Annotated in this window: 103 protein-coding genes, 1 rRNA gene and 1 riboswitch; of the genes, 45 read left to right on the forward strand and 59 right to left on the reverse strand. The window is 37.6% G+C overall.

Annotated features, from left to right (window positions below; translation table 11 throughout):
* Positions 1 to 15: 15 nt before the first annotated feature.
* From GWJ01_RS02460 to btuB, 3 genes are all read right to left on the reverse strand, one after another.
* A 16S ribosomal RNA gene (locus GWJ01_RS02460) occupies positions 16 to 1,558 on the reverse strand.
* Positions 1,559 to 1,956: 398 nt separating this feature from the next.
* Entirely contained in the window at positions 1,957 to 2,823 is an 867-nt protein-coding gene (gene murI, locus GWJ01_RS02465) for a glutamate racemase (protein WP_109402095.1), read from the reverse strand.
* Positions 2,768 to 4,642: a TonB-dependent vitamin B12 receptor BtuB gene (btuB, locus tag GWJ01_RS02470; RefSeq protein ID WP_109402096.1), complete on the reverse strand. Its 1,875-nt coding sequence runs from the start codon at positions 4,640 to 4,642 to the stop codon at positions 2,768 to 2,770. The genes murI and btuB overlap by 56 nt, the downstream gene beginning before the upstream one ends.
* A 69-nt stretch (positions 4,643 to 4,711) precedes the next feature.
* A riboswitch (cobalamin riboswitch) is annotated at positions 4,712 to 4,918 on the reverse strand.
* Between the two features lie 112 nt (positions 4,919 to 5,030).
* On the opposite strand from btuB, the gene trmA reads away from it, so the two are divergent.
* Entirely contained in the window at positions 5,031 to 6,128 is a 1,098-nt protein-coding gene (gene trmA / locus GWJ01_RS02475) for a tRNA (uridine(54)-C5)-methyltransferase TrmA (protein ID WP_109394355.1), read from the forward strand.
* A gap of 123 nt (positions 6,129 to 6,251) precedes the next feature.
* Here the strand turns inward: trmA and GWJ01_RS02480 are convergent, their stop codons facing one another.
* Both GWJ01_RS02480 and fabR read right to left on the reverse strand, forming a co-directional pair.
* On the reverse strand, positions 6,252 to 6,653 hold the full coding sequence (locus tag GWJ01_RS02480; RefSeq protein ID WP_098941430.1) for a YijD family membrane protein: 402 nt from the start codon (positions 6,651 to 6,653) through the stop codon (positions 6,252 to 6,254).
* A complete protein-coding gene (gene fabR, locus GWJ01_RS02485) occupies positions 6,653 to 7,339 on the reverse strand; it encodes an HTH-type transcriptional repressor FabR (protein WP_069366914.1) in 687 nt (228 codons plus the stop codon). Before fabR ends, GWJ01_RS02480 begins: the two co-directional genes overlap by 1 nt.
* A 199-nt stretch (positions 7,340 to 7,538) precedes the next feature.
* Here fabR and sthA point away from each other — a divergent pair, with 199 nt between their 5' ends.
* On the forward strand, positions 7,539 to 8,936 hold the full coding sequence (sthA, locus tag GWJ01_RS02490) for a Si-specific NAD(P)(+) transhydrogenase (RefSeq protein WP_109394356.1): 1,398 nt from the start codon (positions 7,539 to 7,541) through the stop codon (positions 8,934 to 8,936).
* On the opposite strand, the gene oxyR is transcribed toward sthA, so the two are convergent.
* The 5 genes from oxyR to argC form a co-directional block, all read right to left on the reverse strand.
* On the reverse strand, positions 8,928 to 9,845 hold the full coding sequence (oxyR, locus tag GWJ01_RS02495; RefSeq protein WP_075672972.1) for a DNA-binding transcriptional regulator OxyR: 918 nt from the start codon (positions 9,843 to 9,845) through the stop codon (positions 8,928 to 8,930). The genes sthA and oxyR overlap by 9 nt on opposite strands.
* A gap of 260 nt (positions 9,846 to 10,105) precedes the next feature.
* On the reverse strand, positions 10,106 to 11,488 hold the full coding sequence (gene argH, locus GWJ01_RS02500; RefSeq protein ID WP_109394357.1) for an argininosuccinate lyase: 1,383 nt from the start codon (positions 11,486 to 11,488) through the stop codon (positions 10,106 to 10,108).
* Positions 11,489 to 11,565: 77 nt separating this feature from the next.
* The gene (locus GWJ01_RS02505) at positions 11,566 to 12,774 is read right to left on the reverse strand and encodes an argininosuccinate synthase (protein WP_098941433.1); all 1,209 of its coding nucleotides are present in this window, start codon (positions 12,772 to 12,774) and stop codon (positions 11,566 to 11,568) included.
* A gap of 75 nt (positions 12,775 to 12,849) precedes the next feature.
* Positions 12,850 to 13,623, reverse strand: a complete 774-nt coding sequence (gene argB / locus GWJ01_RS02510; protein WP_109394359.1) for an acetylglutamate kinase — start codon at positions 13,621 to 13,623, stop codon at positions 12,850 to 12,852.
* A 20-nt stretch (positions 13,624 to 13,643) separates the two neighbouring features.
* On the reverse strand, positions 13,644 to 14,648 hold the full coding sequence (gene argC / locus GWJ01_RS02515) for an N-acetyl-gamma-glutamyl-phosphate reductase (protein WP_109394360.1): 1,005 nt from the start codon (positions 14,646 to 14,648) through the stop codon (positions 13,644 to 13,646).
* A 100-nt stretch (positions 14,649 to 14,748) separates the two neighbouring features.
* On the opposite strand from argC, the gene argE reads away from it, so the two are divergent.
* Complete coding sequence (argE, locus tag GWJ01_RS02520; protein WP_109394361.1) at positions 14,749 to 15,912, forward strand: acetylornithine deacetylase; 1,164 nt, start codon at positions 14,749 to 14,751, stop codon at positions 15,910 to 15,912.
* A gap of 130 nt (positions 15,913 to 16,042) precedes the next feature.
* Here argE and poxB read toward each other — a convergent pair whose 3' ends face one another.
* On the reverse strand, positions 16,043 to 17,767 hold the full coding sequence (poxB, locus tag GWJ01_RS02525; protein WP_109402099.1) for a ubiquinone-dependent pyruvate dehydrogenase: 1,725 nt from the start codon (positions 17,765 to 17,767) through the stop codon (positions 16,043 to 16,045).
* A 568-nt stretch (positions 17,768 to 18,335) separates the two neighbouring features.
* Between poxB and GWJ01_RS02530 the strand changes: the two genes are divergently transcribed.
* Genes GWJ01_RS02530 through GWJ01_RS02540 form a run of 3 tightly spaced genes read left to right on the forward strand, consistent with a single transcriptional unit; the run spans position 18,336 to position 20,781 of the window.
* Complete coding sequence (locus GWJ01_RS02530; protein ID WP_023583450.1) at positions 18,336 to 19,157, forward strand: DUF3100 domain-containing protein; 822 nt, start codon at positions 18,336 to 18,338, stop codon at positions 19,155 to 19,157.
* On the forward strand, positions 19,154 to 19,603 hold the full coding sequence (locus GWJ01_RS02535; protein WP_036933266.1) for a hypothetical protein: 450 nt from the start codon (positions 19,154 to 19,156) through the stop codon (positions 19,601 to 19,603). Before GWJ01_RS02530 ends, GWJ01_RS02535 begins: the two co-directional genes overlap by 4 nt.
* Positions 19,603 to 20,781 (forward strand): M20 metallopeptidase family protein, encoded by a 1,179-nt coding sequence (locus tag GWJ01_RS02540; protein WP_023583449.1) that lies wholly within the window; start codon positions 19,603 to 19,605, stop codon positions 20,779 to 20,781. Before GWJ01_RS02535 ends, GWJ01_RS02540 begins: the two co-directional genes overlap by 1 nt.
* 64 nt (positions 20,782 to 20,845) lie before the next feature.
* Here GWJ01_RS02540 and GWJ01_RS02545 read toward each other — a convergent pair whose 3' ends face one another.
* Complete coding sequence (locus GWJ01_RS02545; protein WP_109402100.1) at positions 20,846 to 21,859, reverse strand: LysR substrate-binding domain-containing protein; 1,014 nt, start codon at positions 21,857 to 21,859, stop codon at positions 20,846 to 20,848.
* A 708-nt stretch (positions 21,860 to 22,567) separates the two neighbouring features.
* Here GWJ01_RS02545 and proP point away from each other — a divergent pair.
* From proP to GWJ01_RS02560, 3 genes are read left to right on the forward strand one after another with little or no spacing between them, the layout of a single operon-like run.
* Positions 22,568 to 24,070 (forward strand): glycine betaine/L-proline transporter ProP, encoded by a 1,503-nt coding sequence (gene proP, locus GWJ01_RS02550; RefSeq protein ID WP_161710650.1) that lies wholly within the window; start codon positions 22,568 to 22,570, stop codon positions 24,068 to 24,070.
* 10 nt (positions 24,071 to 24,080) lie between these two features.
* Positions 24,081 to 25,511, forward strand: coding sequence for a deoxyribodipyrimidine photo-lyase (gene phrB, locus GWJ01_RS02555; protein ID WP_109402102.1), 1,431 nt, complete (start codon positions 24,081 to 24,083; stop codon positions 25,509 to 25,511).
* 39 nt (positions 25,512 to 25,550) lie between these two features.
* Entirely contained in the window at positions 25,551 to 26,528 is a 978-nt protein-coding gene (locus GWJ01_RS02560) for a glycosyltransferase (RefSeq protein WP_161710651.1), read from the forward strand.
* A 62-nt stretch (positions 26,529 to 26,590) separates the two neighbouring features.
* Here GWJ01_RS02560 and ppc read toward each other — a convergent pair whose 3' ends face one another.
* From ppc to metB, 3 genes are all read right to left on the reverse strand, one after another.
* Positions 26,591 to 29,227: a phosphoenolpyruvate carboxylase gene (ppc, locus tag GWJ01_RS02565; RefSeq protein WP_109394368.1), complete on the reverse strand. Its 2,637-nt coding sequence runs from the start codon at positions 29,225 to 29,227 to the stop codon at positions 26,591 to 26,593.
* A 920-nt stretch (positions 29,228 to 30,147) separates the two neighbouring features.
* Positions 30,148 to 32,586 carry a bifunctional aspartate kinase/homoserine dehydrogenase II gene (locus GWJ01_RS02570; RefSeq protein WP_109402104.1) on the reverse strand — a complete coding sequence of 813 codons (2,439 nt, stop codon included), beginning with the start codon at positions 32,584 to 32,586 and terminating at the stop codon, positions 30,148 to 30,150.
* A 9-nt stretch (positions 32,587 to 32,595) separates the two neighbouring features.
* On the reverse strand, positions 32,596 to 33,756 hold the full coding sequence (metB, locus tag GWJ01_RS02575; protein WP_109402105.1) for a cystathionine gamma-synthase: 1,161 nt from the start codon (positions 33,754 to 33,756) through the stop codon (positions 32,596 to 32,598).
* Positions 33,757 to 34,037: 281 nt separating this feature from the next.
* On the opposite strand from metB, the gene metJ reads away from it, so the two are divergent.
* Complete coding sequence (metJ, locus tag GWJ01_RS02580; RefSeq protein WP_006534139.1) at positions 34,038 to 34,355, forward strand: met regulon transcriptional regulator MetJ; 318 nt, start codon at positions 34,038 to 34,040, stop codon at positions 34,353 to 34,355.
* Positions 34,356 to 34,489: 134 nt separating this feature from the next.
* Here the strand turns inward: metJ and rpmE are convergent, their stop codons facing one another.
* Positions 34,490 to 34,702 (reverse strand): 50S ribosomal protein L31, encoded by a 213-nt coding sequence (rpmE, locus tag GWJ01_RS02585; protein WP_006534140.1) that lies wholly within the window; start codon positions 34,700 to 34,702, stop codon positions 34,490 to 34,492.
* A 203-nt stretch (positions 34,703 to 34,905) separates the two neighbouring features.
* Here rpmE and priA point away from each other — a divergent pair, with 203 nt between their 5' ends.
* From priA to rraA, 7 genes are all read left to right on the forward strand, one after another.
* Complete coding sequence (gene priA, locus GWJ01_RS02590) at positions 34,906 to 37,107, forward strand: primosomal protein N' (protein ID WP_109402107.1); 2,202 nt, start codon at positions 34,906 to 34,908, stop codon at positions 37,105 to 37,107.
* Positions 37,108 to 37,413: 306 nt separating this feature from the next.
* Entirely contained in the window at positions 37,414 to 38,445 is a 1,032-nt protein-coding gene (gene cytR, locus GWJ01_RS02595; protein ID WP_072064648.1) for a DNA-binding transcriptional regulator CytR, read from the forward strand.
* 70 nt (positions 38,446 to 38,515) lie between these two features.
* Positions 38,516 to 39,313: an SPOR domain-containing protein gene (locus GWJ01_RS02600; protein WP_161710652.1), complete on the forward strand. Its 798-nt coding sequence runs from the start codon at positions 38,516 to 38,518 to the stop codon at positions 39,311 to 39,313.
* Between the two features lie 114 nt (positions 39,314 to 39,427).
* Positions 39,428 to 39,958, forward strand: a complete 531-nt coding sequence (gene hslV, locus GWJ01_RS02605) for an ATP-dependent protease subunit HslV (protein ID WP_006534149.1) — start codon at positions 39,428 to 39,430, stop codon at positions 39,956 to 39,958.
* Between the two features lie 12 nt (positions 39,959 to 39,970).
* Positions 39,971 to 41,305, forward strand: coding sequence for an HslU--HslV peptidase ATPase subunit (hslU, locus tag GWJ01_RS02610; protein WP_075672990.1), 1,335 nt, complete (start codon positions 39,971 to 39,973; stop codon positions 41,303 to 41,305).
* A 97-nt stretch (positions 41,306 to 41,402) separates the two neighbouring features.
* Positions 41,403 to 42,320, forward strand: coding sequence for a 1,4-dihydroxy-2-naphthoate polyprenyltransferase (locus GWJ01_RS02615; protein WP_075672991.1), 918 nt, complete (start codon positions 41,403 to 41,405; stop codon positions 42,318 to 42,320).
* 109 nt (positions 42,321 to 42,429) lie between these two features.
* Entirely contained in the window at positions 42,430 to 42,933 is a 504-nt protein-coding gene (rraA, locus tag GWJ01_RS02620; RefSeq protein WP_098941446.1) for a ribonuclease E activity regulator RraA, read from the forward strand.
* Positions 42,934 to 43,027: 94 nt separating this feature from the next.
* On the opposite strand, the gene zapB is transcribed toward rraA, so the two are convergent.
* Positions 43,028 to 43,270, reverse strand: coding sequence for a cell division protein ZapB (gene zapB, locus GWJ01_RS02625; RefSeq protein WP_036933299.1), 243 nt, complete (start codon positions 43,268 to 43,270; stop codon positions 43,028 to 43,030).
* Positions 43,271 to 43,564: 294 nt separating this feature from the next.
* On the opposite strand from zapB, the gene GWJ01_RS02630 reads away from it, so the two are divergent.
* Together GWJ01_RS02630 and glpK are read left to right on the forward strand one after the other, a co-directional pair.
* Positions 43,565 to 44,380, forward strand: coding sequence for an MIP/aquaporin family protein (locus GWJ01_RS02630; protein WP_075672993.1), 816 nt, complete (start codon positions 43,565 to 43,567; stop codon positions 44,378 to 44,380).
* Positions 44,381 to 44,422: 42 nt separating this feature from the next.
* On the forward strand, positions 44,423 to 45,955 hold the full coding sequence (glpK, locus tag GWJ01_RS02635) for a glycerol kinase GlpK (protein ID WP_109419654.1): 1,533 nt from the start codon (positions 44,423 to 44,425) through the stop codon (positions 45,953 to 45,955).
* A gap of 102 nt (positions 45,956 to 46,057) precedes the next feature.
* Here the strand turns inward: glpK and emrD are convergent, their stop codons facing one another.
* A complete protein-coding gene (emrD, locus tag GWJ01_RS02640) occupies positions 46,058 to 47,242 on the reverse strand; it encodes a multidrug efflux MFS transporter EmrD (protein WP_109394375.1) in 1,185 nt (394 codons plus the stop codon).
* Between the two features lie 337 nt (positions 47,243 to 47,579).
* Here emrD and fpr point away from each other — a divergent pair, with 337 nt between their 5' ends.
* Positions 47,580 to 48,326 carry a ferredoxin--NADP(+) reductase gene (gene fpr / locus GWJ01_RS02645; protein WP_161710653.1) on the forward strand — a complete coding sequence of 249 codons (747 nt, stop codon included), beginning with the start codon at positions 47,580 to 47,582 and terminating at the stop codon, positions 48,324 to 48,326.
* A gap of 65 nt (positions 48,327 to 48,391) precedes the next feature.
* Here fpr and GWJ01_RS02650 read toward each other — a convergent pair whose 3' ends face one another.
* A complete protein-coding gene (locus GWJ01_RS02650) occupies positions 48,392 to 48,823 on the reverse strand; it encodes a DUF805 domain-containing protein (protein WP_109394377.1) in 432 nt (143 codons plus the stop codon).
* Positions 48,824 to 48,920: 97 nt separating this feature from the next.
* Between GWJ01_RS02650 and GWJ01_RS02655 the strand changes: the two genes are divergently transcribed.
* Together GWJ01_RS02655 and tpiA are read left to right on the forward strand one after the other, a co-directional pair.
* Entirely contained in the window at positions 48,921 to 49,556 is a 636-nt protein-coding gene (locus tag GWJ01_RS02655; RefSeq protein WP_075672998.1) for a DUF1454 family protein, read from the forward strand.
* 106 nt (positions 49,557 to 49,662) lie between these two features.
* Positions 49,663 to 50,433 (forward strand): triose-phosphate isomerase, encoded by a 771-nt coding sequence (tpiA, locus tag GWJ01_RS02660; RefSeq protein WP_161710654.1) that lies wholly within the window; start codon positions 49,663 to 49,665, stop codon positions 50,431 to 50,433.
* A gap of 104 nt (positions 50,434 to 50,537) precedes the next feature.
* On the opposite strand, the gene GWJ01_RS02665 is transcribed toward tpiA, so the two are convergent.
* Entirely contained in the window at positions 50,538 to 51,539 is a 1,002-nt protein-coding gene (locus tag GWJ01_RS02665) for a sulfate ABC transporter substrate-binding protein (RefSeq protein WP_161710655.1), read from the reverse strand.
* Between the two features lie 263 nt (positions 51,540 to 51,802).
* Complete coding sequence (gene pfkA, locus GWJ01_RS02670) at positions 51,803 to 52,780, reverse strand: 6-phosphofructokinase (RefSeq protein ID WP_075673000.1); 978 nt, start codon at positions 52,778 to 52,780, stop codon at positions 51,803 to 51,805.
* A gap of 533 nt (positions 52,781 to 53,313) precedes the next feature.
* Here pfkA and fabG point away from each other — a divergent pair.
* From fabG to GWJ01_RS02685, 3 genes are all read left to right on the forward strand, one after another.
* Positions 53,314 to 54,069, forward strand: coding sequence for a 3-oxoacyl-ACP reductase FabG (gene fabG / locus GWJ01_RS02675; protein WP_109402111.1), 756 nt, complete (start codon positions 53,314 to 53,316; stop codon positions 54,067 to 54,069).
* A 126-nt stretch (positions 54,070 to 54,195) separates the two neighbouring features.
* Entirely contained in the window at positions 54,196 to 55,737 is a 1,542-nt protein-coding gene (locus tag GWJ01_RS02680) for a phosphoethanolamine transferase (protein WP_161710656.1), read from the forward strand.
* Between the two features lie 136 nt (positions 55,738 to 55,873).
* Positions 55,874 to 56,614, forward strand: a complete 741-nt coding sequence (locus tag GWJ01_RS02685; RefSeq protein ID WP_161710657.1) for a glycosyltransferase family 32 protein — start codon at positions 55,874 to 55,876, stop codon at positions 56,612 to 56,614.
* A 65-nt stretch (positions 56,615 to 56,679) separates the two neighbouring features.
* Here the strand turns inward: GWJ01_RS02685 and GWJ01_RS02690 are convergent.
* Positions 56,680 to 57,890, reverse strand: a protein-coding gene (locus GWJ01_RS02690) for an IS3 family transposase (RefSeq protein WP_161710658.1) whose coding sequence is annotated in 2 segments (ribosomal slippage) — positions 56,680 to 57,548 and positions 57,548 to 57,890 — 1,212 coding nt in all. Because the reading frame shifts where the segments join, the coding sequence is not laid out codon by codon here.
* 191 nt (positions 57,891 to 58,081) lie between these two features.
* Complete coding sequence (gene cpxP, locus GWJ01_RS02695; RefSeq protein WP_161710659.1) at positions 58,082 to 58,594, reverse strand: cell-envelope stress modulator CpxP; 513 nt, start codon at positions 58,592 to 58,594, stop codon at positions 58,082 to 58,084.
* A 211-nt stretch (positions 58,595 to 58,805) separates the two neighbouring features.
* On the opposite strand from cpxP, the gene cpxR reads away from it, so the two are divergent.
* Positions 58,806 to 59,504 (forward strand): envelope stress response regulator transcription factor CpxR, encoded by a 699-nt coding sequence (gene cpxR, locus GWJ01_RS02700; protein ID WP_023583423.1) that lies wholly within the window; start codon positions 58,806 to 58,808, stop codon positions 59,502 to 59,504.
* A 12-nt stretch (positions 59,505 to 59,516) separates the two neighbouring features.
* Complete coding sequence (gene cpxA / locus GWJ01_RS02705; RefSeq protein ID WP_088494095.1) at positions 59,517 to 60,908, forward strand: envelope stress sensor histidine kinase CpxA; 1,392 nt, start codon at positions 59,517 to 59,519, stop codon at positions 60,906 to 60,908.
* 284 nt (positions 60,909 to 61,192) lie between these two features.
* On the opposite strand, the gene GWJ01_RS02710 is transcribed toward cpxA, so the two are convergent.
* From GWJ01_RS02710 to rfbA, 12 genes are all read right to left on the reverse strand, one after another.
* The gene (locus GWJ01_RS02710) at positions 61,193 to 62,191 is read right to left on the reverse strand and encodes a hypothetical protein (protein WP_202611078.1); all 999 of its coding nucleotides are present in this window, start codon (positions 62,189 to 62,191) and stop codon (positions 61,193 to 61,195) included.
* Positions 62,192 to 62,194: 3 nt separating this feature from the next.
* Positions 62,195 to 62,728, reverse strand: a complete 534-nt coding sequence (locus tag GWJ01_RS02715; RefSeq protein WP_161710660.1) for an acyltransferase — start codon at positions 62,726 to 62,728, stop codon at positions 62,195 to 62,197.
* Positions 62,725 to 64,581, reverse strand: coding sequence for an asparagine synthase (glutamine-hydrolyzing) (gene asnB, locus GWJ01_RS02720; protein ID WP_161710661.1), 1,857 nt, complete (start codon positions 64,579 to 64,581; stop codon positions 62,725 to 62,727). The genes GWJ01_RS02715 and asnB overlap by 4 nt, the downstream gene beginning before the upstream one ends.
* A gap of 12 nt (positions 64,582 to 64,593) precedes the next feature.
* On the reverse strand, positions 64,594 to 65,595 hold the full coding sequence (locus GWJ01_RS02725) for a glycosyltransferase (RefSeq protein WP_161710662.1): 1,002 nt from the start codon (positions 65,593 to 65,595) through the stop codon (positions 64,594 to 64,596).
* Positions 65,596 to 66,675 (reverse strand): glycosyltransferase, encoded by a 1,080-nt coding sequence (locus GWJ01_RS02730; RefSeq protein ID WP_161710663.1) that lies wholly within the window; start codon positions 66,673 to 66,675, stop codon positions 65,596 to 65,598.
* 8 nt (positions 66,676 to 66,683) lie between these two features.
* Positions 66,684 to 67,745, reverse strand: coding sequence for an EpsG family protein (locus GWJ01_RS02735; protein ID WP_161710664.1), 1,062 nt, complete (start codon positions 67,743 to 67,745; stop codon positions 66,684 to 66,686).
* A gap of 27 nt (positions 67,746 to 67,772) precedes the next feature.
* Positions 67,773 to 68,594, reverse strand: a complete 822-nt coding sequence (locus tag GWJ01_RS02740; RefSeq protein WP_161710665.1) for an NAD-dependent epimerase/dehydratase family protein — start codon at positions 68,592 to 68,594, stop codon at positions 67,773 to 67,775.
* Positions 68,595 to 68,683: 89 nt separating this feature from the next.
* Positions 68,684 to 69,763: a polysaccharide pyruvyl transferase family protein gene (locus GWJ01_RS02745; protein ID WP_161710666.1), complete on the reverse strand. Its 1,080-nt coding sequence runs from the start codon at positions 69,761 to 69,763 to the stop codon at positions 68,684 to 68,686.
* 11 nt (positions 69,764 to 69,774) lie between these two features.
* A complete protein-coding gene (locus tag GWJ01_RS02750) occupies positions 69,775 to 71,175 on the reverse strand; it encodes a Coenzyme F420 hydrogenase/dehydrogenase, beta subunit C-terminal domain (RefSeq protein WP_161710667.1) in 1,401 nt (466 codons plus the stop codon).
* 72 nt (positions 71,176 to 71,247) lie between these two features.
* Entirely contained in the window at positions 71,248 to 72,768 is a 1,521-nt protein-coding gene (locus GWJ01_RS02755; RefSeq protein WP_161710668.1) for an oligosaccharide flippase family protein, read from the reverse strand.
* Positions 72,769 to 72,824: 56 nt separating this feature from the next.
* Positions 72,825 to 73,373, reverse strand: coding sequence for a dTDP-4-dehydrorhamnose 3,5-epimerase (gene rfbC / locus GWJ01_RS02760; RefSeq protein WP_161710705.1), 549 nt, complete (start codon positions 73,371 to 73,373; stop codon positions 72,825 to 72,827).
* Entirely contained in the window at positions 73,373 to 74,272 is a 900-nt protein-coding gene (gene rfbA / locus GWJ01_RS02765; protein ID WP_161710669.1) for a glucose-1-phosphate thymidylyltransferase RfbA, read from the reverse strand. Before rfbA ends, rfbC begins: the two co-directional genes overlap by 1 nt.
* A gap of 1,235 nt (positions 74,273 to 75,507) precedes the next feature.
* On the opposite strand from rfbA, the gene GWJ01_RS02770 reads away from it, so the two are divergent.
* Positions 75,508 to 76,674 (forward strand): nucleotide sugar dehydrogenase, encoded by a 1,167-nt coding sequence (locus tag GWJ01_RS02770; protein WP_161710670.1) that lies wholly within the window; start codon positions 75,508 to 75,510, stop codon positions 76,672 to 76,674.
* A gap of 11 nt (positions 76,675 to 76,685) precedes the next feature.
* Positions 76,686 to 77,189, forward strand: coding sequence for a tRNA (uridine(34)/cytosine(34)/5-carboxymethylaminomethyluridine(34)-2'-O)-methyltransferase TrmL (trmL, locus tag GWJ01_RS02775; RefSeq protein WP_109409881.1), 504 nt, complete (start codon positions 76,686 to 76,688; stop codon positions 77,187 to 77,189).
* Between the two features lie 72 nt (positions 77,190 to 77,261).
* Here the strand turns inward: trmL and GWJ01_RS02780 are convergent, their stop codons facing one another.
* The 5 genes from GWJ01_RS02780 to GWJ01_RS02800 form a co-directional block, all read right to left on the reverse strand.
* Positions 77,262 to 77,819, reverse strand: a complete 558-nt coding sequence (locus GWJ01_RS02780) for a serine acetyltransferase (RefSeq protein WP_161710671.1) — start codon at positions 77,817 to 77,819, stop codon at positions 77,262 to 77,264.
* A complete protein-coding gene (gene cysE, locus GWJ01_RS02785) occupies positions 77,819 to 78,640 on the reverse strand; it encodes a serine O-acetyltransferase (protein ID WP_088494105.1) in 822 nt (273 codons plus the stop codon). The genes GWJ01_RS02780 and cysE overlap by 1 nt, the downstream gene beginning before the upstream one ends.
* Positions 78,641 to 78,730: 90 nt before the next feature.
* Entirely contained in the window at positions 78,731 to 79,747 is a 1,017-nt protein-coding gene (gene gpsA, locus GWJ01_RS02790; protein ID WP_161710672.1) for an NAD(P)H-dependent glycerol-3-phosphate dehydrogenase, read from the reverse strand.
* Positions 79,747 to 80,217, reverse strand: a complete 471-nt coding sequence (secB, locus tag GWJ01_RS02795; protein ID WP_006534205.1) for a protein-export chaperone SecB — start codon at positions 80,215 to 80,217, stop codon at positions 79,747 to 79,749. The genes gpsA and secB overlap by 1 nt, the downstream gene beginning before the upstream one ends.
* 69 nt (positions 80,218 to 80,286) lie before the next feature.
* Entirely contained in the window at positions 80,287 to 80,724 is a 438-nt protein-coding gene (locus GWJ01_RS02800) for a rhodanese-like domain-containing protein (RefSeq protein ID WP_023583406.1), read from the reverse strand.
* Between the two features lie 359 nt (positions 80,725 to 81,083).
* On the opposite strand from GWJ01_RS02800, the gene rimO reads away from it, so the two are divergent.
* The 3 genes from rimO to GWJ01_RS02815 all read left to right on the forward strand — a co-directional run bounded on the left by rimO (position 81,084) and on the right by GWJ01_RS02815 (position 84,888).
* On the forward strand, positions 81,084 to 82,412 hold the full coding sequence (gene rimO, locus GWJ01_RS02805) for a 30S ribosomal protein S12 methylthiotransferase RimO (protein ID WP_099659486.1): 1,329 nt from the start codon (positions 81,084 to 81,086) through the stop codon (positions 82,410 to 82,412).
* Positions 82,413 to 82,627: 215 nt separating this feature from the next.
* On the forward strand, positions 82,628 to 83,920 hold the full coding sequence (gene envC / locus GWJ01_RS02810) for a murein hydrolase activator EnvC (RefSeq protein WP_109394392.1): 1,293 nt from the start codon (positions 82,628 to 82,630) through the stop codon (positions 83,918 to 83,920).
* 53 nt (positions 83,921 to 83,973) lie between these two features.
* The gene (locus GWJ01_RS02815) at positions 83,974 to 84,888 is read left to right on the forward strand and encodes a divergent polysaccharide deacetylase family protein (protein WP_237585691.1); all 915 of its coding nucleotides are present in this window, start codon (positions 83,974 to 83,976) and stop codon (positions 84,886 to 84,888) included.
* 51 nt (positions 84,889 to 84,939) lie between these two features.
* On the opposite strand, the gene tdh is transcribed toward GWJ01_RS02815, so the two are convergent.
* Both tdh and GWJ01_RS02825 read right to left on the reverse strand, forming a co-directional pair.
* The gene (gene tdh, locus GWJ01_RS02820; protein WP_075674078.1) at positions 84,940 to 85,965 is read right to left on the reverse strand and encodes an L-threonine 3-dehydrogenase; all 1,026 of its coding nucleotides are present in this window, start codon (positions 85,963 to 85,965) and stop codon (positions 84,940 to 84,942) included.
* Positions 85,966 to 85,974: 9 nt separating this feature from the next.
* Positions 85,975 to 87,174 carry a glycine C-acetyltransferase gene (locus tag GWJ01_RS02825; protein ID WP_161710674.1) on the reverse strand — a complete coding sequence of 400 codons (1,200 nt, stop codon included), beginning with the start codon at positions 87,172 to 87,174 and terminating at the stop codon, positions 85,975 to 85,977.
* Positions 87,175 to 87,444: 270 nt separating this feature from the next.
* On the opposite strand from GWJ01_RS02825, the gene rfaD reads away from it, so the two are divergent.
* The 4 genes from rfaD to GWJ01_RS02845 are packed head-to-tail and all read left to right on the forward strand — an operon-like array spanning position 87,445 to position 91,146.
* The gene (gene rfaD / locus GWJ01_RS02830; protein ID WP_109394394.1) at positions 87,445 to 88,383 is read left to right on the forward strand and encodes an ADP-glyceromanno-heptose 6-epimerase; all 939 of its coding nucleotides are present in this window, start codon (positions 87,445 to 87,447) and stop codon (positions 88,381 to 88,383) included.
* A gap of 9 nt (positions 88,384 to 88,392) precedes the next feature.
* The gene (rfaF, locus tag GWJ01_RS02835; RefSeq protein ID WP_161710675.1) at positions 88,393 to 89,442 is read left to right on the forward strand and encodes an ADP-heptose--LPS heptosyltransferase RfaF; all 1,050 of its coding nucleotides are present in this window, start codon (positions 88,393 to 88,395) and stop codon (positions 89,440 to 89,442) included.
* A complete protein-coding gene (gene rfaC, locus GWJ01_RS02840) occupies positions 89,439 to 90,404 on the forward strand; it encodes a lipopolysaccharide heptosyltransferase RfaC (RefSeq protein WP_161710676.1) in 966 nt (321 codons plus the stop codon). Before rfaF ends, rfaC begins: the two co-directional genes overlap by 4 nt.
* Positions 90,405 to 90,408: 4 nt before the next feature.
* Entirely contained in the window at positions 90,409 to 91,146 is a 738-nt protein-coding gene (locus GWJ01_RS02845; RefSeq protein WP_161710677.1) for a glycosyltransferase family 25 protein, read from the forward strand.
* Positions 91,147 to 91,188: 42 nt separating this feature from the next.
* Here GWJ01_RS02845 and GWJ01_RS02850 read toward each other — a convergent pair whose 3' ends face one another.
* The 5 genes from GWJ01_RS02850 to rfaQ are packed head-to-tail and all read right to left on the reverse strand — an operon-like array spanning position 91,189 to position 96,548.
* The gene (locus GWJ01_RS02850) at positions 91,189 to 92,256 is read right to left on the reverse strand and encodes a glycosyltransferase family 9 protein (RefSeq protein WP_161710678.1); all 1,068 of its coding nucleotides are present in this window, start codon (positions 92,254 to 92,256) and stop codon (positions 91,189 to 91,191) included.
* A 1-nt stretch (position 92,257) separates the two neighbouring features.
* Complete coding sequence (locus GWJ01_RS02855) at positions 92,258 to 93,220, reverse strand: polysaccharide deacetylase family protein (RefSeq protein WP_161710679.1); 963 nt, start codon at positions 93,218 to 93,220, stop codon at positions 92,258 to 92,260.
* 39 nt (positions 93,221 to 93,259) lie between these two features.
* Entirely contained in the window at positions 93,260 to 94,360 is a 1,101-nt protein-coding gene (locus tag GWJ01_RS02860; RefSeq protein ID WP_161710680.1) for a glycosyltransferase, read from the reverse strand.
* Positions 94,357 to 95,487 carry a glycosyltransferase family 4 protein gene (locus GWJ01_RS02865; protein ID WP_161710681.1) on the reverse strand — a complete coding sequence of 377 codons (1,131 nt, stop codon included), beginning with the start codon at positions 95,485 to 95,487 and terminating at the stop codon, positions 94,357 to 94,359. The genes GWJ01_RS02860 and GWJ01_RS02865 overlap by 4 nt, the downstream gene beginning before the upstream one ends.
* A complete protein-coding gene (gene rfaQ, locus GWJ01_RS02870) occupies positions 95,484 to 96,548 on the reverse strand; it encodes a putative lipopolysaccharide heptosyltransferase III (RefSeq protein WP_109394405.1) in 1,065 nt (354 codons plus the stop codon). Before rfaQ ends, GWJ01_RS02865 begins: the two co-directional genes overlap by 4 nt.
* A gap of 201 nt (positions 96,549 to 96,749) precedes the next feature.
* Between rfaQ and waaA the strand changes: the two genes are divergently transcribed.
* Genes waaA through coaD form a run of 3 tightly spaced genes read left to right on the forward strand, consistent with a single transcriptional unit; the run spans position 96,750 to position 99,281 of the window.
* Positions 96,750 to 98,027 (forward strand): lipid IV(A) 3-deoxy-D-manno-octulosonic acid transferase, encoded by a 1,278-nt coding sequence (gene waaA, locus GWJ01_RS02875; protein WP_075673244.1) that lies wholly within the window; start codon positions 96,750 to 96,752, stop codon positions 98,025 to 98,027.
* Positions 98,027 to 98,806, forward strand: coding sequence for a glycosyltransferase family 2 protein (locus GWJ01_RS02880; RefSeq protein WP_161710682.1), 780 nt, complete (start codon positions 98,027 to 98,029; stop codon positions 98,804 to 98,806). Before waaA ends, GWJ01_RS02880 begins: the two co-directional genes overlap by 1 nt.
* Positions 98,796 to 99,281: a pantetheine-phosphate adenylyltransferase gene (gene coaD / locus GWJ01_RS02885; RefSeq protein WP_161710683.1), complete on the forward strand. Its 486-nt coding sequence runs from the start codon at positions 98,796 to 98,798 to the stop codon at positions 99,279 to 99,281. Before GWJ01_RS02880 ends, coaD begins: the two co-directional genes overlap by 11 nt.
* On the opposite strand, the gene mutM is transcribed toward coaD, so the two are convergent.
* A complete protein-coding gene (gene mutM, locus GWJ01_RS02890; protein ID WP_161710684.1) occupies positions 99,278 to 100,102 on the reverse strand; it encodes a bifunctional DNA-formamidopyrimidine glycosylase/DNA-(apurinic or apyrimidinic site) lyase in 825 nt (274 codons plus the stop codon). The genes coaD and mutM overlap by 4 nt on opposite strands.
* 99 nt (positions 100,103 to 100,201) lie before the next feature.
* Here mutM and rfaL point away from each other — a divergent pair, with 99 nt between their 5' ends.
* Complete coding sequence (gene rfaL, locus GWJ01_RS02895) at positions 100,202 to 101,458, forward strand: O-antigen ligase RfaL (protein ID WP_161710685.1); 1,257 nt, start codon at positions 100,202 to 100,204, stop codon at positions 101,456 to 101,458.
* A 1-nt stretch (position 101,459) separates the two neighbouring features.
* Here rfaL and GWJ01_RS02900 read toward each other — a convergent pair whose 3' ends face one another.
* The 7 genes from GWJ01_RS02900 to radC form a co-directional block, all read right to left on the reverse strand.
* Complete coding sequence (locus GWJ01_RS02900) at positions 101,460 to 102,629, reverse strand: glycosyltransferase (protein ID WP_161710706.1); 1,170 nt, start codon at positions 102,627 to 102,629, stop codon at positions 101,460 to 101,462.
* Positions 102,629 to 103,732 (reverse strand): glycosyltransferase family 4 protein, encoded by a 1,104-nt coding sequence (locus GWJ01_RS02905; protein ID WP_161710686.1) that lies wholly within the window; start codon positions 103,730 to 103,732, stop codon positions 102,629 to 102,631. Before GWJ01_RS02905 ends, GWJ01_RS02900 begins: the two co-directional genes overlap by 1 nt.
* 3 nt (positions 103,733 to 103,735) lie before the next feature.
* On the reverse strand, positions 103,736 to 104,737 hold the full coding sequence (locus GWJ01_RS02910; RefSeq protein WP_161710687.1) for a glycosyltransferase family 9 protein: 1,002 nt from the start codon (positions 104,735 to 104,737) through the stop codon (positions 103,736 to 103,738).
* A 138-nt stretch (positions 104,738 to 104,875) separates the two neighbouring features.
* Entirely contained in the window at positions 104,876 to 106,003 is a 1,128-nt protein-coding gene (locus GWJ01_RS02915) for a glycosyltransferase family 4 protein (RefSeq protein WP_161710688.1), read from the reverse strand.
* 149 nt (positions 106,004 to 106,152) lie between these two features.
* A complete protein-coding gene (gene rpmG, locus GWJ01_RS02920; RefSeq protein WP_006534250.1) occupies positions 106,153 to 106,320 on the reverse strand; it encodes a 50S ribosomal protein L33 in 168 nt (55 codons plus the stop codon).
* 11 nt (positions 106,321 to 106,331) lie between these two features.
* Complete coding sequence (gene rpmB / locus GWJ01_RS02925) at positions 106,332 to 106,568, reverse strand: 50S ribosomal protein L28 (RefSeq protein WP_036914542.1); 237 nt, start codon at positions 106,566 to 106,568, stop codon at positions 106,332 to 106,334.
* Positions 106,569 to 106,815: 247 nt separating this feature from the next.
* On the reverse strand, positions 106,816 to 107,487 hold the full coding sequence (gene radC / locus GWJ01_RS02930; RefSeq protein WP_109394420.1) for a RadC family protein: 672 nt from the start codon (positions 107,485 to 107,487) through the stop codon (positions 106,816 to 106,818).
* 302 nt (positions 107,488 to 107,789) lie between these two features.
* Here radC and coaBC point away from each other — a divergent pair, with 302 nt between their 5' ends.
* From coaBC to slmA, 3 genes are all read left to right on the forward strand, one after another.
* Positions 107,790 to 109,001 carry a bifunctional phosphopantothenoylcysteine decarboxylase/phosphopantothenate--cysteine ligase CoaBC gene (gene coaBC, locus GWJ01_RS02935; protein WP_161710689.1) on the forward strand — a complete coding sequence of 404 codons (1,212 nt, stop codon included), beginning with the start codon at positions 107,790 to 107,792 and terminating at the stop codon, positions 108,999 to 109,001.
* Positions 108,985 to 109,443 carry a dUTP diphosphatase gene (dut, locus tag GWJ01_RS02940; RefSeq protein ID WP_006534255.1) on the forward strand — a complete coding sequence of 153 codons (459 nt, stop codon included), beginning with the start codon at positions 108,985 to 108,987 and terminating at the stop codon, positions 109,441 to 109,443. The genes coaBC and dut overlap by 17 nt, the downstream gene beginning before the upstream one ends.
* 112 nt (positions 109,444 to 109,555) lie before the next feature.
* Positions 109,556 to 110,158 (forward strand): nucleoid occlusion factor SlmA, encoded by a 603-nt coding sequence (gene slmA / locus GWJ01_RS02945; RefSeq protein ID WP_075673256.1) that lies wholly within the window; start codon positions 109,556 to 109,558, stop codon positions 110,156 to 110,158.
* A 307-nt stretch (positions 110,159 to 110,465) separates the two neighbouring features.
* On the opposite strand, the gene pyrE is transcribed toward slmA, so the two are convergent.
* Positions 110,466 to 111,110: an orotate phosphoribosyltransferase gene (gene pyrE / locus GWJ01_RS02950; RefSeq protein WP_109394424.1), complete on the reverse strand. Its 645-nt coding sequence runs from the start codon at positions 111,108 to 111,110 to the stop codon at positions 110,466 to 110,468.
* A gap of 80 nt (positions 111,111 to 111,190) precedes the next feature.
* Positions 111,191 to 111,907 carry a ribonuclease PH gene (gene rph, locus GWJ01_RS02955; protein WP_069366895.1) on the reverse strand — a complete coding sequence of 239 codons (717 nt, stop codon included), beginning with the start codon at positions 111,905 to 111,907 and terminating at the stop codon, positions 111,191 to 111,193.
* Between the two features lie 125 nt (positions 111,908 to 112,032).
* Between rph and GWJ01_RS02960 the strand changes: the two genes are divergently transcribed.
* A complete protein-coding gene (locus tag GWJ01_RS02960; protein ID WP_109394426.1) occupies positions 112,033 to 112,896 on the forward strand; it encodes a YicC/YloC family endoribonuclease in 864 nt (287 codons plus the stop codon).
* A 116-nt stretch (positions 112,897 to 113,012) separates the two neighbouring features.
* On the opposite strand, the gene murQ is transcribed toward GWJ01_RS02960, so the two are convergent.
* A complete protein-coding gene (gene murQ / locus GWJ01_RS02965) occupies positions 113,013 to 113,912 on the reverse strand; it encodes an N-acetylmuramic acid 6-phosphate etherase (protein ID WP_109394428.1) in 900 nt (299 codons plus the stop codon).
* A gap of 108 nt (positions 113,913 to 114,020) precedes the next feature.
* On the opposite strand from murQ, the gene GWJ01_RS02970 reads away from it, so the two are divergent.
* A complete protein-coding gene (locus tag GWJ01_RS02970; RefSeq protein ID WP_109394430.1) occupies positions 114,021 to 114,758 on the forward strand; it encodes a tetratricopeptide repeat protein in 738 nt (245 codons plus the stop codon).
* A 90-nt stretch (positions 114,759 to 114,848) separates the two neighbouring features.
* Here the strand turns inward: GWJ01_RS02970 and GWJ01_RS02975 are convergent, their stop codons facing one another.
* Positions 114,849 to 115,307, reverse strand: coding sequence for a GNAT family N-acetyltransferase (locus GWJ01_RS02975; protein WP_109394545.1), 459 nt, complete (start codon positions 115,305 to 115,307; stop codon positions 114,849 to 114,851).
* Positions 115,308 to 115,343: the final 36 nt, after the last annotated feature.

Here is a 115,343-nt window from a genome sequence, read left to right on the forward strand (position 1 = left end):
CACGTATCTCTTAGGTAAGGAGGTGATCCAACCGCAGGTTCCCCTACGGTTACCTTGTTACGACTTCACCCCAGTCATGAATCACAAAGTGGTAAGCGCCCTCCCGAAGGTTAAGCTACCTACTTCTTTTGCAACCCACTCCCATGGTGTGACGGGCGGTGTGTACAAGGCCCGGGAACGTATTCACCGTAGCATTCTGATCTACGATTACTAGCGATTCCGACTTCATGGAGTCGAGTTGCAGACTCCAATCCGGACTACGACAGACTTTATGAGTTCCGCTTGCTCTCGCGAGGTCGCTTCTCTTTGTATCTGCCATTGTAGCACGTGTGTAGCCCTACTCGTAAGGGCCATGATGACTTGACGTCATCCCCACCTTCCTCCGGTTTATCACCGGCAGTCTCCTTTGAGTTCCCGCCATTATGCGCTGGCAACAAAGGATAAGGGTTGCGCTCGTTGCGGGACTTAACCCAACATTTCACAACACGAGCTGACGACAGCCATGCAGCACCTGTCTCAGAGTTCCCGAAGGCACTCCTCTATCTCTAAAGGATTCTCTGGATGTCAAGAGTAGGTAAGGTTCTTCGCGTTGCATCGAATTAAACCACATGCTCCACCGCTTGTGCGGGCCCCCGTCAATTCATTTGAGTTTTAACCTTGCGGCCGTACTCCCCAGGCGGTCGATTTAACGCGTTAGCTCCAGAAGCCACGGTTCAAGACCACAACCTCTAAATCGACATCGTTTACAGCGTGGACTACCAGGGTATCTAATCCTGTTTGCTCCCCACGCTTTCGCACCTGAGCGTCAGTCTTTGTCCAGGGGGCCGCCTTCGCCACCGGTATTCCTCCACATCTCTACGCATTTCACCGCTACACGTGGAATTCTACCCCCCTCTACAAGACTCTAGCCAACCAGTTTCAGATGCAATTCCCAAGTTAAGCTCGGGGCTTTCACATCTGACTTAATTGACCGCCTGCGTGCGCTTTACGCCCAGTAATTCCGATTAACGCTTGCACCCTCCGTATTACCGCGGCTGCTGGCACGGAGTTAGCCGGTGCTTCTTCTGCGGGTAACGTCAATTGCTAAGAGTATTAATCTTAACACCTTCCTCCCCGCTGAAAGTACTTTACAACCCTAAGGCCTTCTTCATACACGCGGCATGGCTGCATCAGGCTTGCGCCCATTGTGCAATATTCCCCACTGCTGCCTCCCGTAGGAGTCTGGGCCGTGTCTCAGTCCCAGTGTGGCTGATCATCCTCTCAGACCAGCTAGAGATCGTCGCCTAGGTGAGCCATTACCCCACCTACTAGCTAATCCCATATGGGTTCATCCGATAGCGCAAGGTCCGAAGAGCCCCTGCTTTGGTCCGTAGACGTCATGCGGTATTAGCCACCGTTTCCAGTAGTTATCCCCCTCTATCGGGCAGATCCCCATACATTACTCACCCGTCCGCCGCTCGTCAGCAAGAAAGCAAGCTTTCTCCTGTTACCGCTCGACTTGCATGTGTTAGGCCTGCCGCCAGCGTTCAATCTGAGCCATGATCAAACTCTTCAATTAAAAGTGTTTGATGCTCAAAGAAATCGAAAACTTAGCTATTCATAAATGAATTTACTTTTGTTGTTCACTCTTCAAGACTTGATACATCTAATATTTTAGAAGATATCGTCTCTGCGAGTGCCCACACAGATTGTCTGATAATTTGTTAAAGAGCAGTGCAACATTCGCTGCCGTTTCCGGTCTTCTGCGTTGTTGCGAGGAGGTGCATTCTACATCTTCCTCATTTGGTGTCAAGCGTTTATTTTCAAGGCTTTTCACTTTTTTTCTTGGTTCTCTTGGCTAACTCACTTAGCGTGGTTTGCCGTGACAACGAGGGCGCATTATAGGGAGTTTTGTGAAGCTGGCAACACTTTTTTTGAGTTTTTTTACTGACCGTTGAATTTTCAATCAAATTGCACTTAAAGCGCCAGTTTTCTGAGCGATTCGAAGCCAAAACTCGCCAAAACAGGTTTTAGTAATTCGCTATTCTCATCTTCTTTTAAGCAATAAGCGAAGCTAATTTCATTTGAACCTTTTATTTTCGCTTGATTTACGACCAACCACGCAGTTCTTCGTGCAATTGCAGCACCAGAATCGATAATTCGTGTGCCATCAGGTAAAACAGAAAGAAGTTCATCTGCTAATAAAGGGAAATGAGTACAACCTAATACCACTGTATCGGGGGGCTCTTTCATTTTTAACCAAGGTGTAAGAATTTTGCGAAGCTCATCTAAAGGAACCTCTTCACCATGAAGTTTTCTTTCTGCTAGTTCCACCAGCTCAGCCGAACCTAAAGAGTGAACTTTGCAATCAGTTGCAAAACGCTCAATAAGTTCGTGAGTATAAGGACGTTTAACTGTTGCTCTGGTCGCTAATAATCCAACCACACCGTTACACGTTAATTTAGCCGCTGGCTTAATAGCTGGAACAACACCCACAATAGGGATCTCTGTAAACTTGGCACGTAAAGCAGGAAGGCTTACTGTACTTGCTGTATTACAAGCAATAACAATAGTGGCGATATCATGTTTTTCAGCAACCGCGCTAACTATTCGAACAACACGGTCAATAATGAACTCTTGTGATTTTTCACCGTAGGGGAATGCTTCATTATCGAAAACATAGATATAGTGAGCCTCCGGTAGTTTTTCACGGATCTCACGATAAACAGATAAACCGCCAACCCCTGAATCAAAAACTAATACAGTAGGGTTAGCGGTAGATAGTGCATCAGAAGTTGTAACTTCCTGTGAGGAAGTATTCTCGTCCTGGCGTGCGATAGCCATAAGCTGTCTCATAATCTTTATCAAACAGGTTGGCTATTCTACCACGAATTGAGAGATGTGATGTAATAGGATATGAAGCAGTTAGATCCCAAATACTGACACCGCCTAAAGAAACAGGTTTAGCCGGATTTGTACCGAAATCTTTATCTGTACGCTGACCGATATAGTGATAAGTAATTCCCATATCCAATTTCTCAACTTGCCAATCAAGTTGATATTTCAGTTGTTGACGGGCACGACGATCAAGACGTTGATGCGTTTCTTTATTTCTTGCATCTATATATTGCAAGTTAAAGGTATGATGAAAAACCCAAGTATCCATTTCACCTGTAAATTCCACACCTTTAATTAACGCCTCTCCAATATTATGATTTTTCCATCCCTGAGTAGAATCAGCTTGAATAAGATTACTAACATCATTTCTATATGCCGTTAATCGCCACGCTACAGGTCCCGTTAATCCTTCAAAGCCTCCTTCCCACTGTTTACTCTTTTCAGGTTGTAAGTCTGGATTACTTCCCCATTCACTATAAAGTTGCATCAGTGTCGGAGCTTTAAATGCTGTGCCATAACCACCAATCACACGATAACCATCGACAAATTCCCAACCTAGGTTAGTTTGCCAAGTAGTATGCCAGCCATATTCTGAATGCTTATCAGAACGCACAGATGCTTCAGCTATAATTTCACCTAATTTCTGCTGTCCTGTTAGATATAAGCCAGTATTGTCGAAATGCTCTTTATTAGGAAATCCGTTAGAACCTGCTTTAATAGATTGACGCTGCCAATCAACACCACCACCAATACTGCCATTCCCTAATAAAAGGTGATTTCCCCACTGCACATTATATTGTTCAGAGTTGGTAAAACGGCTTCCTTTACCATAGCGACCATAACGAGGATCATAGTCATAATCTTTGGTGTAGTTATAGCTAGTATTTAAAGAAGAAGAATAGTTATCGTGATGAAATTTCACGCCACCATCATAGGTACGGCTAAACAGTGCTCTTGTATCCGTTAAGGTTTTATTATAACTGTCATGATAAGCATCATAAGCAGTGCGATTATCAAAACCATAAGCGCGTGCATATAAAGAAACGTTATCGTTAATATCGTGATTAACCCCTAACCACAGTGACTTATTCATAAAGCCATCGCGATCAGGTTGTGGATATCCACCGGTATTTCCATTCGCCTCTACATCATAACCTTTGGTATAGAGATAACTACCTGCAGCCGTTAATGTCGTTTTATCCCCGACTTTCTGTTTTACAGAGCCATCATATTCTTGATAACCATGAGAACCCATTGTGGCATTAAGCGTTCCTCCTTCTGTTTTTCTTTCTGTGAGGATATTAATCACACCGCCAATTGCATCTGAACCATAAACAGAAGAACGAGGCCCTCTTATATATTCAATACGTTGAACAAGAGAAAGGGGAATTTGGCTAATGTCGGAACTACCAGATACATTAGCCTGATTTAAACGCACACCATCCACTAAAATAAGAACATGACGAGATTCAGTCCCACGTACATAAATAGAGCTCACTTGCCCTATCCCGCCATTTTGCCCCACATCAATACCCGGCATTCTGCGTAATACATCAATAACACTATTACTCTGCCAACGATCGATCTGTTCACGTTCAACAACAGTGATAGGCGCTAGAATAGAAGAGTTAGGCTCTTGAAAGCGATTCGCAGTCACACTTAATGTATCGCTGTTATTCGCAAACGCACCAAAACTGCTCACCATGACACTCAAAGCCACACTCGAAGCTATACTTGAAATAAAGAAAACTTTTTTATTATTCATGAAAATCTGCATCCAACAGAATAAGTAGCAGGATGCCGCCAAAATTAAATAAAGCGCGTATTTAATTTAAGATGCGACAGGTCTTCGGCAGGTCTTCGGACTCTAGGTTAAATAAACAATTTTGTGTATTTAAGATAATGACTTCCCACCGCACTTATTAAGATGCTTTGTAGTGTCTTTTATTATCCTTGATCCTATTACCGCTGCGCGTCAGTTCTGGCTTTGCACCAGATTCCCTTTTCACTCCTATAGGAGACCGAATAACTATGCTACGATTTCAAATCCACTGAGTCCAGAAATTGAACATGAAGAATACTGGACATCTTCATGAGGATCTCTACAATTTCGCTCGCTTAACTTTATTACGGCCAAAAAAAGGCGAGATACCATGCAGAATTCATTACCAACGCAAACATATCAGTCTCAACTGAATGAAAAAACACAACGTCTACAAACAATGATGGCTCCTTTTAATGCGCCTGAAGCAGAGGTTTTTTCATCACCAGAACAGCATTATCGTATGCGTGCGGAATTCCGTATCTGGCATGAAGAAGATTCTCTCTATCATATTATGTTTGACCAAGAGACTAAGCAGCGTATTCGTGTTGATCAATTTCCGGTTGCCAGCCAGCTTATTAATAAAATGATGGCAGCCCTGTTAGCAGAAATAAAAGATAAACCGACACTCAGAAAGAAACTGTTTCAGATTGATTATCTTTCTACGTTGAGTAATAAAATTATTGTCTCGCTGCTTTATCACAAGAAAATTGATGAAACTTGGCAACAAGAAGCAATGGCATTACGCCAATCATTAATTGCTCAAGGATTTGATGTGCAATTAATCGGTCGTGCATATAAAACAAAAATTATGCTCGATAACGATTTTATTGATGAAGTACTACCCGTTGCTGGCAAAGAGATGATTTATCGCCAAGTTGAAAATAGCTTCACGCAACCTAATGCACAGGTCAATATTAAGATGTTGGAATGGGCATTACAGGCAACGGAAAATGCAAAAGGCGATCTGCTTGAGCTGTATTGCGGTAATGGTAACTTTTCATTAGCGCTCGCGCGTAATTTTGATCGTGTACTAGCAACAGAAATTGCCAAGCCTTCTGTTTATGCCGCGCAATATAATATTGCAATGAACCATATTGATAATGTGAAGATTATTCGCATGTCTGCAGAAGATTTTACTCAAGCAATGAATGGAGTAAGAGAATTTAAACGCCTAGAAGGGATTGATTTAACAGATTACCAGTGCGAAACCATTTTTGTTGACCCACCTCGTAGTGGTTTAGACGAGAAAACTGTAGAGTTGGTTAAAAGTTACCCTAGCATTTTATACATTTCTTGTAACCCAGAAACACTGTGTCATAATTTGGAAACGCTAATTAAAACACACAAAATCAGTAAATTAGCTTTATTCGATCAGTTCCCATATACCCATCACATGGAATGTGGCGTGTTATTAGAAAAAAGATAACTGCTTATTTCACTCGTTATAGATAAAAAACCTCCAATAGCACGAATAAAAACAAAAACACCAGCAAGGTAACTTGCTGGTGTCAAAATTTCGCTGTGTTTACAACAAAGAGATAAGTACAGACTAGTACTGTTCTGCTTGTGATGCTCTTTCAGCTTCTTCTGCCTGTATACGTAGGCGTTGACGCTGTTTGAACTGACGATAAATCCACAACGCAACGATAACAATACACACTGAAGAGAAGAAATTTGAACCCCATTCAGGGTTAACGGTTCTGGTGTAAGCGTTATAACCGAACAAGCCTAATAAAAAGAATGAAAAAATCAGCTTAGGCATACCATCGGTCATAGGTTGATTTAAATAGCGCTGATATAAACAGTAAACAGCCAAGATTAAACTGATGAGTGGGAAAACCGACCACGTCTCAATAAATGAATTAAAAAAACTCGAATAAGTACCATGTAAAGCGACACCAATGACTGTGGCAAGTAATAGCGTGCTTTTTTCACAGCGATTTTGTTCCATCATTTGTCTCCTTTCTGATGCGTTTTTTTCTTTATCTCTGGGTTATCTTGTAGAGGTATTTGCGTTTCTTGCTCACGTCGATACCAATAATAGGCACCTTTAGCAATCATTCGCAGTTGTATAACTAATCTTTCTTCTAATTGTTGACGCTTTTCAATATCGATATCCAGTGCTTCTGCGCCTGCACTAAATACAATAGTGACCATTGCTTCAGATTGCATTTCTGTAAAATAACGTGGCATATGGCTTTCTTGCTCAAGATAGTCTGCCAGTTCTGCAATAAAATGTTGGATCTCTCGTGCGACTGCGGCACGAAATTCCGCCGAAGTCCCAGAACGCTCACGTAATAATAATCGAAACGCATTAGGATTATTACCAATGAATTCCATAAAAGTAGCTACTGATGTTCTAATAACACTGCCACCTTTCGCAATACGTTGACGTGCTTGGCGCATTAATTGACGTAACATCAATCCACTTTCATCAACCATCGTGAGTCCTAGTTCATCAACATCTTTAAAATGACGATAAAATGAGGTAGGTGCAATACCAGCTTCTCTAGCCACTTCTCGCAAACTTAGGCTTGTAAAGCTACGCTCGGCACTGAGTTGGCTAAAAGCAGCTTCAATTAAAGAGCGACGGGTTTTTTCTTTTTGTTTAGCTCTGATGCCAATATTATTACTCACGGAAATCCTGATAATCCTAATTTGGTTTATACCCAATATATCAAACTTTGTTAAAAAAGCAGTGCGTACAATCATCTCTCAAGGCACATTCTCATAAAAACTCAACAAAGTGTGACTAATGCCCTTAATGTCAATTGGGCTATTATTCATTCTAATGTTAATATAGCGTTGTCGGTTTGTATAAAACAGGTCTCTTCCTATGCAACATTCTCATTTCGATGCAATTGTGATCGGTTCAGGTCCTGGTGGTGAAGGCGCGGCCATGGGGCTTGTTAAACAAGGAAAGCGCGTCGCAGTTATAGAACGTTATAACAAAGTCGGTGGCGGCTGTACTCACTGGGGAACTATTCCTTCAAAAGCCCTACGTCACGCAGTAAGTCGTATTATCGAATTTAATCAAAACCCGCTTTACAGTGACCAATCTCGTCTGATTAACTCCTCTTTCTCTCAAATACTTCGCCAAGCCAGTACCGTAATTAGTCAGCAGACTAAAATGCGTCAAGGTTTCTACGAGCGTAATAACTGTACAATGTATTCGGGCGAAGCGGCATTTATTGATGAGCACAGGATCAGCGTGCGTTATCCTGATGGTACTTGCGATATTCTTTCAGCAGATAACTTTATTATTGCAACAGGCTCGCGTCCTTATTGCCCGCCAGATGTCGATTTCTCTCATTCTCGTATTTATAACAGTGACACTATTCTCGATTTAGAGCATGAACCTCACCATGTCATTATTTATGGTGCTGGTGTCATTGGTTGTGAATATGCCTCTATTTTTAGAGGATTAAGAGTAAAAGTAGACTTAATTAATACTCGTGATCATCTATTGTCTTTCCTTGATCAAGAGATGTCTGATGCACTTTCTTATCACTTCTGGAATAACGGCATTGTTATTCGTCATAATGAAGAATACGAAAGCATTGAAGGTGTCGATGATGGTGTGATTGTTCACTTAAAATCAGGTAAAAAAGTCAAAGCAGATTGCCTACTTTATGCGAATGGTCGAACAGGAAATACAGATACTCTAGGCTTAGAAAACGTCGGTATTAAAACAGATAGTCGTGGGCTCGTTTCTGTTAATGCCCACTACCAAACCAGTTGTGAACATATTTATGCCGTAGGTGATGTTATTGGTTATCCAAGCCTAGCTTCAGCCGCTTATGATCAAGGCCGAATTGCGGCTTTAGCAATCACAACTGGAAAATCAGAAACACATTTAATTGAAGATATTCCAACGGGGATCTACACCATTCCTGAAATTAGTTCTGTTGGTAAAACAGAGCAACAACTCACTGCAATGAAAATCCCTTATGAAGTGGGTCGAGCTCAATTTAAACATCTAGCAAGAGCACAAATAGCAGGTATGAATGTGGGGAGTTTGAAAATTCTCTTCCACCGTGAAACCAAGCAGATTTTAGGTATTCACTGTTTCGGTGAGCGTGCAGCAGAAATTATTCATATCGGCCAAGCAATTATGGAGCAAAAAGGTGAAGGCAATACTATCGAGTATTTCGTTAATACCACCTTCAACTATCCAACAATGGCAGAAGCCTACCGAGTTGCTGCACTTAATGGTTTAAACCGCTTATTTTAATGCGTTTTGTTTTTCTGCATAAAATGCGGTCATATGTTCACGGATTGTCTCCGCTAACTGTTCATAACGATTACGCAAAGGCGATCCGGGACGATAAACCAAAATAATAGAACGTGATGGATTTGGATCAGTACATTCTAGATAACAAACCCCATCACGTTTTTGTTCTTGAGGTACAGATAAATCAGGTAATAACGTTATTCCACTACCAGCAGCGACCATATTACGCAAAGTCTCTAAACTCGTTGCTCTAAAATGCGTATCTTCTTTCGCGCCCGCTTGGAAGCAAAAACCTAACGCTTGATCGCGTAAACAGTGTCCATCTTCTAACATTAATAAACGCTGACCCGCTAAGTCGCCCATCGGCACAGACTCGCGTTCATGCCAAGGATGACCTTCATAAATCGCTAACTTCATTGGCTCTTCAAATAGAGGCACTTCAATAAATGGCGCACTCTCTTTTACCATTGCTAAAATTGCACAATCGAGTTTTCCGCTATCTAACTGAGCTAATAAGCTATGAGTTTGTGCTTCATGAAGATACATCTCTAACTTAGGGTAGTTTTTATGTAATTCAGGAATGATGTGGGGCAATAAATAAGGGCCAACAGTAGGAATAAGCCCAATATGTAAAGGCCCTGCCATACTTTCGCCTTGCAATGAAGCCATTTCTTGTAGCACTTTGACTTCACGTAAAACGGTTTTCGCTTGATCCACCAGCAACAAACCTTGTTGAGTAAACAGAACCTTACGGCTAGTTCTTTCAAGCAACATCACACCAAGTTCATCTTCAAGTTTACGAATTTGACCACTTAATGTTGGCTGACTCACATGGCAAGAATCTGCCGCACGACGAAAATGTTTATGCTCAGCTAGAGCCACCAGATATTCCAAGTCACGGATATTCATTGCAGATCCCATATTTATTGCTGATAGTTAATGTCTATAGATAATATAGTAACTGATAAATTTTTCTATCAGTCGAATGTTATTCTGTCTCTCTTTTTCAAAATTTTTTGAATAAACAACTCAAACAAAACTAATTACTTCATACTGTAAAAAATTCAAGATGAATATAGATATTATCGGCAATTTAAAATAAAAGAACAGAGTGATATTCACTCTGTTCTTTTTTAATAACAATAAGTTGTATCAGATAAACTCTTTTCTTATTTATTCATATCTAAAACTTCTTTGGCTTTTGCTATCGCATAAGCCACCTGTTTTTGAGAAACACCACCTTTTGCAAGGCGTTTATCTAAGCAAGATTGAAGCGATAAAATATCGTACACATCAATCATGATTTTACTGTTAAACATCTGTAATTCAGAAAGAGGGAGCTCTTCAATCGCTTTACCTTGCTCAATGGCGCAAACAACCACTTCACCCACAATATGGTGAGCTTCACGAAATGGCACACCTTTAGCAACAAGATAATCTGCCAGTTCAGTGGCATTCGCATAACCTTGTTTAGCCGCTTCTTCACAACGAGAACGACGGATTTGGATCCCATCAAGAACAAGAGTTGCCATATGCAAACAATCAGACCATGTATCGATGGCGTCAAATAGGCCTTCTTTATCTTCTTGCATATCTTTATTGTAAGCGAGAGGCAAGCCTTTTAAGGTCATCATCATGCCAGTTAATGCGCCTTGTACTCGTCCACATTTTCCACGGATAAGCTCCAGCGCATCTGGGTTTTTCTTTTGTGGCATTAATGATGAGCCAGAAGTCACTTTGTCTGATAATTCAATAAAGCCCGCTTCACCACTATTAAAGAAAATAAGATCTTCTGCAAAACGAGATAAATGCACCATACCAATAGCCGCAGAGGATAATAGCTCTAAGACATGATCACGATCGGATACGCTATCTAAGCTATTATTGGTTGCACTCGCAAAACCTAACCATTCCGCTAATTGTTCACGATCGATATCATAAGCCGTTCCGGCTAAAGCGCCACAACCTAATGGGCTGACATCTAAACGTTTTAATGCATCAGCTAAACGGCTTTCATCTCTGGCTAGCATTTCATTGTATGCTAAACACCAATGTGCAAAAGTGACTGGCTGAGCGCGCTGTAGATGGGTATAACCCGGCATCACAGCATTTTGATTTTGTTCTGCGGTGATAACTAAAGCTTTTTGTAGCTCAACAATCGCTTGGCGAAGATGAATGACTTCTTCTTTACACCATAGCTTTAAGTCTGTTGCGACCTGATCATTACGGCTGCGACCTGTATGTAATTTTTTACCTAAATCGCCCACTTTGGCAATAAGCTTACTTTCAACCCAGCTATGAATGTCTTCAGCATCACTTTGCAAGATAGACTGCGGGTTTGCCGTTACTTCTTCTGATAATTCATTTAATGCTTGCTCAAGTTGAGCTTGTTCATCTTGCGACAATACGCCAACTGTGACTAACGCTTTAGACCAAGCTACTGAGCCAAAGATATCCTGTTGTGCCAGTCGAAAATCAAACCGCAGTGAATCATTGAATTGTTTAAACCGTTGATCAGCTTCCTGACTAAAACGTCCACCCCAGAGTGCCATAATCGCTTCCTGTATTTATTCTGTGTAATAAAAAAGAGTGAGAGTGATGCTTGTTAGCACCACTCTATTGCTTTGCGTTATTTCTTGCTCAGTGCACGAATACGTGATGGCAGGGAATATAAACGGATAAAGCCTTCAGCATGGCTGTGATCGTAAACTTCATCTTCACCAAAGGTTGCAAACTCTTCAGAGTATAGGCTGTTGTCTGATTTCTTCTGAATAGCATTCACATGACCTTTGTAGAGCTCTAAAACCACTTCGCCATTCACATCTTTTGCCAGCGATTCAGCGGCAGCTTGTAGTGAAGCACGGATTGGCGTAAACCAACGTCCATCATAAGCCACATAAGACATCTCTAAGCCTAGTTGCTGACGCCATTTAAATGCATCTCTATCAAGAACAAGTTGCTCAACACCACGCAGAGCCGCCATCATGATAGTGCCCCCTGGGGTTTCGTAGCAGCCACGAGATTTCATTCCCACTAAACGGTTTTCAACAATATCAATACGTCCGATACCGTGTTTAACACCTAATGTATTTAGTGTATCTAAACATTCAAAAGGTGATTGTGTTTTACCGTTTACTGCGACCACTTCACCCGCTTTAACTGTAACCGTGACTAATTCTGGCGTTTCTGGTGCTTTCTTAGGATCAACGGTCCATGCCCAGCAATCTTCATTTGAAGCATTCCATGGGCTCTCTAATACGCCACCTTCTGTTGAAATATGCCATGCATTTTCATCACGGCTATAAATTTTCTCAAGAGTTGCTGTTGTTGGGATATTACGAACTTTTAGATAATCTAACAACGCTTCACGAGAACGTAAATCCCACTCTCTCCAAGGAGCAACCACTTTAAGTTGTGGAGCAAGTGCCGCATAAGTACTTTCAAAACGAACCTGATCGTTACCTTTACCCGTTGCACCATGAGCAACAGCATCAGCACCTAATTTTAATGCGAGTTCAACTTGTGCTTTAGCGATAACAGGACGTGCCATTGAAGTACCTAATAAATAGCTACCTTCATATAAAGCACCTGTTTTTAATACAGGATAGACATAATCTTTGATAAACTCTTCACGTAAATCAACGACATAACACTCTGAAGCACCTGAAGCTAATGCTTTTTGTTCTACACCCACTAAATCATCACGGCTTTGACCAACATCAGCAACAAAAGCGACAACCTCACAGTTATCATAATGCTCTTTTAGCCAAGGAATGATTGCCGATGTATCCAATCCGCCAGAGTATGCCAATACGATTTTCTTAATACCTTTAGTCATAGTGATAACCTTCAATTCCCAATTTGTTTAAATTCTGCCAACTACCAAATAGCGATAAGATTTCTAGAGTGATTTTTAAGCTAAAATTCGGGTTCCTACTGCAACACCATTAAATAATGTCGTCAGTTTTTCAGCATGGCGCCAGCTTGCGATTTCAACAGGTCGTCCTAACGTTTTAGCAGCTTCCAATGCTGCATTTACTTTCACTATCATGCCGTCAGTGATGATGCCCTGATCGATTAACATCTGTGCTTTTTCAGCTGACATCTCAGCAATCTTCTGACCTTTACCATCTAAAATGCCACTGACATCAGAAAGCAGGACTAAATCAGCACCTAATGTTTCAGCGATAGCGGTTGCCGCTTGATCAGCATTCACATTCATCAGCTCACCTTTTTCAGTCATCCCGATAGAACTGATAATAGGTAGATAGCCAGCACCTAATAATAAATTAAGTAAATCAGGAGAGCCGGGAGTTGCATTTCCTACATGACCTAACTCCTCATTGATTTGAGTAACTTTAGCTAATTGTCCATCACCCAAAGAAAGCCCCACACCATTAAGCCCAAACTTGGTTGCCCACGATAACAAGGTTTTATTGGCACTTCCGGCAAGCGCACCTGTAATAATGTCTATCTGATCTGCAGGTGTGACACGAAGACCTTGCTTTTTCATCACAGGCAATTGCAATTTACCCATTAACTCATCCACCAAACAGCCACCACCATGTACGATGACTAAAGGACGAGAATGCGTTGAACGATATTGTTGTAATGCAGTGAAAAACCGCGTTAACGCTTCTTCATTATCAAGGAGTACGCCACCCAGTTTGATAATTAATGGTTCCATGAAACTTCCCTACTCATTATTTAAATAAGTGATTCGGTTTCAGCGAAACCAAACCGAATGTTCATACATTGCACTGCTTGTGCAGCAGCTCCTTTCAGCAAGTTATCTTCAACACCTACCACAATCAGATGTTCACCTTGCTGAGCAAATCCGATATCACAAAATGCGGTTCCTACAACGGCTTTTAATGCAGGTAATCCTTTTTCATAAACACGCACTAATGGTTTATCTTGATAAGCATCTTCAAAGACTTGTCTTACATACTCTTGCGTCACTCCTGCTTTTAACTTACAGGTGATAGTGGCTAGGATCCCTCTCGCAAAATTGCCTAAATGAGGTGTAAAAATCACATCAATACCCAGATGTGTTGCAATTTCAGGTTGATGACGATGAGTAAACACGCCATAAGGTTGCAAACTCACCTCACAAAAACTGCTGGTTAAGGACGCTTTTCTACCTGCACCACTCACACCACTAGTCGCATTAATAACAGGCCACTGTGCTGTATCTAAAAGCCCCGCTTCCACTAAAGGTTTTAGTGACAGCTGAGAGACGGTTGGATAACAACCCGGCACAGCAATTAATTGCGCCTGACTAATAATGTCGGCATTCCATTCAGCTAATCCATAAACTGCCTGCGATAACCAATCAGTATTCTTATGCTCGAATCCATAGTATTGTTGATAAAAATGCTTGTTTTGTACTCGATAGGCGCCGGACAAATCAAATACCACACAACCTTGCTCTAAAAAGACTGGGGCAATGTCATGGCTGACTTCATGAGCAGTTGCGAGAAAAACAATATCAATGTTTTCAGCAGCTTTAGCGACATCAACCATCGGCTCAAGTGGCAGATCCACTAAACCACGATATTGTGGATGAAGTTCAGAAAAGCACTTTCCTGCATCTGCACTTTGAGCTGATACCATCAGTCTGCTCAAATTCACATGAGGATGCTGCTGAAGATAGGCGGCTAATTCAGCGCCAGTGTAACCACTTGCTCCTACAATCAGAGTATTTAACATGTCATTCTTACCTTGTACTATGAACACAAACCGATTAATGTATTTTTATTCAAAAAAAGTGCATGAATATTGATACTATTATGAAGAAAGGCTGTCAACAGTGAATATTAAATTACCTACATTTATTGAGATTTATCGTCAATTAATTGCAACACCCTCTATCAGTGCTACAGACGCTAAAAACGATCAAAGTAATGAAACACTGATTAACTTACTTGCTAATTGGTTGGAAACATTAGGTTTTTCAATTGAAATTCAACCTGTACCTGAAACACGAGGCAAATTTAACCTTCTAGCAACATTAGGAACGGGAAAAGGTGGATTATTGCTCTGTGGTCACACTGACACAGTACCGTTTGATGAAGGTCGTTGGACACAAGATCCTTTTACGCTGACAGAAAAAGAAAATAAGTTATATGGCTTAGGCACTGCTGATATGAAGGGATTTTTTGCCTTTATTCTCGATGCATTGCGAGATGTAGACACTAAGACGTTAACTCACCCTCTTTATATTCTCGCCACCGCTGATGAAGAAACCTCTATGGCAGGGGCACGTTATTTTGCTGCTAATACGGCAATCCGTCCTGATTTTGCCATTATTGGCGAACCCACATCGCTAAAACCTATCCGTGCACATAAAGGGCATTTATCAAATGCGATACGTATTACTGGACAATCAGGACACTCTAGTGATCCAGAGAAAGGCGTAAATGCGATAGAGTTGATGCATGAATCTATTACTCACCTTAGTACACTGCGCGATACGTTAAAAACTCGCTATAACAACCCTGCGTTTGTTATCCCTTATCCTACGATGAACTTTGGCTATATTAATGGCGGTGATGCAGCAAATAGAATTTGTGCTTGCTGTGAATTGCATATGGATATTCGCCCATTGCCGGGATTAACGTTACAAGATTTGGATGATTTACTTCACGAAACATTAGCGCCAGTCAAAGCACGTTGGCCGGGTCGTTTAAGTGTTGAGGCATTACACGATCCTATTCCGGGTTATGAGTGCCCGACCGATCACAAAATGGTCGCGGTGATCGAAAAACTATTAGGCGAGAAAGCGCAAACAGTGAATTACTGTACTGAAGCGCCGTTTATTCAAGATCTCTGCCCTACCTTAGTTTTAGGTCCAGGCTCTATTGAACAAGCACATCAGCCTGATGAATTTATTGATATGGCATTTATTGAGCCAACGCGTGAATTAATGGGGCAATTAATTGAAAACTTCTGTTTAACAGAGAAAGCTCAATAATGAAAAAACCCTATCAACTTATGTTGATAGGGTCTCTATTATACTCTAAATAATTCGAGTTGCAGGTAGGTGACTCGCTGAGCCTAGTCAACACCCCTGCAACTTGAAGTATGACGAGTATAATTAGGGATTAGCGTAACCAATTAGTCTTAGCAAGCTGAACAATTTCATCTCCTCGACCATTAATAATCGCCTTCATCATATACAGGCTAAAACCTTTTGCTTGCTCAAACTTCACTTCAGGAGGCATTGAAAGCTCTTGTTTTGCTGTGACTACATCTACAATCACAGGACCATCATGTTCAAAGGCTTCTTTAAGTGCATGATCCAGATCTTCACCTTTTTCTACTCGAATACCTTTGATACCAGACGCATTGGCAATAGCAGCAAAATCCGGATTATGTAAATCTGTGCCATCAGTTAAATAGCCACCAGCTTTCATCTCCATCGCGACAAAACCTAATACACTGTTATTAAAAATAATCACTTTGACTGGCAAATTCATTTGAGCTAATGAGATAAAATCACCCATTAACATGGTAAATCCGCCATCACCACACATTGCTACAACTTGACGCTTTCTATCTAACGCCTGTACACCAATAGCTTGAGCCATCGCATTTGCCATAGAGCCATGGTTAAACGATCCTAGTAAACGACGTTTTCCATTCATTCCAATATAACGAGCTGCCCACACTGTTGGCGTTCCGACATCACAGGTAAAAATGGCATCATCATTTGCTAGTTCACTTAATCGACGTGCCAAATATTGTGGGTGAATAAGTTCACGCTCACTGGGTTGTGCAAGTGCATCCAGATCTTGTCGTGCTTTGGCATAGTGTTTTAATGAAGCATCAAGGTGAGTGGTATCTGTTTTCTCTTTTAAGCGAGGCTGTATCGCATTTAGTGTTGCTTTAATATCGCCAATCATCGCCATATCTACATGGCAATGTGAACCAAGACTGCTTGGATTAATATCAATTTGAATAATATTGGCTTTTGATGGATAAAATGCCCGATAAGGGAACTGCGTACCTAATAACACCAAAGTGTCGGCATTTTCCATCGCATGATAACCCGATGAAAAACCAATTAGCCCAGTCATTCCTACACTATAGGGATTTTTCCATTCAATGTACTCTTTCCCCCGCAATGCGTGTACAACAGGGGCTTTTAAGGTTTGAGCCAGCTTAATCACTTCATCGCGAGCTTGAGCACATCCTGCACCGCACATTAAGGTGATGTTTTTTGCATTATTCAGTGCATCGGATAGTTTTTCGATTTCGAAACGATTAGGCATGGTGAGTGGAAACTGCAACGGATACCAATTTTCATGCGCATCTTCTGGGGCTGGTTTTAGTGCAACATCTCCCGGCAATACAACAACCGCAACCCCTTTTTTCAAAATAGCGGTTCGCATCGCAATGGCTAGCACTTGAGGGATCTGCTCTGGATTAGAAACTAACTCACAGTAATGACTACATTCGCGAAAAAGTTCTTGAGGATGTGTTTCTTGAAAGTAATTACTACCAATTTCAGCAGAAGGAATATGCGCAGCAATTGCTAACACAGGAACATGATTACGATGGCAATCAAAAAGCCCATTGATAAGATGTAAATTTCCCGGTCCACAAGAACCAGCGCAAACCGCTAATTGGCCATTAACTGCCGCTTCTGCCCCTGCGGCAAATGCCGCGACTTCTTCATGGCGGGTTCCCATCCACTCAATTGTTCCCATCTTTCGCAAGCTATCACTTAATCCATTGAGAGAATCGCCTGTTACGCCCCAAATACGTTTTACACCTGCATTATGGAGTACTTTAGCAATATAAGTTGCAACGGTTTGCTTACTCATGGTGATATTTTTCCTCAGTTTTGGGTAAATTGTGCCTCTGCGAGCTACACTTATCTCCTTCCCATATTCTGTTTCTCTTCCTAACCAGCTTGCAGAGAAAATTATCTTACTAACTCAAATATAAAGAATAACACTAATCACTATAATGTCACTGTCGTGATAAAGTGAGCACTGATAAAAATGTAAAAATAAAATATCACTTCCAAATACATTCATTAAACTTATAATAACCGCACCAAATAAGAATATATCTCATTAATAACGTATTATTATTTACTAAATGGTAGACAAAATTCATTTATAGGATTATTTTAATAATTAAAATAATTTTTAATAATGATTTTTCCCTTCACATCTTTATTAACAATTAAGCTGACTCATTTCAGCCTTACTCACTGTCTTTATTAAAAAATTTAACTTTCTTCTATTTGTTAATAAATTTATCACCATTGTATTATTTCATGAGCCATGAAAAAGAGGTATGAAATAAACATGACATTGGTCACGCTACCTTTTGCTTTTTGTCCTCTAGAATAAAGCCTGATTATTTTTCAACGGAGATTAACGGATGGACAAAAGTAGAAGTCCGATAAAGGTTTTCTTTATTAGTATTCTGGCAGTCCTTTTCTTAATTTTTATTTCACAATATGTCATTGGTAAAAAAGAAATTAAGATTGGCATTGCGGTAATACCTATTTTACCAATGCTATTTGCTGTAATTATTGGTATGTGTATATCTGCTGGATTTACCCGTAAAAAAATTAAAGTATGGGGTAAATTATTCACAGAAAAAGAAGAAGGCTTCTGCGGTAAAATGGTAGGTTTCAGCCTGCTTATTTTAGGTACACAATATGCAGGAATGATTGTTCCTAATATAAAAATGATTTTAAGTGTCGGCATTCCATTATTTGTTCAGGAACTTGGCAACTTATTACCAGTATTAATTGCGGTTCCATTAGCCATTAAATTTGGATTTGGTCGTCGTGCAATTGGTGCTTGTTCATCTATTAGCCGTGAACCTTCTATCGCTGTTATTCAAGGTAAATTTGGTACAGGCTCTCAGGAATATATTGGTGTATTAGCCATTTATTTATGTGGTTCTGTTATCGGTACTTTATGGTTTAGCGTATTAGGTAGTATTGCTCCATTAACTGGATTACATCCACTTGCTCTTGCAGCAGGGTCTGGCGTGGGTTCTGGTTCAATGTTAAGTGCAGCATCAGGTGCATTAATTAATGGTCTTGATGAAGCATTAGCACAGCAAGTATTAAGTGTTGCCGCTGCATCTAACTTATTATCTTCAGCACTAGGCGCACTGTCATTAACCTATTTAGGTTTACCTCTTTCAGAAAAAATTTATAAAATTTTCACCAGAGGCAAAACTGCATGAAAAATATAATTATTGATATGAAATTTGTATTCGTTGCTATTTTACTGGCAATGTTTACTCAAACGTTAACATCAGGGATCGCTCTTTATGCAATGTGGGATAGCTTTATTGCTATGTCATTAGTGGTATTTATTTCACTCGTTGCAAAACATTATTTACCTTCATCTTTACCAACATTTGCTTATGCAACAATTATCGGGATACTTATTTGTTTACCCGAAACTCCGATAAGAGATTTCTTTATTAGTTCTATTGGTAAAGTTTCTTTCTTATCTTGTTGTGTTCCTTTATTAGCATTTGCTGGTTTATCTGTTGGTGGTCAATTAGAAGAACTTAAGAAAATGTCATGGAAAGTTATTCTTATTTTCATGATTGTTTCAACTTGCTGTTTCTTTGGAGCATCAATCGTCGCGCAAATTGGATTTACTATCCAGGGAGTTATCTAATGAATAATATTTATAATGTCAGTGAAAAACTCTTTCAATTAAATGACTTTAGTAAAAAAACACGACAAGACTTACACAAAATACCTGAGTTATCAGGTGAAGAATATAAGACATCAAAGTATTGCCGTGAATTAATGGAAAGTTTTGGTTATCAAATTAAAACTTTTGATGGATATACTGGCTTCACAGCAGACTTAATTGTTAATTCTGAATTTCCATTAATTGCTATCCGTGCTGATATGGACGGATTAGAAATGCCAGACTTAACGAATAATGAACATAGTTCAGTTCACCAAGGTTGTGCACACAACTGTGGTCACGATACTCATATGACTATGGCATTAACCAGTGCTAAATATCTTGCCGAAAATAGAGAAGAGATGAGCGCGAACGTTCGCTTTATTTTCCAAATGGCTGAAGAAGATATGCGTGTACCTGGCGCTGAAAAAATGGTTGAACTCGGTTGCATGGAAGGCGTTGATGAAACTTACGCACTTCATAATGATGCAGCGATTGAAACAGGTTGTGTTCGCTTTAATGATGGTGTGATGTCATCTTATGGCTCAGCATGGACATTAGATGTTTATGGTGTTTCTGCTCATGGTTCAACACCGCACAAAGGTTTAGATGCCATTCGTGAAGCAACGCGCTTAATTGATTATATGGATTATGTTGTTGCGAAGAAAACAGATCCATTTAGCCCTGCTGTCTTTGGTTGTGGCATGATCAATGGGGGAACAATCCCTAATGCATTAGCTGATCACGTACAGGCTCGCGGCACTATCCGCTCTATGGATGAAAATACTGACCAAGTACTGAAAGCAAGTTTTGATGAAATCGTTGCACGCAGTACAGCTGGTGGATTTAAAACCACATTAAGCTATAGCGGGTACCCTGCTGTTGTGAATCATCCAACTGCACATCAGCGTTTATTAGATGCAATGCGTAAATTCTTACCTGAAGAAAATATTGAATCGAACGGTAAGCCAATGACAGGTAGTGAAGACTTTAGTTATATGGTTAACGCCACAAAAGGCAAAGTCGGTGCAATGTTCTTCTTAGGAAGTGGTAATCAAGCGAAAGGTATTAATAATTACCTTCACGCAAATCCTTATTTTGTCGATGATGATTGTTTATTAGTCGGTGCTCAGATTTTTGTTAATATTCTGACTCGCTAATCTCGATTATTCTGCCCTAAGCCCGTTATTGCCCCCGCAACAACGGGCTTTTTTATTTTGATGTCTATTCTGCAACGCTATTATTCACATTCACTGAACGTAAATCAGGCAATCCTTGGTATACCTCTTTACTGTGCCATTGGGTTTCCCATTGATCTGGCATCTGAATAATATTTCTATCAATATGCGGCGCATAAAGAGAAATAAACTCATGCATATAATCTTTCATATGGGTATGTTTACTAACACAGATATGGGTATAACTCGGTTGTACTAAATGATCGATATTAATACATTTTAATGCGCTACCATCTTCCGTTTCATCATAAGAGGCTGCCGCAATAACACCGATGCCTAAATGGCGCTTAACATAGTATTTAATAATCTCAGTATCCGTCGCTGTTAACGCCACCTTAGGCTTAAGATTATTTTTATAAAATACCTTGTCTAATTTAGATCCCCTTGTAAAACCAAAAACATAAGTAATCAGTGGATACTCTGCCATTTGCTCGATGGTAACCTGCTCATCATCTTTCAATAAAGCAAGAGGATGATCATAAGGAACTAATAAACTGCGAGTCCAACGATAACAAGGCAGTGTAATGAGATCTTCATAAAGGTGCATAGATTCTGTTGCGATAGCAAAATCCACATCGCCATTTTTAACCATCTCTGCTAGTTGAGCAGGTGCCCCCTGATGAAAATGTAGAGAAATATTAGGGTAATAGTGGCGAAAGTGATCAATCACATTCGGTAATGAATAACGTATTTGAGTATGTGTTGTTGCAATATGTAAATCGACTTTTTTATTACGATCTTCTTCAGCCACAATGCTTTTGATTCGATCAACCTGCCCAAGAATATCGCAAGCAATTTTATGAACCTCTTTACCCATTGGGCTTAAGGCTAATAAGTTATTATTTTTACGCACAAACAGTGACACACTTAATTCATCTTCTAATATTTTTAGTTGCTTACTAATTGTCGGTTGTGAGGTATAGAGTTTTTCAGCCGCATTAGTAATGTTGAAATTATTTTTTACGACTTCAACAAAGCTTTTCAGTTGATTAATATTCATAGAGGTACCTGGGTTAATCTGCACAAATGCGCGGTTAATTATTAATTTTATTAATTTTTATTCTAACTATGAGTAATGGGTAAACTATCTTTAATATCTCTGTCGTGATATCTCATCATACTATCTTGATTTAACCTTATAATAAGAATAGCGAGATCTATTCTATTATCCACACTTTCACTTTAACTATTCGAAAGAATAATAAATCAAAATAAGATGTTATTATTTTCTACTTACCTATCAACCTTTGTATTATGCATAATACTCATATAGTTGCGTTAGCCTGAATCAAAAAACAATAAACCAATCTAATACCTTGTTATTAAAATAAAATTTTAATTTTTCTCTTATTGTTTTATTGCAAATACTTTTGATTTACTTAAGCTAAATTTACAATCACTAACACCATAAATTTTACAGAAACACAGAATTACGTTATGATAACGATCACATTTTAATACTTAGGGGCTATGTTTTGTTATATCAAAACAACAAAGAAAACATCCTAATATCTTATTCAATCTCATCTATACTTAATAAATATTCTCTTATCTATTAGCTTAATATCACTATTTAATTTTGGTAGAAGTAAGCTGTTTTTTAGTGGATTTTTATCACTCACTCTTCTCGCTAACAAATAGTCACTTCATTTCTTTTAATTAATTGAATAACAAGAAATTACGAATACCTTAATAAAGGTCACTTAATATGAAAATGAAGAAAAAAAGAAATAAACCACTACAAATCAATGACATAACTATTATTGATGATAGTAAGCTCAAGAAGGCCATTACCGCTGCGGCATTAGGTAATGCCATGGAATGGTTTGACTTTGGTGTTTATGGCTTCCTTGCATATGTCTTAGGTCAAGTCTTCTTCCCGGGTGCATCTCCGGGAGTACAGATGATTGCCGCTCTTGCTACATTCTCCGTACCCTTCCTTGTAAGACCATTAGGGGGAGTTGTATTTGGAATGTTAGGAGATAAATTTGGTCGCCAAAAGGTTTTATCTGTCACCATTATAATAATGGCACTCAGTACGTTTGCCATTGGTTTGATCCCCGCTTACGAAACCATCGGTATTTGGGCACCAGTCTTATTATTACTCGCTAAATTAGCACAAGGTTTCTCCATTGGTGGTGAATATTCTGGAGCGGCGATTTTCGTTGCTGAATACTCACCAGACCGTAAACGCGGATTTATGGGAAGCTGGTTAGACTTTGGTTCTATTGCTGGTTTCGTCATGGGTGCAGGGGTCGTTGTACTTATTTCAACCATTATGGGAGAAACCGCATTTCATGAATGGGGATGGCGTATCCCGTTCTTCTTAGCATTACCATTAGGTCTTATCGGCTTATATTTACGTCATGCTTTAGAAGAAACTCCAGCATTCCAACAACACGTTGATGAAATGAATAGCGACGACCGTAAATCTATCCAAGATCCACCTCGTGTTTCATTACGGGAAATTGCATCAAAATATTGGAAAAGCTTAACCGTTTGTGTAGGTTTGGTGATTGCCACTAACGTGACCTACTATATGTTATTAACTTATATGCCGAGTTATTTATCTCATAATCTAAATTATTCGGCAGATCACGGTGTACTGATCATCATCGCGATTATGATAGGTATGTTGTTTGTACAGCCGGTTATTGGGTTACTGAGTGATAAAATTGGTCGTAAACCGTTTGTTATCGGTGGTAGCATTGGGTTATTTATCCTTGCTTACCCTGCATTTATGATGATTAACAGTGATGAAATCGGCTTAATTTTCTTAGGACTATTAATTCTTGCCGTTCTACTCAACTGTTTTACTGGGGTTATGGCATCAATTTTACCGGCTATTTTCCCAACCCATATTCGTTATAGTGCATTAGCAATTGCTTTTAATATTTCGGTACTAATTGCAGGGGCAACACCAACAGCGGCAGCTTGGTTAGTTGAAGCAACCGGTGATTTATATATGCCTGCTTATTACCTGATGATTGTCGCTGTTGTTGGCTTAATAACAGGTATCAAGATGATCGAAACCGCAAATAAACCTTTACGAGGTGCAACACCTGCGGCATCGGATAGATCAGAAGCTAAAGAAATTCTGTCTGAGCATTATGATAATATCGAACAACGTGTTGAAGATATTGAAGCAGAAATAGAAACATTACAGAAAAAACGCCAAGCCCTAATCGATCAACATCCTAAGTTAGATTAAGAGAGGTTACATGCACCCGTCTTCTGTTCATTTAGTCTGGTTTCGTAATGATTTAAGAGTGACGGATAACAAGGCACTCTTTAACGCTTGCCAAGATAAACAAGCACAGGTGCATGCTCTTTTCACCATAACGCCTGAACAATGGAAAGTTCATAATATGGCTTTGTCATGTCAGGCGTTTATTCATGATGCTTTACTTGATCTTTCAATATCGCTGGCAAAACTGAATATTCCACTAACAGTAGTGATTAGCGATACTTATTCAAATGCAGCCGATAAAGTGGCTGAATATTGCCAACAACATCAAGTTACCGCGCTTTTTTTCAATCACCAATATGCCCTTAATGAACAACGTCGTGATAAAAAAGTCACTAAGTTACTAGAAAATAAAACAACCGTTTATGCTTATCATGACAATGTGTTTATTCCACCGGGTAATGTAGTCACACAACAAGGGGAGATGTATAAGGTTTTTACTCCCTTTAGAAATGCATTTTTACGACTCTTTTTTTCACAAGATAATGCTTCGTTACCTATTCCAGAAATAAGAGCACATCAAGAAACAGTATCTCCTTTAAAAGCGCTACTTTTTTCACTTGAAAATACAAACGCATCTTCTTTTGTCGCCACGGAAGAAGAAGCACTTAAACGCTTAAAACAGTTCTGCTATGAAAGTGTTCCACATTATGCAAAATGGCGAGATATTCCGGCAGTTGATGGCACAAGTCGATTATCTCCCTACCTTTCTGTCGGTCTGTTATCTATTCGCCAATGTTTTAATCGTCTTTACCAAACTGAACCTGATTTCTTAGAAAACAGTACATCAGGCGCATTTGTTTGGTTTAACGAGCTTATTTGGCGAGAGTTTTACCAACACTTAATTGTGGCAAATCCCAATTTATGCAAACACATTGCTTTTCAGCTTTGGACAGAAAAAATCAATTGGCGTAATGAACAAGATGAATTTAACGCTTGGACTCAAGGCTTAACAGGTTTTCCGATTATTGATGCAGCAATGCGACAGCTTAACCAGACAGGTTGGATGCATAACCGCCTACGTATGCTCACGGCGAGCTTTCTTATCAAAGACTTGTTAATTGATTGGCGTTGGGGTGAGCGTTATTTTATGTCGCAACTTATTGATGGCGATTTCGCATCAAATAATGGGGGCTGGCAATGGGCCGCATCAACAGGAACAGATGCCGTACCTTATTTTCGAATTTTTAATCCAACTACCCAAGGACGAAAATTCGATCCGGATGGTGAATTTATCCGCCATTGGCTTCCTGAACTCGCCAATGTGCCTAATCGATATATTCATACCCCTCACGAATGGTCAGCAAAAACTAATAATTCTCTCGATTATCCATTGCCTATAGTTGATCACACAAAAGCACGAATAAGAGCGATTGAGTCTTATGAAAAGGCAAAAAAAGGGTAAGATAGTAAAACTTTATTTATTGATAACTGGCTCAATATTGTGAAAACCCCCCAAATTTCTGTCATCGTTCCTATGTTTAATGAAGCGTCTCGTATTACGAGATTATTGGATAGTGTGATCACTCAAACTTTCACCGATATTGAAGTCATTATTATTAATGATGGTTCGACAGATAATAGTGCTGAAATCGCAACGTCTTATTGCCAAAAAGATGCACGAGTGAAGCTTTATCATCAAACTAATCAAGGATTATCCAGCGCAAGAAATACAGGTTTAAAATATGCTCAAGGTGAGTGGATAGTTTTTTTTGATAGTGATGATTTTATTAAGCCTGAATTACTCGCACATTGGTATCAATTAGCTATTACCCAACACGTTGATGTTTTAATTGGCAATGGTGAACGATTCAATCCAAGTGATCTTAAAAAGCACCAAAGACCAATCCACCAACGACAGCCTTATCAAAAAGTCATAAAAGGTAGTGAGTGGATCATTCATGCCGTCACTCAACATCAATGGCCACATTTCGTTTGGTTGCAGTTAACTCGGCATGACTTAATAAAAAAACATCAACTTCAATTTATTGAAGGTCTTTATCATGAAGATATTTTGTGGACAATGCAATTAGCGCTTGTTGCAGAGCGAATAGGTTTTGATAACCAACCTCTCTATTATTACTGTGCTAATCCTGACTCTATTACACGTAAACCCGACCAACAAAAAGAAGCTCAACGAACACAAAGTTATTTACAGATAATCTTACAGCTATTAAAAGAAGCAGATAAACAATCTGATCAGTTATTAGCAAAAGCACTCCGCCAACAGGCAGTTCGTGAATTAGGCAGTTTTTTTATTCTTTTTCGTAAATGTTGTGATGCAAAAAATCAAAAAATAATCGCAAAACAATTTTCTACTTATTCTTTATTTTCCTCTCTCAATAAAGGCGTAAATAATTGGCATCAACGCTGGTTTATTTTTCGTGTTAACTGCATTTTATTTATCGCCTCTTTGAAATAAGTAAGCATAAAAAAAACAGCGCTGTTATTAAGCGCTGTTTTAGTTTCTAAATACGGATTGCTCTAGCCTGTGTTACGCATACCAGCTGCAATACCAGCAATTGTTACCATTAGCGCTTGTTCAATACGTGGATCAGACTCGCTATGAGTACGAGAGCGCTGTAATAACTCAGCCTGAAGTACGTTTAATGGATCGGTATACACATTACGTAGTGCAATAGATTCCGCAACCCATGGTAAATCTGCCATTAAGTGCTCATCTTTTGAAATGGCCAGGACACTCTTAATATCATCGGAAAGTTGTTGGCGTAATTTAGATCCTAATGGCCATAAACGCTCTTCAACTAAACGTTGATCGTAATATTCCGCCAACCATAAATCTGCTTTAGCGTACACCATTTCCAACATCGCAATACGTGTATTAAAGAACGGCCAGTTCTCACACATATCGTCTAATACCGCTTGTTTTCCGCTATCAATTTCATGTTGTAATGCAGCGCCAGCACCCAACCAAGCAGGTAGCATTAAGCGGTTTTGAGTCCATGCGAAGATCCACGGGATAGCGCGCAAAGTTTCAACACCTCCAGTAGGGCGACGTTTTGCAGGACGTGAGCCTAATGGTAGTTTACCCAATTCGCCTTCTGGCGTTGCCGCTCTAAAGTAAGGAACAAAGTCTTCTTGTCCTCGTACATAGTCACGATACATTGCACAAGAAACGTCAGATAAGGAATCCATTACCTCAATCCAAGGCGCTTTTGGCTCTGGTGGTGGTAATAAATTCGCTTCTAAGATTGCACCTGCATAGTGAGCAAGGCTACTGATGGTGACTTGTGGTAATCCGAACTTAAAGCGGATCATTTCGCCTTGTTCTGTCACACGCAGGCCACCTTTTAAACTTCCTGGTGGTTGAGAAAGTAATGCTGCATGTGCTGGCGCACCACCACGACCAATCGTACCACCACGTCCGTGGAATAGTGTTAATGTCACACCTGATTTTTCACAGAGCTTAATTAATGCATCTTGAGCACGATATTGTGCCCACGATGCTGCCATCACACCCGCATCTTTTGCTGAGTCTGAATAGCCAATCATCACCATTTGTTTGTCATCAATTAAATCGCGATACCAAGGAATATCAAACAAACGGGTCATTACGCTTTCAGAATTATTTAAGTCATCAAGCGTTTCAAATAGAGGGGCAACTGGTAATCGAATATTCGCGCCAGCTTCTTTCAGTAATAGTTTTACAGCTAATACATCAGAAGGCACTTTTGCCATTGAAATCACATAAGAGGCGATAGAATCTTTAGGTGATTCAGCAATCACACGGCAAGTCTCAAATACTTCTTGAGTCGCTGCACTTGGTTGCCAATTAGTTGGGATCAGCGGGCGCTTAGAACTTAATTCTTCAAGTAAGAATGTTTGTTTTTGCTCTTCAGACCAACTCGCGTAATCACCAAGCTCTAAATACTGTGTCAATTCAGAGAGTGCTTCGGTGTGATTGGTACTTTCTTGGCGAATATCGAGCTTAACTAGCTGTAAGCCAAAACAACGGATACGACGTAATGTATCTAACAGTTGCCCATTAGCGATAATACGCATACCGCACTGAGTCAGTGATTGATAGCAAGCGTATAACGGTTCCCAAAGTTGGGCATTATCAATTAACAATCCTTCAGGAGGTAGAGATTGCTGTCCTTTAATGCGTTGTTCTAAATAATCACGAGTGACTTGTAAGCGAGTACGCAATTGTTTAGCAATTTCACGGTATGGCTCTGCAACTTCAGTACCACCTGCTAATTCGCGCAGCTCAGGGGTACTTTCTGTCATTGAAAGCTCTGAAACAAGAACTTGAATATCATTTAAGAATAAATCAGCGGCTTTCCAACGGCTTAATAGTAAAGCATGGCGTGTGATCTCAGCCGTCACATTTGGGTTACCATCACGATCTCCACCCATCCATGAAGTAAAACGAATAGGAGAAGCTTCTACGGGTAAGTTGTAATCAATGGATTCTTTAAGCTGCTCATTAAATTCACGTAAAAAAGCAGGAACACCTTCCCATAAGCTATTTTCAACAACCGCAAATCCCCATTTCGCTTCATCAATAGGTGTTGGGCGAATTTTTCTAATTTCATCAGTGTGCCATGATTGGGCAACTAACTGACGCAGACGGCGCATAATATTAGTACGCTCATAATCTGCTAGATCATCGTGGTCGAGTTGAGATAAACAGGTATTTACCTCAACCAGCTTATGAATCAGTGTACGACGTGCGATTTCGGTTGGGTGTGCCGTTAATACCAGCTCAATAGAGATTTGCTCTACCGCTTCTTTTAATTGCTCGTCGGTAAAATTCTTATCTTTTAGTCTGGTGATCAGTTTTGCCAATGCCACAGGATTACTCGCTGCTTCACCGTGAGGTGAAATGCTATGGTATTGTTCTGCCACGTTCGTCAGGTTTAAGAATTGATTGAATGCTCTAGCAACAGGTAATAATTCATCATTAGAGAGATTCTGTAACGTCAGCAACAGTTTTTGTCGCTGAACTTCATTACCCGCTCGTGATGATTTAGATAATTTTCGAATAGATTCAACTTTATCTAAAATTTCTTCACCGAGCGCTTCTTTTATCGTATCTCCAAGTAGCTTGCCAAGCATACTGACATTGCTACGCATAGCAGAATATTGTTGATTCATAAGACTCCTGACCTTGTCTTTGTGGCGGTAACAACATGCTTCTTCCTATTAGAAAAGTCATGTCCTCCCAGTTGTGTAATTAACTTTCATTTCTGATGTGACTTTATTTTGATTTTTGTGATAAGCCACACTGCTTTTTTTACTTAGCCTACTATTCATATCAGAAAATAATCGTTTTGGGGGATTTTTCTGAAATTTAATTACGGCTTTAGTCTTATAAGAATGGCTAATATTCATGCTGTTCTAGCTCAATTTTAGCAAGAATAAGGACTTTTTTTCGTTTCTTATCTACTAAGAAGAGTTTTTTACTAGAAAGGGAGTGATACGTGAAAATTTATCTGGCGGAAAATTTAGATGATTTTTTTTAATATTGATAAATTGTCTGGTCTATTTTTTTGATTTGTAGCTAATTTCGCTGGTGGGGCTATAACTCGTGTTTCTATTTCATCGCTTATTTTATTCTTTTTTACATTTTTACTAGATCACGATTTCCGATTAAGATCCTCATAAGATAAAAACGAATAAAGCGCTGAGTATCAGCGCTTTAAGTTAAAAATAACGAATTGTCTTTCAGTAAATTAAGTTGTCTGTTGTAAATAATGTGGTTAATCGAATTGTACTCTTAATAACGTTCAAACACGTTGTAACCGTACTTCAACTTCCACTCAAGACGCTTAAATTTCACATCATGAGCTACTGACAAAAGTTCTCTTTAGCTTGATGGTTTACCTCCGTCATTTCATTTCTTAGTGGGACAATCTGTCTTACTACCTTTGACATCAATCGCTCCTTTGTGACTAGAGATAATTCAAGTATAGCCAAAGAATTTAAAAAAATTGAGTGATATGACACAAAAATGACAAAAGATTATCAGCAAAAAATAACCTGCCGATAATCTTTATAAAAGAGAAAAAATTAAATTACAGTAACTGAGAAAGGCGGTTTAAATCTGACTGAATTGCGCCTGCGGTCACGTCTCTTCCAGCTCCCGGCCCTCTGATCACAAGAGGGTTATCACGATACCAACGGCTTTCAATCGCAAATAAATTATCACCCGGTAATAGCGAGGCAAGAGGATGATCTTTTCTCACCGCTTCAACACCGACTTTTGCTTTACCATTAGCATCAAAACGGGCGATATAACGTAATACCATATCCATTTCATTTGCGGCAGCTAATCGTTGTGCCATTTGTTCATTGATCAATGCACTGTTATCAAAAAACTCTTCTAGTGAACCAGTTTCAGCTTGTACAGGTACTAAAGATTCAACTCGGACTTGTTCTGGCTCGATGTCATAACCAGCTTCACGAGCAAGAATAACCAGTTTACGCATCACATCTTGCCCTGATAAATCAATTCGTGGATCAGGCTCGGTTAATCCTTGTTGCCAAGCTTGTTCCACCAGCTCACTGAAAGGCACTGTGCCATCAAATTGCAAGAATAACCAAGAGAGCGTGCCAGAAAAAATACCGCTAATTGATAAAATAGTGTCACCACTTTCACGCAAATCACGCACTGTATGATTAATCGGTAAACCCGCACCGACTGTTGCGTTATATAACCAATGGCGACCTGTTTTAGAAAAGGCATCTCGTGTGGCACGATAACGTACACTTGAAGCCGAGCCAGCAATCTTATTTGCACTGATAACATGAAAACCGTAGCTAGCAAAATCTTCATAAGAGGTAGCAAGAGACTCATTAGCCGTAATATCAACAACCACTAAATCATCATAAGGATGAGCTCTCATCCAAAGATACAGCGACTCTTCATTATGCTCTGTAGCTTCCTCATCAAAGAAAGCCAATGCACGGCTTGGATTAATCCCTTGATAATCAAGTAAACTACGACGGCTATCAACGACACCCGCAAGAATAAATTCAAAATCACTACGTGCTGACAAAGGCTCTTGTTCGCGAGCAAACAACTCTAACCAACGTGAACCAATATTCCCTTTACCAAACAGCACTAAGCCAATCTGTTTTTCAGCCCTAAATAGCGTTTGATGTAAACCTTGCAGTAGATGCTCGGTATAATTACGTAACACTGCAACTAAGCTGATGTTATCTTCAGCATGCCAAATAAATTCAACAGGTTGATCTTTAAGTTGTTGATAGAAACGATGACAATGGAGTGGATTTTTACAAACACCTGCCCCCACTAAAGCCACTAGTGAAAAACCTTCTCGTAGATGTAATTTTCCCGGTAAAACCGCATCTTGTAATACATCTAATGCACTGTTAGCGACTTCACTGGTATAGCAAAGCTGTAAAAGTTGGCTGTCTTTATCAACACCAGTAGCTAAAGGACGGATTTGTGCACGTTTAAGTAATTCATCAACCTCTTTCGCCACTTGTTCAAAGTTTTGATGAGATGGAAGTTGGAGTTCAATCAAACAAACATCATCATGACTAGTAACGATTTTCGCACCCGTTCCTGATGCCAAAACACGTTCTATACGAGTTGAACCCTGTTCTGGTTGATAGCTACAACGAAGTTGCAAATCAATATTACTACCTGAAACAGGTTGAAGTGTGCGTGTATGTAAAACTGGGGCAGCCAATCGAGCCAATTCGCTCGCTTCATCTAAACGCAACAATGGCAATAAACAAGCATCTTTAACTTTACGAGGATCCGCACTATAAACACCCGCAACATCACTCCAAATTGTTACTTTACCGACATCCGCTAAAGCCCCAACTTGTGTGGCAGAGTAGTCGCTACCGTTACGACCTAATAAGACCGTTTCACCTTGTTGGTTGCGACTGATAAAACCGGTTACGACAAAACGGCTTTCGGGGTGTTTAGCTAATAGTGATTGTAATAATGGACGAGATAAAGTTTCGTTCACTTGAGGCTGAGCCGCTCTCTCAGCACATAAAAATTCACGCGCATCTAACCACACACTAGGTAAACCTTGCTCTGTAAGTAATCTCGCCATTAATCTTGCAGACCAAATTTCACCGTGGCCGACAACTTCTGCATAAGTCGCGTCTGTGATAGGTTTATCCAACAAATAGCTTAAGCGTTCAAGATCAGCAATAAAGGCTTGAGAGAGTAATTCTGCATTCTCTTTTGAAAGTAGCCCTTCAATTAAAGATAACTGGTAGCGACGCAAAGTTTGCTGGACTTGATGGGCAGAAATACGATCACTTTGGCTAAGTTTCAGCCAGCTAATCAACTGATTCGTCGTCGAGCCCGCCGCAGAAACCACCATTAGGTCATTAGGTTGGCTATAGTTCGTCATGATATTCACGACACGTTGATAACATTTTATGTCTGCAAGACTGCTACCACCGAATTTATGTAACTGACGGCAAATCGGCTCCGCCTGTTGTTTAATCGCCACTACGCTCATGATCCATGGTTACCTTTTAGTTGCTGCATCAAACGCACTTTGCAAATCGTTAATTAAATCCTGACTATCTTCAATACCCACCGAAATACGAAGTAATGAGGGGCTGATCCCTGCTATTTTTTTCGCTTCTTCTGACATACCTGCATGTGTCATGGTGGCAGGGTGACAAATTAAGGTCTCTACCCCACCTAAAGATTCTGCCAGTGTAAAGAGTGTTAATTGAGATAAAAAGAGTTTAATCACATCCAATCCCCCTTTTAACTCAAAACTTAACATCGCACCGAAACCTTGTTGCTGTTTTTTTGCTATTTGATGACCAACATGATTTTCCAGTGCGGGGTAATACATTTTTTCGACTAAAGGCTGTGTTTGTAAAAACGCCACTAATGCCTGTGCATTTTCTTGTTGAAGTCGAATTCGAGGCACTAATGTTCTTATACCTCTTAATAATAAATAGCTATCAAATGCACCAGAAGTGACGCCAATATTATTCGCCCACCAGCTTAGCTCCTCAAGCTGTTTCTGACACTGACAGATAACAACACCTGCGACAATATCTGAGTGTCCATTGAGATATTTTGTACATGAATGCACAACAATATCTGCTCCTAATGCTAATGGCTTTTGCAAAACAGGGCTCATAAAGGTGTTGTCAGCAACCACTAAAGCACCTTGCTGATGAGCAAGTTCACTGATTTTTTGAATATCCGTTATTCTTAAAAGAGGATTACTTGGTGTTTCGATAAAAACAATTTTGGGTTGATGCGCTAAAGCCTGCTTAAGTGCGACATCATCATTTTGATCAACAAAAATCACACGGTAGGCACCACGCGCTTGTTGACTGTTAAAAAGGCGATAACTTCCCCCATAACAATCATGAGGTGCAACAATCACATCGCCAGGTTTTAGAAAAACGGTGCAAATTAAATGAATTGCGGACATCCCACTGCTAGTGACAACTGCCCCGACTCCACCTTCTAGCTCTGCTAATGCCTTTTGCACCATATCGCGAGTTGGATTACCTCGACGAGAATAATCATGATCGCGAGGCTGATTAAATTCTAAAAAATTATAGGTACTAGAAAGATAGATAGGCGGTACGACACAACCAAATTGAGTGTCTTCATTTAGCCCATTATGGATAGCAATTGTTGCTGTTTTCTTCGTCATACAGGCACCTTGTCACAGCGATAAGTGGAGAAGTCTACAACAGCATATCCAATTAGACACCAAGACGTCAATACATCTAGCCATCTAAACTCCTTTACGGATAGATTAAGTAATGGAATAATACATAAATTAAGAATATCGCCAGTGCTATTACTTTTTCTCTCACCTTCAGCTAGAAGGGTCGGTGGTTTTAGAAAAGTCATGATAAACTGGTATTGCCCATCAGAATGTGGGTTAACCCTATTCTGACTTCAACTAAATGATATTAATTAAGGTAATCCATGGCTGAATGGAACGGTGAATATATCAGCCCTTACGCTGAGCATGGCAAAAAGAGTGAGCAAGTTAAAAAAATTACAGTTTCAATTCCATTGAAAGTATTGAAAATTTTGACTGATGAACGCACTCGCCGTCAGGTTAATAACCTAAAACATGCAACCAATAGTGAATTATTGTGTGAAGCATTTTTGCACGCATTTACCGGACAGCCTCTCCCAAATGATGAAGACTTACGTAAAGAACGTAACGATGAAATCCCTGAAGAGGCAAAAGAAATAATGCGCCAGCGCGGGGTTGATCCCGATACTTGGGAGTATTAATCAGCGTCAATTTTTGATTTATTGCTTGATTAACACGAACAAAAAAGCCCAAAGCAAAAACTTTGGGCTTTTTTTCAATTCCGAACTGTCTACAAGATGTCAAGCTAGGCTGACATCTTGTGACAACAAATATCTTATTTGCTGCCTGGAATTTTGAAGCGTTTGTTGAACAGATCAACACGGCCACCAGTTGCAACATCACGTTGTTTACCAGTATAGAATGGGTGGCATTTGTCACAAACGTCCAGATTCAGGTTATGACCTGCAGTGGAGTTGATTTTCATAACGTTACCGCAAGAACAAGATGCAGTAATTTCTTCGTATTTAGGATGGATATCTTTTTGCATGGAAAACCTCTACTAAGGCCGTGTCGCCATTCAGCCCACAGCCGAACACCACACGTCGTGTTGATTGAAATTAAGTGTTTGGTAATTTATCTACCAAAGGGGGCGGATCATACAGAATATCCACTAAACGCGCAATGAAATCTGCACACTTTTTGTGATATTCTTAAGGTCATCTTTTCGCTAAAACTCTCGGAAACCCTGATATGACTATAGTTCAGGTAATTTTGCCTGTACCACTGTTCTCCTCTTTTGATTATCTGTTACCGGAAGGGATCGACGCCCCAGTTGTTGGTAGTCGGGTGATCGTACCTTTTGGTAATAAACGCCGCTCTATTGGTATTGTCAAAGGACTCAGTACACACAGTGAGTTTCCTCTCGAAAAGCTAAAGCCTATTGATGAAGTCCTTGATAGTGAAACACTCTTTCCGGGTGTTTTATGGGATATGCTAAATTGGGCATCGGCTTATTATCACTATCCTTTAGGAGAAGTGTTATTTCATGCTATGCCGATTTTATTACGACAAGGAAAACCCGCAGAATTCACACCATTATGGCAATGGTATGCCACAGAAGAAGGGATTAATCTCGATCTCAACAGTTTAAAAGGTGCGAAAAAACAGCAACAAGCATTAGCGGCCCTTCGACGTACACCGTTATATCGCCATCAACTTGATGAATTTGAGATCACAACAGCAACACTCAATAACTTAAAAAAGAAAGAGTTTGTGGATCTCCGTCCTATTCAACCGGCTCCGATACACTGGCACAACAGTCTTGCTGTTCAAGGTGAACGCTTTAAATTAAACACAGAACAAGCTGTTGCAGTAGGAGCAATCACAGCTCAGGCAGATCAATTCTCACCTTGGTTATTATTGGGTATTACAGGTTCAGGCAAAACTGAAGTTTATTTAAGTGTATTAGAAAAAATTCTCGCACAAGGTAAACAAGCACTGGTACTGGTGCCTGAAATTGGCTTAACACCTCAAACAATTCGTCGTTTTAAAGCACGCTTTAATGCCCCAGTGGATGTGCTTCATTCAGGATTAAATGATACTGAACGCTTAGCTGTTTGGTTACGAGCAAAACGAGGTGATAATGCCATTATTATCGGTACGCGTTCGGCACTTCTAACCCCTTTTCAGCATCTTGGCATTATCATTATCGATGAAGAGCATGATGGCTCTTATAAGCAACAAGATGGTTGGCGTTACCATGCTCGCGATCTCGCCGTTTTCCGCGCAAAACAAGAAAATATTCCTATCGTGATGGGAACCGCAACCCCATCGATTGAAACCAGTTTTAATGTTGAGCAAAAAAAATATCAACAACTCACTCTGACTCAACGTGCAGGTAATGCAAAACCCGCAACAGAGCATTTAATAGATTTAAAAGGGCAACCACTGACAACGGGGTTGTCTCCAATCCTTATTAAAGCGATAAAAGAGCACCTTAATGCAGGTAACCAAGTGATGCTCTTTTTAAATCGCCGTGGATTTTCGCCTGCATTGTTATGTCATGAATGTGGTTGGATAGCAGAATGTCCTCGCTGTGATCACTATTACACGATCCATCAAAAAAATGGCATGTTACGTTGCCATCAATGTGATAGTCAGCGACGAATTCCAGCACAATGTCCACAATGTGGCTCAACTAATTTAATGCCAGTAGGATTAGGAACAGAACAACTTGAACAAGGGATTGGTGAATTATTTCCTGATACGCCAGTGACACGAATTGATAAAGATACAACAAGTCGCAAAGGCGCTTTAGAGCAACAACTGGAAGATATTTACCAAGGTGGCTCACGTATTCTTATCGGTACACAGATGTTAGCCAAAGGGCACCACTTTCCTGATGTCACCTTAGTGGCTTTGCTTGATGTGGATGGCGCTCTGTTCTCCAGTGATTTTCGTGCAGCTGAACGCTTTGCTCAGCTTTATATACAAGTATCAGGTCGTGCTGGCCGTGCAGGTAAGCAAGGCTCGGTGTATTTACAGACTCACCAACCCGATCACCCTCTTTTGCTGACACTATTAGAAAAAGGTTATGATGCTTTTACTAAAGAAGCTTTACAGGAGCGACAAGCGACTTTTTTACCACCTTATTCTAGCCATATAATGATCCGCTCTGAAGATCACAATAATCAACGTGCGCCTCAGTTCTTGCGACAACTCAAACAGTTTTTTGAACAACACCCAATGCGAGACTCTAATTTATGGGTAATGGGGCCTGTTCCTGCAATTCAAGCTAAACGAGGTGGAAATTATCGTTGGCAATTATTGCTCCAGCATCCTTCACGGGGTTATTTACAAAAATTAATGTCTATCACTTATCCTCAAATTGTCGCCTTGCCTGAGAGTAAAAAAGTGAAATGGAATATTGATGTCGACCCAACAGATTGTTAAGTATCTTTTTCAACCTAAGTTGAATGTATTTTAGCCAGATTTATGTTGACGGTACAACTTCGCTCAAATACTCGTTGCCACCTAAGACTATTTATCAATTTTGCGAACTACCTCATAAAAACGATTGGTATCACACTTTTTATGCAAACTAGGTAACAGAATCTATTTAAAAAGCGGGTAGAATAACAATTTAGAATATTTCTTGAATTAAAAACCGTCGATAAAATCCTTTTTTGAATATTGGCGGTTTTTTTGCAACAAAAAAGCAATCGTTTAACTAAACCATCCAAAAGGGAGGTATGGGGTTTGCAACAGAATAATAAAGATAATACGCAAGCAACAATGAAAGATGTTGCCCTTGCAGCCGGCGTGTCCACAGCAACTGTGTCACGTACTTTAATGAATCCGGAAAAAGTATCCTCACAAACCCGTCAGAAAGTTGAACAGGCTGTTCTTGATGTGGGCTATTACCCACATAACCTGTCAAAGAACCTTAAGCGTAACGAGTCAAAAACGATCCTTGTGATCGTACCTAACATCAGCGATCCATTTTTTACTGATGTTGTGTGTGGCATCGAAGAAACCGCTGCACAACATGGTTATCTTGTGTTAATTGGTGATTGTAAACATCAGCAAAAACATGAAAATGCCTTTATTAATCTTATTATTACCAAACAAATTGACGGTATGTTACTTCTTGGCTCACACATCCCTTTTGATGTTTCTAAAGAAGAGCAGAAAAATTTGCCACCGATGATCATGGCAAATGAGTTTGCACCTGAACTCGAATTACCTACCGTCCATATTGATAATCTCACTGCATCTTTTAGAGCTACACACTATTTACAGCAAATGGGTCATAAGCGTATTGCCTGTATTACAGGCCCTGAAGATATGCCTTTATGCCGTTATCGCTTGCAAGGCTATATTCAAGCCATGCGTAGAACGGGCGTACCTTTGCGCGAAGATTATATTATTCGTGGTGATTTTACCCATGAAAGCGGTGCAGAAAGTCTGAAAAAGCTGATTTCTTTACCTGAGCCACCGACAGCTGTCTTCTGTCATAGTGATATTATGGCAATTGGCGTTATGTGGCAGGCAAAAAAATTAGGATTAGAGCTTCCCAAAGATCTCTCTGTGATTGGTTTTGATAATCTTGATATTACACGTTATAGCGAGCCTGCTCTGACAACAATGGAACAACCTCGTTATCAAATTGGTCGTGAATCTATGTTGTTATTACTTGACCAATTACAAGGTAGACCTGTCGCACCCGGCTCTCGCTTATTAGATTGCGAGCTAATTATAAGAGATAGTGTCTGTCGGCTTAAAAGCTAGGCAAAACACACTATGTTAAGTAACATATCGTTTGTGATACCTATTCCTTTAATTATCAGCGAATCGAACTGTGGCACAACGAGACTATGTGGGACGAGGGCAGACATCTGCTCGTCGTAAAAAGACAACGAAAAGTAAAAGCAAAAAGGCTGCTAAAGGGCTGCCTTTAACAACGCTTATCGCGGCAATAGCTATTGTGGCGCTGTTTATCGGCGGCCTCTATTTTATTACTCATAATAAAAAAGAAGCCGTAGAAACAACGCCGACTGTCACTGGGCAAAATCCAGCGAATAGCCTACCGCCAAAACCTCAAGAGCGTTGGCAATATATTAAAGAATTGGAAAATCGTCAGGTAGGTACGCCTTTACAACCTGAATATCCTTCATCGGGTAGCCAGATTAATCCGAAAGCAACACTTTCACCTGAGCAGTTGCGTTTTTTACAACAAATTGAAGCGGATAAGCGCCAACCTGCCGTTCAACTGCCAGAAGTGCCTTACAATGGTGAAGTACCTCGCTCACAAGTGGTTGTAACACCACCTGCAATAACAACACCTTCTGTTGCACAACAGCCTGTACAAACTCAACAACCGCAAGCACCTGCACCTGCGATTGTTACACCGCCTAAACCCGCTGTCACTGAAGCGAACTTTTTAGTGCAATGTGGCTCATTTAAAAATACCGAACAAGCTGAATCAGTAAGAGCAACGCTGGCTTTTTCTGGTATTGAAAGCCGAGTAACAAAAGGCAATGATGGTTGGATCCGCGTCTTATCAGGCCCTTACAATAAAGAACAAGCTAACTCTGTGAGTAAACAAGCAGCTGGAGCTGGCGTATCAGGTTGTATTCTTCGCTCTTCTGGGGGTTGAAAAATAAATTTTCTCCCCCACCTATAATTCTAATTCACACAACGGGCCGTGCTTTATCTTAAATAAAGGCACTTCCCGTCTCACTTTTTTATTGATTAAACCAGGGGCTGACTCATGACTACAATCGTAAGTGTTCGCCGTAAGGGCCAAGTTGTAATCGGTGGTGATGGACAGGCGACGATGGGTAATACCGTCATGAAAGGCAATGTTCGCAAAGTACGCCGTCTTTATAACGACAAAGTCATTGCGGGATTTGCTGGCGGCACTGCTGATGCTTTTACTCTTTTTGAACTGTTTGAGCGCAAATTAGAACTTCACCAAGGGCATTTAACAAAAGCTGCGGTAGAACTTGCTAAAGATTGGCGTACAGACAGAATGCTACGCAAATTAGAAGCGTTGCTTGCTGTTGCAGATGAAAATACATCTCTTATCATCACGGGTAATGGTGATGTGGTTCAACCAGAAAACGATTTAATTGCTATCGGTTCTGGTGGCCCTTATGCACAAGCAGCGGCTAGAGCTATGCTAGAAAATACTGAACTCTCTGCACGAGAAATTGCAGAAAAAGCACTTAGCATCGCTGGAGATATCTGTATTTACACTAACCATAATGTCAACTTTGAAGAACTCTCTTCAAAAGAGTAAGGATTAGAGAGCATGTCTGAAATGACTCCTCGCGAGATTGCCAGCGAACTTGATAGATTTATTATTGGTCAAGATAAAGCGAAACGTGCTGTGGCGATTGCCCTACGTAACCGCTGGCGTCGTATGCAGCTTGATGAAGCGCTGCGTCATGAAGTAACACCTAAAAATATTCTGATGATTGGACCTACTGGTGTAGGTAAAACTGAAATTGCACGCCGTTTAGCAAAATTGGCCAACGCACCTTTCATCAAAGTTGAAGCGACTAAATTCACCGAAGTGGGTTATGTGGGTAAAGAAGTCGATTCTATTATCCGTGATTTAACCGACTCTGCGGTTAAAATGGTACGCAGCCAAGCCATCGATAAAAATCGTTTCCGTGCTGAGGAAATGGCTGAAGAGCGTATCCTTGATGTCCTGATCCCACCAGCAAAAAATAACTGGGGTGTAGCAGAGCAAGCATCAGAACCATCAGCTGCACGTCAATCTTTCCGTAAAAAATTACGTGAAGGCCAATTAGACGATAAAGAGATTGAAATTGAGTTATCTGCAACACCAATGGGTGTTGAAATTATGGCTCCTCCAGGAATGGAAGAGATGACTAACCAATTACAATCTATGTTCCAAAATTTGGCGGGGCAAAAACAAAAAGCGCGTAAGATGAAAATCAAAGATGCGTTTAAGCTTATTGTTGAAGAAGAAGCTGCTAAATTAGTTAACCCTGAAGAGCTTAAACAGCAAGCTATTGATGCGGTAGAACAACACGGTATCGTCTTTATTGATGAAGTAGATAAAATCTGTAAACGTGGCGGACAAAGTTCTGGCCCTGACGTTTCTCGTGAAGGTGTACAACGTGACCTCTTACCACTGGTTGAAGGTTGTACAGTTTCAACAAAACACGGTATGGTAAAAACAGACCATATTCTGTTTATTGCGTCAGGCGCTTTCCAAGTTTCAAGTCCTTCTGATTTAATTCCTGAATTACAAGGACGTCTGCCAATTCGCGTTGAACTTCAAGCGCTGACAGCAGAAGATTTTGAGCGTATTCTAACTGAACCTAATGCATCATTAACAAAACAGTATGAAGCATTAATGGCTACTGAAGGTGTGTCCATTAGCTTCACCGAAGACGGTATTCGCAAAATTGCTGAATCAGCATGGCGCGTAAACGAAACCACTGAAAATATCGGTGCTCGTCGTTTACATACTGTTTTAGAGCGTTTGATGGAAGAAATTTCCTATGATGCAAGTGAACGTCAAGGTCAATCAGTATTGATTGATGCAGAATATGTGAAACAGCATCTGGATGAGCTTGTAGCAGATGAAGATCTGAGTCGATTTATTTTATAATCAACTTGTGCGATCCTTATCAGCAATATTTACGTGGGAGGCTTGCCTCCCATTCTTATTTTTATAATAACAACGAACATGAGTATCGAATTTCAGCATGAGCTCTCTAAATTCCACTAGCCGGACCCAAGCCTGGCTTGAAAGTTTACGACCCAAAACACTACCTTTAGGGTTAATTGCCATTGTGACGGGTTCCGCATTAGCGTATTGGATGGGTCATTTTGAGCTACCTATTGCACTGCTTGCTATATTAACAGCAGGAACCTTACAGATCCTATCGAACCTTGCTAATGACTATGGTGATGCCGTAAAAGGAACGGATACTGAAGAGCGTTTAGGGCCACTTCGTGGAATGCAAAAAGGCATGATAACAGCGGCTCAAATGAAAAAAGCACTGATCCTAAATGTTATTATTTCCTGTATCTGTGGTATTGCACTGATTATTGTCGCCTGTAAAAAGCCTGAAGACGCTATTGGCTTCTTAGTGATGGGTTTACTCGCTATTGTTGCCGCAATTACTTATACCGTGGGCAAACGGCCTTATGGATATATGGGACTGGGTGATATTTCTGTTTTAATTTTCTTTGGCTGGTTAAGTGTCATCGGAACTTATTACTTGCAATCCAATACCTTTGATATTGTTACTCTACTTCCAGCCACAGCCTGTGGTTTACTTTCTGTCGCTGTTCTAAATATTAATAATATGCGCGATTTAGAAAGTGATATTCAGGCAGGTAAAAATACATTAGCTGTTCGCTTAGGCCCTGCTGGCTCACGTACTTACCATACGTGTGTTATTTTTCTTTCTATTGCTTGCTTAATTATCTTTACCCTACTTTATATGCACCGCTGGACAGCATGGTTATTTTTACTCGCTACCCCAATGCTTTTACTGCATATCAAGCGTGTGAATGCGGATCACTCTGGTGAGGCGATGCGTCCTCTACTCGAACACATGGTAAAAGCAGCACTGCTAACTAACGTTCTTTTCTCTTTAGGCTTAGTTTTAGAATAATTTCACTCGATTGTTGATTTGACTCACTGAATTTTCAGTGAGTCTTTTGCCAACCGCCCCTGTTAAGGGATATACTGAGATTTCCTGTGGCAACCTGACGTAATCTCCTATGAAATATGATACTTCTGAACTCTGTGATATCTATCAAGAAGATATCAATGTCGTAGAACCGCTTTTCTCAAACTTTGGTGGTCAAAGTGCCTTTAACGGGCAAATCATCACCGTTAAATGTTTTGAAGATAATGGCCTGCTTTATGACTTACTCGAAGAAAATGGCAAAGGCCGTATTCTTTTGGTCGATGGCGGTGGCTCCGTACGTAAAGCTTTAGTTGATGCGGAACTAGCGCAACTCGCTGTTTCTAATGAATGGGAAGGCATTGTCGTTTATGGTGCAGTACGTCAAGTTGATGCATTATCAGAGCTTGATTTAGGTATTCAAGCGATGGCAGCTATCCCAGCAGGTTGTCCAAGTGAAGGCATTGGTGAAAGTGATATCCGTGTTAACTTCGGGGGCGTTACCTTCTTCTCTGGTGATTATCTTTATGCTGATAACACAGGGATCATCTTATCTGAAGAGCCATTAGGCTTAGATGAAGATTTGATTGAAGAGTAATTGTTACTTTTTATCTGCATTCTTACGATTTCAATACTCAAAAGCCACCTAAAGGTGGCTTTTGTTTTCTTAGGCTTTAAGCAAACAAAGACAATTATTGCACGTCTTCCATTTTGCCTAACAGCGCGCGTAAACGCTCTTGCCAGCTTGATTGCTCTTGTTTCAGCTCTTCATTTTCACGAACAAGAGCTTCGCGCGATCCTTTCGCTTCTTGAACTTCTTGGTTCAGCGCATCATTTTTTTCTTTTAACTCTTCGATTTCCATCTGTAATAACGTGATGGTATCAATTGCTTGTTGTACTTTTGATTCTAACTTCTCGAAAACTTCAAATGACATACTGTAATCCCCCATATAATCGATACTTCCGATTGTAAGTAGCCTATCAACAACTGTCTAGCATCTTCCGAGGAATTACATTCTTTTTTCAATTTATCAAAAATACTGGTCAGATCACATTACAAATGTCGATCAAGTCACTAATTAAGAGCGTTTTCACTCATTTTCTTGATGAGACACACAAATTTCAATTTCGCTTATTCTCGTTTACGCTCATTAACGATAAATTCACAGTTATCTTTTCAATTCGAAAAGAATACTAACAATAAATAACCCTCTTTCAGGATAGAATATATGAGCCAGACGAAAACCTCTCTTATGGGTCAATGCATTTCTGAATTTATCGGAACTGCGTTGCTAGTCTTCTTTGGTCTTGGTTGTGTTGCTGCAGTACGTATTGCAGGTGCTCAACTGGGATTGTGGGAGATAAGTATTATCTGGGGGCTGGGTGTTGCCTTAGCCGTTTATCTTACCGCCGGCACCTCTGGTGCACACCTGAACCCTGCTGTTACCGTTGCGTTTTGGCTATTTGCTTGCTTTGAGCGCAGAAAAGTTGTTCCTTATATTATTGCACAAATGTTAGGTGGCTTCTTTGCCGCAGCCATTGTGTACTTTATGTACTACAATGTTTTTATCGACTATGAACAAGTTAATGGCATTGTCAGGGGCTCACAAGAAAGTCTCTTCACTGCCGGTGTATTCTCTACTTATCCCGCAGCTCAAATTTCCGTTGCACATGCCTTTGTTGTCGAAGTTATCATTGCCGTTATCCTTGTTGGCTTAATTTTAGCCTTAACTGATGATGGTAACGGTGTACCTAAAGGCCCATTAGCACCTTTATTAATTGGTATCTTAATTGCCGTAATCGGCGGTGCATTTGGTCCACTAACTGGATTCGCCTTAAACCCAGCTCGTGACTTTGGTCCAAAACTGGTTGCGTACTTTGCTGGCTGGGGTGATATCGCGCTGACTGGTGGACGTGATATCCCTTATTTCTTAGTTCCAATGATTGCTCCATTTATCGGTGGTATCTTAGGTGCATTGGCTTACCGTAAATTAATTGGCCGTCACTTACCTTGCGATACCTGCAAAATCGAAGACGATAAATAAAATTAAGAGCAATATTGTTGATTATCAGAACAGGTTAATAACATGACAACAGAAACAAATACATCGAATACCGAGAAAAAATACATTGTTGCGCTAGATCAGGGCACAACCAGTTCACGCGCCGTAGTCATTGACCACGATGCAAATATCGTCAGTATCTCACAACGTGAATTCACCCAAATCTATCCTAAGCCAGGCTGGGTTGAACACGATCCAATGGAAATTTGGGCAACACAAAGTGCAACCTTAGTTGAAGTATTAGCAAAAGCAGATATTCCATCCGACCACGTTGCTGGTATTGGTATCACAAACCAACGTGAAACCACTATTGTATGGGATAAAGAAACCGGTAAACCCGTTTATAACGCGATTGTATGGCAATGCCGCCGTACTGCAGATTTCTGTACTCGCTTAAAAGATAAAGAAGGTGTTGAAGAATATATTCGTCAAAATACTGGCTTGATGGTTGACCCTTATTTCTCTGGTACAAAATTAAAATGGATCCTCGACAACGTCGAAGGCGCTCGTGAAAAAGCCGAAAAAGGTGAATTGTTATTCGGTACTGTCGATACTTGGTTAGTTTGGAAAATGACACAAGGCCGAGTTCACGTTACTGACTTTACTAATGCCTCTCGTACCATGTTATTTAATATCCACTCTTTAGATTGGGATCAAAAAATCCTCGATCTGCTGGATATTCCTCGCAATATGCTACCAAAAGTAGTGGCATCTTCTGAAGTTTATGGCCAAACAAACATTGGTGGTAAAGGTGGTACACGTATTCCTATCGCAGGTATGGCGGGTGACCAACAAGCTGCACTTTATGGCCAACTTTGCGTACAAAGTGGTATGGCGAAAAATACCTATGGTACAGGTTGCTTCTTACTGATGAATACAGGTACAGAAGCCGTTCGCTCTAATCATGGCTTGTTAACAACAATCTGTTGTGGCCCTCGTGGTGAAGTAAACTATGCTCTAGAAGGTGCGGTATTCGTTGGTGGTGCTTCTATTCAATGGCTACGTGATGAGCTAAAACTGATTGATGAAGCCACTGACTCTGAATACTTCGCAACTAAAGTTAACGATACAAATGGTGTCTATGTTGTTCCTGCATTTACAGGTTTAGGCGCACCATATTGGGATCCGTATGCGCGTGGTGCTATTTTTGGTTTGACTCGTGGTGCTAACCGTAATCACATTATTCGTGCAACTTTAGAATCTATTGCTTATCAAACACGCGATGTGCTTGATGCAATGCAAGCAGATTCAGGTGCACGTTTACAATCACTGCGTGTTGATGGTGGTGCTGTTGCTAACAATTTCTTAATGCAGTTCCAATCCGATATTTTAGGTACTCGTGTAGAGCGCCCTGTTGTCCGCGAAAGTACCGCATTAGGTGCAGCATTCCTTGCGGGTCTTGCTATCGGTTTCTGGAGTGATTTAGAAGAAGTGAAAAACAAAGCGGCGATTGATAAAGAATTCCGCCCTGGCATCGAAACTACTGAGCGTAACTATCGCTATAACGGCTGGAAAAAAGCGGTTGCTCGCGCTCAAGAGTGGGAAGATCGCGCTTAATTGCAGTAAAACAGTTTGAGAGAGAAGTAGCCTAGGCTACAAAACCAAAATGCCGAGATTTTTTATCTCGGCATTTTTTATTTAACTTACTGTATCAGTCAATTAAATAGTATGTTCTTCATGGCTAAAACGATGAGCCAAAGGAAGCCAACAAAGTATAATAGCCACCGACATACCAAACATAATCATACCTAAGCTAAATTGGTTATGCTGTGGCAATAAAGCTGAAAACCATGTTGCTACACCTGAACCCACATTTTGTAAACCACCCACCAGCGCACCCGCAGAGCCGGCTAAATAAGGGAATGGCTCCATCGCACCTGTTGTTGCTAATGGGAATAACATACCTGCACCAAAGAAAAACAGCGCGGCTGGTACCAGTAATGTCCAGATATTAATAATATTTAGCCAACCAGGGATCCACATTAAAACCCCCGCAGATAAACAACAAAAAACAGAGTGCCACATCAGTTGTACAAAGGTTTTACCTTCACGACCAGCATACCAAGCCCCAAAAAATGCCGCAGGGATCGGTAAAATAAATAATATACTGATAGTAATACTATTTAATCCTAATACTCCCCCCATTAATACACCGCTTGATGCCTCAAAAACAGCAATACCAGATAATGCGCAAATCAACATAATCAAAAATGCACTGAAGGTACTATTTGAAAGCAGTAAGTAAAATGATGACAGCATTTTACGTTTTTCAACTTGCACTGGACGCGTTTCTGGCATCCAACGATACATACAGAAAAGAACACTACTTCCCAATAATAATAGGAAGATATAACACGCATGCCAGCCAAAGAAGTGAGCAACAACACCACCAATCATCGGCGCTAATAGTGGGCTAACTAAGACGCCCATATTTAATAAGCTATTGGCGTAACGCAATGCAGTTCCTGTATATAAATCACGAGGTTGAGTACGTGTCATGACACCGGCAACACCTGTTCCCATCCCTTGTAAAGTACTTGCAATAACCAGTGTGGTTAAATTTTGCGAGAAAATTGCCACCAGCGTTGATAAACAAAAGATCGTCATTCCGACTAAAATAACAGGACGGCGCCCTACTTTGTCGGAAATAGGTCCATAAATTAGCTGTGAAAAACCATAAGAAAAAAGATAGGCACCCATGACTTGCTGTACCGCCCCAGTGGGTTCACCAAAGTAAACCGCCATATCAGCAATAACAGGAACATAAATAGTTTGGGTCATTTGACCCACAGCAACCAGTGCAATTATCAATAATAATAAATTTGCATGTTCTAACTTTCTCATTTCTTTTCTTTGCTCAAGAATTTCAGATAAATAAATTAACGGACAGGCGCACACCACAGAGAATTTATAAAAATAAACTCTGCAAAATGCATGCCTTTTCAGAATGAGACTAAGTTAACAAATTTGGAGAAATTTGCGAGATAGCCAGCAATTTTTGTATAAAGATTAATGTCAGAGAAATACACCATAGTTGTCAATATAAATGTACATATTGTGTCATTTATTGACAGATCCTTAGATTAATCACATCACCACACCATCTTGATAAATAAAAAGTCGCTTCCTATTTAGAATGAATAAGCAACATAAGCATGTTTATCAAAAGGAGATAATCTCTATGGCTAATTGGGTGAATGGAAAAGTTACTCAAGTTCATCACTGGACTGATGCGTTAATGAGTCTCGTCGTCAATGCTCCTATTGATAAGTTTACAGCCGGACAATTTGCAAAATTAGCGCTAGATATCGATGGTGAGCGAGTACAACGAGCCTACTCTTATGTAAACGCACCAGATGATCCCAATTTAGAGTTCTATCTAGTAACTATTCCTGATGGAAAATTAAGCTCTAAACTAAGTGCTCTAGAAGTCGGTGATGAAGTATTAGTGACTGAACAAGCCAGCGGTTTTTTTGTATTAGAAGAAGTTCCCACAGTAAATACGCTTTGGATGCTTTCGACGGGAACAGCCATTGGACCTTTTTTATCTATTTTGCAGTTAGGACACGATCTTGAGCGATTTGAAAATATCGTTCTTGTTCATGCTGTTCGATATGCTAATGACTTAAGCTATTTATCTTTGATGGAAAAACTCGTTGAACGTTATCAAGGTAAATTACACATTCAAACCGTTGTCAGCCGTGAAAATCATATTGGCTCATTGACAGGACGTATCCCTGCACTCATTGAAAGTGGCGCTTTAGAAAAAACGGTTGGCTTAACTATCAGCCCAGAAGAGAGCCATATTATGTTGTGTGGTAATCCTCAAATGGTCAGAGACACTCAACAATTACTAAAAGAACAACGGGAAATGCGTAAGCACTTACGACGTAAACCCGGACATATCACCAGTGAGCAATATTGGTAATAATACAAAAAATAAGGGTGAATCTATTTATCTCACCCTTATTCATTTGATTTTAATAATATAAATTAACGCCAACGACGATAGTTCACTTGCTCTGCCTGTTTACCAAAGTAGTTTTCACCGTCATTACCAACGAATACACCGCAATCAAGCAACATGATCATCACAATAAAAGAAGGAAGAAAGCGTCCCATTGCCCATTGCCAAAATGGCTCTAAACTACTGGTATCGGCCAATCCTAACATCACGGCAAGTAGGAGTAATAAAAGCCATATCCCTCTTTTATTTCTATCATGAAGTCTTTTTGTAAAAATTGCACATAGCGGATAAAGAATAGAAAGGAATACTATCCATATTACAGTGGTAGGTAATGGATAAATCACATCATTGATAATAAAGAGGCCTAAAAAAAGCGCAAAGCAAGCACCCAAACCAGCCCAAAAGTCACGACGCCCAATTCGTCCTTTGAATGAAAATGCCCAATGTTGTAAGGTCATAAATTCTCAATAATTTACTTAATTTGTGAATTACACTGTCCATTTAGTATCAAATAATACAGACTAGCCAATAACAGCACAGACAAGCGGAGGACAGATGATAAAAGCAAACACACTTTCTACGTTATACCTGATAATCATAAGCATTGCTCTTTGTTTGCCAACTTCTGTTTTTGCAACAGAGATGTCTGTCGCACAAAAACAGCCTACAAAGGATGACATCGCCTATCTTAAACAAGATGCACCTGTTTTTGAGATAACTATTCCGGAACTAAGAGCAAAATTTAATCAACAAAATCCGTTGTTATCACTTAATGAATATAAGATTATCACCAATCACGATATTGCGATCCCTCTTGTCAGAGCAGCAACACGGATCACGCCTTATCTCTATTCATCTGCAATACTAGAGCGCGGTAGCGAAAAAATAAAAAGTTTACAACTAACGCTGCTCCACACCCCTGATTCACCTGAACTAGAAAAGATAAATCGTGAGATCACGACACAATACATTATTACTTTGGTCACTCAATTTGACTCATCAATAACCTCAGAGCAAATTCAAGAGGCTCTCAATTTATTTGCATTTAAAAATCAAACTTCTGATTACATTAGTCATGATGTGGGTGCAATTCGCTATATTATTGTCCATGAAGATGACCAATTAACAACCTTCGCTATTGAACCGATTAAGCTTTCTTTAAACAGCAAGATCGTTTCAGCTATTCCGTGATAAAAAACAAAGCTATTCTATTCATTGTTCTCTATACTGTTGTGCATCAACAGAATTCGTGTTTATTAGCAAACTAAATTTAAACCACTCGGTTGGAGGAAAAGTTATGCGCCATCCATTAGTCATGGGTAACTGGAAACTCAACGGCAGCATTCATATGGTTCATGAATTAATTGCTGCATTACGTAAAGAAGTTAGCGGTGTTGCAGGTTGTGATGTTGCTATCGCACCACCAGCAGTTTACCTATGCCAAGCACGCCATGAAATTGGTGGAAGCCGTATTGCATTAGGTGCTCAAGATACAGGTGTTAACTTATCAGGAGCTTTCACTGGTGAAACTTCAGCAGAGATGCTGAAAAACGTTGATGTTAAATACGTTATCATTGGTCACTCTGAGCGTCGTACTTATCATAAAGAATCTGACGAGTTTATCGCTCAAAAATTCGGCGTGTTAAAAGAGTTAGGTTTAACACCAGTATTATGTATTGGTGAAACTGAAGCAGAAAACGAAGCTGGCAAAACTCAAGAAGTATGTGCTCGCCAAATCGATGCTGTGTTAAATACACATGGTGCAGCAGCATTTAAAGATGCCGTTATCGCTTATGAGCCAATCTGGGCTATCGGTACAGGTAAATCAGCAACTCCAGCACAAGCTCAAGCTGTTCATAAATTTATTCGTGATCATATCGCGAAGAAAGATGCCGCTATCGCTGAACAAGTTATCATTCAATACGGTGGCTCTGTTAACGATAAAAATGCAGCAGAACTGTTTGGTCAACCAGACATCGATGGCGCATTAGTAGGTGGCGCTTCACTGAAAGCTGACGCATTTGCCGTTATCGTTAAAGCAGCAGCACAAGCTAAAGCGAAAAAATAATTTTATCTTTCTGGCTGATGCCGTTAATTGATAAAAAATAGAGAAAATCACCTTACTGGATATAAAACAGAAGGTGATTTTTTTGTTTCTCTCATCTTTAATTATCAACGACGACTGATCTCATCAAATATGCCCCCTGTCGCAAAATGTATTTTCTGCGCAGATTGCCAATCACCAAAAACTTCATTAAGTGTAAATAGTTCTAGTTTTGGAAAACTATCTTGGTATTTCTCTGCAATTACTTTATCTCTAGGACGATAATAATTTTTTGCTGCGATCTCTTGTCCTTCTGGTGAGTAAAGATAGTCTAAGTACGCTGTGGCAATTTCTCGTGTTCCTCGTTTATCAACAACTTTATCCACTACCGACACCGTAGGCTCTGCAAGAATAGATATTGATGGTGTGACTATCTCAAACTTATCTGTGCCTAATTCATTAATCGCTAATAACGCCTCGTTTTCCCATGCAATTAATACATCACCAATACCTCGCTCAACAAATGTATTTGTTGCTCCTCTCGCACCTGAATCTAATACTTCAACTTGCTGATAAAGTGCTTGAACAAAGGCTTTGGCTTTTTCACTATCTTGATGATTGGCTTTTAATCCATAGCCCCACGCTGCAAGGTAATTCCATCTTGCACCTCCTGAAGTTTTGGGGTTAGGCGTAATAATTGAAACACCCGGCTTAATTAATGAATCCCAATCGACTATTTGCTTAGGATTTCCTTTTCTCACCAGAAAAACGATTGTTGAAGTATAAGGTGCAGAGTTATCGGGTAATCGAGTGATCCATTGTTTATCGATACTTCCTCTTTGGGCGATCGCATCGATATCATAGGCAAGGGCTAGTGTGACAACATCTGCCTCAATACCATTGATAACTGATGTCGCCTGCTTTCCTGATCCACCATGTGATTGGCGGATAGTGACTTTATCTCCCGTTTTCTGCTCCCAATACTGACTAAATACTGAGTTATACTGCTGATAAAGTTCTCTTGTCGGATCGTAAGAGACATTCAATAATTGAATATCTTTAGCCCATAAAATATTAGAAAAAAGTAATGTCACTAAAGCTGCCGATAATAAACCCCATTGTTTAAACATATCTATCCATCCCCTATCGTTAAATATTTAACTAGGCTGACAGAAAGTTTTATAACGATGAAATAACAAAAAGCCGATGGATATACACAACAGGAATATGACTATCAATATAAGGAAGATAAGAAGAGATGCTGGAAGATAAAGATCACTAAGTGAAATATTTTCACTCGAGAAGCTACTCTGACACAAGGAGAATGTATCAGAGCAGTTCACGAATAAGGATAGAACTCAGAAAGGCTCTGGTATTGCGGAAAATCTATTAATTAGTACAGTTTTTTCGCGGTTTCATACCAGTCAGCTTTAAAGACACGTTTCATATTCATAACCGCGTCAATAATATCATGGTGAACCAGTTTTTCGTTTTGAATACCAACACAACGACCGCCATAGCCTTCTAATAGCAGTTGTACAGAGTAAGCACCCATACGAGAAGCTAGAATACGATCGTAAGCAACTGGAGAACCACCACGTTGGATATGACCTAATACTGTTGCACGCGTTTCATGTTTAGTTTCAGCTTCAATAAAACGTGCTAATTCATGCACATCACAAACGTGTTCGGTAATTGCGACGATTGCATGACGTTTGCCACGTTCGATACCTGCTTTGATTTCTGCCAGCAATTCATCACGATTAAATGGTAATTCAGATTCAGGCAGAACAACAAATTCACAGCCCCCAGCGATTGCTGCAGACAGTGTTAAGTCACCACAGTAGCGTCCCATCACTTCTACGATAGAGATACGTTTGTGAGACGTTGAGGTATCACGTAAGCGGTCAATGGCTTCAACGGCAGTTTCTAATGCAGTGAAATAACCGATGGTGTAGTCAGTACCAGCAACGTCATTATCAATTGTGCCCGGTAAGCCGATGCATGGAAAACCTGCTTCCGTTAATTTTTTTGCACCTAGATAAGAACCATCACCACCAATAACCACTAAGGCATCCAGCTCATTTTGTTTCATGTTTTCGATGGCAACAGCACGTACATTGTCTTCGCGGAATTCAGGGAAACGAGCAGAGCCAAGGAATGTACCACCACGGTTGATCATGTCTGACACGCTAAAACGGTCGAGTTTTTTCATGCGATTTTCGTATAGCCCCATATAGCCATCCATAATCCCATAAACCTCTAAACCTTCACTTAGTGCGGCACGAACAACACCACGGATCGCGGCATTCATACCTGGTGCATCACCACCACTTGTTAAAACCCCAATTCTTTTGATCCCATTGACCATGATTACCTCTGATTCTTATTCGATGTAATTATTGCAAAATTGTTGGAATAACTTTTTATCTCAATACCGGCTTGTCTGGTGTTATATACCGATATCGCAAATGCTGAATTGATTCAACAATACCATTGTACGCATATTTTTTACCAGTTCATCATTATCGTACATTTTTTTTCATAAACTTGATGCGCATTAAACTAATCAGACAGCCTGTATAAAGATTATACTAGTCTATCTCAAATGTGTTTCACTAATAAGTTAACACTTTTTATACAGACACTTTACTGCCTTTTTGCATTCACCTCAAAAAAACGCTATTTATGCTAAAAAATAGCATCGGTATATTTTGATAAATATTCAGTTTTTCCCTTAAATGATGTTTTATTTGCCGTTTACCTTCCTATTTTAATCAGTCATCCTTTTAAAGAAAAAAATCATCTAAGGTACATTTGTGACTTATGGCTAAGTTCTTTGGTTCATTCTCCGCTTTTTAGCCTAGACTGATACAGTAGAGCTCTCACTTAATAGGAGGTTTTATGTTTGATTTAACGGGTAAAATCGCTTTAGTTTCAGGTGGCGCAAAGGGTATTGGCAAAGGTATCGTTATCGCACTAAAAAACAGTGGTGCGAAAGTGATTATTGCGGATATTGATGATGTTGCAGGTAATAAAACAAAAGAGGAATTAGGTGTAGGTTTTATGCATCTTGATGTCACTCAGCAATCTGCCTGTGAGAAAGTCATTGATGATGTCGTAAAAGAGTATGGCAAGCTCGATATTCTCTGTTCCAATACTGGCATTTTCCCTCAAGCAACGATTAAAGAGATGACAGAAGCTGACTGGGATAAAATGCATACCGTAAACTTAAAAGGCATGTTCTTTTTAGTAAAAGCCGCACTTCGTGTAATGGAGAAACAAAAACAAGGTCGAGTGATCATTACCTCTTCCATTACAGGTGCTATTACTGGCTATCCGGGCTGGAGCCATTATGGTGCAAGCAAAGCAGGACAATTAGGCTTTATGCGTAGCGCAGCTCTTGAATACGCACGCCATGGCATTACCATCAACGCCGTGATGCCAGGAAATATCCTCACTGAGGGTTTACAGGCTCAAGGTGAAGCCTATTTAAATCAGATGAAGGCTTCTATCCCAACTCACACGTTAGGTGAGCCAGAAGATATCGGCTACGCAGCCGCATTTTTTGCGTCGAATGAAGCAAAATATATTACAGGCCAGACAATTATCGTCGATGGCGGACAGATTTTACCTGAATCTCCAGAAGCATTGTTGTAGTAGTAACCACTATAAACCAAGGAAATAATTTAATTTCCTTGGTTTTCCTCGCCTTAAAAAAAAACTATAATGCCGATAATAATATAGCCATAATTAATCAATAACTATTGTTCCATAATTAACATCATGAAAAAACTCTTAAAAAACAACATTATTCAATGTTTAATTTTGCTTATTTTTGTTTTATTACTACATATCTCTCTAGGCTATAAACTTCGTTTTTTTTATGTTCTGACTTTCACTGCATTTCTTTTATGTTTATCAGGACATTTTAAAAAAACCTATTCTATCAGTATAATATTCCTGTCAATAATAGGTGCTATTTATACACCTATTGGTTTAAAATACGGCTCTCCAAATATTAATTCTATTATTTCTTTCTTTTACACAAATACGAATGAGACTTTAGAATTCATTCACACTCTTTCACCCGTAAATCTAATATTTAGCTTTTTAATTATTTTATTTGGCCTTCTCAGCCTAAAAGTTAGCATTATTTTTAAAAATAAAATCTCTATTTTCATTACTTTTATTTTTATAATAACAAGTATTACTTGGCCAATAAAGAACCTGATAAGTAATGGTACTTATAACTTTGAAGCCAAATTACCAATACTTCGTTTTTTTAGTGATATAAAAAAACATTATGATAGTGTAAAAATAGAAAATAAGTGGATCAATACAGAGCTTAACAAGAAAGATAATTGGCAACCTATTAATAATACGCAATATAATAATTATATTTTGGTTATTGGAGAAAGTGTTAGAAGAGACTTTATGCAAAGCTATGGTTTTCCTATAAATAACACTCCATTTTTAGAAAAAAGCCCTGTTATTCAATTTAATAACTATATTTCAGCGGCACCTTCAACATTATTTTCATTGCCACCTTCATTGACATTAAAAGATAAAAACACCAATAACATTGAATTGCAGAACAATATTATCACACTTACAAAAAAAGCAGGATTAGATACATATTGGTTTTCAAATCAAGGTTCTATGATTGGTTCTGATTCAATCATTTCTACAATAGGAAAGAGAGCTGATACCTATCACTTCTTGAGTAAAGGTGATTATCATAATAATGGTTTAACTACTGATAATGATTTACTTCCCGATATTAAAAAGGCACTCATTAATAAAGGTGAGAAAAATAAGCTTATTGTTGTTCATCTAATAGGCTCTCACTCACAAGCTTGTGCTAGAACACAAGGTAAATATGATGAATTTTTCCAATCAATTGAACTATCTTGCTATGTTCAAAGCATCAAAAATACAGATAAATTATTAGAGAACATTGTAGACATATCAAATAGCACAGGAAAATCATGGTCCTTACTTTATTTTTCTGACCATGGATTATCTTATGAACACAAAGGAGAAAGTTATGCCAAGCTTACTCATGATGATAAGTTTAAGCAAAACTTTGAGATCCCTTTATTTATCCTATCAAGCGATAGTAAAGAGAAAAGCTATATTACTGAAAGAAGAAATGGCCGGTATTTTATGTCACTTTTCTCTGAATGGACACATATTCAGGAACCTAAAATCCCTAATCATTGTCGTATGATTTCTAATGATATTTGTGATGATCAAGATACTGTTATTAATTTTCAAAAAGAAGAAATTAATTATAATCTCTTACCAGAAGACAAAATCAATTAACCACATTATATAGCCCTCTGAATTAAGAGGGCTATTATTTTACTCCATTCAATCAATAATTCTCAAAATGTTGTATTTTTATATTTAATTAATGTATTATTCACCAACCTTACATTGATAAATGTGATTATAACTCATGGATGTCTTAATCCCTAAACAACTAGGACATATATGGATAGGTCCTAATCCTAAGCCGATTCAATGGATGAACACATGGGAAAATAAACATACAGATTGGAAATACACTGTTTATGATAATGACTTTTTAAATAATTATCATTTCAAAACACGAAACCTTATTGAGTTCTATTATAAACTAGGCCTATATGCTGGTGTCGCTGACTTAATGCGATATGAAATTTTATACGAATTTGGTGGATTTATTCCTGAAGCAGACAGCATTTGTTATCATAATACAGATGAGTTATTTACAAAAAAGCAAGCCTATACCGTATATGAAAATGAATTTATTCGAGGAAATTTGGTTGCACCAATTTATGCATGTGAACCTAAAAATGAATTCGTTGGACAATTGATAAATGAATTACTACAAATAACGCCTTTAGACTTGGATTATCCCTGGATATCAACAGGAAATTTTTTTGTAGCCAAAATGATCCAAAAATATAATCCAGACATTACAATTTTTCCATCACACTATTTTAATCCTATTCATTATGAAGGAATAGTTTATAACGGTGATGATAAAATTTATTCAAAACAATTATTTGGCTCTACTTCAGCGAAATATAAAAAAAGTATTAATCCCATTAATATCTTTAAGGCAAAACAACAGAAAAAAATGAGGAAAATTTTTCTTAATAACATTTCAAAAAGAAAAAAGGAAAATTTTTCAATTGATTTTTTAAACAATTAAAAATTATTAAACTTCATGAAGTTATTAAACAAAAGTGACTAGTCCTGATATAGGTTGACAGCTTTTCAGGCATAAAACGCTCGATGTACTTCATCGGGCGTTTTATAGTTTAACGATAAGTGTGGTCGTTTTTCATTATAGAGTTGAATTGATTCTTCTACTAATTTTCTCGCTTGTTCCAAATTACTCGGTTTTATCAGTAGATACTCCATTTTTAATATTCCATTAATTCGTTCCGCTAAAGCATTTTGATAACAATCATACCCATCAGTCATAGAACATTGAATATTATGCTCTTTATGTATCTCCTGATATTCCGAAGAACAATACTGTATCCCTCGATCTGAATGATGGATTAACGAAGTTGTCGAAGTCTGTTTTTTTAACGCCTGAACCAACGATTTCTTCACTGAACTTGTTTTCATATTGTCATCTAAATGATATCCCACGATTTTTCGTGAATATGCATCCGTAATTAAACTCAAATAAGTATCACCTTCATGCGTCGATAAATAGGTAATATCTGCCACCCAAAGCTGTTCTGGTTGTGTGGGGATAAACCCTGACTTAATTAAATTTGGATGCCGATGAAAACGATGATGGCTTAAGGTTGTTCGATGATAAGCCCGTTTATTAGGCACCAGTAACTGATGTTCTTTCAATAAAGAAAATAGCCGATCACGACCAATAACCATCTGTTTTTGCTTTAAAATAAAATGTAATTTACGCCCACCCAGTCGAGGTTGTAAGACTCGTTCAGATTTAACAACGTCAATAATGGCTGAATCGGCTTTCTTTCGTTCCTCAGTTCTATCCAGTCTCTTGTAATAAGCCTGTCGGCTGATCTGCATAAAACGACAAGCAATTGTTACGGTGAGGTTTTTAACCGTTTTTTCTTTAATAACTCGGCTTTGCGCTTTTTTGACAAACGAACTCCAAAGTCTCTATCCATGACTTTAACCACAGCTTCGAAAAAATCGGATTTAAGCCGAGCTTCTTCAAGTTCCTTTTCAAGGATCTTAATGCGTTGTTCCCGCGTTTGTTGTTCAGAAGATTGGGTCATAGCTGAACCTCTATAAAAAGTATCAGGGGTACCGTTTGACCAATCTAACCTACCATGCTTACGAAGCCAAACTAAAACAGTAGAGCATCCTTGTATACCATAGTGATCTTGAGCTTGTTTATAGGTTAATTCACCTTTTTCAACTTGGTCAACAAGCTGTAATTTAAAAGCGAGAGAATAATCGCGTTGAGTTCGTTTAGTGATTGGTTTCATTACACTCTCCAATTTCAGATTGGAAAAGTGTCAACCTTATTTAGGATGGGTCAAAGGGCAAAAAAAAGCCCCTCTCCAGAGGGGCTGCAAAAGACAGGGATGGTGTCTATGGCAAGGAAAAAACTTCGTTGTTGCTACTTACTCTCTAACTAGGTACATCTTTACTACACTCTTACTCAACTACTTACTAATTAGTTACGTGTGTCAAAATCTGACATTTGCTGTTGGTAATTCTTTTCCAACTGCGCTTTCTGTTCTGGGGTTAACAACTGATACATCTGATTATGGACTTTTGCCATTTCTACATGGCGTTCAATTGCTTGTTTGTCCATATCTTGCATTTGTGCTCTTACTGCTGCTTCATCAAATTGAGATGCTGTCACTAATTTGTGCATATTCTCATGACGTTGACGGTAATTTCCGTTATATCTGTCTTGATGATGCTGGCGCATTAAATCGCGCATTTGAGTACGCTGTTGCTCAGTTAATGTGATACCGTTAAACATACGTGATTCGGCATAACCGCGCTGTCCGCGGTGGCCTCGGTAATCACGGTCACCATGCATACCATAGCCATAATCACAGTGATAATTGCCATTATATTGTTGCTCAGTAGGCGGATTAGTGTTGGCTGTTTCGGCTAACACGACCGACGGAGCTGCTAAAAACATTGATGCTAGTGCAACTACTGCTACTTTACGCATTGCTTCACTCCTAATTCGGTAAATTAATACCGACTAAATTAATACGAACTCAATGTGCATAATTCATATATATAATTCATATGTGTAATTCTTTGCTATGTGGATTACTATACCGTTGCGGCTGCAAACTAGCGTCAGAGCGTGTAAAAGAACGTAAAGTCATAGATTCGCGCTATTTATTATCGTATTTTTCTCTTGGAGGAATTGACGAATGCATAAAATCTTATTAGTGGATGACGATCGCGAATTAACATCGCTATTGAAAGAACTGCTTGAAATGGAAGGCTTTAATGTTGTAATCGCCTCTGATGGCGAACAAGCACTTAAACTTTTGGATGCTTCTATCGACCTGTTATTACTGGATATTATGATGCCACGTAAAAACGGGATTGAGACACTCAAAGAGTTACGCCAAAATTTCCAGACCCCTGTCATTATGTTAACGGCAAGAGGCAGTGATCTTGACCGAGTACTCGGCTTAGAGCTAGGTGCTGATGACTATTTACCAAAACCTTTTAATGATAGAGAACTGGTTGCTCGTATTAGGGCTATTTTGCGTCGTTCTAATTGGAGCGAACAAAAACAGACCGACAGCAATACATCTCCAACATTACAGGTCGATAAATTACAACTTAATCCTGGTCGCCAAGAAGCAAGTTTTGATAATGAACCGCTAGAGTTAACAGGAACGGAGTTTACTTTACTTTATTTACTTGCTCAGCATTTAGGGCAAGTCGTATCACGCGAACATCTAAGCCAAGAAGTCCTTGGTAAACGCTTAACGCCGTTTGATAGAGCGATTGATATGCATATTTCTAATTTACGCCGTAAATTACCAGAAAGAACAGATGGACAACCTTGGTTTAAAACTTTACGTGGCCGCGGTTATCTGATGGTTTCAATAACTTGATAAATATTCTTTATGATAAATAGTCTGTCAGCGCGCATTTTCGCAATATTCTGGCTGACGCTAGCATTAGTTCTCGTGCTAGTTATGATGGTTCCAAAGCTGGACTCGCGCCAGCTTACTCCTCTTTTAGAGAGTGAATACCGTCAAGGTGTTATGCTAGAACAACATATCGAAGCTGAATTAGCTCAAGATCCCGCTAACGATCTCCTTTGGTGGCGTCGATTAATTCGTGCCATTGATAAATGGGCCCCCCCTGGTCAGCGCTTAATTATTGTTACGAGTGAAGGCCGTATCATTGGTGCTCAACGTAATGAGATGCAGGTTGTCAGAAACTTTATTGGTCAATCTGATAACGCAGATCACCCTAAAAAGAAAAAATACGGTCGTTCTGAGATGTTAGGGCCATTCTCTGTCAGAGATGGTGAAGATCATTACCAACTTTACCTCGTACGTCCTTCAAGTAGCCCTCAATCTGACTTTATCAACTTATTATTTGATAAGCCGTTATTGCTACTGATATTCACCATGCTTATCAGCACACCATTATTAGTATGGCTTTCTTGGAGCTTAGCGAAACCTGCAAGACAGCTTAAAAATGCAGCTGATGATGTCGCAAAAGGCAACCTACGCCCTCATCCTGAACTAGAGACTGGCCCGCAAGAGTTTTTAGCCGCAGGTACTAGCTTTAATCAGATGATAAGCGCACTCGAACGTATGGTTGAAGCACAACAACGCTTAATTTCTGATATTTCTCACGAGTTACGAACACCATTAACACGCTTACAATTAGCAAGCGCACTGTTACGTCGTCGTAGTGGAGAAAGTAAAGAACTAGAACGCATTGAAACTGAAACTCAACGCCTTGATGGCATGATTAATGATTTACTAGTTCTTTCACGCAACCAACATAAAAACGAGTTATTGCGCGAAACAGTAAAAGCCAACGAGCTGTGGGATGACATTTTAGATAATGCTAAGTTTGAGGCTGAACAGAGTAATAAAACGCTACAAGTGACAACGCCTCCGGGAGCATGGCCTATCTACTGCAATCCATATTCACTTGCTAGTGCATTTGAAAATATTGTTCGTAATGCCCTACGTTACTCAAATTCTCGCATTGAGGTTGCATTTACTGAACAAAACCAAGGTATCACGATTATTGTTGATGATGATGGCCCAGGTGTTAGCCCAGAAGATAGAGAGCATATCTTCCGACCTTTCTATCGTACTGACGAAGCAAGAGATCGTGAATCAGGTGGAACCGGCTTAGGATTAGCTATTGTAGAAACAGCCGTAAGTCAACATCGAGGCCATGTTAAAGCCGATGACAGCCCATTAGGTGGGTTGAGGGTTGAGATTTGGTTGCCAAGGGCAGGTGCTGGTAATAAATCACCAACTGCTTAATAGAGTAATTAAACTGTTGTATCAAAATATTCTGCCACCTATTGAAGAATAGGTGGCATATTCTTTTTGTTAGCATTTGTTGATGTAATTCAGAATGATCTAGCTGAATCGACCCTTATTCCAGTATTTATATATCTACACTCCACATCTGTTCACAAATAGGATCATTAATGATGAATGTCTTATAGTGAAAAAAATTGATTATAATGTATAAATTAGTGATATCGACTATAAAAACCATAAACAGACTAAAAAATCTAGTCAAATAAAAATTTATTGTTTTTTCAATCAATAAATAAGCTTCTTAACCAATGATCAATATGTTGTTCTCTTATATTTAAATTTAGATCTTCTTTAATAAAAATAAATTCGTTAAGCTTGTTAATATTTATATCTTCAATTCTATTTCTATCAAAACACATAATAAATTTATCATCATAAAAATATTCTACTTTGATATTATCGTTTGTTGTAAGTATTTTCTTTCCCTTGCCTAAAGTTTCAATAGTACGCATTGTTAATCCGTTTTGTCCTGAACTATGCACATCCAGTATCACAGAACTATTATTCATTATTTTTTCAACTGTACTATAGTCTAAGGCATCAAATGAGACATCTGATATATTTACATTTGCCCATTTTTTACTAAGAAATTTATTAAAAAAGAAAAGTCTTTTACTTGGACAGTAAAAAAATTTAAATGTTTTTTTACCATTAAGTATACTAAATATTTTATTAACAACTTCATATCTATCACCATGAAGCGTTCCAATAAATGACAAATCATATTGTTCAGAAGAATGCTTTATATTATTTCCTGTCGAATAAAATAATGGTTTATATGATAATTTATATTCTTCGCAATCTATATGATCAAAACTCCAAACATGATTTGCATATTGTAGTAATTTTTTATTCTGCGGTTTGTTTTTTATTGAATCCCAAAGGTAATATATAATCTTTATCTTTTTTTTACGTAGTTTTTTTACAAACCATACAGGAGTTGCTTCTGGATTTATTATTAATACAGTATCAATAAAATTTTCAATTATTTTTTTAAAAATATAATTATAATATGAATATGTCAGAAGGAAGCTAAGAGGAGAAATATTTATTCTCAATCCAGCCTTAATAAAAAATGTATTACTCGGCCTTTCATTTAAACATATATAATCATCACAAATTTTAGATAATGATTTCTCTAGATTATTAGAATAGTTAAATACTGAAGGAACCAGCATCAACACTTTATTCTCTATTTTTTGATTCAAAAAGTCAGCCATAATTTATCTAGTTTTAATGATCCGTCCAGGTGAGCCAACAATTACTGAATTATCGGGAAAAGAACCTTTTATTGTTGAATTTGCACCGACAATGCAGTTATTACCTAACTTTGTTCCAGCTTGAATAACAACACCATATCCTATAAAACAATTTTCACCAATATAAGTGTTATTAACTTTTGTTGGTTGCTCATGAATAGGTAATGAAATATTTTCATATGTATGATTAGTATCAGTAATAAATACATTAGCAGAGATTAACGTACCTTTAGATATAATAATACTACTTGAACATATTATATGAAATGATTGTCCAATAGAAGTATTCTCATCTATTATTAACTTACCATTTTTATGTACTTCAATTCTAGCATGAGGAAAAATCCTAACTCTGCGACCTAAAAATACTTTTTTGGTACCCAATAAAAATATAGGCTTTCCAATATACGAATAAAGTCCAATACTTCCAAAAAAAGGTTTAAGCAAGACAGCTCTGATACACCAAAAAAATTTATAAAAATATTGAATTTTAATCATAATGATACTTTATTATGTTCTGCCCAAATTAGAAATAAAACTATGCCAAATAGACGATCTGTATGTTCTTTACCATTCAAATGATCATCAAACATTTTGGTATAGAAATGATAATTAATTATATCCGATCGTGAGTTCAATACATCACCAAACAATTCCTTCCATTTCCCTGTTCTGATCATCATACCTAATGGTAGGTTAAATCCTAATTTCCGTTGAAAATCGAATTCATTAGGTAATATTTTTTTTGATATATCTTTCAATAAAAATTTTTTCATTCCATTTCTAATTTTAAAATTATCAGGAACTTCATTAAATGCAAATTCAATTATTCTATAATCAAGAAGAGGAGCCCTAGCCTCGATAGAATTAAGCATTGAGCATCTATCACTTTTAACTAAGATACTATCTCTTAAATAATGGTTAAAGTCCGAAACACTACAATTTTTCAAAATAGATCGTTTAACATTTTCATTATTTATTCCCCAGTTATCATTTTCCCAACAATTAGGATCTATATTAGGTAATAATTTCAATAACCGAGTTTCATCATAAAAAGATCTTATATTTGGAACATTAACACTTAAATCATATTCCAATGATTTTATCCAATTTCTATATTTTGAGTTTAGTGGTAGTAAATTTCTAAAGGCTTTAATAGGCATTAAATTAAATAAATTTTGATAACGTTTTTTTATATTATCTAATTTTTGCATTCTTTCATAATGTTTATAACCACCAAATAGTTCATCTCCACCATCACCTCCTAAAGCAACTTTACAATATTTAGAAACTTCATAATTTACCAAATACGTAGGAAGTAGTGAAGAGTCATTTATTGGTGTATCAATGCTCTTGGCAATTTTTAAAAATAAGTCAGGTGAAATATTTACACCTTCAATCTCTGTATGTTCAGTACCAAAATAATTAGCAACTAATCTTGCGCTTTCTGATTCATCAAACTGACTGTAACCAGGAAATTTGACCGTAAAGGTTTTCACTTGTCTGGTATGTGTGCTAGCAATTGCAGTTAGCATGCTTGAATCAACACCACCACTTAATAAAATCGAAGCAGGAACATCACACCTTAATTGAAGTTTAACAGCGTCATTAATTAAATATGATAATTTTTCATAAAGATAATTATGATTAGAATTTTCTTTTTGGCCGATAGTAAGATCCCAGTACCTTATCGTATTTTGTTCAAGCTTATTATTTAAATGTATAGTTCTAATTGTACCTGGCTCTAATGAAAAAACATTACTTATCCAGCAATCATTATTTCCTGTAACATAACCATGTTGAAAATAATTAAAAAGAGAATTCTTATTCAGTTTTTTGGGTATATTAGATAAAGCTAATAGTGCTTTTAAATCAGATGAAAAATAAAATCTTTCATCATAATTAGAGTAGAACAAAGGTTTTTCCCCAGCCCTATCTCGACATAAAACAACTTTATTATTTATTGAATCATAGATTGCAAAAGCGTATGCACCATTCAATCTATCAAAATAACTTTCACCAAATAAATTATACCCTTGTAATATAACCTCTGTATCGGATTGACTCAAAAATGATACACCACATTTAATTAACTCATCTCTTAATTCAACATAATTATATATTTCACCGTTAAATGTAATTGAATTTCCATTTCTGACCATTGGTTGGTGTCCAAGTTCAGATAATTCAACAATAGAAAGTCTTACATGTCCAAAATTTACTTTTTGACATGGAGATGTCCACACTCCCATCGAATCTGGACCACGATATCTCATAATAGATAAAGCTGGTTTTAGATCGATAAGCTGAACATTATTTTCTTTTGATATATAGCCAAGAATACCACACATAGCATCACCGTATTAATATGGCTCCACGCCAAATTTTTTAATAATTGTACATATAATTCTGAATATTTTTGGATATTTCAGCATTAAGTCTAACATTCTGTATTTGAAATTTATTTTAACATTATTATTCTTATTTAATTTATAGTTAAAATAATTAGATAACATATTGTAGTTTGAAATATATTCGCTGAAATCGTTTGTCCTAAAGGCATTTAATACACAGATATATCGAATATGCCTCTGTAATGCCATATACAAAAATTTCATTTGCTCATTAGATAATTTTGAATCAAAAAATGATTCCTGTTTTTTTAAAAGATCTATTGCTGATAATATATTTTTTTCACTAAAGCTTCTTGAATAGCTACCTTGTCTAAATCTAGAAATAATTAATATATCAGGGATAATTAATGCAACATCTGCGTGATAAGCACAAGTTCTACTAAATAATATGTCTCTTCCATGCATCCTATCTGGTAAAAAAATAATATCATTATCTATGATAAGTTGCTTCTTAACACATTTATTCCAACAAACCCCACTAATTCCTTTAGGCTGAAAAGATGACATCAAAATATCTTTTTTATAAAGCTCATGCCGCTGATAATTAGATTTATATATAGTTTTATTCTCTAAGAAATTTTTAAATTCATAACCAAAATTTATTATATCATATTTTCTTTTAGAAATTTCAGAATATAAAATATATAAAAGACTATCTAAGAATATATCATCTGAATCTAGATATACAAAATATTCCCCAGTAGAAAATTTCATTGCATAATTTCTAGCAACATTAGGGCCAGAATTATTTTGATATAGGATCCTAAAACGATGATCAGTTCTAGTGAATTCTGAAATGATTTTTTTAGTATTATCTGTAGAACCATCATCAATCAATAACACTTCAAAATTTCTATAAGTCTGATTGGATATACTATATAAGGTATCCAGTATAAACTCTTGAGCATTAAAAATAGGCACTATAATAGAAAATTTAATATTCTCATCCACTTATAATACCTCAATCCATTGTTTAATAATTTCATCTTCATGAAATTTTTTACTTGTATTTAGTGCATTTTTTTTCATATTAATTAACTGCTCTGAGTCATATACACTCTGAATATAATTACAAAACTGATCAATATCATTATCACTGCATAGGAAGCCATCAAAACTATGAGTAATGACTTCAGATGGTCCAACTAACGATTTATTACTTATAACTGGAACAGAATATGACATAGCTTCAGTCATAGTCATTGAAAAGGATTCACTCTTCGATGTAATAATATACAGTGATGCTTTTTTATAGAATTCATACACTTCATTTGTTGCAGGATAAAAAATTACAGTATCATTTAATCCTAATTTTTTAGACAAGCTTTTAAGCTTATCTTGTTCGCTACCATCACCTACAATCCAAAATATAACATTTATCTTCAAATCTTGTATTTTTTTTGCAATTTTTAAAAAATTTTCTATTTGTTTAACAGGCTCTAACCTTGCAACAGTTAAGCAAACAAACTTATCATTAAGATTTATTTTCCATTGTTTATCATCATCAAAATTAGTTGTAGAATTATAAATAATTGTGGAATCTAAATTAATATTCTTAAAACTATCATGACCATTTTGGGTTTGAGTAATTATTCTTTTAACTTTACTATATGCCCACTTTCTTAAAAAACAAATAAGCTTTCCATGACTATTATAACTACTATGCTCACTAGCAATTAAGTTCCTCATATTAAACCCTAGGAAATTAAGTATAATTGTAGTGATAGGATGAGTACTTATATTTGTACAATTTTCATTTAAACTAGTATTATTTTTTCTTAGTTTATAACAAGAATATAATGTAGTAAGTTTATACTTTCTATCTGTAAACTTATATTCACTTACATATTCTAAGCAAACAAGTTCAGACATGGGATACAACGGTTGTAAATTTGTCTTATGTAAAGAATATATTGTTACTTTATATCCATTTTTAGATAATGCATTTGCAAGGTTTATAGAAAATCTTTCTATTCCCCCTTTTAAAGTTATATCTAAAACGAATAAATTAATATTTTTTTTAATTTTCATATTTAAATTCAAATAAAATTAATTATATATTGATATTTAGGTAGCGATGCATAAGTGAATAATTTATAGGATAAAATAACAGATAATATAGTTATATAGAAAACTTTATTTGTCATATATTTTGTATTCACCAGTATATATACGACTAATATTGATTCAAAAATAATAAAATAACTTGATAATCTTACAGTTATATCTTGAAATAAAGGATAATTTATTAAATATAGAAAAAAACCGAAAATATAAATAAAAAATATTTTTTTTATAAAAAGATCATTCTTAAAATTAAATCGAGTAAGTATAAATACAAATACTATTGGGTATAATCTTCGAACGATACCAATAAGATATGCCTCAAAAGAAAATTTATTATAACCTTCAGATAAATACATATTAGCACCTCTTATATTTAAAGTGTGTGCCAATATCTCAATAAATTGTTTAGAGATTAATATCCATAAAAAAGAAATTAGAATCATAAAAATTATTGAGTAAATATTAAAATATCGTTCTAAATTAAAGTTTAGCAATGGCCAAAATATAAGTGCAATTATTGCTGTTTTATGAAAAAGTGTAGCTAAAATAACAGAAAATAAAAATTTATATTTATATTTTCTCATTGCATAATAACCAGCAAGCATAACAATAGAAAGAGCAATACCTTGTCTTAATCCGCTAAGATTAAAATATAGATATATATCACTATAAATAATGATAAAAGTTACAATAATTAACCCTGTACCTAAGAATTTATAAATTGCATAAAAATAAAAAAACAAAGAAAAAATTGCACAAAACAATAAAAAAGCATCAAAATTAGAGTAAATATATTTAAAAAATACATTAAAGATATAAAACCCTGTTTCTATATCACCTTTAAAGGTATTTATATTATTAAATATATTTAAATAATTAGCCGTATCTTGACCTACATCCCCCCTTAAACCGGAAAAAAGAGCAACAATAGTAAACGAAATACATACTGGTATCATTCTTTTTTTGAATAAATTTAAATATTCACAGAAAGATAATAAAATCAATGCGAAAAATACAATAAAATATGGTATCAAGTGGAAACCTCTATTTATGGATTTAGGCTATTTCATATCATTTTTCAAATCAAGTAATACTTTGTAATTCTTTATCATTGATTCCATATCACTAAGGACACACCTTGGATTATACTCAATTAAATTTTTAATTTTTTCGATATTAATTTTATTAAAGAAATCTATATCATTAGCTACGTGCCATTTTATTTCGCAATTAGTGTTTTTAATCAAAACCTCAGCAAGTTGTTTTGCTGAAATATTTCTACCAAATGCGATGTTAATAATGCCAGTAACTTCTTTCTGAATTAACTCTAAAGTAGAGTTAACAACATCTCCAACATACACATAATCTTTTTCATATTCTTCAGTTACATACATATTAACAATGCCTTTATTCAAAGCATCACGTATAATAGAGGGTAAAAATAAATTACTTTCAATTGCTGCACCATAAACATTACTTGGCCTGACAATCAGACATCTTCTATTACTCTTTAAACATAATTCTTCGGCTGTTAATTTTGATAAATTAAATAATCGTCTCGCATCAGTTATTGATATTGTAATATCTGAGTTTTCAGATGATTTATTATCACCTACATATACTCGAGTAGAAGATAGATAAGTTAATGATTCAAATCTAGCTTGATATAACACCCTATTCAATAGGGCAAGATTAGCATCTACAACATTATAGGGATCTTCTTGGCAGTTACCATAACCAGCTGCATATATAACATGCCCCAAATTTTTTAAAAAAATAGATTTATCATCACGCTTAGGTATATAAACTTCATGTCCCTGTATTCTAAGTGTCTTAACAAATTCAGAACCAATAAAACCACGACCACCAAATATAGTATACATTATATAAAAGTCTCTTTTATCTTATAATAAGTTAACTATGATTATAGTATAATAGCCATATGAGTATTAGTCATATAAATTAAAATATCCTATATAAGGTTATTTTTTAAAAAGTCTATGGAGTAATCTTTTAAAGATTTTATTTTACTATTTACCATTTCCCAATCAATATCAGTATTAGTATTCTTCTCAGAATATCCATCAATCAAAATTCTATCTTCCAATCCAAAAAGACTTAATAAAGAAAGAAATCTATCAGCACCTCTTTTATTATTTATAATACAATTAAATGGCTTATTAAAGATAATACAAAAAACACAACCATGAAAAGAATCAGTTATAATATACTCTGAATTATATATATTCCCAAGCCAATCCTCCATACTTAAAACATTAGTAGATAAATTTCCATCGCTTACTTTTTTTACAGAATATTGTTTGATTTCTGCGATATTAGATACTATTTCTTCTTTTTCATTAGTATTATCTAATATGTATGCAAATAATTCCTTTTCTTTTTTCTCATATTCATTAGAACTAATTAAATTTATATAATAATTTTTATCAATAACCATCGTAGGATCTAGTACATGAACAGCATCTACTCCAAAAGTATTTTGGCATATTTTTATACCACTTTTTTCACGCACTGAAATTTTTCTAAATTTTTTTAAGTTATCACTATGATATTTTATTTTTTCTACATCACCTAAAAACTTGTCACCGCCAAATGATGCTGCATAAGATAATTTGATAATATTTTTATTTAAAAAACCAAGAGAATAAACATTTTCAAAATTAGAATATCCCAACTTTGCAAAGACCTGATCGCTACCTACAATACATGCATCAAATTTATTTGACAAAAAATATTTATATAATTCCTTACTATTATATATATTCTCACTTCTAGGGTTAATTTCTAAATTAATAAATTGCCTCAAACTATAATTTTTTTTAGTCAAAATTGAATTACGATATTTTTTTATAAAAAATAACATGTACTTTTTTACTATATATTTCATTAATGACTTAGAATATTTTTCACTTTGAAAGTTAATCAACACAGGTTCGTGACCTAAGTCAGACAACAACTTCATTAATGCGTATGCTTGAATAATCCCACCATAATTATTAATTAATGGAAATGTGATAACTGCTATTCTCATTTAAATGAACCTTATTTAACTATTTTATTTATTAAATATTTAACCAAACCTTTTATGCCTTTATTTTGAATGGCCATGCATGTATATAGTATCTTATATTTCCTATTTATCTTCTCCATATTACTTATAAAATAATCTATATCATTCATTTTAACAGCTTCCTCATAATAGGAATGAGATTTACTTGCTATTTTTATTCTCATATCTTGAACAAGCCCTCTTAAAAAAGAAATATTATTCTCTGGTTTAACTCTTAAGTGAGGATACCATTTTCCTTTCTTATTTAATTTGAATAGTCGATATGAAAGTTCATCATGTGTATGTCTATAATGAGCAGCTTGAGATTGAAATATTTTATTAGTATCTATTGACTGGAAATTTACTCTTTTATCTTTTATTGCATTCTGGATAATTTTATGAATTACATTATTTCTTACGATAACAATATTATTTCCTAAACTATCTTTTGAATATTCAGGTAACCAAGCATCGCCAATAACAATATCAGCAGTTTCATTAAAAACATCATCGGTAAAATCTGAAGCAATTGGTTTAAAATACCCTAATCCCCAATTTTGCCCATGCAATTTATTTTTAGGTACTATTACTGTTTTCATTTCACCATTAATTAATCCGGTCATCTTTATTGCATATTTATCAGCAGGGAAGTCGTCTAATTTATACCTAAAATCTATATTTTTCATATCTCCAGGTTGAATACCTACCTGCCATCCCATAAAATCAGCAAACTTTGTACTTTTTTGATGACCACAGATTAATCCAACTGTAAAAATGATTCTATCATTGAAAATTGGTTCCTCTTGACACAACAACCTAACTGCTTTAATAAAACTTGGTATACCAACAATTGCATATTTTCCTGCATTTTCTTTTACTACTTCTAAAACTTTTGATAATTCGACAGGATAATATTTTGTCTTGGCTCCTTCTTTTATTTCTTTGATACTTTTTGAAATTTGATATTCGAAGAGGATTGAAGAATCTGAATCATTTTTTTCTTTAACATGAATAACGCCATCAATATAATTATTTTCAAGTAATTCTTTTAATATCCATGTCCCAACACCTCCAGAACTTGCATTTCTTCTATAATCCCCTTCTAATACATGCCCTGCATATAAAGATATATAATATCCAATCCTCTTATCATATAAGCATCCTTCCTGATTTGAGTATAACTTATTGGAAATGACATTTTCATTTATATCTTTATTTAAATATGGCGACACTTTTTCTACGATCAATGATAATTCAGTATCTTCAGTATCTCCGATTACTTCTTCATATAGTCCTTTATCATTCATCTTTATTTTTATTTTATTTTCTACTAATGAAGTAACTCCACTTACCTCACTAAAAACTTTTTTACTATTAAATTCTTTTACATTCATTCTGATTCACTCAAATTTAATTTTAACGATAATTATTACATTATTATTTTATATACATAAATTATATAATAATTATTTTCTATATTTGTTTTTTATATACACTACCAATTGGCTTACTATATTTTTCTCATAGCTATTCATTATAAAGCCATATGAGCACAGAAATATAAAAATTACTGAAAAAGATATAAACAACATTAATGAATATATTGATGTAATATTAAATTGGCTCTTAATTATATAGATAATAGAAAATAAAATCGTCATCGGAATAAATATTTTCATTATATCCACCCAGAATTTTTTTATATTTAATCCTAATTTTAAATAATACATATTCATTATAATTCCATTCAATAGAAAAAATGCCATTGAAATAGAAACAGCAACTCCCCAATATCCATAATTTCTCACTAATATTAAGGAAAGAAAAATTGTAAGTATAGCCATAATAGTTGCTGTAATGGATCTAAATGCAAATTTATTCTTTGCTTGTAAAATACTTAGTCCTAAATTTTGTATTAATGGTATTGAAAGAGGAATCATAATAATTATAGTTAAATAATATGCATCTTCGTAAGCATGACCAGCCCAATAATATATGAATTCTTTTCCAAAAATAATAAAGCCAAGAACAACCATAAATATAATAAAAGATTGTAATCTCCCTACTTTTATCATTTCAAAAGTTAATTCATTATTAGTAACACCTTTAGATATCATTTTTGATATTTTAGGTAACATTACACCACTAATAGCTGTTGATAACATTATAAATGTTGTGTTAAATAATATCGATATTGAATATATAGCAACACTTTCAGTTCCTTTATATGAACCTATAATTAATTGCCCAAAATTCCAATTCACTTGATCAACTATTAGAGCTAAAAATATAAACATGGAGTATTTGAAAACAAGTCTAAATACTTTAAAATTAAAATCACAAATACTAAATTTAATATTTATTATTTTTTTATAATAAATATAATGTAGAAGCATAAAAATAACATTAATAACAGATACAATTAAAATCATTGCAACCACACGATAATTAAAATGAATTGCACCTATTATCAATAAAGGTATAGATAAAGAACGAAAAATACTTAATATCTTTATAAAAGTAAACTTCTCATATGCAGTTAGAATAGATCTATAAATATTTAAAGGAATCATTAATGATATATTAATAGCTAAAATAATTAATAAAACTTTTAAAGTATCAATTTCATTTTTTGTCATTGCATCAGAAAAAATAAAATCTATATTTTGATACAATAAAAACATAACTATAATAGATGCTATACTAATAGTAATGTATGATAATTTTATTGTCCCATACAAAATTTGTTGTTGTTTTTTTTCATTTTTTTCCAAATAATTAGATGTAAAAATAACTATTGCATTTCCAAATCCAAAATCTAAAATAGCCAAATAAGTTAAGATTGTTATTGCCAAGGAATAAAGGCCATATTCTGACTGGCCTAAGTATCGTAAAATAAATGGTGTATACGCTAACATAACAAATGTATTTAAAAAAATATTCAAATATGTTAGGGCAACCCCCATTTTTCTTTCATTTAATTTCATTATTTGACCCAATAATAATGATATATAGTTAGAATGAATTTCTTTAAAAAACTATTTCATTTTAATATATTTCTTCTTATTGTTTCAAAGCTTGGTTGACTTAAATCTTTTTTAGAAAGAATAGGATTTTTTATAGGCCAATCTATATTAATATCTTTGTCATTCCAAAGAATCCCAGCTTCATCATTAGGATCATAATAGTCTGTACATTTGTATTGAAAATCAACAGTATCACTAAGTACTGCAAATCCATGAGCAAATCCAGGAGGAATATAAAATTGTTTTTTATTTTCCTCACTCAAAATAACAGATGCATACTGGCCAAAAGTACGAGAATTAACTCTCAAATCAACAGCAACATCAAAAACAATACCCCTTGTTACGCTGACTAATTTTCCTTGTGGTTTTGTTTTTTGAAAATGTAATCCTCTTAAAACATTTTTAATAGATCTTGAACGGTTATCTTGAACAAATTTTTCTTTTATTCCTAATAAGCTAGAATACCTATCTTCATGATAAGTTTCTAGAAAAAAACCACGATCATCGCCAAAAACTCTAGGTTCAATAATAAAACAATTCTCAATATTTGTTTGTATTACTTTAATCATTTATTTGCCTTTAAAGAATCAATAAGTATGTCATTTTCTAACAAAGATAATAGATATTTACCATAATCATTTTTACTCATTAAATTTGAACGATTATATAATTCATCATCACTTAACCATTTTTGAGACCAAGCTATTTCTTCTAAACAAGCAACTTTTAATCCTTGCACATTTTCAATCGTTTGTACAAAAGATGATGCTTCATGCATACTTTCATGAGTACCTGTATCTAACCAAGCAAATCCTCGACCCAATAGTTCAACTTTCAAAGATTTATTTTCAAGATACATTTGATTAATAGACGTTATTTCTAGCTCACCTCTATGTGATACTTCAACTCTTTTGGCATAATCTATCACTTTATTATCATAAAAATATAACCCTGTTACAGCCCAGTTGGATTTAGGCTCTTGTGGTTTTTCTTCTAAACTAAGCACTTGATAATTATTATCAAATTCAACAACACCAAAGCGTTCAGGATCTTTTACATGGTAGCCAAAGATAGTTGCTCCATTTAAATTATTAGCAATATTTCTCAAAGTTCGACTAAAAGATTGACCATAAAAAATATTATCTCCTAATACTAAACAAACACTTTCTGTGCCAATAAATTCTTCCCCAATAATAAACGCTTGTGCTAATCCTTCTGGTTTAGGCTGTATCGCATATTGGATAGAAATACCAAATTGAGAACCATCCTTTAATAATCGTTCAAAATTACTTTTATCTTCTGGTGTTGTTATAATTAAGATATCACGAATACCAGCTAACATTAGGATAGATAGCGGGTAATAGATCATAGGTTTATCATAAACAGGTAGTAACTGTTTTGAAACTCCCATGGTTATTGGATATAGTCTTGTTCCAGAACCACCAGCTAAAATAATGCCTTTCACTTTTTAACCTCTAATATATTTACCATTTTCTTAATGCAATCACTGATATAAACTATATTTTAAAGCATTAGCATTAATAGAATATGAAATAGAAAACCTATAAATATCTTATTGTAATCAGTAAGATATTTATAATTTATGTTTGAAAAAACAATAAATTTATTCTATATGATAACTATTTTTATTAATTCAAATAAAAATTTCAGGACACTCTACAGACTGATAAAAGTTTCATAAGAAAGCATACCAGAGCTGAATTAATATAATTTATACCTTAAACCATTATAAATAAGTTACAATATAACGGTTTGATACCAATAGGTTATCGAAAATTGTTATGTTTATCTTAGCATCATAAATTTTTATGATGCTAAGATAAACATAACACTAAGGACAAAGTAATTATTAATATAAAACTCCGTAATTATTTAATTAAATTTAAGATAGTTTGGTAGAAATAAATTTACACATATCACTTTTTTTTAAAAGTGATAACTAAAAACATTAATCTTTTCTAAACATTAACTACTATTGATTAGCCTAACTTTGCCTATTTAGCTCATAGCTACCGCACTAGGTTATGGCTCCCAGAGTACCATCAAGTAGTAAAAACATACTTATTGTATATAAGTATCACACTCAAAATACATAAATATTTTTTATTATTTTAAGATTTGTGCATGTAAATTTACTAAGTAAGTTAAAAGCGCTTAATAATATCACTAAACAAGAAGTGTGACCATCAAAGCAATTACCTTAAAGAATAGTCTTAAGATAAGAATAAGCTAAGATAATTAATTTAAATCATCAAATTATGACATTTAGCTAGCCGTTAAGGACACTCATCAAAAAGTTATCTATGTAATACAAAATAGATACATTAATGTTAAAAAATTTGTTAATACATTTCAGTTAGTTATATGAAGTACTCGTCAATAAGCTCATTAAAAAAGCTCTTTTGCTTAAAGGCACCTAAGAGTAAATCCATGTTGCTCTCGATTAAGGTATAATATCAAACATTATGCTAATTTATTATTTAGACTAAATTTCATATACCTACAAGGTAACAAAATTAGAAATAACACTATTAAAAACATGTGATTATGAAACACTCCATCAAATATACAATTTAAGCTAATAAACAAATCAAGAATAAACAGGTATACTTTTCACCCTTAAAAACAATTTATTGAATAGTAACCATTAATAAAATTTTATTATTAAGGAATAGTTTAATGAAAATCACAATCTCAGGTACCGGCTATGTCGGTCTATCTAACGGAATACTTCTTTCCCAAAACAACAAAGTTGTTGCGTTAGATATCAATAAAGAAAAAGTTGAATTACTGAACAAAAAAATCTCTCCAATTACAGATAAAGAAATTGAAGAGTTTTTAGCAACCAAAGAGCTCGATTTTACTGCAACTTTAGATAAAGAATTCGCTTACAAAGATGCTGAGTTTGTTATCATTGCCACACCGACCGATTACGATCCTAAAACAAACTACTTTAATACCTCTTCAGTAGAGTCTGTTATCCGTGATGTTTTAGAATATAATCCAAACACGACAATGATTATAAAATCAACCATTCCTGTTGGTTTTACGAAAGAAATGAGAGAAAAATATAATACGGATAATATTATTTTCTCTCCTGAATTCTTACGCGAAGGTCGCGCACTTTACGATAATTTATATCCATCTCGTATTGTTATTGGTGAACAATCAGAAAGAGCACAAAAATTTGCAGACCTTTTACAACAAGGCGCACTGAAAAAAGATATTGATGTTCTATTCACTGACTCCACAGAAGCAGAAGCCATCAAATTATTTGCTAATACTTATTTAGCACTACGTGTTGCTTACTTTAATGAGCTTGATAGCTATGCAGAATCTTACGGTTTGAACTCAAAACAAATCATCGAGGGCGTCTGTTTAGATCCGCGTATTGGTAACCATTATAATAATCCATCGTTTGGTTATGGTGGTTACTGCTTACCAAAAGACACTAAACAACTATTAGCAAACTATGATTCTGTTCCTAATAATATTATTAGTGCAATCGTTGAAGCTAACCGCACACGTAAAGATTTTATTGCAGACTCAATTATCGCTAGATCACCAAAAGTCGTAGGTGTTTATCGTTTAATTATGAAGTCTGGTTCTGATAATTTCCGCTCTTCTTCTATCCAAGGCATTATGAAACGCATTAAAGCCAAAGGTATTGAAGTGGTGATTTATGAGCCAGAGATGAAAGAAGAAACCTTCTTTAACTCAAGATTAGTTCGTGATTTAAATGAGTTTAAATCAATCTCTGATGTCATTATTACCAATAGAATGTCATCAGTGCTAAACGACGTTGAAGAAAAAGTTTATACTCGTGACCTCTTTGGTAACGACTAAATCTATTTCATATGCTCAATATCGTCTTATTTGAACCCGAAATTCCACCCAATACGGGTAATATTATTCGCCTGTGTGCTAACACAGGCTTTCATCTTCATCTAATCCAACCATTGGGTTTTACTTGGGATGATAAACGTCTACGCCGTGCAGGGCTTGATTATCGTGAATTTGCTGATATTAAGCAGCATCACGATTACTATGCTTTTTTAGAAAGTGAAGGCTTAAACCCTGATAATGCACAATCACCAACAGGTGCGCGTGTATTTGCGTTAACGACAAAAGGCACACCAACACATAGCAATGTGAGCTATCAAGATGGAGATTATCTCCTTTTTGGACCTGAAACTCGTGGTTTACCGCCTTATGTGTTGGATAATATGCCGACACAGCAGAAAATCAGAGTTCCAATGCTTGCTGATAGTCGTAGTATGAACCTGTCAAATACCGTTGCCGTTGTCGTTTTTGAAGCATGGCGTCAACTTGGTTATCCTGGTGCATTACTAAGAGACTGAAATGCAAAAAGCGCTGATCATAAATAATGACTAGCGCTTTTTTTAATTTCAAATGACTAAAAATCTAACTTATTACTCTGACGGTTTTCTGATTTCAGCAACGACTTTGGTGATATACCTACACCCTTCCCCCACATCCTTTAATACCAATGCGTGAGCACCAATCACAGCATTATCACCTATTTCTATCTCTCCGCCGATAATCGAAGAATTACAGCCAATATAAACATGGTTGCCAACTCGAATATCTGCTTTGCCATCTTTTTCTTTTACTCCAATGGTGACACCTTGCATTAATGTCACATTCTCACCTAGTTGACAGTAATTAGTCAGTACGATCCCTATGGGATGTGGTAATGAAAGGCCTTTACCTATGCGTGTTCTTAGTGAGATATCGTTGCAGTATTTACGATTATTTTTAGCACCGATACGAATACCAAGTTTTTTAAGAAAACGATTTTTAGAGAAATAAAAGAATTGGGCGACACGCCACCAAAAAAGATAACGCGAACGCTGGCAGAAAAAGACACGATGAAAAAGTCTTATCCAACTAAAAGGCTTGTTATCACCGATATATTCAGCGTGTAAACAAGCCTTAAGTTCAGAAAGTGTGACTTCAGTTAATGCCATTAAATACCATCACCGCATTCAAAACCGGGCACCACACCATTAAAGTGTTGATCCATATCGAGTGAAGGCTTGTCACTCGTCGGCTTACCGACAATACGGGCTGGAACACCGGCAACAGTAGTATGAGCAGGAACTTCATGTAGTACCACAGAGCCAGCACCAATTTTGGCACCACGGCCAATCTCAATATTGCCGAGTATTTTAGCACCTGCGCCAATCATTACACCTTCGCGTACTTTAGGGTGGCGATCGCCACAGGTTTTACCTGTACCCCCTAAAGTGACGGATTGTAGGATCGAAACATCGTTCTCTACGATAGCGGTTTCACCAATCACAATACCTGTTGCGTGATCAAGCATAATGCCATGACCAATGCGAGCGGCGGGATGAATATCAACCCCAAAAGTCACAGAAATCTGATTTTGTAGGTAAATAGCAAGAGCTTTACGATCTTGTCCCCATAACCAATGCGCTATGCGATAAGCTTGTAAGGCATGAAAACCTTTTAGATAAAGCAGAGGTGTGGAGTACTTATCAACTGCGGGATCGCGTAAACGAACGGCTGAAATATCATAAGCTGCTGATTCAATCATAGAATTATCACTACGATATGCTTCTTCAACAATCTCACGAACAGCAATCGCAGGCATAGTCTGGGTTGCCAGCTTGTTCGCCAGCATATAGCTTAAGGCACTGCCTAAGTTTTCATGCTTGAGTAATGTCGCATGGAAGAAACTAGCCAAAATTGGCTCGCAATCTGCCAAACATCTTGCTTCATCTTTAATATGATCCCAGACTCTTTTTAGTTCTTCTAGCGACATACTCACTCTCATTCTTTTTACATTGAAGCCTAAGTAAAAACTTAGGCTTCTTATGTTTAAAACAGAAATAAATAACTATCTAAAATAGACTTAGAAAAGATTGCTGTCTATCTCATTTTTCGTTGCACGGCCTAATAAAGATAATGCCGCTTCTTTGGCGTCTTTATGCTGGTATAAAATTTGGTAGATCTGCTCTGTGATAGGCATTTCAACACCGACTTGTTCGGCCAATGCACGAACTTCTTTGGTATTGCGATAGCCTTCAACGACCTGTCCTATTTTTTCTTGGGCAGTATCAACATCAAAACCTTGACCTAGCATCATGCCAAATCGACGATTACGAGATTGGTTATCGGTACAAGTTAAAACTAAATCACCTAAACCCGCCATTCCCATAAAAGTAGCTGCATCTGCGCCTAATGCTTTACCCAAGCGGCTCATCTCGGCAAGTCCACGGGTGATCAGCGCTGTACGCGCATTCGCACCAAAACCCATACCATCAGACATACCCGCACCAATCGCAATCACGTTTTTTACTGCGCCACCTAATTGCACACCGATAAAGTCAGGGTTTTTATAAACACGGAAACTTTTGCCACAATGGAAAAGCTGTTGAAGCTCTTCAGAGAACGTATTATCCGTTGATGCCACAGAAATCGCAGTAGGCAAACCAGCGGCAAGCTCTTTAGCAAAAGTAGGGCCTGATAAAACTGCTAGCGGGATTTCATTACCTAATACTTCACGCGCTACATCTTGCAACAAGCGACCAGTATGAGCCTCAAGTCCTTTTGTCGCCCAAACAACACGTGCATCCTGACGTAAAAAGGGTTTGATCTGTTGTAATACATCACCAAAAACATGGCTTGGGATCACAACAAGAATATTACGGCTGGCTTCAATGGCTTTTTGCAAAGAAGCTTCCATGTATAAACTATCAGGAAAGGAAACATCGGGCAGAAATGCCTGATTACAGCGTGCTTGTTCTAATGCAGCAACATGCTCAGGATCATGACCCCAAAGTACGACATCATGACCATTGCGCGCTAAGGTAATCGCTAAAGCGGTGCCGTATGAACCGGCACCGATAACTGTCATAGAAGCGTTCATTAAGCTTCTTCAGCCCCTTCATTAGCAGCATCAGTTTGTTGCTGTTGTAAATAGTTCATAAACAACGCATCAAAGTTAACAGGTGCTAAGTTCAGTTGTGGGAAAGTACCACGGCTAACTAAGTTAGTGATACATTCACGAGCGTAAGGGAACAGAACGTTAGGGCAATATGCACCTAAGCAATGTGCCAGTTGAGTGCCTTCGATACCTTCAACGGTAAAGATACCTGCTTGTTGAACTTCACACAGGAATGCTGTTTCGTTATCCATTGTTGCGGTTACAGTAACGCGCAGAATAACTTCATATACGTTTTCAGCTAAAGTATTAGAAGAAGTATCCAGATCTAATTTAACTTCTGGCTGCCACTCTTTTTGGAAAACTTGTGGGGCATTAGGCGCTTCAAAAGAGATATCTTTTGTATAGATACGTTGAATTTGAAAAGTCATCTCTTGGTTTTGCTGTTCTGACATAATAATCTTACCTTTTTATATCCTTATTAATTGAATAGCAGTAAGTATAGAACTCAATCTGCCCGCTCGTTACTTTTTACCTTTAGCCAGTGGTAAATTCTCACCACTCCAGCCTGAAAGACCATCTTTTAAGATAAAGACTTTTTCAAAACCGAGTTTAATTAGGCTTTCTGCAGGTTTTGCACCTTCAATACCTGATGGTGACACAACAATAACTGGCTGTGATTTATATTTCTCCAGCTCAGCAATATTATTATTTTTGATTTCAGAAGGCGTTAAATTGATAGAATCAATGATATGTCCTTTACGGAATTCATCACGGCTACGGATATCAACACACACCGCATTCTCTTTGTTTATCAAAGAAATCGCTTCTGTACGGGAAATATTTTTCGTCTTAGAAAAAAGCCCTTTAAAGGTCAATACAATGACCGCCACCAGCAACGCTACCCAAACAAAGCTTAACAGGGTGTGCCGGTTGAAAAATTGCATTACTTCTTGCAGCATAGGATGCAATCACTCTCGTTGGTTAAAAATAGTATCAAAGAGCCAAAGTATACCTTTGTCATGGCGCAATTACAGCCTATTCCTGCTTTTCTCTTTCTATTTTTGCGGAAAGTTTCTCAACAATCATTTTTTTTATTGACGGATTTATGTACCATTAGCGTCGGTTCCGTGAAAAATGATGAATTGAAAAGGCCTTACCTTTTTACTCTACAGGATCCCTCTTCAGGCAAGCTATTAATAAATCAGCATCCCTAATAGTGGCTACTTACGTATAAAATCTCCCATATTACGTAAGATTTATACCTGTCTGAGATACAACAACTATCTGTTATTTATTTAAAAGTATTGAGAACACGAGCATGTCGCAAACAAATCAAGTGCCTAAAATTGGATTCGTTTCATTAGGTTGTCCTAAAAATTTAGTGGACTCTGAACGTATCCTAACCGAACTGCGCACAGAAGGTTATCAAGTTGTTCCTACCTATAATGATGCTGATTTAGTCATCGTCAACACCTGTGGGTTTATTGACAGCGCAGTACAAGAATCGCTAGAAGCGATTGGTGAAGCACTCGATGAAAATGGTAAAGTTATTGTTACTGGCTGTTTAGGTGCAAAAGAGAACCAAATTCGTGAAGTGCACCCTAAAGTACTTGAGATCACAGGGCCCCATAGTTATGAACAAGTTTTATCTCATATTCACCACTATGTGCCAAAACCTGATCACAACCCTTTTCTCAGCCTTGTTCCTGAACAAGGTGTAAAATTAACGCCTCGTCATTATGCGTATTTAAAAATCTCTGAAGGTTGTAATCACCGTTGTACTTTCTGCATCATCCCATCAATGCGAGGTGATTTAGACAGTCGTCCAATTGGTGAAGTCTTAGGTGAAGCTAAAAGATTAGTTAATGCAGGAGTAAAAGAGTTACTTGTTATCTCTCAAGATACTTCTGCTTATGGTGTTGATACTAAACATCAAACGGGTTTTTGGGATGGAATGCCTGTCAAAACCAGTATGGTCAGTTTATGTGAACAACTGGCAAAATTAGGTATTTGGGTTCGCTTACATTATGTTTATCCATATCCACATGTTGATGATGTCATTCCTTTAATGGCAGAAGGTAAAATTCTACCTTATTTAGATATTCCTCTTCAGCATGCCAGCCCTAAGATTTTAAAACTGATGAAACGCCCAGGTGCTGTTGAGCGTACATTAGAGCGAGTAAAACGCTGGCGTGAAATTTGCCCGGAATTAACCTTACGTTCTACCTTTATTGTTGGTTTCCCGGGTGAAACAGAAGAAGATTTCCAAATGCTATTGGATTTCCTCAGCGAAGCTCGCCTTGATCGCGTAGGTTGCTTTAAATACAGCCCTGTTGATGGTGCGAAAGCAAATGAATTAGCCGATCAAGTACCTGAAGAAGTGAAAGAAGAGCGTTATCATCGCTTTATGCAATTACAGCAGCAAATTTCGACTGAACGCCTGCAAGAGAAAATCGGCAAAGTGTTGCTTGTTATGATTGATGAAGTGGATGAGGAAGGTGCAATTGGTCGTAGTATGGCCGATGCACCTGAGATTGATGGTGCTGTTTACCTCAATGAGCAATTTGATGTAGAACCAGGACAAATCGTTCGTGTTCTTATTGAACATGCAGACGAATATGATCTTTGGGGTACTATCGTCGAATAATCTCTCTCGCGGACAGCGTGATATTCTATTGCGCTGTCACACAGGATCCCTCTTTTTTACTCTCTCCTATTATTATTGCTTTATAATCTCTTATTAATTGAATAGATTACCTGTTAGGTATTATCTGAAATTTCGGCTTTATTTCGTGTTAACTGGTCAGTTGTTTGGTGACATGGAATAATCTTATAAACTGTTATGAAAGGTACGTTGGTCAGATGGCAAAGAAAATGGATCTTCAAAAAAAAACACATCCGTCTTATCGTGTATTTTCTTTACCGTTAATCACGTTGCTTATTAGCACCTCTCTTTTTTCTGCCCTTCCTGTTTTTGCTAACACATTAACGGACAACCGCAATCAGCTAAAAGATCTACAAACCACGATTGCAGAAAAAGAAAAACAAGTTCAAGAACAACAAAAACAACGCACAGCCCTTCTTGGTCAATTAAAAACACAAGAAACTCAAATTTCTAGTGCAGGTCGCGCTGTGCATGAAACCCAAAATCGCTTACAAACATTGGGTAAAGAGATAAAAACCATTACCGCAAATATTGCTCGCTTACAAAAACAGTATCAGTCACAACAAGAGTTATTAGCGCGTCAAATGGATGCTGCGTATCGTCAAGGTAAACACCAAGGTATTGAGCTCTTATTTCGTGGTGAAGAAGGCCAGCGTGAAGAGCGTATTTTAGCGTATTACAGCTATATTAATGATGCTCGCAAAGAAACAATGGCAGAGCTTGCTCAAACATCAAAAGAGCTTGAGGCAGAAAAAACAGCGCAGCAAGCAAAACAGAACGAGCAAAAGCAGGTTCTCACTAAACAACAACAAGAAAAACAAAAACTCGATAATGCATTAGCTGCTCGACAAAAAACGCTGACCCAACTTGAATCAACCTTAAAAGCAGATCAGAAAAACTTAGCCACCATGCGAGCTAATGAAGCTCAATTAAGAAATAAAATTGCTCAAGCTGAACGAGAAGCCAAAGCACGAGCAGAACGTGAAGCCCGAGAAGCAGCACGGATTGTAGCCAAACAACGAGAAGCCCAACAGCGTGGTTCAACCTATAAACCAACAGCTGAAGAGCAATCATTAATGTCACGTACTGGTGGTTTAGGTAAACCTGCGGGACAAGCTATTTGGCCTATCAGGGGCTCTTTATTACACCGTTTTGGTGAGTCTATTTCTGGCTCTGGCGAATTACGCTGGAAAGGAATTGTGATACCAGCAGCACAAGGTACGGAAGTAAAAGCCATTGCTGATGGACGTGTATTATTAGCAGATTGGCTTCAAGGTTATGGTTTGGTCGTCGTGGTTGAACATGGTAAAGGTGATATGAGCCTTTATGGTTATAACCAAAGCGCTTTAGTGAATGTTGGTCAACAGGTTAAAGCAGGCCAATCTATCGCTTTAGTTGGTAACAGTGGTGGACAAGAGCGTTCAGCACTCTATTTTGAAATTAGACGTCAAGGAAAAGCAGTAAACCCTGTTCCTTGGCTTGGGAGGTAGGTTTGAAATTACTTGGCACATTACAACGCAAGCGCTCTTTTCTACTTAGTTTAATGTTGCTAAGCCTGGTTGTAAGTACACCTGCCTTTGCAGCAAAATTAGCCATTGTGATTGATGATTTTGGTTATCGTAAAAAAGAAGATAACCAAGTTTTACAGCTTCCTACTGCAGTTTCTATCGCTATTTTACCTGATTCTCCTCATGGTAAAGAAGTGGCGACTAAAGCCCATGCACAAGGGCGTGAAATACTGATCCATATGCCAATGGCGCCAATTAGTAAACAACCTCTAGAGCGCGATACCCTAAAGCCCTCTATGGATCAGAACGAAATTAATCGTATTATTCAACATGCTATTAGTAATGTTCCTTACGCTGTCGGTATGAATAACCATATGGGTAGTGCAATGACATCAGATAGACAAGCAATGGATAGGGTTATTAAAGCGCTTAATCACTCTAATCTCTATTTTTTAGATAGTGTGACCATCGGTAATACACAAGCTGCTATTGCAGCGAAAGCCGCAGGAGTTCCATCTTTGCGTCGCCATGTTTTTCTCGATAACGTACAAACAGAAGCTGAGACTCGCCAACAACTTGCCCGCGCTATTGCTTTAGCGAGAAAAAATGGTTCTGCCATTGCTATCGGACATCCTCATCCCTCAACAGTTAGAGCATTGCAACAACAACTGCCTTTACTACCTGCTGATATTCAACTTGTGGCACCAAGCACTCTATTAAAACCACAAACAGAAAAACCAGCACAACCTGAACCACCAAAAGTTGTCCCACCAACAGAACAACCGAAAGAGTCAAAACCTGCGTCTTGGTTAAAGCCAGCGCAAGAAGCGATTATTTCGATGAAAAAAAGTACGCTAATTAATACATTATCCAGTGGATTTAGCTCATCAGAAAAAAAGAAATTACCTGACACACCTGATCCTAATGGAATTGAGGAAGTTGAAAAATAATGCAATAAAAAAGAGCCTTAAAAGGCTCTTTTTTTGCTTAATGCACACTCATTACTGCCAATCTAAAATCACTTTACCTGATTGACCTGAACGCATGATATCAAAACCTTTTTGGAATTCATCAATTGGGAATTGATGAGTAATAATTGGAGAGAGATCAAGGCCAGACTGAATAAGTGCAGCCATTTTATACCATGTTTCAAACATCTCACGTCCATAGATACCTTTAATAAACAAACCTTTAAAGATAACTTGTCCCCAATCAATTGCCATATCAGAAGGCGGAATACCCAACAGTGCGATACGACCGCCATGATTCATGGTATTAAGCATGGTACGAAACGCAGGCGGCGCACCTGACATTTCTAATCCCACATCAAAACCTTCTGTCATCCCCAATTCTTTCATAACATCCATTAGGTTTTCTTTGCTGACATTCACGGCTCTGGTAACACCCATTTTTTTCGCGAGATCAAGACGATATTCATTAACATCGGTGATCACCACATGACGAGCCCCAACATGCTTACAAATTGCAGCCGCCATGATCCCAATAGGGCCAGCACCTGAAACCAGAACATCTTCCCCCACTAAATCAAAAGATAATGCGGTATGCACGGCATTGCCAAATGGATCAAAAATAGCCGCTAATTCATCAGGAATATTGTCAGGGATTTTAAACGCATTAAAGGCAGGGATAACTAGATATTCAGCAAAACAGCCGGGACGATTTACACCCACACCAATGGTATTACGACATAAATGAGTACGACCACCACGGCAATTACGGCAATGGCCACAAGTGATATGCCCTTCACCGGAGACACGATCACCAATATTAAAACCTTTAACTTCCTGCCCTATCGCAACAATTTCGCCGATATACTCATGGCCTACAACCATAGGAACAGGAATTGTTTTTTGTGACCACTCATCCCAGTTATAAATATGAACGTCAGTGCCACAAATTGCTGTTTTACGAATTTTGATCATCACATCGTTATGACCAAGTTCAGGTACTGGAACATCGGTCATCCAGATACCTTCTTGTGCTTTTAATTTTGACAATGCTTTCATAGAGTAACCTTATGCAATCACATTAAGTTCTTTGCCAATTTTGATAAATGCCGCCACTGCACGCTCAATTTGTTCAGTAGTGTGTGCTGCCGACATTTGCGTACGAATACGTGCTTGCCCTTGAGGTACAACAGGATAGAAGAATCCTGTGACATAAATTCCCTCATCAAGTAAGCGTGTTGCAAATTCTTGAGCTAATTTAGCCTCTCCTAACATAACGGGGATAATGGCATGATCTGCGCCAGCCAATGTAAAACCCGCGGCGCTCATTTTTTCACGGAAAAGTGAGGCGTTACGCCATAAACGGGCACGAATTTCATCCCCTGATTTCAGCATATCTAAAACAGCAATAGAGGCCGCAACAATCGCAGGAGCTAATGAATTAGAGAATAAATAAGGGCGAGAACGCTGACGCAACCACTCAACAACTTCTTTACGCGCTGCGGTATATCCACCAGAAGCACCACCTAACGCCTTACCTAAAGTGCCTGTGATAATGTCGACTCTGCCCATCACATCACAATACTCATGAGTTCCGCGACCTTGTGCACCCACAAAGCCTACAGCATGAGAATCATCGACCATAACAAGGGCACCAAATTCATCGGCTAAATCACAGATAGATTTTAGGTCTGCAATCACACCATCCATTGAAAATACACCATCTGTCGCGATCATAATGTGGCGAGCATTATCTGCTTTGGCTTTTTCAAGTTGAACACGTAGCTCTGCCATATCGTTATTGGCATAGCGATAACGTTTAGCTTTACATAAACGCACACCATCAATAATAGATGCATGGTTTAAAGCATCAGAAATAATGGCATCTTCAGGGCCCATTAATGTTTCAAATAATCCCCCATTGGCATCAAAACAAGATGAATACAGAATGGCATCTTCCATACCTAAAAATTCAGCGATTTTATTTTCTAATGTTTTATGTGAATCTTGAGTACCACAGATAAAACGTACAGAAGCCATACCAAATCCGTGGCTGTCCATACCTGCTTTTGCAGCTTCAATTAATTTTGGATGATTAGCGAGGCCTAAATAGTTATTAGCACAGAAGTTAATAACATGGCTTCCATCAGCAACTGCGATATCTGCGCTTTGTGAAGAAGTGATGATGCGCTCATTTTTAAAGAGGCCATCTTGACGAGTTTGTTCTAGTTGTTGATTAATTTGTTGGTAAAACGTGGGAGTAGACATACTTTCTCCTAAGACAGCAATTCGAAAAGAGACAACTTAAATAGTTTGACTATAATATAGTCAGTATTGTTTCTTATTTTATGCCTTTGTTCTATTAAAAACGACAAATGTAAATAAATAATGTTATTTGTGTAATTAAGATCACTAATACGCTCTGCTTTTTTCGAGAATTTCAGTCTGTTGTTCCATGATGAATGCTACCGTTAAAGCTGTTCAGTGTTATTATAGACCTAGAGCTAATTTTTAGATTTTATATGAAGGGGTAGCCACATGATTATCGTCACTGGCGGTGCAGGTTTTATCGGCAGCAATATTGTTAAAGCATTAAATGATGAAGGTTATACTGATATCTTAGTTGTTGATAACCTTAAAGATGGCACCAAATTTGTGAATTTGGTTGATCTAAATATCACTGATTACATGGATAAAGAAGATTTTATTGCAAGCATTGTTGCTGGTGATGATTTCGGTGATATTGATGCGGTTTTCCATGAAGGTGCTTGCTCTTCCACGACAGAGTGGGATGGCAAATATATGATGGATAACAACTATCAATATTCTAAAGAGCTACTTCATTTTTGTCTTGAACGCCAAATTCCTTTCTTATATGCCTCTTCTGCTGCAACTTATGGTGGTCGTACAGATAACTTTATCGAAGATAGAAAATATGAAGCACCTTTAAATGTCTACGGCTATTCAAAATTCTTATTCGATGAATATGTACGCCAGATTTTACCTGAAGCAGATTCAATGATTTGTGGCTTCCGTTATTTTAATGTTTATGGCCCTCGTGAAGGACATAAAGGTGGCATGGCGAGTGTTGCATTCCATTTAAATAACCAAGTAAATGCGGGTCAGAATCCAAAATTATTTGAAGGTAGTGAAACCTTCCAACGCGACTTTATTTATGTAGGTGATGTGGCTGCGGTTAATTTATGGTTCTGGCGCAATAATGTATCCGGTATTTTTAACTGTGGTACAGGTCGTGCTGAATCATTCCAAGCTGTTGCAGATGCCGTTATTGCTCATCATAAAGATAAAGATCTCTCTATCGAACATATTGAGTTTCCAGAGAAATTGAAAGGTCGTTACCAAGCCTTTACTCAAGCTGATCTGACAAATTTACGTAAAGCGGGTTATACCGCACCTTTTAAAACAGTTGCTGAAGGCGTAGAGCTTTATATGCAATGGTTAAATCAAGGTAAGTAATCACTGTTTATGAAAATCTTTGTGGTAGGGCCGTCATGGGTCGGGGATATGATGATGTCCCAAAGTCTTTATCGTACATTGAAAGCATTACATCCTGCGGCAACAATTGATGTAATGGCACCTGCGTGGTGTCGTCCATTACTCGAAAAAATGCCAGAAGTTGATAATGCGATCCCAATGCCATTAGGGCACGGTGCTTTAGCCATTGGTGAACGTCGTCGCTTAGGAAAACAATTAAAAGGGCAAGGTTATACTCACGCTTATGTATTACCTAACTCGTTTAAGTCTGCATTAGTCCCTTTCTTTGCAGATATTCCCAAGCGCACAGGTTGGCGTGGAGAGATGCGTTATGGTCTATTAAATGATTTGCGACCTTTAAATAAAGATGCATTTCCTTTAATGGTTGAACGCTATGTTGCGCTAGCTTATGACAAGCAAAAAGTCCAAAAAGCGACTGATTTACATCAACCTTTGTTATGGCCTAAGTTATCCGTAGCCGAGAGTGATATCTCTACCACATTGCATCAATTTTCATTATCTACTCAACGTCCTGCTATTGGTTTTTGCCCTGGAGCTGAATTCGGTCCTGCAAAACGTTGGCCTCATTACCATTACGCCGCTTTAGCACAGAAGCTGATTGAGCAAGGTTATCAGATCTTCTTGTTTGGCTCTAAAAAAGATAAAGAAGCAGGCGAAGAGATAAAACAAACCTTAACACCAGAAGCACGTGAAGCGTGTTTTAATCTTGCTGGCGAAACCAGTCTTGAGCAGGCGGTTAATTTAATTGCATCTTGTAAAGCTGTTGTCAGTAATGACTCTGGTTTAATGCATGTTGCTGCCGCGTTAGAGCGCCCGTTAGTGGCGCTTTATGGCCCAAGTAGCCCTGACTTTACCCCTCCTTTATCACATAAAGCACGCGTTATCCGTTTAATTACTGGTTATCACAAAGTGCGTAAAGGGGATGCTGAACAAGGCTATCACCAAAGCTTAATCGATATTCAGCCAGAGAAGGTTTTTACCGAATTAGCTAATTTACTGTCAACGGAGCCATCAGCGTGAAGCGGGTATTAATCGTTAAAACCTCTTCCATGGGCGATGTCTTGCATACGTTGCCAGCATTAACTGATGCAATAAATGTTTATCCTGATATTCGTTTTGATTGGGTAGTCGAAGAAGGTTTTGCACAGATCCCAAGCTGGCATCAAGCCGTTGATAGAGTTATTCCTGTGGCAATACGCCGTTGGCGAAAGAACTGGTTTAGTGCCCCTATTCGTGCTGAACGTGCACAATTTCGTCGTGCTATTCAATCTCATCATTATGATGCGGTTATTGATGCACAAGGTTTACTGAAAAGTGCATTCTTAGTGACTCGATACACCAAAGGCATTAAACATGGTTATTCTCGCCAATGCGCTCGAGAGCCTTTAGCGAGTTTCTTTTACGATATTCGCCACAATGTCGGTAAAGAGATGCACGCCGTTGAGCGAATTCGTCAACTGTTTGCTTTAAGCTTAAATTATCCTATTCCACAGTCTCAGGGTGATTATGGAATTGCACAGCATTTTCTCTCACTTCCCACCTTTGATGAGCGCCCTTATTTAGTCTTTTTACACGCAACTACGCGTGATGAGAAACATTGGCCTGAATCTCATTGGAGAGAGTTAATCGCACTGCTTGCAGATTCTGGAGTACGCATTAAATTACCTTGGGGTGCCGAGCATGAACATCAACGAGCAATACGCCTAGCAAAAGATTTTGACTACGTTGATGTATTACCGAAGATGTCATTAGCCCAAGTGGCTCAGGTTATTGCTGGTGCGAAAAGCGTCGTTTCTGTGGATACGGGATTAAGCCATTTAACGGCAGCTTTAGATAAACCCAATATCACCTTATTTGGCCCTACCGATCCCGGCTTAATTGGCGGTTACGGTAAAGCCCAAACGGCTGTAAAAGCAGAAGGTGGGGATATTTCTCAAATTGCAGCAGATGATATTTTTATAAAACTAAACAGTAATGAATAATGATATGAAAATTTATATTGTTAATTTAGAAAAAGATGTTGAAAGAAAAGCATCGATTAAAGCACAGCTCGATGATTTAAATTTAGACTATGAATTTATTTCAGCTGTTTATGGAAAGAACCTTACTCAAGAAGAAATCTCACGCTTAAGCCCTGATTTTGAGAAAACTCGCCTCACATTACCTGAATTAGGATGTGCTTTAAGCCATTTAAAAGTCTATAAAAAAATAATCGAAAATAACGATAGTATTGCTCTAATATTAGAAGATGATGTAAAAATAAATTCAGATATAAAAAAATATTTAGACTTAATAGCTCATTATTACAATTCTAATAAACCAGAAATAATACTCCTAGGTAGAGTAAATGAATATATCGAGAGTTTTAAAAAACAGCTAGATAACACATATTCATTAGTAAATGTCATCGATTCTGTGGGCGCATATGGATATTGTATAAATCAAAAAGCTGCAGAAAAACTGCTTGAATTTTTACAACCCATTTGGATTGTTTCAGATGAATGGAAACTAATTAGAGAGAAGAATATTGTAAAAATAAAAGCGATTGTTCCGCCATTAATTACTTTTACTCAACATGCTGATGCTTCAACTATATCTAATGAACCTCGAGCATTATTAACTGACTTTGATAAAAAAAAGCGCAAAAGAAATATTTATGAATCTATTAGACTTTTATTATGGCGTATATTTATTAGAAGTTGGGTAAAAAAAATAAGACCATAAGAAAAATAATTCGAATTATTATTTTTCCTATGGTAATAAGTCTTACAATATATTGTTTATAGCTTTAAATACTTCATCCGTATTTATTTGCTCCATTGGATGTTCATAACTTGGATCATACTCTTTTTTAATAACTTGATGAATATCCATATCTTGATACGGGCCTGAAATTCTTGGATCAGCAGTAACAAATAAACTTACTGTTGGTTTCTTTAAGGCAATCGCAATATGTAAAGGCCCTGTATCCCCAGTAACTAATACCGACATATTATCAATATGACTAATCAGCTCAGGTAATGTTGTTTTTCCTATTAAATCAATAATTTTATTACTATATTCAGGCTTAATTTTATTCAAAAATACAGATGATAAAGATAGCTCTCTAGAAGAGCCAATCAGCTTTATAATAGTATTAGGATTACTTTCTATTAATTTCTCTGCTAATTGAACAAATTTATCAATACCCCATGTTCTAATTGGGCTAGATGTTCCTAATTGAAATCCAATTATAACTTTATTAGAATCTTCCAAAGGAGTGTATTTACAGGTTAATTCCATCGCTGGTGATGTATCTTTTTCAGTAATATCTAATAATTTTAATAAATTTAATTTTCTTTGAATAAAATGCCCTGATTGTGGTTTATATTCTGCAACAATCCATTTTCTAAACCATTCAGGGATCACATCATAAGTATTACGTAAGATATACTGACAACCTGCCATAACAGCAAATAACACATCGTAAGGAAGATGTGAATGTAATATAACCGCTAATTCAGGTTTATATTTTTTTGCCTGTAGTGCGATAGGAAGTAGGTTCCTAATTTTATTATCCCAATAAACCACACTATCTATTTGCTCATAGTTTTCAACTAATAATCTATTTTTTTCACTAGAAACCAATGTGATATGTGCATCAGGGTAATGTGCACGAATAGCTCTTATTGCGGGAGTATTAAACATAAAATCCCCCAGCGCTGTCGTGGAGAAAATAAGAATACTGTTAAATTGAATCTCAGATGAAAATGTATCTGTTTTTTTCATCTTGCCCAAAAGTGGGTTATAAATATTTAAAAAATTATGTACCCATTTTAATTTCTTTAACTTCATCTTATTTTGCCTGCATCTTACTTTGATAATACTCAGCTAATGTCATTCCTTGCACTTTGTCTGATAAGAAACTAAATAACGTTTCTAAATCGTTATATAACCCTTCAATATCTTTTTCAGTACGAAATGTAGGGCTACCACCCGGCATAAATTCAGAGGAGTGCAACATAAATTCAATATGAGAGTGGCCTTGAGCCAAAGATTTTTCAGCAACATCAATCATCTGTTGAGCATTGCCACCTTTAGGGCGGAGCCAATTCACAGAAGGCGCTCGTTGCTTACCTCTTAATTTATCGTAACCCTGCTTAACTTTATTCATTAAAGGCGAGTGCTTATATTGAATACTCATTGGCACTTCTAGTAGCGAAGAGTTTCCCGCTTTAGTGATATTCAGTAAGTCCATAAAGTAAGCATGACTTGGAAAATCAGTATAATTTGTACCCCCTGATTGTGCGGGATCACCTTTTGTAAATCGCCAATCCACTTTAGGTGTCACAGAACAATCGACTTGGTAACCAAACTCAACTAAAAGTTGTGCATAAATCTCATTAAAAGCCCAACGGCCCGCACGATGGCTTAACATTTTAGTTTGTAGTTTATCTTCAAGTAAGTGCGTCATTAATGCGATTTTTTCTCGCATTTGATCTTTGGGATATTCAATTAAATAAGGCTGATAACGTAAATCATCATCCGTTAAAGGTATTAATGGTGGGCTATTCCATGCATGCAAGTGCATACCAATTTCACCGGTATTACGCGCAATAACATCACGGGCAAACTCAATATAAGCTTCATCCATAACCATTTCATAGTTTGTTAGCCAAACAGGTTTAAAATTAAAGCGCTCACAAAGTTGCTGAAAACGGGGAAGAAAGTGCGTATTTTGAGTGGTGATCTCACCCTTATTTTCCCAAAGATTATCGCCTTCGGTATCTAATGTGATAATAAATGCTGGTTTAGTCATTGAAATACCTTACGCCTTCTTTAGAAATAAATAACTTTATTACTTAATAAGTGATATATACTGATCAATCACTTCATCAATATCAAATTTTTGGTACATTTCTGGTGTAATTTCAGGTGGCGTAAAATAAACCAATCGCATCTTTTCTGCTAACGATGTGGCATTTAGCTCTGCTTTATAATTAGCAAGCTCACCTTCCATAATTTCACCAATACCACCAGGGCAATTGGTACTCACAATCGGTGTATTACAAATCAAAGACTCAACCAACACATTGCCTAAACCTTCGCTGTCAGAACTTAAAACAACCGCTTTTGCATCATTAATAACAGCAAATGGGTTTGCTAAAAAACCGATTAAACTCACTTTATTTTCTAAATTAAGCTCTGCTATTTTATTTTTAATTTTAGTTGTCACTTCAGAAGAGCCTTGACCTGCAATAAATAATTTACAAGGTAAGTCCGCTAATGCAAATGCTTCTAATAATCTGTCATGTCGTTTAACTTCATGAAAACGACCAATATGCAGTAAATAATCTTGCCCCTGATAAGAATTGCTTTCTAAAGCTAGATTTCTAATTTCTTGAATATCAAATGGATTATAAATTGTTTTTAATTGTTGTGGTGATACTCCCACATTTTGGATCAAATCCTGTCCAGCCGCATTGGAAACCGTAATAATATTTTTCCCTTGGTATACTTTTTGGATCTTCTTTTGTTTTAACCAACGAGAAAAACCGGTTTTATGACCTAAATAAGATTGGGAAAATATGCCATGAATGCAATACCACGCATTTTTATCCATCAACTCTTTAGATAAAGCAACAATCCTATCAGTCTTATGCAAATTTGAAACAACAAGCGATGGAATACCTTTACGTGCAAATAGTGATTTCAACGTGTTATCCATCGATTTTGCTCGACGTTTCAGTTCAGTTTGTCGATGAAATAACCCTCGATAACTATCTGCATCAATCAATAACTCAATATTAGCGGGAATAGAATAATCACATTTTTCGGCTAAAGAGAGTAGCGTAACGGTATAACCACGCTGGCTTAAGCCATGACATAACCTGATAGTGACATTTTCAGCACCACCACCCGGTAATCCATCAATAATAAAAAGGATATGTTCCTTCATAAACTAAGAACCTTTTGGTAAAGCCCAATCAGTTGTTGAGATAAATGCTCTGGCGTATAAGGCAATATCTTATTTCGGGCAGCTTTAGACATTCTATTATCAAGATTATCGGCAGAAATTGTTTCTATTGCACTTATCATTGCAGAAATATCTAAAGCATCTGTGACAAAACCATTAATACCTTGTTCAATAAATTCAGAACCACCACAAGTATAACTGGTGATAACAGGTAAACCACATGCCATTGCTTCTAAAACAACATTAGGAAAAGGATCATATAAGGTCGGCAACAGTAAACCATCAGCCATTTGATATAAAGGTAGAGTATCTTTTTGCATACCTAAAAAATGAACTCTCTCATGGCTTTTTAATTGATAAGCGAGTTGTTGATACTTTTTCTGCTCTTTATCTTGCCCAACAACAACCAAATGTGCATGAGTACAACTAATGGCTTCAATGGCCGCTTTTAAGCCTTTACGTTCAAATCCTGAACCTACATAAATAAAGCATTTTGCTTCTATTGGGATCTGGTATTGCTGACGTAACTGTTCACGGTAAAGTGCTGTGGCAGGAAAAAACCGCTGATTATCAATCGCATTATAAATTACACTAATACGCTCACTTTCAACACCAAAGTCTTCCATCACTTCACGTTTTACCATCTCTGAATTACAGATAACCCGTTTCAGTTCTGATGAATGATACATCTCTTTTTCAGCTTTCATTACATAGCGGTGATAGCAGCTGTTAAGCAGTAATTGACTACGTAGTGGGCTTAATACTCGTGAACGTTGTAATAACCAGCGATGATGAACACCATCTCCTGCACGATAAATATCGCATCCAGCAATACGCTCATGGCTTTGTACTAAATCGAACTGTTCTTTTTGCCAGCATTGCCTTGCACCTTGAGCAAAACCTTTCTCACGACTAATCCGTCCCCATTTCATTGGATTGACAATATGAATATGCCATTGTGGTTGTACAGCACCAATCCATGAACGCGTGATCACATTAAGTTCTACCGCTTGATTATCCAATGCTTCAAGCGCCCGAGAAACAAATCGTTCAGCGCCTCCATCAGGTCGGTATTTTTGACGCACTATAGCCAGTCGGAATGAATTCATTTTAGTTGTCCTCTTACGGCATTCAGTACATCTTCGACAGGTATTAAGCTGAGATAACGTGTTTGTGTGTTGGTATTGACATCATCAGGATCAGGGAGTTCACCATAATTTCCTGCCCATAATACTTCGCCAATATGTTCCCACGGTGACCAATGAAATAATTTTGATGGTCCAAAGAGAGCAACAAGTGGCGTTTTAAGCGCCGCAGCCATATGCATAGGAACAGAATCAACCCCAATAAATAAACGTGCATCATCAATTAATGCTGCAAGTTGAGGTAAAGAGAGTTGCCCCGATAATGAGACTAGATTTTTTGAAGCACTCTTTTCAATTATAGTATTAACCATCTCTTTCTCTTTTGGATCAGGGCCTGATGTTAAAATAACTTGGTTTCCTTCCTGTTCCAAAGTATCAATTAATTCTGACCATTTACCTTCATCCCAACATTTAAAAAACCACCGAGACGTAGGTTGAATAACAATATAAGAACTCAACACGTTATGTTCTTTTAATTTTGCGATAACAGTTTGTTTATCTTGATGGCTATATGCCATTGATACTTGAGTATCTATTTTAGGTAACTGTAATGGTTGCAAGAGTGCTAAATTTTGCTCAACAATATGTTTTTCATCTACAGAGCCTAGTGGGATCAACTGCGTAAAACATTTTTTCCAAATAGGGCTTTGGCGTTTATAAATATCATACCCAATACGAATTTTGGCTCTCGTAAAACGGGTTATTATCGCACTATTCCACTGATCTGCTAAGTTTATAACGACATCATATTGTTGATTTCTTAAGTCTGTTAGTAATTTCCACTCATGACGCAATCTTGCCAGTTTTCCCTCTTTTTTCCATGCTTTATCTAGTACAAAGATATGATGAATAGAAGAGAAATGCTCAATCATAGGCATTGTTTCTTTATTGATTAGGACATCAACTTCCGCATTTGGAAAATTAGCTTTTAATGTATTAATAACAGGGGTAATCAATAAAGTATCACCATGATGCCGTAACTTAATAACAAGAACCCTTTGTATTAACTTCATTTTTTCACTCATAACATTCCAAATGGGCTTAAATAATTAGCAATGTGATTTGATTATAAAAAAAATTCTATCAAGTTTCCTGAATAAAGCCTGTTAAAATTAATAAAAAAGCATTATACCGTGTTGTTTGTCCCCACAACGTTTGTTTTTACACACTTTCTACCACACAGTGTGATACTATAAGCGTTCGTCCAGATAAGTGAATTTGATAGCATGTTGTTGCGTTTATATCAGGTACTTCTTTACCTTATTCAACCTCTGATTTGGTTGCGTCTTTTATTACGCAGCCGTAAAGCCCCCGCCTACCGTAAACGGTGGGGAGAGCGCTATGGCTTTTGCAAAGGCAAAGTCGTACCTCAAGGGATATTATTACATTCCGTTTCTGTCGGTGAAACACTCGCCGCCGTACCGCTTGTTCGCGCCCTTCGCCATCACTATCCCGATTTGCCTATAACAGTCACAACCATGACACCAACAGGCTCAGAACGTGTACGTTCTGCATTTGGTGATGATGTTTACCATGTCTATCTTCCTTATGATTTACCGGGTTCAGTTAATCGTTTTCTTAAAACAGTTGATCCGAAATTGGTGATCATTATGGAAACCGAACTATGGCCTAACCTGATTTCAAAACTGCATCAACGAAAAATCCCGTTGATTATCGCCAATGCACGTTTATCAGAACGCTCTGCGGCGGGTTATCAGAAATTAGGTAGTTTCGTCAAAACGATGCTCCAAAAAATCACCTTAATTGCGGCTCAAAACCAAGAGGATGGTGAGCGTTTTATCGAATTAGGGCTTAAACGTTCACATTTACATGTAACAGGCAGTCTAAAATTTGATATTTCTGTCACCCCTGAGTTAGCAGCAAGAGCCGTTGCTTTGCGTCGCCAATGGGCTGCTCATCGCCCCGTTTGGATTGCAACGAGTACCCATGAAGGTGAAGAAACCATTATCTTAGAAACACATAAAAAGCTACTGACACAATTTCCACAGCTTTTATTAATTTTAGTTCCTCGACACCCAGAGCGTTTTCCTAAAGCGGAGCAATTAACACGCGAAGCAGGATTAAAGTATACGTTACGAAGCACTGATGCTGTTCCTGATGCACAGACTCAAGTCGTGATAGGCGACACCATGGGCGAGTTGATGTTGCTCTATGGTATTGCTGATCTGGCTTTTGTGGGAGGGAGTTTAGTCGAACGTGGTGGTCATAATCCTTTAGAGGCTGCCGCTCATGCTATCCCAGTTATTATGGGACCTCATACTTTTAATTTTAAAAATATCTGTGCCAAACTCGATCAAGCTGAAGGATTAATTACTGTTACAGACAGTGAATCGATGGCGACAGCTATTGCTTCATTGCTTAATGATGAAGATTATCGTCGTTATTATGGTCGTCATGCTGTTGAAGTGCTTCATGAAAACCAAGGTGCATTATTGCGCTTACTCACCCTACTTTCACCTTATCTTCCCCCTCGGAGCCACTGATGAGCCAAAGCAAGCGCCTTTCTGTTGTGATGATCAGTAAAAACGTTGCTGATGTCATTGGTGAATGCTTAGACTCCGTACAATGGGCTGATGAAATCATTGTATTGGATTCGGGAAGTCAAGATGACACCTGTCGTATTGCGACAGAGAAAGGGGCAAAAGTCTTTGTAAACAGTGAGTGGCCAGGCTTTGGCAGACAGCGTCAATTGGCGCAGCAATATGCCACGGGTGATTATATTTTTATGATCGATAGTGATGAACGTATCACACCTGAACTCAAAACCAGTATCCTCTCGATATTGCAACAACCTGAAGAAAATGTGGTTTATAACTGTGCTCGCCGTAACTTGTTTATGGGCCGATTTATGAAGCACAGTGGTTGGTATCCCGATAAAGTCACGCGTTTATATGCCCGCGAACGTTATCAATATAACAATAACTTGGTTCATGAATCATTAGAAACTCAAGACGCAACCATCAAAACACTACAGGGCGATCTCTTGCATCTTACCTGTCGTGATTTAATGGAATTTCAGCAAAAACAGCTAAAATATGCCACCGAGTGGGCTAAAGAGCGTCATCAACAAGGTAAAAAAACCAGTTATGGCTCCATCTTAAGTCATACGCTAGGTGCCTTTTTTAAGACTTGGTTGTTAAGAATGGGTTTTTTAGACGGGAAACAGGGATTAGTACTGGCATTTGTTAATGCACAGTATACCTTTAATAAATACGCTTCTTTATGGGAAATCAGCCAGAAGACGGTAAATCATGAAAAATAAAGCTATCTACCCCGGAACCTTTGATCCTATCACTTATGGTCATATTGATATATTAACTCGTGCAGCAGGTATGTTTGATACCGTTTTATTAGCCATTGCTGATAGCGCCCGTAAAAACCCAATGTTTACCTTAGAAGAACGAGTTAATTTAGCCAGAGAAGTAACGAGTCATTTATCGAATGTCGAAGTGGTGGGTTTTAGTGAGCTAATGGCAAATTTCGCCAAACAGCAACAAGCGACGATTTTAATTCGTGGTGTTCGTAGCGTTTCTGACTTTGAATATGAATGGCAGCTGGCAAATATGAACCGTCATTTTGCACCTGATCTTGATAGCGTATTTTTACTGCCCTCTCAAAACCTTTCTTTTGTCTCTTCATCTTTAATTAAAGATGTGGCGCGCCATGACGGTGATGTTTCTACATTTTTACCTGAAGTCGTGACTGTAGCAATGCTGAAAAAATTAGGTAAAATTTAGTCCTCATTCTCACCATGTTGGCAATGTCGGCAGAAAAATGTGCTACGTTGCCCTTGTTTAATACTTTCAATCAGTTGCCCACAAATCAAACAAGGTTTGTCTTTACGTCCATAAACAAAAAGTTCTTGAGCAAAATATCCCGGCTTGCCATCAGACTGTAAAAAATCTTTTAGTGTTGTGCCACCTTGCTCAATGGAGCGCGTTAATACCCGTTTAATCGCCGTAACAAGAACCTCACACTCTTCTTGCGTTAAGCTATTGGCTTTTCTATCAGGCATAATGCCCGATGAAAATAGCGCCTCGTTAGCATAAATATTGCCGACACCAACAACTAATTTATTATCCATTAACCACGGTTTGATAGCTGTTTTTTTATTTTTCGACTGTTGATATAGGTATTCAGCGTTAAATTCATCAGAAAGTGGCTCAGGCCCTAAATGAGCTAAGACTGAGCTTGTTGCTAAATCTTCACACCATAACCAAGCACCAAAGCGTCGAGGATCGGTATAACGCAATACTTTGCCATCACGAAAAATCAAATCGATATGATCATGTTTTTCTTCAGGTTGTTCTTCTAATAGAATGCGAACACTTCCTGACATTCCTAAATGGATAATAATCCATCCCGTATTAAGCTCTATTAATAGGTATTTAGCGCGACGCTTTACACTTAAAATAGGCTCATCCAGTAGAGTCTTTATTTTCTCTGACACAGGCCAACGTAATTTACTATTGCGCACAATGGCATAGTGCAACACATTGCCCACAAGATGAGGTTCAATACCTCGGCGACTGGTTTCAACTTCTGGCAATTCAGGCACAGGTGGCTCCATTATTATCAGATAAGAGATACAGCGATAACATCATTTTTATTGTATGATCAGCACCCCTAAAAGCAGAAAGGACGATAGCAGATTATTATGATGTTGTTTAAAGACTATAGTAAAAAATCCCTTTGGAATTTATCCATTATTGGGCTCTACATTATATTGATCTACTTACCGGATATCACCCGTTATAAAAATATTGTGATGGGACTAATCGGTGCAACGGCACTGTGGTATCTAGTACGTGATTTTAAGACTATCTGTAAGATATTTAAAAATAACCTATCATTCTCACTACTGTTTTTATTGTTGGTAATTGGTTATTCCATTGTGATATCTGTCGAACCCAGCATCAGTATAAAAGAGATTAATAAGCCGATACTCAATGGGTTACTGCTTTTTGCTGTTACCTTTCCAATTGTATTGTATAAAGAGAAACCTACCGATATAGCAAAGATGGTGATGGTGGCTTTTGCGATTGGGTTGTTGATATTAATAGTAATAGATTTAACACAATATTATGGTGAGTATCCCACAATAAAACCTTTTTCATGGCAAAGTCAAAAGCTTCACCGAGAAGTTAGCTATGGATTACTATTTTTCTTCCCCGTTATCTTAACATTATGGGTATTAAAGAAACATCATAGTATATTGGACTGGCTTATATTAATTATTTCGTGTGTATTATTTTTATTTCCCCTATTAGGAACACTAGCTAGAGGCGCATGGATTACATTAGCAATAGTAACTTTACTGAGTTTATTAATAAATTATCAATGGAAGCTACTCATTATAGGATTCTTTTCTTGTATCCTTCTATTTTTAGGTATAGACAATTTACCTAAAAATGACTTTATGCATGAGAAACTAAAATATAAGTTAACTCAATTTAGTAGTGGTGATCGTTTTAATAACGGTACATATGATTCAGCCTTAGGCCTTATTTTAGAACAACCCATAAAAGGTTATGGCTATGGTAATCAACTGTACCATAATGTTTATAATGAACGAGTTAAAGACCATCCAAATTGGATATTTAAAAAATCCATTGGCCCTCATAACGTCTTTTTAGCTTTTTGGTTTGCTGGCGGTATTTTGGGGTTATTGGGTATTCTTTATTTTTGCTCTTCAATAATTGCCCAAGGTATCCAACTAATAAGAAAAAACCAAGGGGTTATTCGTCAAGCTTCTTTGGTATTGCTAATGTCATTTTTAGGCGTCTATGTACTGCGAGGATTATTTGAAAATGCCTATATCAATCAGGTGGGTATTTTGGTGGGATTAATGTTGGCATTACGCCACTCACTACTAAATTATCAATCAGTAACGTCATCAGATAAACAACAATAGGTTACTTAATTAACTTCTCTATTGTTTTTAATATAATCTCTGCCCGCTTATCCCAGTTGTAATAGTTTTCAACCAGAGAGCGGGCATGGGTTGTTTTTTCTTTGGCTCGTTGTGGATTTTCTCTTAGTTGTATTATCTGTTTTGCAAAACTCTGCGCATCACCACTATCGGCAAAACTTACCGCTTTCTCATCTACCACATCACGAATTGAAGGAAAATCTGAAATTACTACAGGCTTTTCCATCGCCATATATTCAAATAACTTAAGTGGTGAAGTGTAACGGCTACCAATGCTGGTTAACGTAAGCGGAAGTACACAGATATCATGTTGACCAATTGCTTCAAAGCGTTTTTTGGGGTCAATAAACCCCAAGAAATTCACTTTATCTTTTACATCCATTTCTTGCGCTAATAAGGTTAACCCTTCAATCTGTTCAGGTGTTCCCCCAGCAATATTAAGCCTTGCATTATCAAGGTATTTCATTGCTCGCATCATGGTAGGGATCCCTTTCCATTTATGCAAACTGCCTAAATAGAGCACTTCCGTAATAGTTTTATTTACTGTAGAAGGCTCTATCTGATGATCTGCTACAGCATGTAAATCTACGCCATCAGGAACCACTGTTATTGGCGTAGTAACTTGATACTGCGAAACAATATCATCTCTTAATAATGAAGTAAGAACAAAAATCCCCGTCGCTTGGCTATAAACTAATTTCTCCATTTTTAATAGCTTATGGTATTTTGCACGATTCTTTTTTTTCTCAAATGAATGAGACTCAGCAAAAGATTGAGCAAAAATTTCATGGCTTTCAAAAAAGAGGGGGATTTCTGGATAATTTTCACAAAGATAACACGCTAGCTTTAAGTTACGGGTAAACAACGCATCCACATCATTTTGCTTTATCCAACGAGCGATCTGTAATGAGAAAAGCTTTTGTGAATTAAATGGAAAATACCATTTACGGCGAATATCTCTTAAAGAAACTAAACTCGCATTAGTATGAATTGAACGACCTAATATATCACTATCTCGATATTGCCCTTTAGGTGTGACTAATGTTACTTGAGCGCCTGCTCGAGCAAATGCATCCACATTTTGCAAAATTTGTAATGAAGCCACACGTAAATCAGGCACTGGGTAAGGATCAAGATAGGCAATTTTCATAATTATGACGCCAATACCTGTAATAAACGTTGCGCAGAATGTTGCCAAGTATAGCGTGTTTCTATACGGACACGCGCCTGCTCTCCCATCGCCTTACCTCTGTCTGGTAACTCACGAAGATGATTAATCGCTATCACAATTTCATCTGCACTACCTGGTGCGACTAAAAGCCCTGCGGTACCTTCATTGCCCACAACTTCAGGAATACCGCCGATATGGCTGGCAATCACTGGTTTGGCGCATGCCATTGCTTCTGCAATCGTAATACCGAAGGCTTCATCTCCAGTACTCGGGAAAATACCCACGTCACTTGCCGCATAAAATTCCGGTAATACGTTATGCTCAACAGGCTGATGAAAAATGACTTGCTCTGCAATACCTTTAGAAATCGCTTTCTTTTTTAATCGCTCAAGATCATCACCCGCACCGATAATCAGAAGTTTAACATCTTCACCTTTTAACTGCTCGATGGCATCAATTGCGACACTCAAGCCTTTCCAACCCACTAATCGCCCAGCAAATGAGAGTAAAAAAGTAGACTCATTGATCCCTAATTGCTCACGCAACGAGGTAGTCATAGGTTTAAATTTTTCAATATCCACACCATTATAAATCACACTAGGAAATTGCTTAAAATGATGTTGAATTTGCCAAGCATTAAAATGGCTACATGCCACCCATGCTGAAATCTTTTTACCTAACCAGCGATCACCTTTGAAAAAACTGGTTCCCCCACTCATATAGCAAAAACGCGTTGAGGATGATTTAGGCATCATAGAAGGCCAAAAAAAGTCAAAAGGCTTCGTTAAAATAACCCAATCAAAATTTTGACTGATAACATCTTTTTTAGCGTGTCGTGCAAAAGTGTAACGCTCGACAATACGACGAAAACGCCCACCGAGATCAATCACTTTATCTCGTGGTGTATAAGGGTAAGTGTGAATTTGTATTTGGCGTCCTGCCAGATTGTGTCGGATCTCGCCATTGCCGCCATAAAGATGAACTTCATGCCCAGCATCATGCAATTGCTTAGCCAGTTCCCAAACTGCTGTTTGGATCCCGCCATAAGACATGGTGATTGTGACATCAATTATACCGATCTTCATGGATTACTTTTTCACCTTCATTCCATTCATGATATTACTCACTGCATTCCACACATTCTCAACTGAGATTTCAGCCATATTATCTTCACGGCGTGCCTTTTCTAATGGTGTAGGATGTTGGATAACCTGACAACAAGAATGTTGTATAGGGGCTAAATAGCACCCAGGATGATAGCTATGATATAGCGCCACCATCGGGATATCTAAAGCACCGGCTAAATGTGTAGGACCGGTATCAACACCAACATAAAGCGATAAATTTGCCATAATCGCCGCATTTTGACGCATTGAAACACGCCCCGCTAAGGCTAAACATCGCTCTTCACCTATTTTTTTAGCTAAATCAACAGATAATTGCGCACTTTCCTTACTACCTAATAGCAAAAAATACGTACTCGCGTCATGGGAAATAATCTGCTTTGCTAATTGCAGAAAGTTCTCCACGGGCCAATCTCGATAGGCTTTAGCGGGAAAACTTTGTAACTGAAAACCAATAATGTTCTTATTAATTAATGAATTATCTTTTAAAAACTGTTGTGCAAAAGTCACTTCTTCCTCATTGATAAAGTAACGTAATTGCCAACAACTCGGATAAATCCCTAATGCATTAATTAATAAGGCACGCTCTTTTTGTGCAACCATCGGCGACTTAGGGCGCGCAACCCAAGTCGTATTGCCTTGCTGCTCAGATATATCAGCAAAAGCAACGGTATGATGGGATTGGCGACGAGCATAATTCACTAATTCACGATCATTACCGTATACCAAAGCCAAATCATAAGGTTTATTAGGTAACCAACCTGACCAAACAGCGCGTTTTTTAGAAAAATTTCTAATACTATTAATATCAGGATTATGCTCAAGAATGCATGCACTACGCTTATGTGCAAATACATCAATATGAGCATTGGGCCAACGCTGTTTTAAGGCATGAATAACAGGGGTGATAAGTAATGTATCACCAAAACGCGCTACCGCTATAACCAATATATTTTTTGGATCCATGTGCTTTTTATTTGGCTTAAATGATACATTTACTTCTCAGACTATACACTAAAAAGTATTACAAATATTCATCAATAAGATGAATACACCAAGTTGATAATAGAGATAATCGTTTCAAAACTTTATTATCAGCATTAATCATACTGACTTATTTTTATCGTTGATTGCCTGAATAAAGATCCTTTCCATCTTATCTAACATATTATCCAAACCAAATCGTGAAACAGCGTGTTCAAGTGCTGCTTTTCCCATCTGTTCACGTAATTCAGCTGAGCTCATTAATTTAGCTAAATGACTCGTGAATATTTCTTGTATTTGTGGTGCTAATGTAAATCCTGTTTTACCGTCAATAACGGCTTCACTAATCGCGCCAACTGTAGTCGATACAACGGGCAAACCACACGCCATTGCCTGCATAATACCTTGCGGCACACCTTCATTACCAAAAGAAGGTAACGCAAAGAGATCCATTGCATTTAAACAATCAGGCACATCATTACGATTACCAAGGAAGAAAATACTTTGTTCTAATCCTGCCGCTTTCACCATCGGTTCTAAATTTTTACGCTGAGGCCCATCACCAACAAAAATTAATTGCCAATCAGGAAACTGCTGATGTAATGATTTCCATGCTTCTACTAAGTATTTATGTCCTTTCCACACTCGCATAGTTGCAACAATACCTAATGTCGGTTTATTCGGTATTCCAATTTTTTCTCTAGCTTGTTGTTTGTTTTGTGGATAAAAACGTTGCAGATCAATTCCCGTAGGCACTGATGTCATTTTTTCTAATGGAAATTTATTATGCTGATGGAGAGTCTGACGTAATTTTTCACCTGTTGTCACAACATGGGCACTGGATGAAAGATAAAGCCATCGAGTTGGTAATGAACGTGAAACATCTGTAGAAACATGACGAGTTCGAACGACCACAGGAGAATGACGTAATGTGGCACAAGAAGCAGCGACTAACCATGCATCAGTTGAACTATGAGTATTGATAACATCAAATTGGTGGCGATGTAATTTCAGCCATTGGCGAAGTGCTTTTAACGCTGAACCACGTTTTTTTTCAATGGGTAATGTGAAAACCTCAATACCATAATCAGGTGCGGCCTTGGCAATTTTGGATGTAGGGCAGCACACTAATGCAACTCGGTGCCCTCTGCGGATCATACCTTGAGATTCCGTCAGTATACGGATTTCCTGACCACCCCATCCACAAGATGATTCTGTATGTAATATTGATAATACTGACTTACTCATCCGCAATCCATTTATCTGATGATTTAAAAAGAGCTATAGTATAACTAAAGAGCAAGCTAAGATCACAATAGCTTTACTTTGTTATACTTAGCAGGCTCCAGATAACAAAAAACCCGACACTAAGGTCGGGTTTTTTAAGAAAACTAAAATTATTTAATTTTAGCTTCTTTATAAAGCACATGTTGACGAACAACTGGATCGAATTTTTTCATTTCCAGTTTTTCTGGCATAGTGCGTTTGTTCTTCGTAGTGGTATAGAAGTGACCTGTACCAGCAGAAGAAACGAGTTTAATTTTCTCGCGAATACCTTTAGCCATTTTTCAGCTCCTTAGAACTTCTCACCACGGGCACGTAAATCTGCTAATACAGATTCGATGCCTTTCTTATCAATCACACGCATACCTTTAGCAGATACACGCAGAGTTACGAAACGTTTCTCAGACTCAACCCAGAAACGGTGAGAGTGCAGGTTTGGCAGAAAACGGCGTTTAGTCGCGTTTAATGCGTGAGAGCGGTTGTTTCCACTCACAGGACGCTTGCCGGTAACTTGGCAGACTCGGGACATGTCTATTCTCCAAAAATCTAATCAGCTCGAGCTTTAATATCAGGTTTGACCGCCTCGTCAGGCTTTGGAGCCCATCTCAGCAACTTTTAACGATTGAAAAACTGTGTAAACACCTCAGAAAAAACTTGCTGAGATAGGCTCTTCTCGCCAAACCCAAGATCCTCAAAGGTGGCGTAGTATACGCCCAATGGCCTCAACGCTCAAGACCCGTACAAATAAAGATTGACAATAATTACAAAAATATTTGCTACAACCAACCTCGTTCTGCGAAAGAAACACAATTATCATGCCCTATCACAAGGTGATCGAGTACATTTACACCCACTAATTGGCAAGCAGTAAAAATTTTTTCTGTTATTACTTTATCTGCGAGACTTGGTTCGCAAACACCAGAAGGGTGATTATGAGCAAGAATGATGGATGTTGCATTCTTTTTTATTGATTGACGGACAATTTCTCTAGGATGAACCTCTACTCTGTTAATTGTTCCTTTAAACATTTCTTCAAATGCAATCAATTGATTTTGATTATCGAGAAACAGTACCACAAACACTTCTCTGTCTCGCCAATGCAATAATTTTTGTAAGTAATGCTTTGTATCTTCTGAAGAAGATAATACATTTTTATACATAAATTGTGTTGCAGAAAAGCGCTGTGCCATTTCATTAATCGCTTGTAGCTGAGTAAACTTTCCCACACCAACGCCTTTAAAACGCCCTAAAGTTTCATAATCAGCATTAATAACATGATAAAGAGAACCACACTCTTTAAGTAAAAAAGCAGCCAATTCTAATACAGATTTTTCATAAGTACCGGTGCGTAAAAAGAGCGCCAATAACTCAATATCGGTGAGTGATTCAACGCCATAAAGTAATAATTTTTCTCTAGGTAAAAGTTCACTAACCGATTGATTTTCCATCCATGGACTCCTTAATAAGTAAAGGCAGTGGTATTAATGATCTATTTTATCTATTCATATAAGCATTAGGATTTAGATGAAGCATCACACATCATTAAATGCTACTCGCAAAACAACTGTTGTTTTATACAGTTAATTTACTATAAACTACTAATCTTGTATAAAAAAGACACACATCAAATTTATGCGAGATGAATCGCAAAAATTTAATCTATAAAACATGAAGTTACATAGAATTCCGAATTCACGATGACCTTGTGGTAAAATTACGGGCAATTATTTATGTACTTAGGCATTTCATCATGACTACACTTCACGACAAAAAGATTATTCTTGGTATCAGTGGTGGTATTGCGGCCTATAAAGCACCTGAACTTGTACGCCGTTTACGTGAGAAAGGTGCAATTGTGCGAGTTGTAATGACACCCGCAGCTCATGCATTTGTGACACCTTTATCACTACAAGCTGTTTCTGGTTTTCCTGTTGCGGATGATTTACTTGATCCAGCAGCAGAAGCCGCTATGGGGCATATTGAATTAGGTAAATGGGCTGATTTAATTCTACTTGCACCTGCTACTGCCGATCTTATTGCACGTTTACGAGTGGGTATGGCAAATGATTTACTTACCACACTCTGTTTAGCGAGTAGTGCACCTATCGCTATTGCACCAGCAATGAATCAGCAAATGTACAGAGCCACGATTACACAAGAAAATTTATCAGCTTTAGAGCAACGTGGCTGCTTAATTTGGGGGCCTGACTCTGGTAGCCAAGCTTGTGGTGATGTAGGGCCGGGACGAATGTTAGATCCTTTAGCACTTGTCGCATTAGCTGAAAAACAACTTGCTTTGCAGCCACAAGATTTTGCAGGTAAAAAAATTACGATAACCGCAGGTCCGACTCGTGAAGCCTTAGATCCAGTGCGTTTTATCAGTAATCATAGCTCAGGGAAAATGGGATTTGCGATTGCACAAGCAGCCGCATTACGTGGAGCTGATGTCACACTTATCGCAGGGCCTGTCACATTACCGACACCCGCTTGTGTTAAACGTATTGACGTTGAAAGCGCACAAGAAATGTATGAACAAGTGATGCTAATCGCACCTTCACAAGATATTTTTATTGGTTGTGCGGCGGTTGCAGATTACCGCGCTAAACTTATCGCGGCTGAAAAAATAAAAAAACAAGGTGATGAAGTCACCATCACTATGGTAAAAAACCCCGACATTGTCGCGAGTGTCGGAAAAATGGTTGAACACCGTCCTTTTGTTGTTGGATTTGCAGCCGAAACCCAGAATGTGGAAGAATATGCCCGCAAAAAACGAGAACAAAAGCAACTCGATTTAATCTGTGCCAATGATGTTTCAGTAGAAAATCAAGGCTTTAACAGTGATAACAATGCATTACACCTTATTTGGGCTAATGGAGAAGCGCGCTTACCACACAGTAGTAAAGCACAACTTAGCCATCGCCTACTTGACGAGATAGCCAAACATTATGATGAAAAAAATTGATGTTAAAATCCTTGATGCACGTATTGGTCAAGAATATCCACTTCCTGCTTATGCCACGACAGGCTCTGCTGGTTTAGATTTACGCGCTTGCCTTGATGCACCATTAGTTCTTGAACCAGGGCAAACCGAATTATTACCTACAGGTCTTGCTGTACATATTGCCGATGAAGGATTAGCAGCAATGGTACTTCCTCGTTCAGGTTTAGGCCATAAACACGGTGTTGTATTAGGTAACTTAGTTGGACTGATTGATTCCGATTACCAAGGTCAACTGATGGTATCTGTTTGGAATCGTGGTCAAACAGCGTTTACCATCGAACCGGGTGAGCGTATTGCTCAAATGATTATAGTGCCCGTAGTTCAAGCTGAATTTAATATTGTTGAAGATTTTACCGCAACGGAACGTGGTAGCGGTGGCTTTGGTCACTCCGGCCGCCAATAATAACGACGTCTTGCATTAATTATATCAATGACGATATCACTCCCTTTGCACTAAAAACCTTAGTGCAAAGGTTTACTGATTTGTTTTGCTTTTAGCAGGGGCCTTATCAGTCATGGCAGAAGAAAAAGAAACCAAAAAGAAAAGAAATAGACGGGATGAAATCTTACAATCACTTGCCCAAATGTTGGAATCAAGTGATGGTAGTCAGCGCATCACAACGGCAAAGCTTGCTGCCACTGTTGGTGTATCTGAAGCCGCGCTCTATCGACATTTTCCCAGTAAAACCAAAATGTTTGATAGCTTGATTGAGTTTATCGAAGATAGCTTAGTCTCCCGTATTAATTTGATTTTAAAAGACGAAAAAGAGGCTGTTGCAAGAATTCGCTTAATTCTTATCTTGATCCTCGGTTTTGCTGAGAAAAACCCAGGGCTATCTCGTATTTTGACTGGTCATGCATTGATGTTTGAACAAGACAGATTGCAAGGGCGAATAAACCAGCTTTATGAGCGTATTGAGGTTCAATTACGACAAGTCATTAAAGAGCGTAAAATTCGTGAAGGTAGTGCTTTCTTGCATGATGAAGCATTACTTGCTTCACAACTACTCGCTTTTTGTGAAGGTATGTTAGCACGCTTTGTACGCACAGAATTTCGCTATCAACCCACTCAAGAATTTGAAGCTCGCTGGCCATTAATTTTGGCACAGTTACAATGAAATGATGGACTCGTGATTTAACTCAACAATTTGAAATTTACAGATATGCCGTTTTTTTCTTATTTGTGTTAACATGCGTCCTCTGGTACACAATTACCTAATGTATTTATCAGGAATGGCACTCGTGCAGTTCCTACATTGTGGCATTAGCGACTCGCTTTGCCCCTGCTGTAAAAGTCCTTTTTATATTTCAATATCTGTGATAATTGTCACAGAAGATTCATTGTACTACTCACCCCGCCCATAATTGGGCGAGGGCTTTTTTTTATCTCTAATCGACCAACTCGTTTATCGCGTATTGACTTTATTAATTCACGCCATAGCGCTCACGATAAGCTTTAACCGCAGGTAAATGCTCAGACAGTGTTTCATTCTCACTTAGGTAACTAATTAAATCATCCAAGGTAATAATCGAATACACTTGGCATTGATAATCACGTTTTAACTCTTGTATTGCAGAAAGTTCTTCTCGCCCTTTCTCTTGTCTATCCAAACTTAATAACACGGCAGAAAGCATTGCATCATGTTGTTTTATAATTTCCATTGATTCACGAATTGCAGTACCTGCTGTAATGACATCATCGACAATCACAACATTACCTTTCAATGGGCTTCCTACTAATGTTCCTCCTTCACCATGATCTTTAGCCTCTTTGCGATTAAAACAGTAAGGGATATCGATATCATGATGCTCAACCAATGCGACTGCCGTTGTGGTTGCAATAGGTATCCCTTTATAAGCGGGTCCAAACAACACATCACAAGACACATTATTATCTAATAATGTTTGCGCATAGAACTGCCCCAGTAAAGCCAAATCACGCCCTGTATTAAATAAACCGGCATTAAAAAAGTAAGGACTCACCCTTCCTGATTTCAGTGTGAACTCACCAAATTTCAGGACATTTTTTGCTAATGCTAGTTCGATAAAGCGGCGTTGGTAGGCTTTCATTTCTTTCTCCTCTCTACGTTACTTGATGACAAATTTTAGACATAAAAAAGGCGACTTCTCAGTCGCCTTAAAAATATAATTTATTGCTTAAGCGCCTCTTTTTGCGCTTCAAATATTTTCTCTAATCCCCCCTTTGCAAGGGCGAGTAAAGCAAGTAATTCTTCGTGACTAAATGGTGCGCCTTCTGCCGTACCCTGAACTTCAATCATACGACCATCATCAATCATCACCACATTCATATCTGTTTCTGCGGCAGAATCTTCAACATATTCAAGATCGCATAATGGTTCACCATCAACGATCCCCACAGATACAGCGGCGACCATTGATTTAAGAGGGCTCTTTTTCAGTTTACCTTCTTCAACCATTTTATTTAAAGCATCAACTAATGCGACGCAAGCACCAGAGATAGAGGCCGTACGTGTACCACCATCAGCTTGAATAACATCACAATCAACAGTGATAGTGAATTCACCTAACGCTTTTAAATCAACAGCAGCACGTAATGAGCGTGCAATTAAGCGTTGAATTTCCATAGTACGGCCGGTTTGTTTACCACGAGCCGCTTCACGTGCATTACGACTATTTGTTGCGCGAGGAAGCATACCGTATTCTGCGGTTACCCAACCTTGCCCTTGCCCTTTAAGAAAACGTGGTACACCCTCTTCTACAGTGGCGTTACACAAGACTTTAGTATCACCAAATTCGACTAATACAGAACCCTCAGCGTGTTTTGTATAATGGCGAGTGATGGTAATAGGACGTACTTGGTCTGCTTGTCTGTCTGCTGGACGCATGGTGTTATCTCCGCTTTCTCTGACATATTGGGGGCGCATTATACGACCTAAAATGGCTTATGCCTATCCTGTATCGATACCTGGGGTTATAATCGTATCATCTTTTACACTATTGAGACCCTATTATGATCCGTAGCATGACCGCTTTTGCTCGCCGAGACATCAAAAAAGACTGGGGTAGCGCTGCATGGGAACTACGTTCCGTCAACCAACGCTATCTTGAAACTTATATTCGTTTACCTGAGCAATTACGTAGTTTAGAGCCTGTTATTCGTGAACGTCTACGTAATCGCTTAACGCGCGGTAAAATTGAATGTAACTTACGTTTTGATCTTAATGCTCGCTTTCAAGGCGAACTTAATATTGATGAGAATTTAGCAAAACAACTGATTGTTTCTGCCAACTGGGTAAAAAGCCACAGCCATGAAGGGACTATCAGCCCATTTGATATTTTACGTTGGCCGGGTGTTATTTCCGCACAAGAGCAAGATTTAGATGCCATTGGTACTGAGCTTTTAGCTGAATTAGATTTAGCGATCGACGCCTTCATCGCAAGCCGTGAAGCAGAAGGGCAATCACTGAAAGTTCTTATCGAACAACGTTTAGATGCTGTTTGCGAAGAAGTTGTTAAGGTGAGAGCACAGATGCCAGAAGTTTTACAATGGCAACGTGAACGTTTAACAAGCAAATTAGAAGAAGCTCAAGTTCAAATTGATAATAATCGTTTAGAACAAGAGTTAGTGATGTTAGCACAACGTTTAGATGTTGCTGAAGAGCTTGATAGATTAGAAGCTCATGTTAAAGAAACACGAAAAATTCTTGTAAAAAAAGAAGCCGTAGGTCGTCGTCTTGATTTTATGATGCAAGAATTTAACCGTGAATCCAACACATTAGCATCGAAATCAATTAATACTGAAGTCACTAATTCAGCCATTGAATTAAAAGTTTTAATTGAACAAATGCGTGAGCAAATTCAAAATATTGAGTAAGATTTCTTAGCGGTTTACAGCCCATCATTAAGTCAGTAGATACCTTGTATTTACTGGCTTTTTTATAATAAGTTTCTAATTTTTATTGGCTTCATTTTTATAAATTATACATTAAATCACTCACCCAACGCCTTTCTAATAAATCCTTTGTTTTGATTAAGCATCTGTGTGGCTTGCGGTGCATCTACATTTGCTAAGATCATTAAAATCGCCGTTTTACAATGACGATGACATTGTGATAATGCTTCTTCAGCTATAGCTCTTTCACACTCAGTTGCTTGCATTACAATGCGAATTTGGCGTTCAACCAATTTGGCATTAGTCGCTTCAACATCCACCATTAAATTACCAAAAACTTTGCCGATTTTTATCATCGCGCCTGTTGTTATCATATTTAAGATAAGTTTTTGTGCTGTGCCGGCTTTCATACGCGATGAACCTGTTACCACTTCAGCACCCACAATAGGTGTAATGGCAATGTCAGCAAGTTTGGCAATCGGGCTTTCTGGATTGCAACTTATCCCCCCTGTTGTTGCACCTAATGATTTCGCATACTGCAAAGCACCTATCACATACGGTGTTCTACCACTTGCAGCAATACCCACTAAAACATCTTTCTCGTTAAAATTAAGTTGGCGTAAATCTTGTTCGCCTAATTGAGTATTATCTTCTGCATTCTCGACAGCTTGAAAAATAGCCTTGTGTCCACCAGCAATTAATCCAATCACCATTTCATGAGGTGTACCATAAGTTGGAGGGCATTCACTGGCATCTAAAATCCCTAATCGCCCCGATGTACCGGCGCCACAATAAATAAGACGACCACCTTGAGAAAAAGCAATCGCAACTTTATCAACCAATTGAGTAATTTCAGGTAACGTTTTCTCGACTGCTAATGGCACTTTTTTATCTTCATTATTAATGACTTTTAGCATATCGAAGGTTGAAAGCGTGTCTATATTTTCACTGTTATGATTTCTACTTTCTGTGACAAGATTGCTAAGGTCAATCGCCATTATCGCGCTCCCAATATTGTTATTTATTTGATTAAGTCGAAGAAATAAACTGCTTTTATACCATTATTATTGGTAAGATTTTCAAAATCATTACAAACGGTACCCTACATGACACTTATTAAATATATTTCGACCTTTATCAGCCTAATTACACTTTTTTTCTCCTTTTCTTTACATGCTAATTTTGAAGAGCAAGACAAAAGAAAATTTGAAGATACTCGCAAAGAAGCACTAAATCACAATGCACCAGCTCAATATCAATTAGCTGAAATGTATTTAATGGGAACAGGTGTCGAAAAAAATGTTCTTAATGCCCAATTATGGGCAAATGAGGCAATAAAAAACGACTATGCTGATGCCTATGCATTACTTGCTGATCTCTATTTATTTAATGCGGACCCTTACTTTAAAAATTATTATGTTGAAGCGAGAAAATTAGCAACAATCGCAGCAAATAAAGGAAGCATAAGAGGAAAAATAAGTTTAGCAACGGCTCTTATAGCACCTTTATCTGGTGAAACAGATTACAAAAAAGCAATTACATTATTAGAAGAAGCTGCAACAACTCATCAACCAGAGCTTGTTTACGCTCCGATTTGGCTAGGTGTTCTTTATAGTGGAGTTGGTAATGTGCCTGTAGATACTGAAAAAGCGAATATGTGGTTTGCAAAAGCTAATGAAATGACTTTTGAAGGATTTGCTCAAGCAATGGCTTCTTTTATGTTCTCTGGTCAATATTATATTATCGAGCCAAACAAACAAAAAGCAGATGAATTAATGCAACAAGCTTGTGAAGAAGCAAAAAAAGTTGGCAATGAGTTTTATTGCCAACAAGCGTTTAATTAACCCAAAATCTAATAAATCACCCTAACTCAGAAAAGAGATGGTAAATATCGCCATCTCTTTTATACCCTGTCTGTCCTACCTAACGTTCTTTTATAGCGCCATACGGTATTCAATCACGCCTGGTTTTTCTGCTACCCAATTATATAAGCGCTGACCACGTAAATTAGTTTCCTGTGTATGCCAATATAAACGAGCACAATTACGCTGTTTTGCTTGTTGATTAACAAACTCAATAAGTTGTTTACCTACATGGCGACCACGTGTATCTGGTGAAACAAATAAATCTTCTAAATAACAAAAATCACTTTCTGCCCATGTTGAACGATGAAAAAGGTAATGTACAAAGCCTAATACCTTTTCACCTTCCATCGCTACAGCACAATAAACAGGTTCTTTTTCATCAAAAAAACGTGTCCATGTTTTTAATGTTGTCTCTTCTGATAACTCAACTTTATAAAATGCTTGATAATTTAACCAATGTGGCAACCATTGAGCATAATGCTCTTGTTCAACAAATTGAATTGAAACAGCGATTGGTGTTGTGCTCATCTCTTCACTTCCTTCTACTTTCATAAATGCTATAAA

This window comes from Proteus sp. G2618, from assembly GCF_009915995.1.
Classification (GTDB): domain Bacteria; phylum Pseudomonadota; class Gammaproteobacteria; order Enterobacterales; family Enterobacteriaceae; genus Proteus; species Proteus terrae.

Coding starts and splice junctions, on each gene's coding strand:
- murI (WP_109402095.1), bottom strand. CDS start 2,823: ATGGCTATCGCACGCCAGGACGAGAATACTTCCTCACAGGAAGTTACA.
- btuB (WP_109402096.1), bottom strand. CDS start 4,642: ATGAATAATAAAAAAGTTTTCTTTATTTCAAGTATAGCTTCGAGTGTG.
- trmA (WP_109394355.1), top strand. CDS start 5,031: ATGCAGAATTCATTACCAACGCAAACATATCAGTCTCAACTGAATGAA.
- GWJ01_RS02480 (WP_098941430.1), bottom strand. CDS start 6,653: ATGGAACAAAATCGCTGTGAAAAAAGCACGCTATTACTTGCCACAGTC.
- sthA (WP_109394356.1), top strand. CDS start 7,539: ATGCAACATTCTCATTTCGATGCAATTGTGATCGGTTCAGGTCCTGGT.
- oxyR (WP_075672972.1), bottom strand. CDS start 9,845: ATGAATATCCGTGACTTGGAATATCTGGTGGCTCTAGCTGAGCATAAA.
- argH (WP_109394357.1), bottom strand. CDS start 11,488: ATGGCACTCTGGGGTGGACGTTTTAGTCAGGAAGCTGATCAACGGTTT.
- GWJ01_RS02505 (WP_098941433.1), bottom strand. CDS start 12,774: ATGACTAAAGGTATTAAGAAAATCGTATTGGCATACTCTGGCGGATTG.
- argB (WP_109394359.1), bottom strand. CDS start 13,623: ATGGAACCATTAATTATCAAACTGGGTGGCGTACTCCTTGATAATGAA.
- argC (WP_109394360.1), bottom strand. CDS start 14,648: ATGTTAAATACTCTGATTGTAGGAGCAAGTGGTTACACTGGCGCTGAA.
- poxB (WP_109402099.1), bottom strand. CDS start 17,767: ATGAGTAAGCAAACCGTTGCAACTTATATTGCTAAAGTACTCCATAAT.
- GWJ01_RS02530 (WP_023583450.1), top strand. CDS start 18,336: ATGGACAAAAGTAGAAGTCCGATAAAGGTTTTCTTTATTAGTATTCTG.
- GWJ01_RS02535 (WP_036933266.1), top strand. CDS start 19,154: ATGAAAAATATAATTATTGATATGAAATTTGTATTCGTTGCTATTTTA.
- GWJ01_RS02540 (WP_023583449.1), top strand. CDS start 19,603: ATGAATAATATTTATAATGTCAGTGAAAAACTCTTTCAATTAAATGAC.
- GWJ01_RS02545 (WP_109402100.1), bottom strand. CDS start 21,859: ATGAATATTAATCAACTGAAAAGCTTTGTTGAAGTCGTAAAAAATAAT.
- proP (WP_161710650.1), top strand. CDS start 22,568: ATGAAAATGAAGAAAAAAAGAAATAAACCACTACAAATCAATGACATA.
- phrB (WP_109402102.1), top strand. CDS start 24,081: ATGCACCCGTCTTCTGTTCATTTAGTCTGGTTTCGTAATGATTTAAGA.
- ppc (WP_109394368.1), bottom strand. CDS start 29,227: ATGAATCAACAATATTCTGCTATGCGTAGCAATGTCAGTATGCTTGGC.
- GWJ01_RS02570 (WP_109402104.1), bottom strand. CDS start 32,586: ATGAGCGTAGTGGCGATTAAACAACAGGCGGAGCCGATTTGCCGTCAG.
- metB (WP_109402105.1), bottom strand. CDS start 33,756: ATGACGAAGAAAACAGCAACAATTGCTATCCATAATGGGCTAAATGAA.
- metJ (WP_006534139.1), top strand. CDS start 34,038: ATGGCTGAATGGAACGGTGAATATATCAGCCCTTACGCTGAGCATGGC.
- rpmE (WP_006534140.1), bottom strand. CDS start 34,702: ATGCAAAAAGATATCCATCCTAAATACGAAGAAATTACTGCATCTTGT.
- priA (WP_109402107.1), top strand. CDS start 34,906: ATGACTATAGTTCAGGTAATTTTGCCTGTACCACTGTTCTCCTCTTTT.
- hslV (WP_006534149.1), top strand. CDS start 39,428: ATGACTACAATCGTAAGTGTTCGCCGTAAGGGCCAAGTTGTAATCGGT.
- hslU (WP_075672990.1), top strand. CDS start 39,971: ATGTCTGAAATGACTCCTCGCGAGATTGCCAGCGAACTTGATAGATTT.
- GWJ01_RS02615 (WP_075672991.1), top strand. CDS start 41,403: ATGAGCTCTCTAAATTCCACTAGCCGGACCCAAGCCTGGCTTGAAAGT.
- rraA (WP_098941446.1), top strand. CDS start 42,430: ATGAAATATGATACTTCTGAACTCTGTGATATCTATCAAGAAGATATC.
- zapB (WP_036933299.1), bottom strand. CDS start 43,270: ATGTCATTTGAAGTTTTCGAGAAGTTAGAATCAAAAGTACAACAAGCA.
- GWJ01_RS02630 (WP_075672993.1), top strand. CDS start 43,565: ATGAGCCAGACGAAAACCTCTCTTATGGGTCAATGCATTTCTGAATTT.
- glpK (WP_109419654.1), top strand. CDS start 44,423: ATGACAACAGAAACAAATACATCGAATACCGAGAAAAAATACATTGTT.
- emrD (WP_109394375.1), bottom strand. CDS start 47,242: ATGAGAAAGTTAGAACATGCAAATTTATTATTATTGATAATTGCACTG.
- fpr (WP_161710653.1), top strand. CDS start 47,580: ATGGCTAATTGGGTGAATGGAAAAGTTACTCAAGTTCATCACTGGACT.
- GWJ01_RS02650 (WP_109394377.1), bottom strand. CDS start 48,823: ATGACCTTACAACATTGGGCATTTTCATTCAAAGGACGAATTGGGCGT.
- GWJ01_RS02655 (WP_075672998.1), top strand. CDS start 48,921: ATGATAAAAGCAAACACACTTTCTACGTTATACCTGATAATCATAAGC.
- tpiA (WP_161710654.1), top strand. CDS start 49,663: ATGCGCCATCCATTAGTCATGGGTAACTGGAAACTCAACGGCAGCATT.
- GWJ01_RS02665 (WP_161710655.1), bottom strand. CDS start 51,539: ATGTTTAAACAATGGGGTTTATTATCGGCAGCTTTAGTGACATTACTT.
- pfkA (WP_075673000.1), bottom strand. CDS start 52,780: ATGGTCAATGGGATCAAAAGAATTGGGGTTTTAACAAGTGGTGGTGAT.
- fabG (WP_109402111.1), top strand. CDS start 53,314: ATGTTTGATTTAACGGGTAAAATCGCTTTAGTTTCAGGTGGCGCAAAG.
- GWJ01_RS02680 (WP_161710656.1), top strand. CDS start 54,196: ATGAAAAAACTCTTAAAAAACAACATTATTCAATGTTTAATTTTGCTT.
- GWJ01_RS02685 (WP_161710657.1), top strand. CDS start 55,874: ATGGATGTCTTAATCCCTAAACAACTAGGACATATATGGATAGGTCCT.
- cpxP (WP_161710659.1), bottom strand. CDS start 58,594: ATGCGTAAAGTAGCAGTAGTTGCACTAGCATCAATGTTTTTAGCAGCT.
- cpxR (WP_023583423.1), top strand. CDS start 58,806: ATGCATAAAATCTTATTAGTGGATGACGATCGCGAATTAACATCGCTA.
- cpxA (WP_088494095.1), top strand. CDS start 59,517: ATGATAAATAGTCTGTCAGCGCGCATTTTCGCAATATTCTGGCTGACG.
- GWJ01_RS02710 (WP_202611078.1), bottom strand. CDS start 62,191: ATGGCTGACTTTTTGAATCAAAAAATAGAGAATAAAGTGTTGATGCTG.
- GWJ01_RS02715 (WP_161710660.1), bottom strand. CDS start 62,728: ATGATTAAAATTCAATATTTTTATAAATTTTTTTGGTGTATCAGAGCT.
- asnB (WP_161710661.1), bottom strand. CDS start 64,581: ATGTGTGGTATTCTTGGCTATATATCAAAAGAAAATAATGTTCAGCTT.
- GWJ01_RS02730 (WP_161710663.1), bottom strand. CDS start 66,675: ATGAAAATTAAAAAAAATATTAATTTATTCGTTTTAGATATAACTTTA.
- GWJ01_RS02740 (WP_161710665.1), bottom strand. CDS start 68,594: ATGTATACTATATTTGGTGGTCGTGGTTTTATTGGTTCTGAATTTGTT.
- GWJ01_RS02745 (WP_161710666.1), bottom strand. CDS start 69,763: ATGAGAATAGCAGTTATCACATTTCCATTAATTAATAATTATGGTGGG.
- GWJ01_RS02750 (WP_161710667.1), bottom strand. CDS start 71,175: ATGAATGTAAAAGAATTTAATAGTAAAAAAGTTTTTAGTGAGGTAAGT.
- GWJ01_RS02755 (WP_161710668.1), bottom strand. CDS start 72,768: ATGAAATTAAATGAAAGAAAAATGGGGGTTGCCCTAACATATTTGAAT.
- GWJ01_RS02770 (WP_161710670.1), top strand. CDS start 75,508: ATGAAAATCACAATCTCAGGTACCGGCTATGTCGGTCTATCTAACGGA.
- trmL (WP_109409881.1), top strand. CDS start 76,686: ATGCTCAATATCGTCTTATTTGAACCCGAAATTCCACCCAATACGGGT.
- GWJ01_RS02780 (WP_161710671.1), bottom strand. CDS start 77,819: ATGGCATTAACTGAAGTCACACTTTCTGAACTTAAGGCTTGTTTACAC.
- cysE (WP_088494105.1), bottom strand. CDS start 78,640: ATGTCGCTAGAAGAACTAAAAAGAGTCTGGGATCATATTAAAGATGAA.
- gpsA (WP_161710672.1), bottom strand. CDS start 79,747: ATGAACGCTTCTATGACAGTTATCGGTGCCGGTTCATACGGCACCGCT.
- secB (WP_006534205.1), bottom strand. CDS start 80,217: ATGTCAGAACAGCAAAACCAAGAGATGACTTTTCAAATTCAACGTATC.
- GWJ01_RS02800 (WP_023583406.1), bottom strand. CDS start 80,724: ATGCTGCAAGAAGTAATGCAATTTTTCAACCGGCACACCCTGTTAAGC.
- rimO (WP_099659486.1), top strand. CDS start 81,084: ATGTCGCAAACAAATCAAGTGCCTAAAATTGGATTCGTTTCATTAGGT.
- envC (WP_109394392.1), top strand. CDS start 82,628: ATGGCAAAGAAAATGGATCTTCAAAAAAAAACACATCCGTCTTATCGT.
- GWJ01_RS02815 (WP_237585691.1), top strand. CDS start 83,974: ATGTTGCTAAGCCTGGTTGTAAGTACACCTGCCTTTGCAGCAAAATTA.
- tdh (WP_075674078.1), bottom strand. CDS start 85,965: ATGAAAGCATTGTCAAAATTAAAAGCACAAGAAGGTATCTGGATGACC.
- GWJ01_RS02825 (WP_161710674.1), bottom strand. CDS start 87,174: ATGTCTACTCCCACGTTTTACCAACAAATTAATCAACAACTAGAACAA.
- rfaD (WP_109394394.1), top strand. CDS start 87,445: ATGATTATCGTCACTGGCGGTGCAGGTTTTATCGGCAGCAATATTGTT.
- rfaF (WP_161710675.1), top strand. CDS start 88,393: ATGAAAATCTTTGTGGTAGGGCCGTCATGGGTCGGGGATATGATGATG.
- GWJ01_RS02845 (WP_161710677.1), top strand. CDS start 90,409: ATGAAAATTTATATTGTTAATTTAGAAAAAGATGTTGAAAGAAAAGCA.
- GWJ01_RS02850 (WP_161710678.1), bottom strand. CDS start 92,256: ATGAAGTTAAAGAAATTAAAATGGGTACATAATTTTTTAAATATTTAT.
- GWJ01_RS02855 (WP_161710679.1), bottom strand. CDS start 93,220: ATGACTAAACCAGCATTTATTATCACATTAGATACCGAAGGCGATAAT.
- GWJ01_RS02860 (WP_161710680.1), bottom strand. CDS start 94,360: ATGAAGGAACATATCCTTTTTATTATTGATGGATTACCGGGTGGTGGT.
- GWJ01_RS02865 (WP_161710681.1), bottom strand. CDS start 95,487: ATGAATTCATTCCGACTGGCTATAGTGCGTCAAAAATACCGACCTGAT.
- rfaQ (WP_109394405.1), bottom strand. CDS start 96,548: ATGAGTGAAAAAATGAAGTTAATACAAAGGGTTCTTGTTATTAAGTTA.
- waaA (WP_075673244.1), top strand. CDS start 96,750: ATGTTGTTGCGTTTATATCAGGTACTTCTTTACCTTATTCAACCTCTG.
- GWJ01_RS02880 (WP_161710682.1), top strand. CDS start 98,027: ATGAGCCAAAGCAAGCGCCTTTCTGTTGTGATGATCAGTAAAAACGTT.
- coaD (WP_161710683.1), top strand. CDS start 98,796: ATGAAAAATAAAGCTATCTACCCCGGAACCTTTGATCCTATCACTTAT.
- rfaL (WP_161710685.1), top strand. CDS start 100,202: ATGATGTTGTTTAAAGACTATAGTAAAAAATCCCTTTGGAATTTATCC.
- GWJ01_RS02905 (WP_161710686.1), bottom strand. CDS start 103,732: ATGAAGATCGGTATAATTGATGTCACAATCACCATGTCTTATGGCGGG.
- GWJ01_RS02910 (WP_161710687.1), bottom strand. CDS start 104,737: ATGGATCCAAAAAATATATTGGTTATAGCGGTAGCGCGTTTTGGTGAT.
- GWJ01_RS02915 (WP_161710688.1), bottom strand. CDS start 106,003: ATGAGTAAGTCAGTATTATCAATATTACATACAGAATCATCTTGTGGA.
- rpmG (WP_006534250.1), bottom strand. CDS start 106,320: ATGGCTAAAGGTATTCGCGAGAAAATTAAACTCGTTTCTTCTGCTGGT.
- rpmB (WP_036914542.1), bottom strand. CDS start 106,568: ATGTCCCGAGTCTGCCAAGTTACCGGCAAGCGTCCTGTGAGTGGAAAC.
- radC (WP_109394420.1), bottom strand. CDS start 107,487: ATGGAAAATCAATCGGTTAGTGAACTTTTACCTAGAGAAAAATTATTA.
- coaBC (WP_161710689.1), top strand. CDS start 107,790: ATGACTACACTTCACGACAAAAAGATTATTCTTGGTATCAGTGGTGGT.
- dut (WP_006534255.1), top strand. CDS start 108,985: ATGATGAAAAAAATTGATGTTAAAATCCTTGATGCACGTATTGGTCAA.
- slmA (WP_075673256.1), top strand. CDS start 109,556: ATGGCAGAAGAAAAAGAAACCAAAAAGAAAAGAAATAGACGGGATGAA.
- pyrE (WP_109394424.1), bottom strand. CDS start 111,110: ATGAAAGCCTACCAACGCCGCTTTATCGAACTAGCATTAGCAAAAAAT.
- rph (WP_069366895.1), bottom strand. CDS start 111,907: ATGCGTCCAGCAGACAGACAAGCAGACCAAGTACGTCCTATTACCATC.
- GWJ01_RS02960 (WP_109394426.1), top strand. CDS start 112,033: ATGATCCGTAGCATGACCGCTTTTGCTCGCCGAGACATCAAAAAAGAC.
- murQ (WP_109394428.1), bottom strand. CDS start 113,912: ATGGCGATTGACCTTAGCAATCTTGTCACAGAAAGTAGAAATCATAAC.
- GWJ01_RS02970 (WP_109394430.1), top strand. CDS start 114,021: ATGACACTTATTAAATATATTTCGACCTTTATCAGCCTAATTACACTT.
- GWJ01_RS02975 (WP_109394545.1), bottom strand. CDS start 115,307: ATGAGCACAACACCAATCGCTGTTTCAATTCAATTTGTTGAACAAGAG.